Origin of the sequence: Nonlabens antarcticus, assembly GCF_015356755.1 — a bacterium.
In the GTDB taxonomy this organism is placed as follows: domain Bacteria; phylum Bacteroidota; class Bacteroidia; order Flavobacteriales; family Flavobacteriaceae; genus Nonlabens; species Nonlabens antarcticus.
Genome location: NZ_JADFCO010000064.1, coordinates 230,687 through 346,029 on the forward strand (window position 1 = coordinate 230,687; position 115,343 = coordinate 346,029).

Genomic DNA, 115,343 nt, shown 5'->3' on the forward strand with positions numbered 1-115,343 from the left:
TATGCTTTGATTACTGGTTCATAAATTTTGTGCCACTCATCAATATCGCGGTGGTAGGATTTTTGCTTTGCTCCTAATGTCAAAAGTCTTTTAGCTGCATTAGGTTTTTTAGGCTTGTGAGCTAAGGATTCTTGATATAACTCTCGATAATCTTTTAGTAACATTTTATTAGAACTTAATCGATTCTCATAATTTGAAACCTGATTTTTATGATCTACCACTTGATTATTAAAATTATTCGAGTCACTTAATAGGGAGTCCTTCTCGGCTTTGAGATCTTTTAAAGCCGCGGTTTGATAAAACAATTCAAAAACACTTTCTAATTCACGATTAAATAAATTATCAAACTTGCGTTGAAAAATATGAGCAGTAGGTATTGAAACTTCATTAATCGTTTTATTTATAAGTTGTAATCTAAATAGGTCTGCCTCAATACTTGAAGTATCATAATCCATCTTCTGTCTCATTAATGCTACACCTTGGTTCAATCTTGTAGCATGTTTTGTTGCTTTCAAATGGGATTTGAGAATTGCAACACCAGCAAGAGCCAGAGCAGCTTTTGCATCTTTACTTTTACCTATAAGTTTTGAGGATTGTGAAAGATCATTAATAATCGAATCATTAATTATTGCGACTACCTCTTCACATGACTTCATTATTGAATCAAATTCCAGATCTATATTTTCAAGCATCTTATCTGCTTGCAAATACTCTATAGTATCAAAATCAAAAATTACTGGCTCGACTGCCTTAATCGCAGGGCCAAAAATGTCTGTAAGTCTTGTAACATTTTCTCTATAACGATTAACAATCTCTGTTCTAATTATAGAGTAGTCTTCAATCAAATTTAAAACACTCTGTTTTGCATCAATATAACCATATACGATTTTAGAATAATTTTGATAAAGCGCTTCTGCTTTATTCTTCACATTCTCTACTTTATAGGTTCCTGTAACCTTTGCAACTAAGTTTTTATCTTTTACAAATGCTCCAGCATATTCAATGAGTGCACCCATTTCACCGGAGAATGTGGTGAGTAAATCCTTTACTTTCTGTTCTTGAGTTATAAATAGTTCGTGAGCCTTGTTCAATTCTCCAGATTTGATGAGCTGCTTTATAGCCGAATTATCGATTATCGATCTTGTAAAATTATTATTATAGAAAACTTGTTCAATAGCTTCTTGAATTTCAGGCTTTTTGGTTGAATTAAATAGTTCGTGAATAAGGTCGTCTATGAGTGAAGAGTCTCCATCAATTCCTGAACTTTTCAAGTCATATGCAATATCCGCTCTAGCGTATATTTTTTTTTCTTGAAATAATTGTAGAGCTAACTTCTCAATATGAGCTAGTATTTGAGTTTTTTGAATTGGATTTTGTTTCATGGAAAATAGTTTTGGTTAGTGATTGTTGAGGCCATAAAGTTATACCTGTTTCCCCAGATACTGCTAACAGCGATATTAGATAAATAGTTTGAAAAGAGCTTATTAAATAGAGTTTGAAAGTAAAAAAGTCAAACCGTCCTCAACAGCCTTTGCTACATGTTTCTTGGCAAGATCGTTAGCGTAATATGTTTTATAGGAAAGTATTAAATCAGGCAAGGTGATTTTTTTGCTATAAAGAATCTTTTTCAGAATAGAAATCTTCTCATCAATAGTGGTTTCTTTCCATTCGGCTGAATAAGGGTCAAATACAGTTCTCAAAGTTCTGTGTTTATAGTTTGAACCAAATAGGCTATCTATAAGAGACTGGTAGTCATTTTTCATAGAATTATTTTAAATTATATTCATCACAAGACTCTGTATTTTCATAAACCTCGGTTGTTTGGCCCTCGGCCCAGTATTCTTTTAATGTCTTAAAACAAACCAGATATAGGGCTTCAAACTTTGTCTACCCTTTATCCTGTACACTGTTTTGATCTTCAAATTCAAACCTTACATAATTATCGTGCGTTATTATATTTTGAACATCATAAACTCTTTCTATAATTATAACCAAAACCATAAGGTTATTCCAGGCCAAATCAAATTCAGCATAAACATCTTCTTGAATCTCTTTTATCGAAAATAGGGTCTATTCATCAAGGAACCCCACATCCTTATGACTGATAATAAATTCCCTGAAATATGTATTGATTACTTTTTTATTCATTTGAAGACCTTTTTAATGAGCTGTTTAAAAATAGGTGATTCCTTATTTGATTTTGTATTTGTTTATGCAGGATCAACAAAACTCCAGCTCACGTCTCCTAAGTCTATTTTGTTATGCATATCAAATTCCATCCACAATGCTCCTGGAAATGCGTCACTGACCGTAAAACTAAATCCGGTCATCACAGTTTCTTCCATGTTGATCTTAGAGCAACGTTCAATTTCGTTCTTGATAGTAGCGTATTGTTCATCAGATATTATTATTTCTATTTTCTTCATTGTTGGAATTTAGTTCTGCGGTTGAATTTTCTTTCAGCTTATTTCTCTCTGGGATACTTAAAATAACCGCTACACTTCCTCCTTCAGAACTCCCCCAAATCCTTCCAGGTTCCATGTAACGGATGTTTTAATTTCTAATACGTTACAAACCTAAATATCGACTTCGCCAGATCGAGACGGACTGATTTAAAAGTTAAGACAAATGGTTTTCGCTTTCACATATCGCCTGCCCGAAGTATAAACTCCTTTATGGCTTCGCTCCTTTATAGCAAAAACCCGCCAGAATTCCGCGTTCAGAAATCCCCCAATTTCCTTCTGCTTCCCTGCAACGGCTTATTCTAACATTCAAAACAAACTTAAAATCAATGCAAACATAAAAGCAGACCTCGCCAGAATAAGGCGGACAGCGAACTAGATATGAATAAAGACATTCAAAAGTTTGAATAGTACCACAATTTGAAGATGCATCTCCACATTTAAGTGTAGTAAGATGCACTTATTGGCTTATTTAAAGGGCTAATACTTTATATTTACATAAAAAGAGCCATGTAATGCACTATGAAGATCTAATAAATTCCGTTAAACAACGTAGAGATATGCTTAACGTTACTCAAGAAATGCTTGCAGATCTTTCTGGCGTGGGCTTGCGTACGCTCAAACAATTTGAAAGTGGCAAGGGAAACCCAACGGTGGAAACCTTACAAAAGCTGGGCGATGCGTTGGGATTGGAACTTAACTTTCGCGTTAAAAACTTGATTGCTGAATAATGAGAGACGCCAGGGTGTTTTATAAAAAGAAAGAAGCTGGACGGCTCACGCAGCTTGATGACGGTAGTTTTGTGTTCAGATATCTAGACCAGTGGTTCGATGAAAGCAGCAAGCCTGCCGTCAGTCTGACGCTGGCTAAAACACAACAAGAATACCGGTCTGATTTTCTATTCCCATGTTTCTATAATATGTTACCAGAAGGCTCCAACAAGCAAACGGTTTGTTTTGAAAACAGACTAGATCTGGAAGATCATTTTGGAATCCTTCTAACTACTGCCAGGCATGATACTATAGGTGCCATTCAAATCTTAAAAGTGGAGAGCAATGGATAGATTAGTTATAAACCATTGTCCGGGAACGCTCAAAGTGGGCCATAGCGATTACAGTGCAACAGCTTTAAAGCGCGTGTTTGACGGTAAGAAGGTAAGTGCTTTTTTGCCCTATGATGCTCCAGCGAGCAATGAACTAACGGACGAGCTGTTTACAGAAAATCGCAGCAGGATATCTATTTCTGGAGTTCAAGAAAAGTTTTCTATACTACTAGAAAAGAACAAATTGCGTTTGACTAAGCAAGGCGAGCAAGGTCAATACATTCTAAAACCTATACCTAATGTAGGTAAAAACGCCAGCCAGATGCCAGCAAATGAGCACTTGACCATGCAAATTGCTAGACAAGTGTTCCAAATAGAAACTGCAGAAAATGCGATAGTGTTTTTTAAAAATAACACACCAGCGTATCTCACAAAAAGATTTGATGTCTATGATCTAGACCAGAAATGGGCGCAAGAAGATTTTGCATCACTCGCTGGTAGAACACCGCAAACGCACGGCGAGAACTTTAAATACGTTGGTAATTACCTTGATATTTTTGAAGTATTAAGAAAATATACACCAGCCTATACGGTAGAGTCCGTAAAGCTTTTTAAACTCGTTTTGTTCAATTATCTATTTTCAAATGGCGATGCGCATTTTAAAAATTTCTCTTTGATAGAAACACCTTTGGGAGATTTCAGGTTATGCCCAGCTTATGACTTATTAAATAGTAGGTTACACATAGAGGATAAAGATTTTGCGCTGGAAGATGGTTTGTTACCGCAAGAATTGGCTAAAGGAAGAGTGAAAAATCATTTTTTAATACTGGGAGAGCAAGCAGGAATTCCGTTGAAACTTTTAGAGAAGGTTTTTACGGAGTTGACATCAAAACAAAACAAAGTAAAAACATTCATCGAGGCCTCATTCCTAGATGAGAAAACTAAACGGAATTACTATCAATGTTATCAAACACGATTGAATAAATTAGAACGTTTATGAGCTACGAGTATTCAGAAAATGGTTGAAGTCATGGAAAAGATCATTAAAATAATTCTTTCAATTTTACTATTACTCTGTCTCATTGACATGCCTTACAGCTATTATGAAGCCGTACGTTTTATAGCGATGGTAGCCTTTGGGTATCTCGCATACACCGAAAATGCAAAGGGTAATCAAGCATTAATGATAACCTATATTGTTCTGGCCTTGTTATTTCAGCCGTTTTTTAAATTAGCTCTAGGTAGAATGTTGTGGAATGTTGTTGATGTGATCGTGGCGGTTGGATTGGTGATAAGTATTTTTATAAAGCCACAAATCAAAGTAGATGACAACAAGCAAAATCGCTGATCGCAATATGCGATATTACTCTAATAACCAGTTTGAGCGAGAGTCGAGTATGAGCTTTGACTTTACCTTAGTTCCTTATGACTTTTAATTTTTTTTGTCATCTTTTCCAATTTTTGAACGAGACGCTCCAAGCTTTTTTCAACATCACGCATTTCAGCACCCAATTCAAATCGTTGCCGTTTCACAACATCTAATTTGATTTCGCTAACAAGATTCAGATTCTGAGACAGACCATCCACCAACACCTTTATCTTTTGATGAAGTTCGTCTTTTATACGGAGCGTTTTAGCCATTTAATTCATTTTTAATTTATCTAATCGATTGATTTAAAGTGTCCCGTTTATTCAACAAATTTCCAATTTACGTCACCTAAATCTATTTTCTTGTGCATCTCAAATTCCATCCACGAGAATCCTGCAAATGCATCTCTGACCGTAAAACTAGATCCTGTCATAACAGTTTCTTCCATATTTAATTTAGAACATCGTTCAATTTCGTTCTTGATAGTAGCGTATTGTTCATCAGTTAATGATATTTCTATTTTCTTCATTGTGGAATATTTTTATTTAGTTGATTTTTTCAGTTTTCTCTTTCTGAGATATAAATAACCGCTACACTTCCTCCTTCAGAATTCCCCCAAATCCTTGCAAGTTCCATGTAACGGATGTTTTAATTTCTAATACGTTACAAACCTAAAAGCTGACACCGACAGATTGCGACGGTGTAAAAATTTATTTGATGTGGTTTGGTTTCTTTTTGCTTTCGCGAAAGCGAAATGAAGATTAATTGTGATACCGACATGTTCTGGCTATGACACCCTTTATTCTTGTCAAAATTCAACAACCATGATCTTTTCAAAGAAGAAAAACCAAGCTGCCATTCCAGATCTTTCCGTGGTGGGCTCAGGAATACACGGCGAGTTCCTCAGCCATAAAAGGCTTTATGTTCAAATTACTGGACAGATACCCAATTCCATTGCAGAGTCAGAGATCGACGTAGAGCGATTTAAACTCTTGTTTCTAAAAACTTACCAGCAGCAGTGTTGGAATAGCTATTACAACAGGAGAGCTTTTGATAGTCATGAGATTTCAAAGTATGATGACGTTTATTACTTCTTATTAAAAGATGTATTGGTTTACTTAAATCATAGGAGCGAAGACGTCCACATCCTTTTCTCGCAGACGCAGTATAAATACGTCAGCAGGATCCATAAACTATTACTAACCTGCATGAAACCTAAGGAAATGGATAAGCCATTCATTAACATCATGAATACTGGTCGTAATGGGCTTGAACTTACCCGGCTAGAAATCAAGCGCACAGATCTTGAGATAGAAACACACTATAATGATGATTTCCTGCAGGCAGATCGCACCATCAAAAAACGATTAAACAAAGACATGGATAAGGGAATCATTCTCTTGCACGGCGAGCCTGGAACAGGGAAGACGACCTACATCAAGCACTTGATCGCGCAAGTGAACAAGGATGTGATCTTCATGCCGCCTAACATTGCAGCAGACCTTACCAGTCCAGCCTTGATGACACTATTGCTTGATAAGCCCAATAGCATTCTAGTCATAGAAGATGCAGAAAATATTGTCACCAGTCGAGACCATCAGGGTAATTCACCAGTGAGCGCGATCCTAAATCTGTCTGATGGGATCTTATCTGATTGCCTGAATATCCAGATCATCTGCTCCTTCAATACAGATTTAAAAAATGTGGACAAGGCATTATTACGCAGAGGCAGGTTAATTGCTAAATATGAATTTGGCAAGCTGGATGTAGAAAAGTCAAACTCGCTTTCGCGAAAGCTCGGATTCGACAGACTTTTTACAGAGCCACAAATTTTGACTGACATCTTCAATCAGGAAGAGCAGACCTTCCAAAAACTAGAACGCAGGGCGATAGGATTTTGAGGGGATGAAAAAGATTTTATAGGGCCGACATATTTTGGCGGAGTAAGCCTTTATATTTATCAAAAATTAGAACACATGGCAGGTTACAACCAACTGGAACGTTTAGAATTTATCATTTATTTACTTCAACAACACAACTTTATCACTAAACAAGGACTGATCGATAGGTTCAGGGAATCTAAGGATATGGAAGTTACAGAACGCACCTTAGAGCGCGATTTGAAGGCCTTAAAGGAAAACTACAGTCTTGATATTTCCTATAATCACCAGCACCGCGGCTATGAACTGGCAGACGATGAACAACTGCTTTCTAGATTCTTCAAGTTTGCAGAATTGAGTTCGCTAGCCAAAATCTATGAGGAAGGCCTCAAAAACTATAGTCACTTTGAAAAGTGGATAATTCCAGATGATAGTAGTGAGCTTAAGGGAGTACATCACATAAATACAATCGTAAAAGCAATGAATAACGGCTTTAAACTGAAATTCAAAAAAGAGAATTTTCATAGCGGCGAGGTCAAGGAATATACGGTAACGCCATTGCGCTTAAAGGAATACCTAAACCGCTGGTATCTGATTGCCATCAAGGATGGCGAGGATATTTTCAAAAATTATGGAATTGAGCGCATTTCAGATCTGGAAATAGTTCGTGAGCAGGGAATTGATACTAAGAAGTTTGAGAAGAAACTGAAGCGCTACAAGGATATCGTGGGCATCAACTACAGCGATGAATACTTTTCAAAGCCAGTAAAGGTGGTCTGTCACACGTACGATAATCAGCATAAGTATCTTGAAACCTTGCCATTGCATCATAGTCAGAAAGTGGTTCATTTACCAGACAAAGAAGAGGCTATGGTAACATTCTATTTACAGCCTAATTATGAATTCATTTCAGACCTGTTGAGGATGAATGATAATATCGTCGTCGAAGAACCAGAAGCACTACGGGATATTATGATTTGGAAACATGAAAATGCCTTGAGTTGTTATCGATGAATTAATAGATTTCACGAAGCCTATTACGACACCTAAATTATAAAACAAATATTATGAAATCACCATTTGAAATAAATGCTTTCACAGCTACTCTTGCTCATACTAAGAAAGATAATAATCTTCACATATTAAATAATGGATCTTGGCAGATTCCTATATATCAAAGGCCCTATTCTTGGGGTGAAAATGAAATAAGAAGATTTTTAAGAGATCTATTTGAGAATTTCAGAGACGAGGCAGGGGAGAGAAATCCTATGTTCATAGGTACTATGCAAATCAGTGAAATTAAGGAAGGCAAAAGAGATGTGATTGATGGTCAACAGCGCCTGACAACATTTCTGCTGATATTTCGTGCCTTGAATTTAAGAAACGAGAATCAAGAAGATCTAATTCCTACCTGTTGGCTTACCAGTAAGGTAAATAAAGGAGAAGCACAATCAGCCATGGAATTTGTGTTAAGTAAGGACATAGGAGAGCTTAACGCTGAATTACAGGTAAACAAGTATGCTGAAAACTTGAAACTTATCCATGATTTTTTTGAAGAGAACTTGTCTAAAGAAGATCTTGAAGAGTTTAAAAACTACATTTTGGAAAATGTTTATTTCGTTTGTATTGAGACAAAAGCTAATCTTTCAAAAACCCTTCAAATATTTGAGGCAATCAATGCTACTGGCATGGATCTCAATGCAGGGGACTTATTTAAGGTCAATTTTTATGAGTATTTGACAACTAAACACAATGCAGAAGAATCAATGTTTGAATCTATTTCAGAGCTCTATGCTAAAATAGATATTGCTAATAAAGAGAATGGAGAAGTCTTTACGAGCATAATGGATATTTTGGCTCTGTATAAAATGATTTTAATTTCTAAATATGATTTGCAAAATTCCTTATACTTCATGGGGACAGAAACTTTTTATGAGCAATTGTTTGATAAACTATTAAACAATGTTTCTAATGAAGGTTTTGGTCTAAAAGCGCATGATGTGATATTATCAATCACAGATATAGATCGACTTATAAACTTACGTGTTGATTGGCACTCCTCGCTAGGCGCAACATTGGAAGAAGATATGTCTTACTACTTTATAATCTGGTCTCGTTATAATCGCTATTGGAGAACTATTTTAACCTTTGAATATGTTTATGAGAGAGCAATCTCAAAGGAGCTTTTAGGTTCATATAAAATTCAGTTTGCAAAACTATTGCTTATCTATAGTGTGAAATTCGGTAAGGCCGTGAATGAGTGTCACAACTTTGTAAGAGCAATCTTAAAATCAATGTTTGTAGAATCTGATCCACAGAGGATAATTGACATGATCAATGTCGAAATTAACCGCCACAAATCCTCAGATTTTAAAATTGGCACGTTTGAACAAAACATTAACCAGCCCATAGCAGGGATTCCTAAAACAAAATACCTTTTGTGTAGATTAGGGGCAATGCTGCATGAAAATTATAAGACTGACCATGCTGATGAAATAACCGCCTTGCGCCAGATATTGGCTTTTGATGAAATTGATATTGAGCATATTCAATCATTCAATCATGAAGATCTGGCTATGAGACTGTCTTTATGGGACGATTGGAAGGATGAGATTCATTCGTTGGGCAACCTGGTTATATTAGAGAGGTCAGTCAATAGGCAGATCAGTAATTCAGTTTATGGTAAAAAGCAGGTAGCTTATGGTAAAAGTTGCTACACTGCAGTACGTGAAATAGGTGAGAATCACTTGACGTGGACGTTGCTGGATGCAGAAAATAGAAGAGAGGCCGAAACAAATTTAATCCTTGATTATATTTTCAACAATGCTTAAACCACGCTACCTCACAAAATCTAGATTCAAACTAGCCCTAAGTTGCCCAACCAAACTCTTCTACACTAGAAAAGATGCCTATGAGGATAGCAGCGAGACAGATAGCTTCCTAGAAGGCCTTGCGCAAGGTGGTTTTCAGGTAGAGGAACTTGCCAGGATGTACTTTCCAGAAGGTATTCCGATTCTGGGAGAAGATTGGAATTACGATAAACTCGCAGCACGAACTGAAGAATTACTGAAGCAGGAAAATGTCACTATTTTTGAGGCGGCCTTTCTTTATGATGGACTATTTATTAGGACTGATATTTTAGAAAAAAAAGGAAATAACATCAGGCTGATTGAAGTGAAGGCAAAGTCTATTGACAGCAGTACGCATGAATCTTTTATCAATAGTAAAGGTAATTTGGGATGGAGTGAATATTTGTACGACGTCGCTTTTCAGCACTATGTGATTCAAAAATGCCATCCAGAATGGAACATCAAACTCTTTCTCAATCTGGTAGATAAATCCAAACGAACTACCGTTGATGGATTGAATGCTCATTTCAGAATCGTTCCAAATTCAGAGCTACGAACTAGCGTTGAGGTAACGCCTAACCTTAAGAGAGAGGATTTGGGAGAATCAATTCTTACTTTGATAAATGTTGAGGAAGAAGTACAATTGATTTTTAATAGCAATCCGCGAGATCCAGATCGGTCCTTTATGGATACCGTCAATTATTACAGGGATCATTACCAGCAAGACATAAAGATAGAAACACCCATTGGCACGCATTGCTATGGGTGCGAGTTCAAACTAGATGTTCCACCAGCAGGTAAGTTGAGCGGTTTCCATGAATGTTGGATGACTCATTGCTCGGTACTTTAGTACCTGCTCCTTGTTTTCAATTTGATCACTTACCGCTAATCCTTTAATTAAAAAGCTCTTCCCTTTATCATGAAAACCAATAGTTCTGTATTGTGTAGATAGAAAACCATAAATTCTAGATTGAAAATTGTAATCTTTTTCTGCAACTGCAATATCTAAGGCATTTTGAGCATAGATTATAGCATCACCTAGCTTTTCTTGTTTTGCTAATATGTCAGCAATAAGCATAGTTACTTTTATTTTTTGCTTTCATTTTGAGCATTCACTAAAAGGGAATCAGCGAGATGCATTGCACGATTGGGGTTATTAGAGGAGATATTTACGGCAATATCATAAAAGACAGAGTCAAATCGTTTAGCTGCATCCTCGATTTGAGAAAAAGTCACTAACGGAGCTAAAAAAAATATTAAATAAAAAAACTTCATTAAAAAGGGATCAAATGATAGGTTTGTCCACAAAGTTAACAATTATTTACATTGATGGGATTTAAAATACTTCTTCAAAAAGTATAAAAAAAAGCATTAGACCTATATTGAGAAATATAGCACTAGTGATTTAAGAGAATAATTCTATGATTTTATGTTTGAATTTTCCAGAGAGTAATTGTGTTATTCTCAAGTAGTAAATGTTTGAGAATATAACATTCAATATTTTTTTCAAGAGATTCTTTTGCCTTATCGTGAGAATAATCATGATCTTAATCGCAACAGTTCCATAGCTTAAATTCATTAAAAGGTGTTTTAGGCTTGATTCTTTTTGAGATTAGTGCGTAAAAAATAATGCTGAGACAGGGGAATTAAGCATTCATTGAAATTCAATTATTGATTGAGTTTACTTATATAAAGTAAAAATTTTGAGCTAGCCCCCTAAAAAAGGAGCTTTCCATACTATAAACGTTCAAAACAGACAAACAATATGGTCTCTGAGCAATCCCGAGTACTATTGTGACTCCAACTCTGAGGTTTATCCAAATAAACAGCTACATAACTGGTGTTAAGTTACAAGAGATGTTTTTCAACGACTTACAGTTGTTTTGACGTGATTCGAATGTCTATAAATATTCAACAACTAGCGGTATACTGGTGTAGTCATTAATTTATGTAATTCTAAATTTTCTATGCTTCTATTTACCAAAAATCTCAAGATAATTATCGCGTTCTTTGCCCATTATAGCCTTGACATTATATTTAAGAGCTGATAAACGCATAATTTCATTCTCTTCCTTGATAAACTTTCTTTGGTACTCTATATAGGATTGTAATGGATAAAATTTATGGTTAGTAGCGAGGAGCTCCTTTTCTTTGTGAGGTACAAGCGATTGTGCTGACGGAAATTTAACAGATACAGCAGAAACCTTGTAGGCACCATCCTCACTAGAAGCCCCCAGAATAATCCCTGGAAGGCCCATAAGCTTCCAGGGCCCATAAGGTAGAGGAAGGTCGGTAGCATACCAACAAGTGTATTTTCTACCTCTAAAGATCGTGGTGGCTGCCTTACAGACATAACCAGCTATTTCCTTAGTATCGTTGCTCAGTTTCCAGTCGTGTATGGGTCTTTTTTCTTGAACGTAAACGAGTGGTGTATTGAGGGACAAAGCATGAGAAAAATAGATATATGGTTTTGATAAATCATTAAAGACTTGAAAACCGGCCTTTAATGTTTTTTTTACAGAATTATAATTTTCAGCCTCAACAACACTGTTATTATAAGTGTTTATTTTTTCACGCTCGCCCAGAGAGTCTTGGGCGGTTACATAATACGTTTTTCGTCCGTCTATAGCCAGCAGCGCATTATACTCTACCGAGAGAAGATTATCTTGGTGAACATATTTGATCAATCCAGTATTTTTTTTCTGTGCAGCTGCGCTACAGAGAACTATCAGAAAAATACCGATTAAAATTTTTGTCTTCATTATAAAAAATGTTTAGAATGTGTAGGTGTATTTGATGTAAGGAAGTCTAGTTTTTAAAGGTATACTTGTCGTACTAAAAAAAAATGTTTCCCGTTGCTGGGTTACAAACTGATCCTCGTTAAACAAATTAAAAACTCCCGCAGATAAAGAGTAGTTCTTTTTTTTAGGTACATATTTTGATTCTAAATTTAATACGTTGTATGTAGACGCATTAACTCTTGATGAATAGCTTGAAAGACCAAAATCGAGCGTTTCATTTAGTTCATAAGATAGGTCCAGTTCCAAAGAATAATTTTCAAATCTATTTTTGATGTTTTCAATTTCTTGAATGCTATTCATATATTCTACTTTCACTTCAAAATTAAAGCCAGAGTTATAGTAAGAATTTAATTTTAGATTATAAGAGCCTACGACAATTCTACTGGTTATATCATTTTCACTAGATATCGGTGTAGTAACTATACTATGGTTAGTAATTATATTTAGACCATATGAGCCAAACAGCCAGACGAGTTGCTCTTTTAAATTAAAAGTGTTTTGATCCAAGCGAACTAGGTCTAGATCAATAATATTGAAATTGCCCTGTAACTCTAGATTAGTTAAAAGAACTGATTCCGCCCTGCTCCATCCCAATGTTATTTCATTCTCTAACGAGCTGCTACGATTACGTATTTTATGTCGTAGACTAAACTGATCTTCTTTGATAGGCTCAAAAGGCACATTAGCCCCTATAATAGTATTTGTTCCTGATATAAATGTTCCTGAAACTAATTGATCGTTTAAAGGCAATTTGTTTTTACGAAAATAAGCTAGCGACCAGCTGCCTAAATAAATGGTTTCAAACTGTGCCGAATAATCATATAAACCAAACTCCTCCTTGTTTATAACACTATATCTAGGTTCAAAATTTACAATAAAAGAAGTAGATCTTTTTATCCGGTATATGTAAGTAATGGGTAGTTGTAAATCTAATCGATCAAAATCTTCGGCAAAATCAAAACCCACGCCTGTGGGAGAACTCTGATTTCTAAAACGATCATTTGAATATGTCCCGCTCACGCTCAGCTTGAGTACAGATTTATCATTCAACTGTACGCGGCTACTTGAACCAATATCCGCTAAAAAAATATTTCTCCTTATTTCCTGATTAATTCTATCGCCATCAAATTGGTTGGGAAACAATTGTTCACTGCTTTGAATCGATACTTTTTCACTACTATCGTTTAAACCTAAATTTAAATAGGAATCTATAATAAGATTGTTATTTAACAATGTGGTAAGCTCATTTAAGTTACTTACTTTGATACTTTGCTGTTGCAGATCATCATTTATAAACTGATTCTCTACCTGAAGGTTTGATAAACCATCACTTTTCGTAATATCATACAATAGGGTACTCTTAATAAAATTACGAGTTGCTTCTTTACTATTAATCGTGACGTCTCCTTGAAACTTGAGAATCTTATTGTTATTTACAAAGTTTTCATTCAATGTCTCCTGGCCCTGAAAAGGAAAAATTGTAGTTCGGTTATAAAATTGGTTCAAGTTATCTCTTGCTATATAGTTAGTGCTTCTGACACTGTATCCGCCAATATTTTTGTTCAATAAAATTGTGGTGCTATAGGCTTTATTGAAATTAATAACGGTTTCAGGCAATGGAACATTTATGTCTGTAGATCTATAAAATGGCTCACTATCCATCACTGATGGCCTATCACCTTGCTCACTAAACTGTTCTGTTATTGCCCTATCGCCTAGGGTAGAATAACGCACGGCGCCTAATAATTTTATTTTTGAGTTGAGAAGGCTGACCGTACTAGTAGCTTTATACTCCTGATCTTCTCCTAGATCATTTCCATATGTACCATCTATATTGCCAAACCAAATGTCTTTGTATGCATCCTTTAATCTTAAGTTAAGGGCAATCTTGTTACTGTTCTGCACATTTCTTAAAATCGTGTTTTCCTCATAGTTTTTGAGTACCTCAATTTCTTGGAGAACCTCGGCTCGCAAATTACGAGAGATAAAAGTATACTGCTTTCCTGCAAGATCATCCCCATCAATCAGTATTTTTTCTATTTCCTTGTTCAAATAAGAGATCCTGCCATGCTTATCAATATTGATACCTGGAATTTTTTTTAGAGCATCTTCAACCTTATCTGTTCGATCAATATTTCTTTTGGAAAGACCCAGAGCAACCGTATCTCTACATATTTTTTGTGCTTTTATCACAATTTCCTTTAGCTTTGCATTTGACTCGATCAAAGTGATTGGGAAAAACTTTTGGTCATTGTAAATTAAACGTTGTTTTTGATAGAAAAGACCCTGAATCAAAAGAAATTCAATCCTCGCATTTTCAATAGATGTGCTAAATTCAAACTTACCTTCCTCATCAGTGTAACTATACTGTAGTATATTTTGATCCTCATCCAGTAATTGAACCATAACTAAAGATATTGGATCATTGTTAGAGTCCGTAACCAAACCATTGATTTTTTGAGCATTAATTACAGAGCTAAATAATAATAGCATATAAATAAATCTAGACAATCGAATTTTATATATATATTTAGTTAAATATAACCAAAAAACCTTTTTATGAAAAACTTATTTTTTGCCGTCGTTTTCGGTTTAGCAGCATTTTCTGCTTCCGCAAACAATCATGAGATTAAAATAAATAATTTTGATAAGATGGATGACCCCATTGAAGTAAAAGCTCAGGTTGAAATTAACCTAACTTCAATAGAAAATGAAGAGCTGACAAAGGAATATACTGGAAGATGTCTAGATGGACATAGTTTTCCTGTTGAGGCTGAGAATCGTGAAGATGCGCAGGCCTATGTCAATGCATATTGCAGAGGTCGAAAAGAAGTAAAAACTACTATAGCCCCACCAAGTCGACCATGGAACATGTTGTAGGACATCCTGTCGTATGATCTAAATTTTTAGAGCCAGCCCTTCAATTATAAAACAAATAACCACGCTTTCTAGCATGGTTATTTTGTGGAGTCGGAGGGATTCGAACCCTCGTCCAAACGAGTGATTTCATCGCTTTCTACATGTTTAGTTTCCATTTAATTTCAGTCGTTACACCGGTTAGAAACTACCAAAGCAACGCTTGTCTTCAATTGAGTTTCTCCCCAACATCAAAGCCCTGATGAGGATAGGTCTATATTTACGAATTCTCTAAATCAAATGCCATAAACCAAGGCCTTTGAGAGAATTCCTGCTTGTCCCGCCTTGCGGGACCGAGGCATTATCCTACTGTAATTCGGATTATGCAGCTAGGGCGTAGTTGTTCTCGCCGTTTAAAAAAGTTGAATCATGATATTTAAGAGCTATGTTCCAGCGCTCTACATGCTTACAATCAACTCAGTCTCGCTGTCAAAACCAGTCGACCCCAATAGCGATTTCTCGCAAATCTCACTTTTTAAAAACCAACTATTCAAAACTTGAATAAGGATCCCTCAAAAATGGGATTGCAAATATAAGTATTCTCCTAGAGCTCTTACTTAAATATCATGCCAAAGGATATTATAAAATGTGATACTCTACGACTAGATTAATGATCAGTGAACCATCCATAAGCTCGTTATTTTATTTGGTTTATGAGAAATTCCCTATCTTTAGTTTGCTCAATATGATATCGCTCAAGAGTAAGAAAGATCTAAATTTTGAATAAAATAATAACAACTAAGATCCAAATTATCGATGAGAGAAATTGTATATAAAAACACGGACTTTGCAGAGTTCTTCCTCTTTGAACACTACGTTATTGCTCAGCTTAAAGAAGGAGCGCTTCTTGAACCGAAAAATAATAAACAAACAATCAAAATTGTAGAAGAGCATTATGCTAGCGAACCATTCGTTTACATAGCTAACAGGAATTTCGCCTATAATGTAAGTCCTATGACCTATCTGCAATCTTCTGAAATTGAAAATTTGATAGGAATCTGTATCGTTACCCAAACAGAAATAAGCCAGAATACCGCACACTTTGAAGGTAGGTTCTTTAAAAAAGAGTTTTTAGTAATAGGAACCATAGAAGAAGGAATCAACTGGGCAATGGATCTTGTATCAAGTTATAAAAATAAAAATGATTGACCTGGTGTCTTTAAATAGGTGTTACATGTTATTCTTTTATTAATTGAACAAAAACCCCAGCTCGCGCCAGGGTTTTTAAACTGGAAAGGACAAAGCCTAGCCAGCCGCGCTTATAGGGGAAGCACTTTATTTTACGATCAAAATATTGTCGGTCGCAGTGGGGTTCAATGGACAGAAATAGTAATATTCTCCGGCAGTCAGCTTAGTCGCTTTTGATTTTCCAGTTGTATTATTTGCCACTGGAGCGGTGACATAGGCCGTTTTAATATGGTTTTCCGCATTTGTAATATCCTGCCCTTTTTTAACGAGGACAAAACCTACATCATGACCTACATCCTTGTTATTAACGGCAAAAATATAAGTGCCAGCATCCACCGTTATCTCCTTTTTAGTAAACTCGCCAGGTGTTTGTTCAAGAGTGATTAAGGGTGTTTTTTTAGAGAATTTCTTCATTTTTTCTTGAGCTTGAGCGCTGAAAGCACCTACAAGAACTAGAGTGATAATTGCAATGAATTTTTTCATGAGTGTTTATTTTAATGATTATTGATGTGCAAAGATGCCGCTGTACATACCTTTTATATAAGTACTTTTTTCCCCAACACTTTCCGGTTTTTCCCGATTTTGATCTCTCACCGCAGCATCTCAATCCTTATCTTGCTAGTCTTTAAATGACCATTATGAAATTTGCCTTGATCCAGGAACGCAAGAATCCCCCTGACCGCCGTGTCGTTTTATCACCATTGCAGGCAGCTGGATTTGAGTCCGCTTTCGCGAAAGCGGAATTACTAGTAGAATCCTCACCTATAAGAATATTTGAAGACGCTTCTTATAGCAATGAAGGACTCACAGTAACAGCCGACGTTTCTCACGCTGATGTCATGATAGGCGTGAAGGAGGTTCCAGTCAATGCATTAATACCAGAAAAGAAATACTTTTTCTTCTCACACACCATTAAAAAACAACCCTACAACCGCGACCTACTGCGTGCTATTTTAGATCGGAAAATTGAACTCTACGATCATGAAACAATAGTGGATGAGAACAATAGCAGGCTTATAGGCTTTGGCCGTTATGCAGGTCTAGTAGGCGCATATAATGCATTCAGAGCATTGGGACTGCGAGATGAACTGTTTCAATTGCCTAAAGTAAACGATCTTGCCGACTTTGAATCAGTCAAAAAAGAGTTGCTAAAAATTAAGGCTGAGCTGCCACCCATTAACATAATTGCTACGGGAACTGGTAAGGTCGCAGGAGGAATCCGTGAGATACTTGAGGTTTTAGAAATACATGAACTGACACCTAAAGAATTTTTACAGTTAGCCCATTTCAAAAATGAACAGACGGTATTCACGCAATTAGATGTGGAAGATTATTACGTTAGAAAAGATGGCCTAAAACCCACAAAAACAGAATGCTATAATAATCCTGAACTGTTAGAATCTGACTTTAAAAAGTTTTCTGCGGTTGGAGATTTATTAATTACAGGTCATTTTTATGGTGATGGTGCACCTTACTTTTTTACAAAAGAAGATATTAAATCTGATCAATTCAATATTTCATTAGTAGCAGATGTTAGTTGTGACATTGATGGACCTATAGCTTGTACGATTAGATCTTCTACGATTGAAAACCCGCTGTATGGCTACGATCCAATGACCGAAAAGGAAGTTGCGTTTAAAACACCAAGGTCTATTACAGTCATGGCAGTGGACAACTTGCCTTGTGAATTGCCTAAGGATGCGAGCGAGGGATTTGGTGAGATGTTTCTAGAACACGTGTTCCCAGCTTTTTTCAACAATGATGCAGACGGTATTTTAGAAAGAGCAAGAATGACCACTCCAGAAGGAACACTTACACCACGATTTTCCTATTTAGAAGACTATGTAAACGAGGCGAAAACCAAGTTTTAAGAAGTGTTTTTTCAGTCCTAAACAAAAATCAAAACGAAAATCAAACTTCAAACTCCTCCAAAAAATTCATGTAGTTTTCTAAAATCTAAATCTGATTTGTTTCTCTTTTGAGAAAATGTCAAAAACAATTGGGAGTGCAAGAGTGAGCTAAATTAAAAGGGAAATCAAAATCAACTAGTTTCATCCGTTTTATGTGAGTTTATAAGGGCTTGTTTCTTTACTGGAGAAATGCCGAAGGCAATGTGGTCTTTACAAGAATGAATGTCCATAGTCAAAATCAAACTCAAACACAAAACCCATCATGAGAAGTTATCTGGTTTTCTGATATCTAAATCTTATTTGTTTCTCTTTTAGGGAAAATGTCAAAGAGAATAGGATTGTGTAAGAGTGAATTATTCTATCAATATTAATCTATAAATCACTATAAACCTTCAGCAGATTTAGTTTCTCCCCTAGAAAAATACAGAAGGCAATGAGGGCTTTATTTCCCTTCCAACTCATAAAATAATTAGTTGTCATTTTCATAGCCTGCAGCACGTTTCCATCTTACTGGAGCTTTAGGTTCAGGTTTCATTTTGAATTCTTGGGTTTTAAGTAATTCTAGCGCTTCTTGGACAGCTCGCTCTAATTGTGGATCTTGACCATTAATGGTCATACCTGGCGTTTGAATCACCTCGATATCTGGAGCGATTCCTTCTCCTTCCACAGCCCATTCTCCATTAAGGTCATAAAAACCACCACGTGGTGCAACCATACGCCCACCATCAATGAATGGAGGAGTATCCCATGTTCCAACAAGGCCACCCCAGGTTCTAGTTCCCACAAGCGGTCCTAATTTTTGTTGCTTGAACATATACGGCAGTAAATCACCGCCAGAACCGGCGCGCTCGTTAATGATCATCACTTTGGGACCATAAATCCCAGCCATAGGTGTCGTCCAGGGTCTATTATCGTTTGCCTTGCTGTTGAAATAACCAAAAGGTTCTCTCTTTAAAATATCAATGATATAATCTGCTGCGCTACCACCACCATTATTTCTCTCGTCTAGAATTACCCCTTTTTTATCCTGCTGACTAAACAGATATCTATTGAAAGAGGTAAAGCCGGGTTCGCTGGTATTTGGGATATAAACGTAAGCCAGTTTTCCGTCAGATAATTCATCCACTTTGCGGCGGTTTCCTTCAACCCAATCAATATATCGCAGACCACGCTCACTAGATACTGGCTTAACAAGTGCTTTTCTTGAATTGCTTCCATTTGGGGCGGCAGATACTTCTAGATAAATTTCTCTTCCAGCAGTCTGTTCCAGTAATTTATAAGGATTCATACTTCCATCTAGGGATTTACCATTGATCGCTATAATAAAGTCTCCCTCGTTCACATCAATTCCTGGCATTCCTAGCGGGCTGCTAGTATCTGGATTCCAACGCTCACCGTTATAAATTTTGGTTATCTGATAGCCGTTCTTCTCTTTCTTTAAATCTACACCCAGCAATCCTACAGGAATTCTTTTAGCATCTGGCAAATCGCCTCCAGATACATAAGAATGACCTATCGCAACTTCACCGCTCATAATGTCAACCACATAATTTAGGTCAGTTCTATGTCTTACATCTTGAATCCAGGGTGAATACCATTCGTATATTTTACCCCAAGGTGCTCCATGCACATTATCCACATAAAGGAAATCGCGCATGTATCGCCATCCTTCTTTGAAAATCTGTTCGTATTCCGCTCTAGGGTCTACATTCAGTTTTATCGCTATATCAAGCTTGCCATCACTCATTTTAACTGGTGTGGTAGTGGGGTTAATGGTGTAGCTGCTACCATAATTGATTAATGCAAACTTCCCATCATAGCTGGTTTCTAATCCTGTTATACCATCTGAAAATTCTTTTGCTTCTTGTTTCTTAGTATCATATAAATGCAACGTGAAACCTTCTTTGTTTTCTATGGATTCCATGACAAATACAAAACCCTCTGCAGCTTTAGCGAGTCCTGTGTAGTTCCTAGCAGGCAAGTCCATGGCAACAGTCCGGTCGTAAATCCCTACTTCGTCTATAGTTACCTTAATAGGTTTTTCTCCTTCCTTCTCCGCATCAAAGCCTTTATCTTCTCTCTCTTTTTGCTTTTCTTTTTTACCTTTTTTTATATCAGCAATGGTTTCTTCATCTGATTCTGGCAGGTTAGGAGCTTTTCCGTCTTTAGAAAGTACAATGGCGTATAAAGATCTCGTTGTAGATGGGTCAAACGAACTCATATCTAACCATCCAGATTTTAACCCATAATCAGTACTTGCGAGTGTGTAAAGATATTTTCCAGATTCATCCCATACTGGCGTAATGGCATCAGCCAGCGGATCCGTGAGTTGAATGCTCTTATTGGAATCTATGTTGTAAGCATAAATTGCTTTAAAATGACTTTTTTGCTGTTTTGCATAAGCGATCCATTTACTATCCGGCGACCATACCGGGTTCATAGATCGGTCAGGATGTGCATAGCTATCGGTATCTGCCATAATAGTTTTGCCGCTAGTAATGTTAGTTATCCAGATATTATAGTTTGTATCTGTGTACGCTAGGTTATTACCGTCTGGTGACCATTGAGGCCTGAAGTAAAAGGTGGGGTTTTCAATTTTTATGCTCCGCTGATTGTCTCCATACTGATCGGCGATAACCAATTCATACTCGCCGCTGGCGTCAGAAAACCAAGCTATTTTATCCCCTTTGGGAGACCACGCTGGAAAACGCTCTGCAGATCCACTAGAATTAGTCAAATTTCTCCAAGAGCCTTTTTCTTTAGGTACACTAAAAATTTCTCCGCGATGCTCAAATAAGGCCCGCATTCCATTGGGAGAAAGAGCGGAATTTGTAATGCTTCTTGCAGATACATCTTCCCAGCGCTCTCGGGAAGTGTTCAGGTCAGCATTTACGGTAATAGGAATAACCTGAGTTGTTCCAGTATTTGGATCAAGTAAGTTCAAATAACCGCCGTGTTCATAAACGATCTGGTTTTCGTCAGCATCCAGGCTTTTAACATCAAACTTTTTATGAAATGTGATTTGTTTTTCTTCTTTGGAAACTGGATTGTAAGACCATATATTGCTGGTGTAATCTCTCTCAGAAAGGAAATATAATTTACCATCATGCCACACAGGATCGAGGTGACGTTCCTTAGTAGGTTGAGTTGTGGTTTGAAGAGCGTTAGTTTTGAGATCTACAATCCAGATGGGCATTGCCTGGCCACCGCGGTAATTGCGCCATTCTGGATCCCAAGATGTGATAGGTGTATAAGCAACATATTTGCCATCTGGAGAAAGCTCTCCATAAGCAGCTCGCGTCAATTTCATAGCCTCTGGAAAAGAATCCTCTAATCCTATGGTGAAAAACCGAGTCGACTCTGTAGGTCGTCCTTCCCTATCTGAGCGGAACAATACTTTATTATCTGGAGTCCATCCGTTCACAAAATCGCCGGCAGGGTGATAAGTCAGCCGTTGTGGCGTTCCCCCTTGTGCGGGAATTACAAAAACATCTGTATTCCCATCATATTCACCTGTAAAAGCTATGTGTTTTCCATCCGGAGAAAAGTGCGGTACACTTTCATAACCTATATCACTGGTAAGTCGTTGCGCATCTCCACCGCTTATGGAAGATTTCCACAAGTCGTTTGCATAGACAAAAACGACTTGATCGCCATAAACGGTAGGCTGTCTAAGCAATCTCGTTCCTTGACCGAAGCTTAACGAGGTAAATAAAAGTACTAATATTACGATCAGAAATCTCATGAGGTTGATTTTTAGATACCTCTAAGATATTAAAAGCAGGTGGAATTAAAGTCCGCTTTCGCGAAAGCGGAATAGCATTAAATAATAAATACTAAAACAGACCTTTCGAAAATGATTCTTAGATCCAAATAGGACATTGCAACGAGCATTCCAACGTCAACTAAAGGCTGCGAATTTTTTGATAATAAAGCTGCGGTTAAAATGGAGTAGGTTAGCTAAAAGTAAGGATTCAGTTGAAATCAACAAATTTGAATCTAATTTGTATTGTCCTCGAAAGCATTAGGTTTGAAGCTTTAAAAATAACCGTTTAAGAAGATTTATTTTTTAATGATCTTCTTCAACAAACTCTTATTCGTTTGTACATCCATGATTTTCATCAAATACATACCTGAGCTAAAATTTGATAAATCAACACTGTTATTTTTAGTTTTAAGTAATGAACTTCCTAGTAGATCAAATACTTCAATTTGCAAGCTATTTTTATAATTGACTTCCACTAGAGAAGTAGTAGGATTGGGGAATACTTTAAGTGATAATTCATCAAAATCTGTACTGCTCAATGTTTGTTTCTCTACCGCTGTAACACCAAAAATACTTACCGGATTGTCAAATGTAAATTCAAATGATTTGATGTCAAGATCGATCGAACTCTCAAGGTTTATCCAATCAGAACCAGAGTCCATCACAACTAATTCTAGATCTGATTCTTTTAAATCATTCAACTCTGAATTCTGATAGTAAAATGTAATATTGCCTTGATAGTTTTCTAGAGGGTTAGATAGCTCAACCACATTACTAATGCTATGTGGACTCGATAATGGCGTGTTAATAACGGAAAAATTTGTAGGATTTGCAAGATTATAGTCAATGGATGGTCTTAATTCTATTCCATTTAAATAAAGCATTTTACCGCTGCTTATTGAAAGGGTACCACCTTCCATCACCGTGAAATCTTGAGCTGAAACAACACTGGCAAAAAGAACTATTAAAAATGTAATTTTATTCATGTTTCTAATTTAAGAGTGCGAACGACGAGCTCTGTATATTCCACGCAATAATAGATTTAATTGAGCTAAAAAACTAAAATAATCGTTGAATAGCGTGGTTCTAATTAATTATTATCTCAAATTATCCACTAACGGTTTATCTATATGAAATCATACGATTGTATAAAGCGATGAATCTATAAAACTGTAAGCATAAATCATCAACAAGCTGTTAACTCAGAAGTTAAGTGATTTTTAAAACACCTATGATGATAGACTTGGGAATAAGAGGTGAAGTTAAAATAATTGAAATTGATTTTTGTTTTACGCAAGGGAATTAGGTTTTAACTTTTTTCTGATACGATAAAACAAGATTATTATACGAATTATAATTTAGGAAAAACGTATTTTCATATTTCGCAGTAGCTCTAAAATCATCTAATTCTCGCTCTTCATTTTGAATTCTCTCCAATTCCACGCAAATAAATTCGGTATTACTGTTTTATTTTTAATGATGTTTTGTTCTGCATTTGGGCAAAAGAATACTAATTTCTATAATGCTGAGGAAAAAAAGTTGCAACAAGAACTAGTAAGTCTTTTAGATACAATAAGAGAAAAATATTACGGTCAAGATTTTGTATCTGCGATGGATCTGAGTCAAAAGGGCAGGGAGCTGAGCAATACCAAGAAATTCTACCATTACTACACATACATTTCAAGTAATTTGGGAAATGCATTGATCCAAATGGGAGATACATTGCAAGCGACCAAAATTTTTGAGGAGTCATTAGAGAAAGCAGAGATTTATCAAAAACTAGATGTTCTAGAAAAAGATAAACAAGAGGTTTTAACTACTTCTTATGTGGACATGGCTAATATTCTTGCTTTGACAGGAAATTATGAAGAAGCGATATTAAAGTACAAACAGGTATTGAAGATATCATCTGGCGCCGACTTACACACCCTTTTTGTAACTAATTACAATATAGCAGAATCGTATTTAGAATTAGGAATGCCAGATTTAGCCGAACCCTACGTTATGAAGTCGGAAAGGTTAGCTGAGAAGCTTAATTTTGATACCTACACTGCAAGTTCCCAATTACTATCTGGAAAATACTATCTGCTGATTAAAGATTATCAGGCTTCAACACCACGATTTGAAAAAGCCGTGAAATATGCAAAATCTGAAAATTATATTGAGGTGGTTATTGAGGGCTACTTGCATTGGTCAGAAGCCGAGGCTCAACTTGGAAACTATAAAAAAGCTTTAGAGCTTTCCAATAAATTAGACTCATTGAGAAAGGAAAAATTCAGCATCGATCGGGTTATTGCTATAGAAAATGCAAAAGCCGAATTTGAGGTGGCTGAAGCAAAACGAATTAGTGAGATAGTTAGGGAAAAAGCATTAAGAGAAAACACTCTTTTTTGGTCTGTAATTGCATTATCTATTTCTACAATCCTTATAATTCTTTTATTAATAGGTTTCTCACGAAGAAAAAAATTAAACAAAGATCTTGCAGAAAAGAACTTAGTTTATCTAGAGGAAAAACAAAAAAGTGATAGGTTATTAACAGCAAGAAATGCTTTGTTCTCGCGCATTAGTCACGAGCTTAGAACGCCTATGTATGGAATTGTAGGTATTTCTAATATCTTAATTGAAGATAAAGCCATTCGTGAGATACAAAAAGAGAATATAAGATCTTTAAAGTACAGCGCAGATTATTTGCTTTCATTAATTAATAACGTTTTGGAAATGAATAAACTTAATCGTTCTTCATATCTGTCCTTGACTCAAGAGGTATTTGACATAAGAGAATTATGTGATCATGCTGTGGAATCGGCTAAATATGTTTCTCTCGATCACAACAACGTATTTCACATTGAAATCGATAGAGATGTATCTAATAAGTATAGAGGGGATGCTGTGAAGCTTATGCAGGTATTAATAAATATACTGGGCAACTCTAATAAGTTTACTAAGGATGGTGAAATCGTCCTAAAAATCAATAAATTAAGATCCACTGGGCCTGTCGACCTTCTTGCATTTATGATGAGCGACACAGGTAAAGGTATCGCGTCGGGTAAATTAAATGACATTTTTGATGAAACAAAATTTATCAATCATAATGAAGAATTCGAAGGAACTGGTTTAGGCTTAGCCATCTCAAAAAAGATATTAGAACTACAGGATTCAAATCTTGTTATAAAAAGTGAACTGGGAAAAGGAACTACTGTAGAATTCAAACTTAAACTGGAATCAGTCAGGTTAGATTTGTCTGATATGAAGTTGATCGATGAAAATGTAATATCTAAAGACCTAACTGGTACATCCATACTGATTGTAGAGGATAATAAAATCAACCAATTAGTAACTAAAAAAATTATTGAAGGCTTTAATGGGAATTATGAAATAGCAGAATCTGGTTTAGAAGCTATTGAAATGACTCAGAAAAAAGAGTATGATCTTATCCTAATGGATATTAATATGCCACCGGGAATGGATGGGTTTGCAGCGGCACGAGAAATTAGAAAGTTCAATGTCGAGGTTCCAATAATTGCATTGACTGCAGTAGAGCAAATTGAAATCGAAAAGAGAATGAAAAACTCCTTGATAAATGACTATTTAATAAAACCTTTCAAGAGTGAAGAGTTTTTAGTGAAAATATCTAATTTCTTAAAGAGCCATGATACTGATCAATAGTCAGCTTTAATAGCATATGAATTATGTTTTATAGGAATTGAGCTTATTTATAGATCTAACAACTTTAGATCATAGATCAAAACACTATCTACATGCATGCCATCTGTAAAGCCTTTTTGCGCTATCACATCATCGCATGAGATCATTTGAGTTAAACATTTATTTCGCCAAAGCTTTATGATTGAAGTCTTATTTTGAAATAACAACAGTCGTGAAAAAACTTTTAAGATCTTAATCATGGTATAGTTACATTAATCCGTGTTCATTTTTGCGGACTGCTATGTGGTAGTGAGTAACAAAGTATTGAAAGGCTTTTCACATGGCTATTATCTTAGGATTTAATTTATATCAGGTTAAAGTGAGGGTGTCACGTTCTACCGAGGTATTAACGATCTGTCTTTAAGCTTAGATTATGCATGATTTTTCCGAAAGCCTATAACCCAAATCTTCGTTAGAGAACAGTACTATCGGAAAATTATTCAATGCTTGCGCATCACAATGTAAAGGTAATGAAGGTATTATCGATAGTGAATGTACTGATTATATGAACACTTATAAGGGGTTATAATAATAAGAACTACTCATATATCAATCTTCTTAGGAAGAGCCTTCTGCCTTTCGTCAGAGACCTTCTAGATGAGGATGATCATATCTAATCGGAAGATCCATAAAATCCTTCCTAGGTAATAGTGAATAAAAACTTTTACTACCGGGACAGTAAAAATTAAGACGGGTTGAATAAGAATCTAAGTATGTCTTAAAAAGAAAAAGATCTCAACGCAAACTATTAGTTTAAAAAATAATGTTGGACGTAGTCTTGATAGACTGATCTGCTCACAATTGCTAAACTAAAAATCCCGAAACAACTAAATGCTTCGGGATTTTGAATCAGTAAAAAGTTAATCTAATCATCCTCTTCTTTTGATTGTGATGGGGCTGACATTATCAACCATTTCTGCGCAGTACCATCATACATTAATTGTACCATTTCAAATGGTTTAACTGTGATGTCTTTATCAGTTAGAATTTGATTTGCTGCTATGGATTTGCTACTCTTCTTTTTGAGCTTAATGTTTCCTGATGTAGGATACAACCATGCTTGTGCCCCATCAAAGGATGCTTTAAAGCCTGTTATTTCCACTGATCTATTACTATCTCCATTACTTAACCTGATTACTGGACGACGTCCTCGTGGATCTCCCGGTAGAATAACGATACCTAAATCTAAATCATTAATTAATCCATCCTTTCCTCCTGAGTAGTTGTCACTTAAGTTACCTCCATTAGGCAATTCCGTTACTGCAGTTTCAACTTCTGGCAATTGAACCTTCAGTTTGTTACCTTCCAATACAATGTTTTCACTTATTTCAATAGGAATCACATTACCTTTTTCATCAACACCCATAATATATAAAACCGTTCCACTAGCTTGAAAGCCATCGACGGTTTTTTCTAAACTCCTAATGCGTAACGTTCCATTTACATCTAGGTTCGCAGTTGGTTTATTAGTGTTAACTCCAATTTGTGCGGTAGAAATTAATCCTACACATAGAATAAGGATTGAAGAAAGGGCTAAGGGGTATTTTTTTATCATAGTATCAAAAATAGCATAGTTCAGGATATAATTTTATTATGGAAGGCATTATCGATATACGACCGCTTAAGTTTACTTTTATCGATAAAATAGATCGCTCAGTGGCTTTCGTTTAGTAGAAAAGATGCCATGTAGTTTTAATATTGTATAAATAACCATATTTATAAATTAGAATTTAGTAGCTAAATTATCGCTAATGATTTAATAATAAGTAACTTATAAACAAGGAGTTTTTTAGCTTAAAGCTTAAACTGAGTCCTGATTAGACCAACTAAAAAATGATTGCAGTTATTTGTGAGTAAATTGACCTTAAGACCCAATATTAATACCAAGGAATCCATGAATTGAAATCATTTATCCAAATGCGGTGATAGTCTTGCGAATAGCAACCAGTCGCGTCATCAAACCTTCTAGATATTGAAGGTCCAGCATATTTGCACCATCACTTTTTGCATTCGCAGGATCAAAATGGGTTTCAATAAATAATCCATCAACGTGATTGACAATTCCTGCTCGAGCTATAGTTTCAATCATGTCTGGACGACCTCCAGTAACACCGCTGGATTGATTGGGCTGCTGTAAACTGTGGGTAACGTCAAGCACCGTAGGCGCATATTGACGCATGGTGGGAATACCTCTAAAGTCAACAATCATATCCTGATAACCGAACATGGTGCCGCGATCTGTAATCATCACTTGCTCATTTCCAGAGTCAGTAACTTTAAGGGCCGCATGCTTCATACTTTCCGGAGACATGAATTGGCCTTTTTTAAGGTTGACCACTTTGCCGGTTGCAGCTGCAGCAACTACAAGGTCGGTTTGACGCACTAAAAAAGCTGGGATTTGTAAAATATCTACATATTCCGCAGCCAAGGCCGCATCGCTCACCTCATGAATGTCTGTCACCGTAGGAATCTGAAAGGTCTCGCTCACCTTTCTCAAAATCTTCAAAGCCTTTTCATCTCCTATACCCGTAAAGCTATCAATGCGGCTGCGATTGGCTTTTTTAAAACTTCCTTTAAATACAAATGGAATTTTCAACTTATCTGTGATCTCAAGAATCCTTTCTGCTATTCTTAGCGCCATTTCTTCTCCCTCTATGGCGCATGGGCCAGATAGCAGAAAGAAATTATTAGCATCAATATGCTTGAGTTGTGGGATGTTTTTAAGTTGCATCAGGGAAAAGTTTGTGTATCGTTATGGAACTGAGTAACCGTTTAAATTTTATGAAAAATGGAACCATCCCATTTGCTAAATCCTTCGGTTAGGTTATGAGTGTGTTCAAAGCCCATTTGATTCATAATCTGACAGGCCTGCTGGCTGCGACTTCCAGAACGGCAATAGATGTAATATTTTTTAGACTTATCCATTTTTTCAAGAGCGGCCATGAATTCCTGCGGCTGGTGAATGTCGTGGTGAACGGCATTTTCAATCATTCCTTCCGCTACCTCGTCGTCTGTTCTTACATCTAGGATAACTGCATTAGGATCATTTTCAATTTCTTCTTTCCACTCAAAATTATTAAGATTTTTCATAACTCTTGTTTTTAATTATTTTGCATTAATGTATCTGGAGCAACCATTTTAATTGCACCATATCCACCCTCAATATTAACCATGTTTTTGATACCGTTAGCTTGTGCTATGCTTGAAAATATCACAGATCGATAACCACCGGCGCAATGAACGTGATAGGTGTTAGCAGCACTCAGGCTTTCCACATGCTCATGAACAGCATTTAGTGTTTTTAATGGAACATCTTGAAGGTGCGACTTTTCAAACTCTACAGGTTTTCTAACATCCAGCGGATTCTTAATCGATCCATCTTCAAGTCCTTTTACAAAATCTTCAGCATTCATATTCTCTATAGAGCTAATTTCAAAACCGGAATCTTTCCAAGATTCAAAACCACCTTTTAAATATCCATTGACGTTGTCATAACCCACTCTCGCTAGTCTAGTGACTGCTTCTTCCTCCCGATCCTCTGGAGTTACAAGGATTATTTTTTGATCTATATTAGTAATCAAAGCTCCTACCCATGGAGCAAATTGACCATCCAGACCAATGAACCATGACCCAGGAATGTGTCCAGCAGTAAATTCTTGTGGCGATCTTACATCTAGGACTAGATATTCAGAATCTTCTGCAAGAGTTTTGAAAGCATTAGCCTTGATACTTGTTAAACCGCGATGTAACACCTCATCAATACTGGAATTTACACCGCGATTCATCTGTACATTTTTCGGGAAATAGGCGGGCGGTGGTGCAATCCCAGTTGTAACCTCTTTAATAAATTCGTCTTTAGACAATTCAGGATTTAATGCGTAATTCGTTTTTTTCTGATTCCCCAAAGAATCACTAGTCTCGCTGCTCATGTTTTTTCCACACGCACTACCGGCGCCATGTGCTGGATAGACTTTAATATGATCGTCTAATGGCATAATCACATTGCGCAGGGAATCGTATAATAAACCAGCAAGATCTTGTGTGGACATATCACTTTTGGCTGCTAGATCTGGTCTTCCCACATCGCCTATAAATAAAGTGTCACCTGTAAAAAGCGCTTGTTCCTTTCCGTCACTATCCTTTAATAGATAACAGGAAGATTCTAGCGTGTGTCCAGGTGTGTGTAATAGGATAAGTGTAATGTCTCCTATTGAAAACTTTTCTAGATGTTCCGCTTTCGCGAAAGCGTAACTCGTTTGGGCATTAGGACCTATAACAATGGTAGCACCCGTTTTTTGAGCCAGATCAACGTGGCCTGAAACAAAATCTGCATGAAAATGAGTCAAAAATATATATTTAATGGTGACTCCGTCCTCATCTGCTCGATCAACGTATTGTTGAACTTCTCGCAAGGGGTCAATTACTACAGCCTCCTTTCTAGAAGAAATGTAGTAAGTTCCTTGTGCTAGACATTTAGTATAATATTGTTCTAAGACCATAGGACATTTTTATGCAAAAATACGATTTATCAATCTTACGACTGGTTTTGCCAGCTCGCTTTTCAAGTTCATTATCCAATTAAAACTAGCAGTTATAGGCATTTTAGTGTGGTTATTTTATAAGTACTGAGTATCATGAACATCACTTTCATTAATAGTTTTATGATCATCATGCTGATTCACTCCTGTTGATTCTAAAAGAATTAAGGGAGGTAATTTTTCAGAATGAGCAAGCTTTTCTTAAAGCGTTACAAAAACGATACTCACAGATTTGATCAAAGAAGAAGAGCATAAAAACGCTTTCGTTTCTGTTATAGAAACTTGTCCACCTCTTCTTCTAGTTCTCCTGCGGTAAATGCTTTATTATAAAATATTCTTTTGGTGCCTTTCTGGATTAAAGTAGCTGGAATGGTTCCATCCCAGTGCTGGTCAACCCTGGGAACCCATTCTGCCAAATAAGGATCGTCTAATAGTTTTACCTTAGATGTAATATTATATTTCTTCAAAAACGGATCTACTTGCGAGTCTATATATTGCGCATCATCAATAGACATAAGTATTACCTCTACATTATTGTTAGTGTCGATTTCTATAAAAACAGGAAGCTCATCGACACATGGAGCACACCAGGTTGCCCAAAAATTAATAACCTGTACTTTATCTGATGGAGGGTTTTCTATGAGATCTAATAAATATTCCCTATCGACAACTTCTGCTTTACTTACTTTTTTGTGACTGCATGAAATCAAGCAAGCGATGGAGAATAATAGAATGATTAGTTTCATAATAGAAATATACGGCAGCTTGCTTAGTTTCTATTAATGATTAACGAACCTTAGTAAAAAGATTAGCACTATTGCAAAATTTTGAAGCTTCAACGCCACTGTTTTACGCAAGTGTCTTAGTTACACGTTCCAGTATGCGGCACAGTTTGATGGATAAACCTTATTCCAGCCTTAGAAACTTATTTGTTTAAGTTTGGCACTCTCCATCGGATGAAAATTTTGTTAGGCTATAGCCTTACTCCATATAGATCGCAGGAATTGCAATTTCTTGGAACATGATAAAAAGTGACTTATTTCAAATATTTATTATTAATCGACGTACTAAAAGAATCATTAAAATTTTCCAGTGGCATTTTAAGGTGTTTTGCAATCCGCATGATGGGTATTTTCGTAGATGTAGTACCGATTAATTGATAGTACTATCTACAAACGCAGCAATTCTTTCCTGATCTAAGCGATGACTAAGTTGGTTTAGGTTCTCCTTTGCTTTTCTTTCAATTTTTTAAATAATGGAACGTTCTCTTTTGTGCGCTATCAGTTGAAAGTGGATAACTGGGTCAGCTGAATGATTGTTACACGATCAATAATGCGTGACAACCTTCCTTTTTTTTCTGGTAAGGAAACTGGTAAGGAAAGTTGACTAGAAAGATTTTAGGATTAATGATTATTAAATAAATACTATGAGAAAATATGGATTTTGGCTCGCAATCGCCTTTTTGATTGTAGGATGTGCCAGTGATGATTCTAACGATGTAGTGGACGGTCCTGGAAATAACGGTAATGCAAACCTGAGAAATACGGGTGACAGCGCAGAAGAACTCTTGCGCAGCGATAACTTTGATCAATTAGAAGTTGAATTGATTTATGTTAATGGTGCTCGTCCAGAAACTACTTCCATCAACAATTTAAAATCATTTCTGCAGGCACGACTCAATAAGCCTAATGGTATTAATATCGTGGAGCGCAATGTGACTAATGATGCCGGTGATGATTATTCCATTGAGGAAGTAAGTGATTTAGAAAATTCAAGCCGTACAAGTTTTTCAAGAGATCAAACCATAGCAGTAAGTGTGCTATTTGTGGATAAGCCTAACGATGGCGATGAAGGAAATTCTGTAGTTTTAGGAAGCGCTTATAGAAATACTTCCTTGGTAATTTATCAAAGTACCATAGAGAGATTTAGTCGATCTGTGAACCAGCCATCTCGAGTAGATCTGGAATCAACTGTTTATAATCATGAATTTGGACATTTATTAGGGTTGGTAAATCTGGGAACGCCTTTGCAAAGTCAACATGAGGATGCAGAAAACGACCGCCATTGCAATGTGGATGGCTGCTTGATGTTTTTCCAAATTAATGGAGGGAATATTCTGGACATGATGAACATGACTAGCATACCGCAACTCGATCCTCAATGCATTGCAGATTTGCAAGCGAATGGAGGTAAGTAGTGAATTAGATGTCGTTAGTAATCCTGCGTTGGTATATAATTGCTCCAGAACAGTCTTGATTTGGCTCACAGATTGGCGTCAAGATTAATTCACCTATCACGGTCAACTGGTATGTAAAACTAGGATTACCTGTGGCTACGTCTTGAAGTTCGGTTGCTGGTTTAAAAGATCCGTCACCTGAAGTTCTATAGCTTCTTATATTTAAATCCAATCTATCGTTGGCACTGGAATAATTTCCTGCTTCCTGATAAAGAAATCCTATTGATGAACCAGAGGTTGCATCAAATCCTTCACGACTGGAAAAATAGGAGCCATCACTTTTAAAAGATATTAGATCTAATTCAACAACATTATTGTCGGTCGATGATTTGACCCATTCTCCTTGAAGTTTTTGGTCTATTTGCAGATCATCATCACTGGAACAAGAAGTCGCTACAAATAATATGCAAGCGATAAGGTTCAGATATCTCATAAATTGGTTTATACAATAGATGCGCATTCCTGAAAAAGGTTGCGTGGAGAATCGGAATAATTTCAGGTTCAGACCTAAATGCCTGTGATTAAAAGATAGGTCCAGTTAATACCGTCTGCCATAGAAATGACAAGAAAGTTACGTGTGAGAATAAGTATTATGTAATATAAACTACAATTGAGTTCGCTTTCGCGAAAGCGAACTCATAAAGGTTTTAATTTTTATTAGATTCTCTGTGACGCTCCCTCGCGAGTAATGTGTTTTTCAATAACATCGCAATGGTCATAGGTCCGACGCCGCCGGGAACAGGCGTGATATAACTCGCTTTTTTAGATACATTTTCAAAATCAACATCACCGGTAATATAATAACCGCGCTCTTTAGAATCGTCGGGAACTCTAGTGATTCCCACGTCAATGATGACAACGTCATCCTTCACCATTTCGGCCTTTAGGAAACCGGGAACCCCCAATGCGGTAATAATAATATCAGCCTGGGAAGTGATCTGAGTGATGTTTTTAGTATGGCTGTGGGTTAAGGTAACCGTAGAATTTCCTGGAAAACCTCTCCTTCCCATTAAAATGCTCATGGGACGACCAACGATATGAGAACGACCGATAACTACGGTGTGTTTTCCTTGCGTATCCACACCATAACGATCCAGTAATTCCAAAATTCCAAACGGTGTGGCAGGAATAAATGTGCTCATATCCAGCGCCATCCGGCCAAAGTTAGTCGGGTGAAAACCATCCACATCTTTGTCTGGATCTACTGCCATTAATACTTTTTGGGTGTCAATTTGTTTAGGCAACGGCAGTTGGACAATAAAACCATCAATTTTAGGATCCTCGTTTAATTTCTTGATTTCACGCAGTAATTCTGTTTCGCTGGTCGTATTAGGCAAACGTACCATCGTACTTTCAAAACCTACCCGCTCACAAGCGCGAACCTTAGAACCTACGTAAGTCAAACTAGCACCATCATTGCCAACGATTACTGCTGCTAGATGAGGAACTTTCTCACCATTTGCCTTCATCTCATCAACAATGGATGTGATCTCGTTTTTGATGTCGTTACTGGTCTTTTTTCCGTCTAAGATGATCATTGTTGCTAAATTTAATTGCCAATTTATGAATTGCTGACGCAATTCGTGATTACTAATTCTTAATTACTTACGCCTTGTTAATCATATTTAAGTCCTTTGCGATCACTGTTCTTGAGGTATTTCATGAACCCTGATATCTGCGCTTTACATTCATCCATTTTCTTAGCAACATTTTCAAATTTGTCCTGCTCCATATATTTCCTGTCTAAACATCGATAAAGCTGGGATTTTGATTCTCCACAACTCGCTTTTGAAATACTTAAAAATTGGATAAATTCTTTATTTCCATCGCGATCAAAACCCTCTGCGATATTATCCATTATAGAGCCTGTTGAACGGTTTATCTGATTCCAAAGCCCGTAATCTTTCTGTAAGTCACTCAATAAATAAAGATCATACACATCATTACAAATTACCCTCGCACGTTGCCAAATTTCCAGATCTTCAAAAGATTTATAATGAGCCATAATTAGAGGTTACGTAATTAAAATCTGTAATCATTAAAAACAAATTTCGAAGCGATTAGCAATCAAGAATGGCAATTTTATTGAATAATCAATAATTGCGTCAGCAATTCAACAATCGGGAATTGAGCAAATGCGCTAAAAGCATTTGCTTTTAGCGCATTTTGCTCATCGCTTGCATCATGGCTTTTCCTTTTCCGCCTTGCATCATCTTCATCATTTTGCTCATCTGGTCAAATTGCTTGAGCAGTTGATTCACTTCAGTAACTGTTGTACCACTACCGCCTGCGATACGTTTCTTGCGGGAACCGTTAATCACTTGAGGTTGTGTGCGCTCTTGAATGGTCATCGAGTGAATAATGGCTTCAATACCTTTAAAGGCATCGTCGTCAATATCTACATCTTTCAACATTTTACCGGCACCAGGAATCATTCCCATCAGGTCTTTCATGTTCCCCATTTTCTTGATCTGCTGGATCTGGGATAGAAAGTCATCAAAACCGAATTGGTTTTTAGCAATCTTCTTGCTTAATTTCCTTGCTTCTTCCTCGTCAAACTGTTCCTGGGCGCGTTCCACAAGAGATACCACATCACCCATTCCCAGAATACGATCTGCCATACGTTCTGGGTAGAAGATGTCAATCGCTTCCATTTTCTCACCAGTTCCTATAAATTTTATAGGCTTATTCACCACAGACTTGATCGATAGCGCGGCACCACCACGAGTATCACCATCTAGTTTAGTAAGAACAACACCATCAAAATTAAGGCGCTCATTAAAAGCCTTAGCAGTATTCACGGCATCCTGACCCGTCATGGAATCCACGACAAATAAGGTTTCGTGCGGTTCAACTGCTGCGTGAACATCTGCAATTTCTTTCATCATCTGCTCATCAATCGCTAGACGACCGGCAGTATCTATAATTACGGCATTAAAACCGTTCTGTTTTGCATAAGCAATCGCAGCTTCAGAAATCTTTACAGGATCCTTTTCATCACGATTAGAAAATACTTCAACGCCTATTTGTTCTCCTACAACGTGCAGCTGGTCAATTGCAGCTGGACGATAAATATCACAAGCAACTAGAAGAGGCTTTTTATTCTTCTTGGTTTTGAGAAAATTAGCGAGCTTTCCAGAGAAGGTTGTCTTACCAGAACCTTGTAAACCAGACATAAGAATGATCGTGGGGTTTCCAGAAAGGTTAATACCTTCCACAGATCCTCCCATCAATTCTGTCAATTCATCCTTGACAATTTTAGTTAAGAGCTGTCCTGGTTTAAGCGTTGTAAGAACGCCTTGACCTATTGCTTTTTCTTTTGCTATGGCTGTAAATTCCTTAGCAATCTTATAATTTACATCAGCATCCACGAGGGCGCGACGTATTTCTTTTAGGGTGTCTGCAACGTTGACCTCAGTAATACTACCGTGACCTTTAAGGACGTGCATCGCCTTGTCCAGCTTATCTGTTAAATTATCAAACATATTCTATAGGCATTTTTGAAGATTGCAAAGATAGAATTTCGCCGCGTGGTCTTCAAGGTTTTATATTGTGAATTGATGCTCTATATTTGAATGAGTTCGCTTTCGCGAAAGCGGAATAGTCAGAAATTATCCTGCACATGATGAGGTTCATGAAATAGGATACCTACTCGCAGGAGGATGAAATTAATTATGCAAAAGAAACCGGCTAACATTGAATAGGCTAGGAGTTGACCGTTTGCTGCAAGCAGAATCTCTAGTTTAAAGTTATTCTATCTTTTTACCATCACAGTCAATCATCCAGCGATCGATGCCTTTAAAAACTTCTGCTTTACCTTCAAAAAATGGCATTGCTGCACTGTATTCGAACGGGACAATAATGTTATTCTCCTTATCAATGTAGCCCCATTTATCATTTTTTCTAACGCCTGCAAGACCACACTCACTAAAATGTGTTCCTTGACCGTACATGAACGGTATCACTAAAATACCTTTTGCATTAATGTATCCGTAGGTGTAAGAACCTCCCTCACGCACTCGAGCCATGCCGTTAAGGAAAGGGTAGGCCAGCGAGTATTGTAAGGGAATAACTACAGTTCCAGCCTTATTAATAAAGCCGTGTTTTCCCTGATATGAGACGCTGGCTAGACCGCTGTGCTTTTCCCAGTTGTGATCTTTATCTACATTTCCCAACAGCAATTCTCTGGATTGCGCATAAGAACTCAATGAAATAAACATTAAAAGAAGTGGCAATAGAGCGGCTTTGGTTTTCATAATTGCAGAATTGAATTATAAAAATACATTTTTTATTGCAGTTTTAAATTTTAGATGAGAACTAAAGGTCTGTACTATAGATAAATAATAGAGGTGTATGTAAGTTCGCTTACATAATTGGCGTTTTTTTTAGCAACCGCGATTTAGAGACAATATGCTAAGGATCTTTGCTACAACCTTCTGTTTTTTTATAATATTGATTCAAAGTTCGCAATCAATTCTATTCTCAGACAGTGGGATGAATAATTTACTCGATATTTTTACTCAAAAACAGCGTGGGTTTTTCGAGCACGACTATCTTAACTTTAGTGTAGCAATAAGAAAACTATGGTCGATGGGAACATGAACAAATCTTGAAAGGCACTACATAAACTAATAAATAACTTAAAAGAATGGGATTACTAGATAAATTAATGGGCAATGCCGGCGAGGTTGCTGCGGAAGAGTTAAAAAAGAATTACGGTCATTTATTAATTGACTCAGAAGAGATTGAGATGGGCTTTGTACTCTTCCGCGATGTGTTCATATTTACTACTCGCAGATTAATCCTGATCGACAAGCAAGGTTTTACAGGTAAAAAAATCGAAATCAAATCCATGCCCTATAAAAGCATTTCTAGATTTTCCCTAGAAACTGCTGGAACCTTCGATCTAGATGCAGAATTAAAGATTTGGATCTCTAGCGAAAACCTCCCCAGCGTCAGTAAGAAATTCTCTAAGGCCGTTGATATATACAAAGTGCAGAGATTGTTAGCTTCCAAAACCTGCTAATAATTTAGCGATCAACGCTTCAGGTCAAAGAAATGGGATCAATGTTAGCCAATTTTTGACCATGGGCGACCTCTGTTATCTACGGGAACACTCGTGATCTAATAAAAGCGATCTTGTTATGTGGAATTTAACGTAAAGCTGGATGCTATTTGAAATCGGAATTTGAGCAAAAGGTAACCATCGTAAAGAAAAAAGTCATTTGCCCTACGTCAGCAGGTTGAAAGCGCAGCTATCAACAAGCTGGTCATTTGTCAACTTTGAGCACAAAAAAAATGCCTTTTTGAACTCAATCAAAAAGGCATTTCTTAATTACTATTTACTTTATATTAGTTGATTCCAACTACTTCTAGTTCAAAAACTAGATCTTGTCCGGCAAGTGGGTGGTTTGCATCAACGATGATAAAGTCATCCTTAACATCTGCAACACGCAACTGACGCTCTGTCCCGTCAGGGTTTTGTGCCATTAGTCCCATTCCTACTTCTGGCTTAATTTCGGCTGGAAGTTGGTTTCTTTCTACTTTCTGAAACAATTCTTTTTGAACATCACCATAAGCTTCAGCCATTGGGATTTCCACAGTTTTCTTTTCATTAATCTTCATGTCGATCAATCCATTTTCAAAACCTGGGATCAATTGACCTTCTCCTAGCTTAGCCTCTAAAGGCTCTCTGTCTTCTGAAGTATCAAAAACACGACCGTCTTCCTTCAATTTTCCAGTGTAATGAACTTTTACTGTATCGTTTGCTTGTACTTGACTCATAATATTATGATTTTATATCAGTTGCAAAGGTAAAAACTTAAGATCCGTAGCAAAGTTTGAGCTGTGCTAATCTGTACAATTAAGAGAAACTTAACGAGTTAGGAGATTTGTAATAGGTATTGCGTTAGATAATTTTCAGAGAAGGAATTATGAGTACCGCTTTCAAGTTTTATATCGTCCAAAATGCAATAAAGGCGACAGGTAAATCCATTGAAATTCTCCTAAAATAATTTCAATAATAGTTAAAACGTACCGCGAGACTCTTCTTTGCACAAGACTATGAATTAGCAATACTTAAATAAATCAGAGTTGTGTGTAGTGGGATGTTTCAATCTATTTATAAAGACTATCGTGTAACATTTCAATCAGCAACTTTGAATCGAGGATTCAATATTAAATAGAGTTAGAATACAATCATTTCAGCGCTTCCATGCTGTCCTGTTTCACGGCAATCATCCCACGTCTAGGACGGTCGAGATCGATGATGACAAATATCATGAGAGAGATTAAGAAGCCCATGATAATAGCGGGAACCCTAGGGTTGCGTTTGCCCAGACCACTAACATATCCTGTGAGGACGCTGGCAAAAATAAATATTACAAACATCAGGTAATAAATAGTTGCAGGCACAGATCGTTGCAAGATATCGTTACGCTTTCCCTGAGCATCGATCATGTCATTTACAGAGGTTACAAAATATCCCGTCGTTACAGGATTTGGAGCTTTTTCCGCAGCTCTTATTCCCACGCGCCATATCTGGCTTTGGAGGTCGCTAGTTCGATCCAGTTGCTGCTTTCTTATTTTCTCGTCGGTAACATCCGTTTTTACACTTTCAACTCTATGATCTATATAAAGGGACATCAAGGAATCAGCGGCGCGATCGTCTGGACCAGGTAATAACTCCGTTCGCAACATGGTAGTCCCTATGGCATTAGCCTCAGCTACTTCAGCCGCTGCCCGGTTATCGTATCTAGCTACAGACATACTAAAGGTAAAACCTATTATTAAGGCCAGCATACCGATGATCCCACCTTGAATGGAAGACGATTGGGATTTTGCGTCCTCGTCAGTTTTTCGTTCAAATTTTTCACCAAAATAAATTCCTATTTCGTTGGCAAGAATGATGGCAATAAATAAACCGATGGCAATGACGGCGCTGTTGATGTCGTACATGTGAATGTTTTTGGAAGGCAATTTAGAATTGGCTCTCTTTCTTTTCTATGAACAAAATGTTAATTGGTAGTAGATAGGTATAAGTCATCCCGCCGCAGGGCGGGATCGGCTTTAAGATGTCAGTACTATCAAAGAACTCTATATCTTAGATAGTTGGTGAATGGAGAGGTTTCCGCTTTCGCGAAAGCGAACTCAAAATCAGTCCTATAAACAATCGGGCATAATTAGAGTTTAATCGAAATACCCACTATCATTCAATCTGATTATCAAATAAATACATTAAACTTCGTTTTAACGCTTCAAAGGATTATAAATAAATAAATAAAACTACTTTTGCAGCCGCTAAGAAGCGCTATTTATATGAAAGATATTAGAAACATTGCGATTATTGCTCACGTTGACCACGGGAAAACGACACTGGTAGACAAGATTTTACACCACTGTGAGACGTTCCGAGAGAACGAATCAACCGGAGATTTAATTCTTGACAATAACGACATTGAACGCGAACGCGGGATTACAATCCTTGCTAAAAACGTTTCAGTGATGTACAAGGGAACTAAAATTAACATTATCGATACACCTGGTCACGCCGATTTTGGTGGGGAAGTAGAACGTGTATTGAACATGGCTGACGGTGTTCTGTTGCTAGTGGATGCTTTTGAAGGTCCTATGCCACAGACGCGTTTTGTATTGCAGAAAGCGATCGATCTAGGTTTAAAACCTTGTATAGTTATAAATAAAGTTGATAAGGATAATTGTACTCCTGATGAAGTGCATGAGTCGGTTTTTGACTTGATGTTTGAATTAGGTGCGGAAGAATGGCAACTTGATTTCCCTACCGTTTATGGTAGTGCAAAAAATAACTGGATGTCTGACGACTGGAAAGTTATTACTGAAAACATTGAGCCATTACTAGATATGGTTATCGAGCATGTTCCTGCTCCTAAAGTAGAACAAGGAACGACTCAAATGTTGATTACTTCTCTAGATTTCTCTAACTATACGGGTCGTATCGCGATAGGTCGTGTAAAGAGAGGTTCTATTAAAGAAGGACAGAATGTGACCTTATGTAAACGTGATGGTTCACAAACTAAAACTAAAGTCAAAGAGGTTTATGTCTTTGACGGAATGGGGAAAGCCAAAACAGATGAGGTGATGGCTGGAGATATTTGTGCGATTGTAGGATTAGAAGGTTTTGAAATAGGCGATTCTGTTGCTGATATCGAGAATCCAGAAGCTATGGAAACGATTGCTATCGATGAGCCTACAATGAGTATGTTGTTCACGATCAACGATTCACCTTTCTTTGGTAAGGATGGTAAATTTGTGACTTCACGTCACATTAAGGATCGTTTACATAAGGAATTAGAAAAGAACCTGGCGCTACAAGTTCACGAGACTGGAAGTGCTGAGAAGTTCATGGTTTATGGACGTGGGGTATTGCACCTTTCTGTATTAATTGAAACGATGCGTCGTGAAGGTTATGAATTGCAAATAGGACAACCGCAGGTAATTATCAAAGAAATTGATGGTGTGAAATGCGAGCCTATTGAAGAGCTTAGCATCGACTTGCCAGAAAACGTCAGCGGAAAGGCGGTTGAAATGGTTTCCTTGAGAAAGGGCGAAATGACAAGTATGGCACCTAAAGGTGAGCGTATGTTGATCCAATTCAGAATGCCATCTCGTGGAATTATAGGATTGAGAAATCAATTGATAACGGCTACTGCTGGTGAGGCGATTATGAATCACCGTTTTGTAGGATTTGAACCTTATAAAGGTGAGATTCAAGGACGTATCAACGGTTCTATGATTTCAATGGAGAAAGGAACAGCGATTCCTTATTCTATGGATAAACTTCAGGATCGTGGTAAATTCTTTATTCACCCAGGTGAGGAGATTTATGGCGGACAAGTGGTAGGTGAAAACTCAAGACCAGATGATCTTGCGATTAACCTGACTAAAACTAAAAAGCTTTCTAACGTTCGTAGTTCAGGAACTGATGATAAAGTTAAGATTGCACCACCGGTGAAATTCACCCTTGAAGAAGCTCTAGAATACATCCAGAAAGATGAATATGTAGAGGTAACTCCGCATTTCTTGAGATTGCGTAAAGTATTTCTTGATGAAAACGAACGCAAACGTAGAGGTAAAGAACTAGGATAGATACTAGAAGGTGATTATACATAATCATTCAACTAGAATTATTATAACAAAGCAGATTCGAAAGAATCTGCTTTTTTTGTTTTAGAGACTGGATGTGATTGTTAAACCTAAGAATAAAGTGGTCATGCTGAATTCATCAAGTGCTGAATTCATTTCAGTACAGCATCTCCTGGAACAGGCTAGAATTTTTAGTTTACCATCAATTAATGGATTCTAAGTAGCAATTTCTCATTTAAAAATAGCGTCGGACACCATCAGGTTTACCTAAAATTAACAACCTAGCGGAATGTAACGTTTTCCCTCTCATTGAAGAGAAGATATAGATGTTCTGGAATCTAGAACTTGAATCTGAACCTGAACTTAAACCTGGATCTAAAACCTCTAATGAAAACAAATCAACCTTTATTATATTCTCAAGTACTCTAGAGTTGGCACAACTTTGAACTCAACGACTTAAAATCTCGACCGCTCACAACCCAAAGACTCATAAAACCACAAACTCACAACACAGTCCTATCTTTGCAATTCAAACCACGAGATTGAAAATCGTCAAATACACTTCAGATTATAAGAAACAATGGAATAGTTTCATAAGGGAATCTAGTAACGGTTTTTTTCTGCATGATCGGGATTTTATGGAGTACCATTCTGATAGATTTGAAGACCATAGCTTGATGATATTTGATGATGAAAAATTGGTGGGTTGTTTTCCCGCGCATCAAACTGGAACTGCTTTACACAGTCATTTAGGACTGACTTATGGAGCGTTTTTAATTAAAGCACCACAGCGGATAAGCTCTGGTGAAACTCGGCTACTTTCTGAAAAACAAGAATCTTTCTATACGCACCTTGTTAGAGAAGTTATCAATTATGCAAAGGGAAAAAGTTTCCAGAAAGTGGAACTTAAATTGCCTCCTCCGTTTTTTGATCCGGAATTTGACGCACATTACCAATGTTTGATGGAAATGGGTTTTGAAATTTATGAAGAATCTCTGGATCTCGTGGTAGACCTGCATAAGGAATGGAAGCCCAGTCCCAAAAAAACTGCTGGATATCGCAATGGGAAATTCAATCAGCTGCGGTTGATAGTTTGTGATGACTTACAAGAGTTTTGGAATAAATTACTGATACCACAATTGCAAGAAAGACACAATGCAAAACCAACGCATACACTGGAAGAGATTCAGCTATTGAAAAGCAGGTTTCCAACAAAAATCCTACAATACTATGCAGAGTTTGATGGAAAGAAGGTCGCTGGACTAACCCTATTTGATTTTGATAATATTCTTAAAGTCCAGTATGCAGCTGCGAGTCAAGAAGGTTTTGAGAAAAACGCTATGGATTTTTTATATCTAGAAATCATTCAGGAGGCGAGAGGTTCTGGAAAACAGTTTGTGGATCTGGGAACGGTTAATAATGCAGACGGTACCATAAATGAAGGATTACTAAGATTCAAAAAACAATTAGGTGCAACAGCGATTCCGGTATTTGAGATAGCCTTAGATTTGCGCCCATGAATTTTTCTAAACGCAGCTATCACTTTGCTATCATTTCCATTGTTTTGTTGGTCATATTTTTAGCACTGTCCATCATTAATAGAAATGGAAGTACCAGTTTTGATGACATAGTAGGTTATCTGATTACTCTATTTTTTGTAACTGTAATCATAGGTTTTGTATGTGCGATGCTTAGTTTGCGAGAGGCTTCTTCTACTCAAAAGTACATAGGACTTATTATAAATGTGGTCCTCGCAATATTACTGACGGTCAACACGCTACAAAATCTATCCACGATTGCGGGAGCGTTTTCTTAAATACTTAGTTACATTTACGATACTTAGAACCGGCACGCTATCAATATCAATATTCCATATCTCGATCTCCCTGCACTGCAATTGCGTTTTGCCCAGCGCGACCGTGAAGTTCTGCAGGAAATTCAGCATACCGGCCAGTTTATAGCTGGTGAACCAGTGCGATTTTTTGAGGCAGATTTTGCCGGCTATTGCGGCACGCAATACTGCGTGAGTTGTGGGAATGGACTGGATGCTTTAACCATCATTTTGCGTGCTGATAAAGTCTTAGGGAATTTGCCTGAAAACGCACGGATTCTAGTCCCTGCTCATACTTATATCGCCACTTTTTTGAGTATTGTGGAAGCTGGAATGCAGCCAGTTCCGGTGGATGTGAATGAACTATTATTGACTTCAGATGTGATTGAATCCCAGCTTGCAAACATTGATGCGATCGTTGCGGTGGACCTCTATGGAAAGCTGGTGGATGATGACGTTTACGCTTTCGCGAAAGCGAACAATCTCCCCATCTACACAGACACGGCACAGTCGCACGGCGCGGTCACAGCAATGGGACAAAAATCTGGCAGTCGCGGTAGGGCAAGCGCTTTCTCGTTTTACCCCACTAAAAACCTAGGTGCCATGGGCGATGCGGGAGCCATAACCTGCAATGATCCAGAGCTGGCAAATATGGCAAGGAAAATTGCCAGTTATGGCCGCAGCTCCAGACAAGTCAACGATGTCAAGGGAATGAACAGTCGCATGGACACCTTGCAAGCAGCATTCCTCAATAACCGGTTGCCATTTCTAGACAATGACAATAAAAAACGGTTCAAAATTGCTGAAACCTACATCGCGCAAATTGACAATGAACTCGTAAAATTACCATCAGATAGCTTTATTAGGCATAATGCGATACATGTATTTCCCGTTTTTGTGGAAGACCGCAATGGCTTTGTGAAATTTTTGGAAAACCACGGTATTCAAACCAATTGTCATTACGAAATCCCACCGCACAAGCAAGCTTCCTTTGCAGAGTTCAATCATCTAAACTTTCCACAAACGGAGGATTTGCATCGAACGGAAGTCAGTTTGCCTTGTCATCCTTTGTTGGAAGATCACGACGTTCAAGAAATCATCAATGCGATAAACGCTTATTCATGAGGAATTTGATGCGGCTCTTCAACCGCAATCTATTGCTCAAGGTTGCTGGATATAATTCCATTCATATTATGTTGCGCATCGGGATAGGTGCTGTGATGTCCTGGGTTTTGGCACGATTGATAGGTCCCAGTGGTATGGCGGTAATGGGGAACCTGCGCAATTTCATTCAGGGAATTCAGAGTTTCAGCGTCCTTGGATTAGAAAATGGACTGGTAAGTTATGCGACACAGTATAAAAATGATCGCCAGAAGTTGGTTGAAGTTTATGGTACAGCCTGGATCGTTAGTATTGTCATTACTACGATTTTAAGCATCTCGATCTTCCTGCTGGCGCCCACGCTTGATCGCTGGTTGATCGGTCTTGATTTTAGTTATGCTTTTGTATTCCAGTATATGGCCGCTGCAATGCCGTTTTACGTGATTTTCATCCTGATAAGCTCGCTGCTACAAGGTTTTGAATGGTACAAGAAATTTGTCATGATTAATATTATCATCAACATTCTTGTATTTGTAGCGAGTCTATTCCTGATTTATGGTTTTGGGCTTTCAGGAGCATTAGTGGCCGTCGTTATTACCCCCATTATTCAATGTTTGGTAGGTTTTGGGATGTGGAAAAGCAACATCAACAATGGAGCACTTACTAAGATTTTATGGAGCAAGTTTGAAATTGCACGCTTAAAACCATTATTGAGCTACAGCGCGATGGCTTTAATAAGCGCCGTGTTGATTCCCGTGACCTACATTGCGATCCGACAGGATGTTCGGGCTGTGCTGGGAGATGTGGTGGCGGGTGACTGGGAAATGTTGCAACGACTTTCCGGTTACTACATGTTATTTGTCACGACCTTAATCAGCCTTTATGTGTTGCCACAATTAAGCAAGGATTTTTCACATCAAGTGTACCGGAAAACGATCATACATTTTTATAAAACAATTCTTCCTCCAGTTGCTTTAGGGCTGATGACCATTTATATGTGTCGAGAATTACTGGTGGATGCATTATTTACTGAGGAATTCAATGGCATGCTGCCTATGTTTAAATGGCAACTCGCGGGAGATTTTATCAAGATAATCACAACGGTAATGGCGTTTCGTTTTATTGCTATTAATGATTTGAAGCGGTATTTTATTGCAGAAACCGTGAGTCTGGGAACTTTTTACATCGCCAATGTTTTTATGATCAGACACTATGGAACTAGTGGCGTGGTCATGGCATATCTCACAAGTTATTTGTTTTATGCTGCGGCATTAACAATTTTACTACGGAAAGAATTGTGGTCTAAAAATTAGCGTTTTCCTATGCTGTCTGGATCAACCCTGCGTATTTCACGAACTAAGGTATCGGTTTTTCTAATCTCTATATTGTTTTTCTCCTTCGTTACAATCGCAATGTACGTATGAGTCGTATCGGCATCTTTTAGAGGTATTAGGGTAACTAAATTACGTTTTGATCTTGCGGGAATCTTTATAATAACCGGTCGATCTGCTCTGCGTCGGAAACCCTTGCTATCAACCTTAAAGAAAAGATCTAGTGGCTTATCGGTTATATTTTCCGCAACGTAGGTTATTTTTTTGTGACCTTGTTTGACGCTTATATTTATACCTTCAGGTTCTTGCGTCGTTCCAGCCGTAATCAGGAATCCTACAAAGAAAAAGTACTTCAACATAATTAGGAGTGTTTTTCAAATTCAGCTTTTAATTCTATCTGCTTATTATAAATAAAATCTTCACCAAACCTAGCTTTCCATTTGCTGTTCATTGCTTTCATATAACAAACTTCAGCTCCCATAGGAATGCAAGTCGACAAAACTTCTGTTTTTATAGCATGCTTTTCCCAAAGATATTTTTCTATTAAGAGCTCAGTTTCCGTTCTTGAGTTATCTAAATTTCCTGCAGTTACATATACATACTGACCACTGGCAGCAAGTTTTGAAGCTTCAATTTTACTTTGATTGCAGTCTAGTGACTTTAAAGGTCTAGGTAGCTCTGAAGTAGCGGTTCCATCTCTACTTATTTTGATGGTGGTTCCGTTTTGCGCAAAGCTCAATGCAGTGCAAAGCAGACAAAGTATAGTTAGATATTTCATATAGAAATTATTATCAATTTATGTACCAGAGCGATGCGACCTAGTATCTTTGTAAATATAAGACAACTACAAATTGTAAGTTTTCCGCTTTCGCGAAAGCGAAATAACGACCAACTTTACTGCAGCACAATATACTCTTACAACCATGAAACTTAATTTACACCGCCCCATTTGCTTTTTTGACCTCGAGACAACTGGAACAAACATTTCTAAAGATCGTATTGTTGAGATCTCTATTCACAAGGTTTTTCCTGATGGGAATGAGAAAACATATACCTATCGGATAAATCCTACGGTTCCTATTCCTGCGGAAACTACTGCGATTCATGGTGTGACAGACGATATGGTGAAAGATGAACCTACGTTTGCAGACATGGCAAGGAAAATTCACGATTTGATCAAGGATTCTGATCTTGCGGGATTCAACTCAAACCGTTTTGACATTCCATTGCTTGCGGAAGAGATGCTGCGAGCCGGTGTTGATTTTGATATGGGCAATAGAAATGCCATTGACATTCAGAACATCTTTCATAAAATGGAGCAACGCACGCTTGTGGCGGCATACAAATTCTATTGCGATAAAGACCTGACGGACGCGCACAGTGCAGAGGCTGATACGATGGCAACTTACGAGGTTTTGAAAGGACAGCTCGAGCGTTATCCTGACCTAGAAAACGACATGAAATCCCTCGCTGATTTTTCCACGCGTCGCAAACCGGTTGATTTTGCTGGAATGCTGGCGTATAATGAAAAAGGGGAGGAGTGCTTTAATTTCGGCAAGCATAAAGGCAAGCGCATTGTCGATGTACTAGAAAGTGAGCCGGGCTATTACAGCTGGATTCAAAACGCCGACTTCCCACTTTATACAAAAAAGGTGTTGACTGCCATTAAATTGCGTGGATTTAATCAGTAGGGATTAGAAGCTCAGTCTGGGAAGATAGCGTTTGGTCCACATCAAAATCACTTATTAAATTGATAAAGAGATACTATTTCATAATGGAATCATAAATTAGGTTTGTAACGCAAACTATATTACTTTCACAAAGTAGTTTAATCTAATATTATCAATTATGGAACATGCTGAACAACTTGACCCGAATGAGAGCTTGAACATTATTGCGAAGGCAATTAACCAAACTAGAAACAATATAAAAGACCAAAGTTTCTATTACATTTTGTGGGGTTGGCTTATTTCCATCGCTTCTTTGGCAAATTTTATACTGATTTCCTTTACCGAATTCCAGTATGCATATTTGCCTTGGTTGGTATTAGTTCCTATCGGTTGGGTGGGTAGTATTTGGTATTCTGTTAAGGCGGAGAAGTCTAAAAATTATGAAACCTATTTTGAGGTATTTCTCAAATACCTCTGGATCGTGCTGGGTATATCATTTATTGTAGCTGTTTTCATATCTATATCACTTCAAATAAATCCTACAACTTTTGTTTTATTGCTAGCGGGTATTGGTACGCTGGTATCTGGCCTGACCATGAAGTTCAAGCCACTTTCTATAGGAGGAATCTCCCTAGTGTTTTTTGCAGTCGCCACGTTATTTGTGGATAGTTCCTATATGCTGCTTATAAATAGTATCGCAGTGGTAACAGGATATTTGATACCTGCCTATTTGCTCAAAAATGCTAACTAATCATGTATGAAAATTTAGATTCCGTATTGAACCAGCAGGTGAGGCTGGCCGTTGTTTCCATATTGATCAAGGTTAAAAAAGCCGACTTTAATTATTTAAAGGAGCAAACCCAAACAACTCAGGGAAACTTGAGCCACCAATTAAAGAAACTTAAAGAATCTGAATATATTTTAGTAGAAAAAACATTTGAAAACAATTATCCCAAAACCTTCTGCAGCCTCACTGAAATAGGAAGAAAAGCATTTGAAGAATATGTGGAACAAATGAAAAAGTACTTGAATCTTAATGAAAAAGAGTGATTTTGATTTTGTTCCGCTTTCGCAAAAGCGGAACTCTTTTAAACGTCGAAAATTCTACCAGGATTCAAAATCCCATTAGGATCCATGGCGGTCTTCAATGTCTTCATTAATTGGATTTCTTCTGGCGTGCGACTTATGTTTAAATAGGCTTTTTTATGCAGTCCTATGCCGTGCTCAGCACTTACAGATCCACCTATTGCTTTCAATCCAGAATAGATAATATCATTGATTTCCAATCTTAGTGAATCACCGGTGTTTTCTTTCCCTATGATAAAGTGAATATTCCCGTCTGCGACATGACCGAAGGCATAAATTTGTTCTACTCCCTTTATGAGTTTTAATTTTTTATAAGCGTCTTTTATGTAACCTCCAATCAACGCCACCGGCAAACTGATGTCAAAATGCTGGTCGTGCTTCATGTGATCTGTCAAGTTATTGACATCTTCCCTTATGCGGAAAAACCATTCTACATCACTGGGAGAATGGGCCATCACGGCATCCAGAATCATTTCTTTTTCAACGGTAGTTTCTAATAAACTCTGGAACTCGGCTTGATCTTGTTCGGATTGACTTCCTAGGGCTTCTATCAGGATATAATATTCATAATCGTAGGGCAACGGTGGTCTTACCGCATCGCTTGTACTGGTCATTTGCTCATAGCTATTGCGCCAGATCAATTCAAAACCACTCAGTTTTCCTGCAAGTCCCTGATCAAAGAATTTCAATAGTTTTACGACACTTTTATAATCGTTCACCGCTAGGTAAGCAACATTCCTACTGCTAGGTGCTTCCTCTAATTTCAAAACGGCTCTGGTAACAATTCCTAAAGTCCCCTCTGAGCCTATAAAAAGCTGCTTCAAATCATAACCGGAATTATCCTTGATGATTTTCTTCATGGAATTGATAATTGCTCCATCTGCCATGACAGCTTCCAGACCCAAAACTAACTTACGGGTCATGCCATATTTTAGCACCCGCAGACCGCCCGCATTGGAAGAAATTATACCACCTATCTGCGCCGATCCTCGTGCGCCAAAATTCAATGGAAACAACAAACCCAGGTCTGCAACGGCTTCATGAATAGTTTCTAATATCACACCAGACTGCACTGTAATAGATCGACTGTCAGAATCAATTTCCTCTATTTGATTCATTCGTTCTAACGATATTACAACCTCGTCTGCATTAGTTTCTGTTCCTCCCACAAGGTTTGTTAACCCTCCATGCACCACAACTTTCGCGTTATTTTTATGACAAATCTTTAGAATGGAGCTTACTTGCTCTGTAGATTCTGGTAACGTAACACATAAAGCATTTAAAGAATCTTCCATATACCAGATATGGGAATAGCGATCTTTTAATTGATCACCGGTTAGTATTCTTGATTCTGGTAAAACGAGTTGTAGTTGGTTTATTAAATCGGCATTCATTAATTAAATATTTTCCGCAGTAATCCCATAATCCCTTCTTCCATTGCAGTAGTCTCATCATTAAATTCAAACATTTTTTTGACTTCAACTAGTATGAGGTCCTTATCCAGCAGGGAAAAATTATGTTCTTTTCCATAAGAATCAATCTTTTCCAAAGCTTCTACATCGCTGTCTTTTTTAATCTCGTTCTGGATATGAACATAATCAGTTAGAGCCACGTGGTTTCTAATGAACGTTCTTTCGTCACTGCTGTGATCTATGTCAAGACGAGCCGCATAACTCATGACATAAGCCATAAACTCTTCTCTTGTCCAGTCTAAATAGTCAACATTATTTTTCATAATTATTAATTTTTATTTTCCCAAAGTTGGCCACGGTGAGGTTTAAGATCATCTCTTACCGCAGGCATATCGGCTTCGTTCAAAGCTAAGTAGCATATGTGATGAGTATCTGTGATGCTTTGGACACCACTTGAGATGAAACTAACCTTATGCAATTGAGTATATTCTCCCAGATGTATCAAATGGTGTTCTGCAGTCAATTTTGCATCTGGTCCTTTAAAATCCCAAATCAGCTTAAGTTTTCTCATATCCTAAAAGTACGGTAGTGAGATCGATGCGATGGTGATTTTAGGTAATAAACTGTTGTTAAACAACATATCCTTCACACTAAAACATGAGTTTCTCTGTAAATTAGAATTATGGAAAAAGTATTAGTTGTAGGTGCTACAGGCACCACTGGAAAAATAATAGTGGAACTTTTAAATGAGTCCCAGTATTTTGAGCCTATAGCGATGGTTCGTAAAGAGGATCAGAAAGCACAATTTGAAAATCAAAAGATTAAAACTGTTATGGCCGATTTAGAAGGAGATGTTGCTCAGGCTTTTCAGGATGTTGATAAAGTTGTATTTGCTGCAGGATCTGGTGGAAAGAAAGTAGTGGAGATCGATCAAGATGGTGCTAAAAAGATGATTGATGCTGCAGAAAAAAATAACGTAGTAAAATTTGTAATGCTCAGTTCACGTGGTGCAGATGCACCAGATAAAGCTGAGGATCTCAAAGATTACTTATGGGCAAAGCATAATGCCGATGAGCATTTGAAAAAAAGTAAACTTAATTACACGATTGTACGTCCAGGAGCATTGAATAATGAAAAAGGTACAGACCACATTATTGTAACTAAAAAGCTAGATCAAAAAGGTGAAATATCGAGAGCAGATGTTGCTCAAGTGTTGACTAGAGTATTGCATGACGATACTGCTAACAAAGTAACTTTTGAAATGCTACAAGGAGATACAATGATAGCTAAAGCATTAGAAACGGTAGATAATTTATAAGTATCTATTAACATAAACCAGTAATAAAGGAGCCGCTGTTGCGGTTCCTTTTTTTATAGCGTTGTGGCAGATATTCCTTCCTCTGCAAAGCGTTTAAAGTCCTGCATAAATAGATACGTTTGTTTTTCAAAAAGATCCGGTTTCGCTTTTGCTACCAGTCGCATCATACCCGTAAACTTAAATTCAGAGGTAGATTCCCAGGTAGTTTGTTTAATTGTAGTAGAAGCTGTAGTTATCTCGCTTTCGCGAAAGCGGTTTTCTTGAAAGTTTACTACACCACTAGTACGATAGGTAGCAGACCAGTGGTTAGGTAAATCTCGCGCCGTGATTTCCTCTGTCATGGAAATAGTTCCTACAAGAGTCTTTATTTTAAGTTTACGTCTGCTTCCTGGAAATCCTATTTCTTTAGTGAGGTTTTCAAAGCTGATAAGACCGCGTTGCCAGTGCTTAAAATTATCCTGATTAAGAAAAAGTGTCATCAATTCTTCAATGGGTCGGTCGATAGTAATCTGATACTTGTTTCTCATTGTCTTAAGTACGCAAAAATCGCATAAACTTAACAGCGAGTGTATAATATCTAGGGATCATCAACGTTTTGATCGCCTAAGGGTTTTAGCTATTTTTGCCCTCGATTCTAGAAATCTATATATGATAAGAGTTTCATACCTCATTTTTTTAGTAACCCTTTGTTTCTCAAATTTTTGTAAAGCCCAACAGCTAGAGGACAAAACGTTGTTGACCGTTGATGGTATCGAGTTTGATGCCGGTACTTTTATGAGAGTTTATCTTAAAAATCTAGACATTGTACAAGATGATTCCCAGAAGGACATGGATAATTATCTAGAACTATATGTCGATTACCGTTTGAAATTACTGCAAGCTTATGAACTGGGATTGCAAAATGGTGACGCTTATCAGAAAGAATTATTATCCTACCGCAACAGTCTAGCAGAGTCCTATTTGACAGATAATGAGGTTACAGATGCATTAGTGAAACAAGCATATAACCGCATGATGGAAGAAGTAAATGCCAGTCATATTATCGTGAACGTACTGAGAACTGCAACTCCAGCAGATTCTTTAAAAGCTTATAAAAAAATAGCAGCAATTAAAAAACAGGTGGAAAATGGAGCAGATTTTGCAACAGTGGCACGAGAAGAAAGTGAAGGGCCTAGTGCAGCTTCTGGTGGCGAGTTAGGATGGTTCGGTGTTTTTACTATGGTAGATGAATTTGAAAATGCTGCCTATGGAAGCGAAGTCGGTCAAATCTCTGGAATTTTCAGAACCGATTTTGGTTATCATATTCTAAAAGTAAATAGTAAAAGACAAACTCCGGATGAGGTTACCGTAGCTCATATTATGACTTATGATCAACGTGTCGATACTACCAACACGGCGCAGCAACGCATTAATTTAATTTATGGTCAATTAGAAGCTGGAAAGGAATTTAGTGCAATGGCAAGAGAGTTCTCTGAGGATATTAATAGCTCTAGGAATGATGGTAAGCTCTCCAGATTTGGAACAGGTGACCTCAATACGCCAGAATTTGAACAAGCTGCATTTGAATTAACAGAAATCAATAGTTATACAAAACCGGTACAATCAAAATTTGGCTGGCACATTATTCAATTATTGGAAAAGCATCCTACGCCTTCTTTTGAAGATTCTGAACCAGGGTTGCGGGAACAAATAAAGAACTCTCCCAGATCTAGAAAAATAACTGATGCTTTTACAAATAAACTAATTGCAAAATATGGAGTCCAACTTCCAGAAATTGATTCCTACACAAAGAAGTTCCCGCAAGTTACGGACTCCTTGATGACGGGAACGTGGACAAACAACGTGCGCATAAAATCAATGCAACCTTTGTTTGCTATTAAGGATCAATCGTACGTGACTAATCAGTTTTATGATTTCATCTCTCAAAAACAGTTGAAGGATTATGGGAAGTATGGTGACCTTGAAGAGAAGCTAGCTGTTTATTTTAAAGACTATATAAATGCTTCTCTAATCAACTATTATGATGAGAATTTAGAGCGAGACAATGAAGATTTCGCTTTTATTTATAAAGAATACAAGGAAGGATTGTTGCTTTTTGATTTGATGGAGAAGAAGGTATGGGAAGAGGCAAAGATAGACAGCACGGGTCAACAAGATTATTACAACAGTCATAAGGACAATTACAGGTGGAAAAGAAGGCTTGACATCGTTCTTACTCAAAATACGACAAGTGCCATTGCAGAGAAAGTTAGAGACTTGTTACAAGAAGGAAAAACGGTAGACCAGATAAAAGAACAATTAAATGACAAGGGAAGAACCCAGGTAATGGTATCTAAAGGTGTCGTGGAAGAATCGTTTCCCAGGTTGCCTGAAAACTTTGAAGTCAAAAAAGGGGTTTCTAGGGTGTATGAAAAGGAAAATAACGGCTTTTATAAGGTTGTTCTAGTGAACGATATTCTTGAGCCATCCTTCAAAAATTTTGAGGAAGCTCGAGGAAACGTGATTAATGATTACCAGCAAGAACTAGAAAAAAAATGGTTGGACAGTCTAAGGATTGATAGAAATATTAATGTAGATGAAAATGTATTCACACAAGTAAAAGAAGAGATTGAAAATAAACGTTCGTAAATACTGTTTGTACCTAATTCCTTTACTGGTTTTAACTTCTTGCTCTTATTTTGAGAAGGAGGAAAACACAGATGCCATAGCACGTATAGGCGAGGCGTTTTTAACCAGGACAGAAGCTCAATCTGCATTGCCAGAGGAATATACACCGGCGGACTCTGCACTTATAGTTCAGAAATTCATTGATGAATGGGCCACTGACCAAATGTTGATGAAAAATGCCCGACAGAATATTTCTGAGGAAAAGCAACGCAGTCTAAACTTGTTAATCGATCGCTACAAAACGGAGTTATACTCTCAAGCCTATCTACAAGAATTGATCAAACATAATCTAGACACGATTGTTTCTAAAGACGCGATAATTGAATACTTCCAGGTACGTAAGGAAGAGTTCGTTTTGAATGAAGACCTAGTTAAATTCCGTTATTTATTTCTTGATAAGAACTATGCACAACTAGATGAGATAAAATCAATGTTTGAAGATGGCGGTACAAAAAATCTGAAAATTCTGGACAGCCTTTCCTTGGGATTTCGCAGTTTCTCATTAGATGATACTATTTGGGTAAAGAAAAGCATTCTTTTGGATCGGATTTTGCCCATTACCCCAGCAAATGAAGATCAGTATATAATACCCGGAAAGTCGTGGGAGCTAGAAGATAGTCTTGGCGTATATTTGGTGCGCTTTAAGGACGTACTGCGTCGCGGCGAGCAGGCGCCACTTTCCTACGTCAATCCCACGATCAAACAGATTTTGCGCAACCAACGGAAGTTGGCATACATTAAAAAAATTGAAAAAGACCTATTAAATGATGCGATTGAAAGCAATAGACTTAAGATTAATCCGTAGTTGGACCAGTATTTTGATGGTTTTCGCTTTCGCGAAAGCGATGACAGCTCAAACCACACCACAACCTACATCTGCAACACAAGACGAGGCCATAAAGCAAGAAGTACTTGCCGCCTTAAATGACACAATTGAGCCTACTAAAGTACGGTTCAAAATCGACGGAGTTTCAGGAGTGATCGGTGAATTTGTAGTGCTGGATTCAGACATTGAAAAGCAGATCATGTCCTACAAACGTGCAGGAAGATCTGATGAAATCACAAAGTGTGAGATGATGCAGTCCATGCTGGGCGAAAAACTATATGCGCACCACGCAATTCAAGATAGTATCACCGTTTCTGATGCAGAAATATCAGGAATGACAGACCAGCGCATTGAGTATTTCAGATCTCAATTAAATGGTGGTAGCGATCAAGACATCGCTGATATTTATCGCATGGAAAATATCCAGCAGGTACGCGACGAATTAAATATTATAAACAGAGAGGAATTATTGTCTGATCGCATGCAAAGACGATTGACAGAGGATGTGCAAATTACGCCTGAAGAAGTGCGACAGTTCTTCTATGATATTCCAGAGGACGAACGACCTCTTTTCAATACAGAGGTGGAAATTGCCCGTATTGTAGTAAAAGCAAAACCCAGTGAGCGATCTATAAAGGAGACGATTGAAAAGCTTAATGAGTATAGGGATGACGTACTAAATAACGATGCCAATTTTGCGGCTAAAGCAACCCTGTTTTCAGAAGATTCAGGAACAGAACGCCAGGGAGGTTTAATATCCATGAAAAGAGGGGATCCTTATGCAAAGCAGTTTAAGGAAGCTGCTTTTTCTCTTGAAGAAGGTCAGATAAGCGAGCCTTTTGAAACCGCGTTTGGATGGCATATTGTTTATCTTGAAAAGGTTCGTGGATCTGTAAGAGACGTTCGTCATATTTTATTATATCCTTACATAAGTCGTTCCCAGGAGGAAAAAGCAAAAACGATGCTGGATGAAATGCGGGATAGAATCGTGCAAGGCGATACGACGTTTGCAGACGCTGCTAGAGCTATTAGTGATGAAGAACAAACAGCAAAAAGTGGAGGTCTTTTTGTTAACCCTACTACGGGTGAAAATTTATTAGATTTAACTAAAGCTGCTCCCTCTCTAGTTTCAACTGTGCAGTTTATGGAAGAAGGTGACGTGAGTGGTATTATCGAGGAAAAAGATGAGCGCAATATAGGTGTGATGACTTACACCATTGTAAACCTTATCAGAAAGGTAGAAGATCACGAGGCTGACTATACCTTAGATTATTTAAAAATCAAGGACCTCGCTTTACGCGATAAGCAAGTGCGCAAGATTAAAAAATGGAGAGATGATAAGATCAAGGATACCTATATTAAAATAGGAGATGATTTTGATGATTGTGATCTACTTCAAGAATGGAATAAAATATAACCGTACGAGCTTATGTCAGATGTAGCAGCAATTGACAACCTTGTATTGAGACACAAGGAACTCAAAAAAGAAATTTCTAAAGTAATAATAGGACAAGATCATGTGATTGATCAAATCCTAATCAGCATTTTTTCTGGAGGTCATGCATTGCTCATAGGTGTTCCCGGACTCGCCAAAACATTGATGGTAAATACTATCGCTCAGGCTTTAGGATTGCAGTTCAAGCGCATTCAATTTACACCAGACTTGATGCCTTCTGATATTCTAGGCAGTGAGATCCTAGATGAAACCAGACAGTTTAAATTTATTAAAGGTCCTGTTTTCTCTAACATAGTGCTGGCAGATGAGATCAACCGTACGCCTCCTAAAACCCAGGCAGCTTTATTAGAAGCTATGCAAGAACGCTCTGTGACCGTTGCAGGTCATCGATATGATTTAGAAAATCCTTATTTTGTTCTGGCTACTCAAAACCCTATCGAGCAAGAAGGAACCTATCCCTTGCCAGAAGCGCAACTAGACCGCTTCATGTTTGCCATTAATCTGGAGTATCCATCATACCAAGAAGAGGTGGACGTAGTAAAAGCTACGACTTCAGACCGCAAACCAAAGGTGAACCCTTTATTTACGGCACAGGAAATTGTTGATTTGCAACAACTCGTGCGACGCATTCCAGTTGCAGATAACGTTGTAGAATATGCGGTTAAATTAGTGGGTAAAACCCGACCTAAGTCTGCAGAAGCTCCTGAAATTATCAAGCAATACCTAGATTGGGGTGCTGGTCCACGAGCTTCTCAGAATCTAATTCTTGCTGCAAAAACTCACGCAGCTACTCGTGGTAAATACAGTCCAGACATTGAGGATGTAAAAGCAGTAGCGACTGGTATCTTGAGACACAGAATAATTAAGAATTATAAAGCAGAGGCTGAAGGTTTTACAGAAGATAGCCTCATAGCAAAAATCTTATAATGTCTCAGAAATACGGCTTACCATTATTATTTCTTTTTGCAGGTGGCCTTTTGATCGCTATTAGTGCTCCCTTGCGGGATTCACGCCCTATATTATCCACAATATTATTTTACTTGGGTTACTTCATCGATGCAGCCGCTATATTTCTATTCTTTAAAATCAGATTTCAAAAGAACTGATTGTGATTATGCTCAGAGTATTTCCGCTTTCGCGAAAGTGAGATTCTATTTATATTCTACATGCAGTGTGAATGACTTATATTATTAAGAACGAAACTAAATAAAGCTTAAACATACCGTTGTAATTTTAGCAGAATGTTAAGAATCTGTTAGAGGTCTTCAATGGTCTGCTGTTATTTTCAAAACGCGTTGGGATTTTGTAAATTTGCTTTGAACAGATACTAAAAAACAATTTATATGGCCTTTGATATTGACATGATCAAAAAAGTGTATGAGACCTTGCCAGCGCGCGTGGACAAAGCACGTAAGCTCGTAGGGAAACCTTTGACGCTTTCAGAAAAAATACTTTATGCTCACTTATGGGATGGCAAGGCAACAGAGCCTTTCACTAGAGGTAAGGATTATGTTGATTTTGCCCCAGACCGCATTGCGTGTCAGGATGCGACCGCACAAATGGCTCTTTTGCAATTTATGCAAGCCGGTAAAGATCAAGTGGCAGTTCCAACGACAGTTCACTGCGATCACTTGATACAGGCAAAACAAGGAGCAGCTATCGATCTTGCTCGTGCAAACGATGTAAGTAACGAGGTTTTTGAGTTCTTAGGTTCTGTATCTAATAAATACGGAATTGGTTTTTGGAAACCAGGTGCAGGTATTATACACCAGGTTGTACTTGAAAATTATGCGTTCCCAGGTGGAATGATGATAGGTACTGATTCTCACACAGTGAATGCTGGTGGATTAGGAATGGTAGCGATAGGAGTAGGTGGAGCTGATGCTGTTGATGTAATGGCAGGTATGGCTTGGGAATTGAAATTTCCTAAGCTGATAGGTGTAAAACTTACAGGAAATATCAACGGATGGACTAGTGCTAAGGACGTGATCCTTAAAGTTGCTGGAATTCTTACCGTTAAAGGTGGAACAGGTGCAATTGTTGAGTACTTTGGAGAAGGTGCTAAAAACCTTTCCTGTACAGGTAAAGGAACCATCTGTAATATGGGAGCTGAGATTGGAGCGACGACTTCAACATTTGGTTATGATGAATCTATGTCTCGATATTTGAGAGCAACAGATCGAGCAGATATTGCTGACGAGGCAGATAAAATAGCAGAATATCTTACTGCTGATGATGAGGTTTATGCAAATCCAGAAGAATATTTTGACCAAGTAATTGAAATTAATCTTGATGAACTCGTCCCACATCTAAATGGACCGTTTACTCCAGATCTTGCGACGCCTGTAGGAGAATTAGGACCTAAGGCTAAAGAAAATGGATGGCCATTAAAAGTGGATTGGGGACTTATAGGTTCTTGTACGAATTCTTCTTATGAAGATTTAACCAGAGCGGCCTCCATTGCAGAACAAGCCGTGAAAAAGAATATTAAACCTAAATCTGACTTTGGAATTAATCCGGGATCAGAAACGATACGTTTTACAGCCGAGCGCGATGGTATTTTAAAAATATTTGAAGATCTAGACGCTACAATTTTCACAAACGCTTGTGGACCATGTATAGGTCAATGGGATCGTAGTGATATGAAAGGTGATGAGAAAAACACGATAGTACACTCATTCAACCGTAACTTCTCAAAACGTGCCGATGGTAATCCTAATACGCACGCATTTGTAGGTTCGCCAGAAATGGTTGCTGCGATTGCGATTTCAGGAAGACTTGATTTCAATCCTATGACAGACTTCTTGATCACTGAAGATGGTGAAGAAGTAATGCTGGATGAACCATCTGGTATTGAATTGCCTCCTAAAGGCTTTGAGGTGGAAGACGCAGGATATGAGGCTCCAGTTGAAGATGGAAGCAAAATAGATGTGAAAGTTGCAGAGGATAGTGAAAGATTGCAATTGCTGACACCTTTTGAACCTTGGGATGGAGAAAACCTAATGAATGCAAAATTACTTATTAAAGCATTCGGGAAGTGTACCACAGATCATATTTCTATGGCTGGTCCATGGTTAAAATACCGCGGTCACTTAGATAATATTTCTAATAATTGTTTAATAGGTGCCGTTAATGCTTACACCAAACAAACTAACCTGGTGAAGAGTCAAATAAACGGTGAATATGATGCAGTGCCTAAAACGGCTAGAGCCTATAAAAAAGCTGGTATTCCAACTGTAGTCGTGGGAGATCATAATTATGGTGAAGGTTCAAGTAGAGAACACGCTGCCATGGAGCCTAGACACCTAGGAGTTTATGTAGTTCTTGTAAAATCATTTGCAAGAATACATGAGACTAACCTTAAGAAACAGGGAATGTTAGGAGTAACATTTGAAAATGAATCTGATTATGACTTGATTCAAGAAGATGACACCTTCAACTTCATTGACCTGAAAGACTTTGCTCCAGATCAACCATTGACGGTAGAAGTGGTTCATGCAGATGGTTCTAAGGATACTTTTAAAGTGAATCATACTTATAATGATGCACAGATTAAATGGTACCGTAAGGGTAGTGCACTTAATTTGATTAAGGAAGAAAACGCAGCTTAATTAACAGTAATTGAGTAAGAGCTTAGAGAAAGAGCGTTGCAATTTTGCAACGCTCTTTTTTGCTTTTAAAATTGAATTACTAGTTTAATTTAAGTGTTATTTAATTGTGATTTTCAGGCATTAGTTGTTTGGTTTTTAAATCAATTACTAGCTTTAGGCAAATAAAATTTAGCCATAAGTTGAAGTGCAAATAAGGTTTTGGCTCTTATTTTTTGAAGAAAGGCGTATTTCGGGATATAAATACGACTTTGTCATTTTGTGGATAACACACCATAAATTAAGGGGTTTTGAACCCATTCTGTGAAACTACTTCTTTTACTTATTGACTATCTAATGGAGTTTTTAAATCATGTAGACCTCTAGTTTGTCCATTTTATAATTGAAGACAGAAGCGCTTCTGACAAGTCAATGATTTTCTCTACGTACTAGAATATTATTCACCGCGATTATTTATGAGTTGCTTTTTTTGAGATGAAGTAATATAATAATACTAAAGATGCTAAATCTAGGACAACCCACCAATAATGCAGAAAACCTTAAATTTCGATCACATAGTATTCTCAATGTAGATTTAATCAGAACGCAATAATGGAATTAGAACTTTTCACTTCATCCTTTATCGTTATACAGTGATGTAGCTCATTACAATTTAAATCTTAGGAATCATATTATGCAAAGAATTATGCAAAGATTAGCTCTGCATGATTTTGGGTATAAAAATTTAAGTAAAGTAAAAATGAGCCTTACACTGAAACAGGTATAATCAGCAGCAAACCGGTTCTAAACTGAATTCTATCCTTAGAAAATGGTTTGTCATTGCAGCAATATTTTAGCAACTTAATACCCTACAGCGGCGCCGTCCGGACTAGAGCTATCTGACGCACCAGAATAGATATTATTTTTTGCATCATATTGAATGCCCATTAAACGACCTAATTGATTGGAAGCTTTCATATTGTGACCCATAGCTTCAAGTTGTTCTACTGTATCTGGAGATAATTTATCCATTTCATAGTACGTAACATCTGGCAACCACTGATGATGAATTTTCATCGCTTCAATGCCTTGACCTACGGGCATATCATAAAGTATAGCATTAAGAACTGTTTGAAAAACGGTATTTATAATTGTACGCCCACCAGGACTTCCCACAATGAGAAATGGTTTGCCATCTTTTGCAACTATGGTAGGGTTCATGGAAGAAAGCATTCGTTTTTCTGGAGCAATAAGATTAGGATCAGTTCCTATCTGACCGTTTGAGGTTGTTTCACCCGGGACCGGATTGAAATCGCCCATCTCATTATTGAATATAAAACCCAATGTTGAATCACCTAATCCTGATCCATAAGATTGTTCTAAAGTATAAGTCACACTAACGGCATTTCCAGCGTTGTCGACTACTGAAAAGTGGGTCGTATCATCTCCATCATAGGGATGGCTAAATTTTTCTGGATTGCTTACAGATGCATTGTTCTTATCAATATTGTTAAAGAGCTTTTTAGCATATTCCTTAGAAGTCAATCGGTCAAGAGGCATATTGAGGTTAAAATCGGGATCACCTAGGTATTCCGCTCGATTTGCAAAACCACGACGCATGGCTTCTATGACCAAATGCACATAAGCTGTGGAATTAAACGGAATCGTCTCTAGATCTGCTTGCTCAATAATGTTAAGCATCGCTGTCATGGTAACACCACCAGAACTGGGTGGCGGCATGCTGTAAATATCATAACCATTAAATGTTCCTTTGATGGGTTCACGTTCTACCGCTTGGTATTTGGCAAGATCTTCTATACTAATTATCCCACCGTTTGTTTTCATAAAAGCTGCAATTTGCTGAGCTACCTTTCCTTTGTAAAAACCATCTTGGCCATTGGCAGCTATTAGTTCTAACGTTTTAGCCAGTTCTGGTTGTTTCCAGCTTTCTTTAAAGTCAACTGGAGAACCATCAGGTTTCAGAAAATAGTTTTTGAGAAAAGCTGTTGAGCTTTCTGAATCGCGGATTACTTTTGATTCATTATACAAAGCCCAGGTTAACGGGAAGCCGTCAATCGCTAATTTTATGGCTGGTTCTACTAAAGTTTTCCAGGGGAGTTTACCATATTTTTTATGCGCTAGATAAAGACCGGCTACCGTGCCAGGAACGCCTATTGCCAGCGCGGAATCATGGTTTATACGATCTGGGACCACACCATTTTCATTTAGAAACATAGTGGGACTTGCTGCTAGCGGTGCTTTCTCTCTAAAGTCTATAGTGGTTGCATTTCCATCAGTAGGTAAATACACCATAAAGCCACCACCACCTATATTCCCGGCAGCTGGATGTGTGACGGCTAGCGCAAAAGCTGTTGCAACGCTCGCATCGATGGCATTTCCCCCTTGTTTTAAAATTGCTACTCCGGCTTCACTGGCGAGGCGGTTATCAGATACCACCATGCCATTGCGGGCGTATGTTTGAGCTTGAATAGTAATACTCGTGAATAATATAAAAACTAAAAGAAAGTAGTGTATAAGTCTGGAAAACATAAAATGAAAATTATAGCAAAAAGATACGACCTATTATACACAGAACAAGGTTCAAGGTTAGTTCTGCATTTGATCAATACGTACCTTTGAAATTAACTATGTCAGAACAGATAACCACGCTTACCTTTTATAAATACCCAACTTTCAAAGATAAGTTGTGGGCGTTTTTTATGATGCAATTGGCCCATGCTCCATTGAAAAAAGTGACCGGTTTACAGTTTTACAAATTGTTGGGTAGTGGGCAAAAGCATTTTAATCCACGACCTGATTTTTCTGTTTATGGACTGTTACAGGTTTGGGAAAATGAGAAGGCTTCTGATGCTTATTTTGATTCACATTCCTTGAACAAAAGATATCTAAAGCACAGTTCTCATAAGCTCACTTTTTTCATGAACAATATCAAAGCACATGGATTGTGGTCTGGAAAAAACCCTTTTGAATCTAGCCATCATTTAAGCGATACAAATCCGTATATCGCCGTAATAACGCGTGCAACGATCAAGCTATCTATGTTGAAGAAATTCTGGGATTACGTTCCTAAATCCCAAAAGGATTTAATTGACAATCCTAACCTATTGTTTACCGCAGGTGTAGGAGAACGACCAGTAACTCAAATGGCAACTTTTAGCCTTTGGGATGATGAAAAGGCATTGAAAAAATTTGCTTATCGTGGGCAAAATCACAAACATGCTGTTCAACAGACCCAGGCTTTGCAATGGTATAAGGAAGAATTATTCACCAGATTCCAACCTTTCAAAATTTCAGGAAACTGGCCGGATTTTGAAATTCCGCAATCCTTAAAATAGTTTTTTAAAGAAACCTTTTATAAAGGGCATGGAAGTTAGAGGGATCATGATTTTAATCTCTTCCCATAGCGTGGTTTCCTCATCCAGAAAAGCAAAAATTCGCGTTATCGGATTGTTGGAATATAAATTCTGAAACAATAAATGACCTCTTCCATTATGCTCGTTGAGTACTTCTAGCATGATATCATCGTAAAACTGGAATCGGCTATTTTGCATACCAGTATCAAGAGGTTTTTCTTCTAAATAGTTATTTACGAGGACTTTAGCTCTTTTTTCACTTAATTTAAAGCTATAGCCGGTACTAGACTTAACCCAGCCTCCTGCCGTTCCTATTTTATGAACCAGTCTAGAATGATGCTGCTCAAATCTATAGGTAGTCATTGGAATAATTCCTTGTTCTTTTGCTGTGATTTCAAATTCGTTAGTTTTCAGACATTCGTTTATAAATCGTTTCAAATATTTTTCATAAACGATATCTTCCACAAGATCAGGGGAGAAATAAGTGAATTCTACAAGAGCCTCAGTTTTAGAATAGGGAAGGATGTAAATAAAACTAGTAGTTCCTGGATCCCGCAATCGATAGTCCATCATTACAAATCGGTCGGGATCAAAGGTGTCTTTTTCTACTTTGATTTGCCATCCTAAAAAATGCTGTTTTAAGGTAATTGCCTTGGTATCTTTATAGAATGCTTTATCAATTCTACTATCTAAAACTAACTTTGCCTCAAAACTTTCTGACTCCGTTTTTATAGTAGCAAACTCATTTTCCAGAATGTTCTCTACTCTTGCAGATATGAAGGTGAAGTTGGGATGTTGCTGTAATTTTGCTTTCGCGAAAGCAATAAAATCTTTACTTTCTAACTTTTTATAGACATAAGGTGCCAGAGGAAAATCAAGGTCCACCTTGTTAGTTTTGAAGTTTCCCAAAGCCCATTTAGCCGATAAAAGCGAGTCCCAATTACCGACTCCTTTTTCCCAAAAACTCCAGGTTTTATCTAGACTTTCTCCTTGAAAATCGTCCAGAATAAGAATCTTTTTATTCTTCATCCCGGGATGATCGAGCATTTGTAACAGAATATGACTGCCCGCGCAGCCCATTCCTACTATCGCTATGTCGTACTGATGATGATCCATAGTGTGGCGGCGAATATAAGTTGAACGATATAGATGTGAATGGAAATTTTAAAATCTCCAGTTAGTTTTGCGCGTCGCGCTATAATATGTAAAATAAAAGCGAGGACAAACCAGCACACATAATTGAGCCAGTCCGCCACACCACCTTCAAAACTCCAGTAGCCTGCATAAGCACAAACTTGTTCTAGGAAAAAATCGAGAAGCACCATCAGGCTAGCACCTAGAGCGGCAATAGCCCAAATATTTTTAAAAAACCTTGTCACAATCTGATGAGTTACAAAGGTCAAGATTCCCCAATTAGTGCCTATTAAATATGGAATCCCGTCTAATTTAGGTCCAAAATTGATCCCGTATGCATAATCTCCAAACAGTATTCCCGTGTGAACTCCTATCCATTCAGCACCCATTCCTGCGGCCATAAATAATAAGAATAATAGTATATTCTTGGTTCTCAAAACCGGAAAATAAGCTACAAGTAAACCCAATAAAAGCAACATGGTAAAGGGTGACTTGGGAAGGAAGAAGTCATCATAACCTAATGCAAGTCCTATAATGGCACTTACGTGGACAATCCATAAAAAGACAATTAGCACATTTTTCATGGTGCTGGTTTTATAAGGTCAGTGGCAATTTTTGCACTTAATAAACACAATGGTATACCGCCACCTGGATGTACGGATCCTCCTACATGGTATAAATTCTTGAGTTTATTATTGAAGTTAGGATGTCTTAAAAAAGCTGCAAACTGGTTATTGCTAGCTGCTCCATAAAGTGCACCACGGTATGAACTTGTATTGCTCTCAATCCCTTGGGGAGATAAAATATACTCCGTTTTAATCAGGGATTCTAGATTGATTTTAAGTATTCTGTTTATTTTAGAGATGATGTTTTTCTTTGCGGTTGCAATTAAGGCATCCCAATCCTGACCATAATCACCGGGAGCATTGATCATCACAAACCAATTCTCACAGCCCTTTGGGGCATCCGTTTTAGTTTTTTTACTGCTGATATTAATGTAAACCGTAGGATCATCAAATAGAGTTTTCTTCTCAAAAATATGTTCGAATTCCGCTGGGTAATTTTCGCTGAAAAGAATATTATGCAGATCTAGTTCAGGGAATTCTCGAGAAATTCCCCAATAAAATATGAGCGCGCTACTGGAACGCTCTTGGTTTAAAGTTTTTTCCGGTTTCACAAGATCTGGAATCAGTTTGTGGTAAGTAGGATGGATGTCCATATTTGAAATCACTACATCATGCTCATAAGTTCCTTTTTCCGTAGTAACACCAGTCGCTCTCTTGTTATTCTGATTGATGGAAATTACGCTTTCGCGAAAGCGGAAGTCCACTCCAACCCCTTCTGCGAGTTCAAATAACGATTGCGAAATCCTATGCATTCCACCCTCGGGATAATAAGTTCCCAAACCAATTTCCAAATGCGGGATCATGCTCATTATACCTGGTGTCTGGTATGGCGATGAACCGTTGTAAGTGGCATATCTATTGAAAAGCTGGGTAAGTTTTTCGTTCTTAAATATTTTGTTCGTCTGATTTAGCGTTCCAGTAATTCCTAAAAAAGGCATCTGAATAAATGCTTTTATAGTTTCAGCACTTAGATAGGTATCTACTTTATGCAACGATTTTTCTAAGAAAACTGACTTGGTTAAACCGTATTTTGATTTGCTTTTTTTCAGATAGCCGCTGATGCGCTTTTCAGGCTCTTCAAAAGTGTGTGCAGCTTGTTGCGCAAATAATTCTGGTGTTGCTGGAGCCTTAAAGACAGTTCCATCTTCCCAAAAGTAATGACAGGCAGTTCTTTGTGCCTCGTATCTGAAGCTTGCTTTTTTGTAATCAGGAAAAAGTTCGTGAAGTTCATCCACAAGATGTGGAAGTGTAAATAGAGAAGGCCCTAGATCAAATCGATAGCCATCCTGATCGATAGCGTGTAATTTGCCGCCAGCATAATCGTTTTTTTCGTAAATCGTGACATCATAGCCTTTTTTACGCAAACGCAGCGCCGCAGCAAGCCCGCCGATTCCAGCGCCTATAACTGCAGCCGTTGCCATAATTTATTTGAAATACTTAAAGGGAACGATCAACATTCCAAAATTTTCACCATCTGCTTTACCTATATGCTTGTGATGCATTTTATGTGCACGACGCACACCTTTGGCATATGTATTACTTGCTTTACGCAACCATTTGAAGCGCTGATGAATGAAAATATCGTGAACAACAAAATAGGCAACTCCATAGGCGAAAATTCCTGCACTTATAGGTAATGCCCACCACAGGTCTAGAAAACTATGAAGTAATTTGAAGGTAATACTGACACTCGCGAAAAAAACAAAAAACCAATCGTTTTTCTCAAACCAACTGTCATGGGTTTTGTGGTGATGATCTTCGTGAAGATTCCACAAAAAACCATGCATGATATATTTATGAATAAACCATGCATTAAACTCCATTATGAAGAAAGTCACTATGAAAATTAGTGACCAGTACAAAACTTCCATATCTAGATTAAATTGAGTCTATAACTTACATAACCTTTAGCTAGTAAGCCTATTTTTTCATAATTAGGAACGCGTATTCTCGTATTCCTAATTTCTGCAGATGGTGTGCGTTCTAATCGTGTCAACAATCTGCGATAATACACATATGCTGTATAAACTCCTAATTTTGCTTCCACTGGTAAGCGTTGGATTCCCTTGAGGCCAGCATCAAAATCAGCTTTAATTTCTTCAATTAAACGAGCTTTATCATGTTCTTTTAGGTCTTGAAGATCCGTATTTGGAAAATAACTACGCTCTAAAACATCAAGGTCAGCTTTCAGATCTCTGAGAAAATTTACTTTTTGAAAAGCACTTCCTAGTCGCATAGCGTCTGCTTTTAGATCTTCATATTTTTGATGATCTCCTTTTACAAAAACCTTTAGAGACATAAGTCCTACTACGTCAGCACTACCATAAATATAATTCTTGTATTCCTCGTCTGTGAGGTAAATGCTTTTGTCCAGATCTAATCTCATGCTGTGGATAAATGCTCCGTACATGTCTGGGGTGATGTTATATTTATTTACGGTTTCCTGAAAAGAATTCAGGATAGGATTGAGGCTTATTTTATCCTGAATGGCATAAGCAAGATCCTGCTCAAATCTATCAAGTAAAGTGCGCTTATCGTAATCATGAAACGTATCTACAATTTCATCTGCAAATCTGACAAATCCATAAATATTATGAATGTCCTGTCTTATGGATGGTCCCAACATTTTACTGGCAAGCGAGAAAGAAGTACTGTAATTATTAGTTACAGCCTTGCTACATTGCCTAGAAACCTCGTCAAAGATACTTTTCATGTACTCAAGTGTTTATTTATCAATTGTGCTGCTAACTTTCCAGATATTAATGATGGTGGCACGCCTGGACCTGGCACAGTTAATTGACCGGTAAAGTAAAGACTTTTTACGGTTCTACTTCTTAAATTAGGTCTAAGAAATGCCGTCTGTAATAACGTGTTTGCCATTCCATAGGCGTTTCCCTTATAACTGTTGTAAGCCTCCTTAAAATCATTTACACAGAAGGATTCCTTAAACAAGATATTATCCATAATCTTTTGGTCGGTTAATTTTTGAAACCTATCCATGATTTTTTGGAAATATTCCTCCCTCAACTCAGGTGTATCCTCCAGTCCAGGAGCGAGTGGTATCAAGAAAAAACCATTCTCACACCCTTCTGGCGCAGTGTTATCTGTTATGGAAGTGAAGTTAGCATAAAAAAGTGGGTCTTCTGGCCATTTGGGATTTTCGTAGATTTCATTAGCATGTTTGGTAAAGTCAGTATCAAAAAATAAATTATGATGATCAACATTCTTCAATTTACAATCAAACCCCACATAAAAAATTAAGGAGCTGGGCGCAAATGTTTTTTTACTCCAGTATTTCTCGGAATATTGTCTGTATTTAGGTTGTAAAAGAGTTTCAGAGTGATGGTAATCTGCACCAGAGAGAACCGTGTCGAATAAGTGAACTTCACCATCTAATGAAATACCGTTAGCATGTCCATCATCAGAAACAAGAATTTCTGTCACCGGAGCATTCGTTCTTATAACAACACCCAGGTCCTCTGCTAATTTTTTCATTCCTAAAATCACTTCATACATTCCGCCTTTAGGGTGCCATGTTCCCAGACCAAAATCTGCGTAATTCATGAAATTGTAAAAACTGGGCGTGTTTCCAGGAGTTGCTCCTAAAAATAAAACCGGAAACTCGAGGATAGAAACTAACTTAGGATCTTTGAATTTTTTGCGAACGTCTTTTGAAACGTTTCCTATAAAAGCTCCTAACTTTTTTACAGTTTTTGGCGTTACTAGTTCTATTATAGATTCACCAGGACGATACACTAGATCTCTAATGGCAATATCATAGTTCTCACTAGATTTGTCTATAAACGCTTGTAGTTTTTCACCGCTACCAGGTTCAATTTCTTCAAAGGTTTTTTTAATGGCGTCCAGATTGTCGCCTATCTGAATTCGATCATCCTTAAAATAAACGGAATACGCCGGATTCAACTTATCTAAGTGGTAATAATCAGAAGGTTTTTTACCAAAATCTGCGAAAAAGCGCTCAAAAATATCTGGCATCCAGTACCATGACGGACCTATATCAAATGTAAATCCATCTTTTTCTAAACGTCGCGCCCTACCGCCCACGGTATCATTTTTCTCAAAAACAGTCACTTGGTGGCCAGATTGTGCTAGGTACGCTGCTGCTGAAAGCGACGAAAAACCAGAGCCGATTACGGCAATTTTAGTACTCATAATTATGGAAGGTTCTTAAAATTCCTCTATCAACTAGTCAATAGGGCGGAAAATTTTATGGTTCTATCTTAGTTCGAAGTTCTGCATTTTATTTACAATATGTTCTAAAATCTAGATCTGGTTTTTATTTTGGGTAAAATCTAGCTTTCAAAGCACCTTTAGAATTAAGTCATTGTAATATGTCACGTTTCGCAACGATGAAGGGCATACTGTTAGATTGAACTCCAAAATTTTGGAAGATGTTTGAAGTCCTTAGCTTGATGCTATTCATAGCTTAGGGACATGTTTTTTCTTTTCCTAGAGGACAATTTGAAATTCATATAAAGCAAACTAAAAGCATGTATTTAGTTATAGGATAATAATAGAATGGAGAGATTTTCCAGACTTTCATCTTGTTAAAATGATAGATTTTATAAATGATACTTGACAGTTCGCTTTTTCAAGTGATTGATAAAGTATTCAAGGACGACATCCAACGTAAATTTTACGACCTTGTTTCAAACAATAGACTCCTTGTATTATTGATCCTAAATCCTGACTTAAAACACCAATTTGCACATCAAACTAACAAGTGTTAGTTTAGTAGTCCTAAAACGACTTAAAAAGAGTGAATAAATTCTACGAAATACGCCTTTCTGAGGTTTACAAAGAAACTGATGACACGACCGTGCTAGCATTTGATGTGCCTGAAGAACTGCGGGAAGAATTTAAGTATCGCCAGGGTCAGTTCTTGACGTTGAGAGCTACTGTAGATGGGGAAGACCTGAGACGTAGTTATTCGTTGTGCAGCAGTCCGCTGAACAAAGAATGGAAAGTTGCGGTCAAAGAAATTTTTGAAGGTAAGTTTTCCACCTACGTGAATAGAGAATTGAAGGTAGGTGACACCTTACAAGTTGCCGCTCCCAGTGGTGATTTTGGAATTGAGTGCACTGATGGAAGTGAAGGCAAGAGATACATTGCTTTTGCTGCTGGTAGCGGTATCACACCCATGCTTAGCATCATTAAAACGCACCTTCAAAGCGAGCCAAATGCTAAATTTCAGTTATTCTATCTGAACCGTACCGCAAAATCTATTATCTTCAAAGAGGAGATTGAAGCACTGAAAAACAACTACTTAACTAGGTTTGAGGTCTTTTATTTTTTGAGTCGGGAACAACGTGATATTCCGCTGTTTAATGGTCGATTTGATCAGGAGAAACTACAGCAGTTGACACAGACTTTGATCAACGCGCCACATACCGACCACGCGTTTATTTGCGGTCCAGAAGAAATGATCTTCATGATCAGGGATGAGTTGGTTGCCGCAGGAATGAAAAAGGAAAATGTTCACTTTGAATTGTTTGTTAGCGGTTTGAGTGATGCAGACAAAGCCAGAGCAGCAGCGGCATTAGAAAAGAAAGTCGATGGAGTTGATGTGACGATACTGGATGGAGGTAAAGAGTTCCATTTTGTATTAGACAAAAATTTTGACAACGTGCTAGATGCGGCAATCGCTGCTGGTGCAGACTTGCCATTTGCTTGTAAAGGAGGCGTTTGCAGCACTTGTAAATGCCAGCTTAAGGAAGGTAGTGTGGAGATGAAGGTCAATTATGCCTTGTCAGATGAAGAGGTTGAAAAAGGCTTTATTTTAAGCTGCGTGAGCGTTCCTACGAGTAAGAAATTAGTAGTGGATTATGATGTGTAAGCATACATTATGTGCAGATAGAAATCTTTTAAATTGAAGCACGATAATAAATGTTATCTCGCTTTCGCGAAAGCGGAACAATTTATGAGCATATAAACAAATAAGGAAGGATAGCCGTCCATAAATAGGATGATGAAGTAAGTTTGAATTTGACCCGACGCATACGATGCGTCCAAAACAACCGACGCATGCGATGCGTCCAAAACAACCGACGCATGCGATGCGTCCAAAACAACCGACGCATGCGATGCGTCCAAAACAACCGACGCATGCGATGCGTTAATAACTATAGAAACCATGAGCGAAGCAGAAATCAAGAATTTAGAAGATCAATTTGATGCCAAAATTGCGCGCGATGAGAAAATCGAGCCGAAAGACTGGATGCCAGAAAAATATCGCAAGACGCACATTCGCCAGATGTCACAGCATGCGCATTCTGAAATTGTCGGGATGTTGCCTGAAGGGAATTGGATCACACGTGCTCCATCCTTGCGTCGTAAAGTCGCATTGCTGGCTAAAGTTCAGGATGAAGCTGGACACGGGTTGTACTTATATAGTGCTTGTGAAACTTTAGGAATCACTCGCGAGCAGATGTATGAAGACCTGCATTCTGGTAAGGCAAAATATTCTTCCATTTTTAATTATCCGACCGTCACATGGGCAGACATGGGAGCAATTGGCTGGTTAGTTGATGGTGCTGCGATTATCAATCAGGTGCCACTTTGTAATACATCGTTCGGACCTTATGCGCGTGCGATGGTGCGTGTTTGTAAGGAAGAAAGTTTTCACCAGCGTCAGGGTTATGAGATTATGTTGTCCTTATGTAATGGAAGTGCGGAGCAAAAAAATATGGCGCAAGACGCCTTGAATCGCTGGTGGTGGCCATCATTAATGATGTTAGGTCCTACAGATGCAGAAAGTACGCACACGGATCAATCCATGAAATGGAAGTTGAAACGTAAAACAAACGATGAATTGCGTCAGCAGTTTATTGATCAAACCGTACCACAAGCAGATATTTTAGGCCTTACCATCCCAGATGCCGACTTGAAATGGAATGAGGAAACGGGACATTACGATTTTGGCGAGATCAATTGGGATGAGTTTTGGCAAGTTGTAAAAGGTCACGGCCCGATGAATAAATCCAGAATTGATGCCAGAAGAAACGCCTGGGAAGGTGGCGCATGGGTAAGAGAAGCAGCAACGGCTTATGCAGATAAGCAACGAGCTCGAAAAGAAGAAACTGCTCAGGCATCGTAAGTGCAGATCGCATCCGCCCACGACATGCTAGGACGCAAGCGATGCACCTCCGAACCGGCGCATGAGATGCGCCGACAACAGTAAGGGCGGATCGCATCCGCCCACGATATGCTAGGACGCATGCGATGCGCCGACAACGTAAGGGCGGATCGCATCAGCCCAGCATATGGTAAGACGCATGCGATGCGTCTCGAAACTACAAACTACTGAAACCAATGAAAAAAGAAACACCACTTTGGGAAGTATTCATCCGCTCTAAAAACGGTCTGGAACATCGCCATTGCGGCAGCCTTCATGCGGAAGATGCAGAAATGGCAATGAATAACGCTCGTGACGTTTATACCCGTCGCAATGAAGGCGTCAGCATTTGGGTTGTAGAATCTACCAATATCACCGCCAGCAGCCCAGAGTCCAGCGGCGAACTTTTTGAACCCGCAAATGATAAGGTTTATCGTCATCCTACTTTTTATGAGTTGCCTGATGAGTTGAAACATATGTAGGTTTAAAAATAAAATTAAAAGGAAAAATAAAAGCAATCTGTAATGAGCGATAAACCTTATGATGTCGAAGAAAGGCTTATAGAATTTGCTGCACAAGTTACAATTGAGTTTAATTTCCCCTTAAAGAATTATGCTTCAAAATATTATGCTGAACAACTTATAAGATCCTCGGGAAGTGCTGCTCTCAATTATGGCGAGTTTGCTGGAGCTTCTTCTGCTAAAGACAGAGCGAATAAATTGAGAATTGCTTTCAAAGAAATGAAGGAATGTCATAACAATATTCGCATTCAGCATCGAGCTAACTTATTAAAGGAAAAGCAAGCGGATTTGATTGATGAATCATTACAACTTTGTAAAATCCTTTCCACAATAATTAAAAACTTAAAATAATATTGAAATCTAACTAAGCTTATTTTTCATTTTATTTTTCATTTTATTTTTAATATGAAACAAATAAACAATCCAACTTCAACTTCAATTTCAGGTTCGACTTCTTCACCGATCCGTGAATTGAATCCGCAATTTTTGGAATCAAAGGAAAACAAACAACACCTAATCGACTACCTATTAGGCGTAGCAGACAATTATCTTATTCTAGGACAACGTTTGGGAGAACTCTGCGGTCACGGTCCTAATTTGGAGCCAGATATTGCGATTACTAACATATCACTGGATTTGCTGGGTCAAGTACGCAGTTATTATCAATATATTGCTCAGATCAAAGGCGATAAAACAACAGAGGATGATATTGCATTCTTGCGAACAGAACGGGAGTATAAAAACGTGTTGCTGGTAGAGCAACCCAATACCGATTTTGCCTATATCATTGTGCGTCAGTACTTCTTTGATGTTTATAATCGGTTATTTTTAAATGCGTTGCAGCAGAGTGGTGATGAAACCTTGCGAGCACTGGCATTTAAAGGAATCAAGGAAGCCAGTTACCACGAGCGATTTTCGGGCGACTGGTTAAAACGATTGGGCGATGGAACGGAAGAAAGCAAAGTTAAAACTCAAGAAGCCGTCAACAACCTATGGATCTTCACGGAAGAATTATTTCATAAAACAGAGGCCGACCAGTCTATGATTGAAGTGGGAGTCGCTATTGACATGACGCAGTTTAAAGAACTCTATTACGAGAAGATAAAAGAACAATTAACCATTGCAGCTATAGAAATCCCGGAAGTTGAATACTTCCAAAAAGGAGGCAAACAAGGAATTCACAGCGAGCATATGGGCTTTTTGCTGTCAGAAATGCAATATATGCAGCGCACTTATCCGGACTCACGGTGGTAGTAAAAAATGTTCAATAACAATTTGTCAATGAACAATGAACAATGAAAGTTTAATTTTGATAATGTAACTTGAACAGTCAAATAAATGTTCAACTAACAATTTGTCAATTTTCAATTGTCAGCGACTAAAATTCTATTATGGTTAGGAAATTTGATTTAGAAGAAAGGCTGATTGACTTTGGAGTTCAATGCATAAAACTCTTTGTTAAAATAGAAAAATCTTATGCCTTAGATCATTTGAGTAAACAGCTCATAAGATCATCGACTGGAGCTGCATTAAATTATGGAGAGGTTCAAGGTGCCGAATCGAATCGCGATTTTATCCATAAGATGGGTATTGTTTTAAAGGAATTGAAAGAGTCGAGGGTTAATTTCAAGATTCAAATAAGAGCAGAACTACTTAAAGAAATTGCCTTAGCTGAATCATCTCTGAAAGAATGCGAAGAGCTTGTCGCTATTTTCGCAAAAAGTATAAAAACTGCAAAATCCAAATAATTGAAAATTGAGCATTGATAATTCTAAATTGAGAATTTTCTAGTTCGGTATTCGTTAATCGATATTCAATATTCCACATGATTCAAAACTTCAACATATCAAGTAAACTTAAAGAAATTCTAGAATCCGTAATGGATCCTGAGATTCCTGTACTTAACGTTGTGGATCTGGGTGTAATCCGCAATGTTCAGGTCAATGGGAAAGAAATCACCATTAAACTAACTCCTACCTACAGCGGTTGTCCAGCGATGGACGTGATAGGCGACGATCTGGAACGGGCTTTTGAAAAGGAAGGGTATTCTGCACATATTCAATTGATTATGAGTCCGCCATGGACTACTGACTGGATTACGGATCGTGGTCGCAAGGCGCTGGAAGATTACGGTATCGCCGCACCACTCGATGAAACAGCCGATAAAGACGTGCTGCTCAACGAGAAGAAATTAGTCAAGTGTACGAATTGTGGCTCGACGAATACGAAACTCGTGAGCCAGTTCGGTTCCACGGCATGTAAGGCGATGTTTCAATGTGAGGATTGTCACGAGCCGTTTGACTATTTTAAGTGTTTGAAATAGAAATAATTTTCCGCTTTCGCGAAAGCGAACTATCTTTCATTATCGAGTAAATTATCAAGTGGAGCCGTCCTGCAAGGGCTTAACAAATTAAACTGAAACCGTTTTGAAACCGCTTGACTAAAAAGAACCAAAGCCATTTTCAAATGTCTTTCCAACTAGAAAAATATTTATGTCAGAATCCATACAACTAGAAATCAATAACGGCATTGCCGAAATAACTTTTAACAGACCACAAGTCTTCAACTCCTTTAATAAAGAAATGGCTTTTGCGATGCAGGATGCGCTAGATCGATGTGTACAAGACGATGTTCGAGCAGTATTGATCACGGGAAACGGGAAGGCATTTTGTGCCGGTCAAGATATTCAAGAGATCACCAATCCAGATTTGAATCCCGGATTTAAGGCGATTCTGGATGATCATTATAATCCGATCGTTTTAAAAATAAGGAATCTTGGAAAACCAGTCGTTGCCGCAGTGAATGGTGTTGCTGCTGGTGCTGGAGCAAATCTCGCGTTATGTTGCGATATTGTGATTGCTACTGAAAGCGCCACCTTTATTCAAGCTTTTTCTAAAATCGGCTTGATTCCGGATAGTGCTGGGACTTTCTTTTTGCCGCGATTGATCGGTTTTGGGAAGGCGAGTGCCACTATGATGCTAGCCGACAAGATTACCGCTATAGAAGCTGACCAATTGGGAATGATCTATAAAGTTGTAAAGGATGATGAGTTTCTAGCTTTCGCGAAAGCGACCACAAAAAAACTAGCAGAATTACCAACAATCGCTCTAGCAAACACCAAAAAAGCGCTCAACGAATCCATGACAAATACTATGGAACAACAGCTTGCACTGGAATCTAAATTACAAATCGCAAGCGCCAGCACCGATGACTATCAGGAAGGTGTAGCCGCATTTGTGGAGAAAAGAAAGCCGGAGTTTAAAGGGAAATAGAACACCGATTTGAGATTAACGATCAAGAATTTTTAATTTATGGGCGCAGTAGATTGTTGTAGCTTTAGAAAAAAGACATCACGAATCCGAGCTATTGATATTAGATTGGAGATTCTTGATATCTGATTTTTGATTTAAAAAAACAATATGAAAGCTCAAGAATTAGAAGATCGATTGATAGGTTTTGCAGTTTCAGTTATTAGGACCTGTAAATTTCTTGATCAAAGCTTTGCTTCACAGCATTTGTCAAAGCAGTTAATTAGATCAACAACTTCAGTTGCGTTAAATTACGGAGAAGCTAAAGGAGGCGAATCCACCAAGGATTATCTGCACAAAATGAATATCTGCTTAAAGGAATTAAGAGAAAGTTATATAAATCTCAAGATTCAAAAAGGTGCCGAACTCATTACAAATATCCAAGTGCTAGATAATCTCATTGATGAAAATAATCAACTGATTTCCATTTTTGTAGTCAGTATAAAAAACACGAAAACGAAGTGATAGAACAAAATCAAAAATCAAAAATCAAAAATCAAGATTCTCATATCCGTAAGGTTGGAATAATAGGAGCAGGAACAATGGGCAGCGGTATTGCTCAAGTGGCAGCCACAGCAGATTGCATCGTCAAGTTGTTTGACCTGAAGACTGATCAGCTGGAGAATTCGAAAATAGCATTAGAAAAAGTCTTGAGCAGATTGATCGAGAAAAAGAGAATCGACGAATCTGATAAAAACCGCATTCAAGGAAATATTCACTACGTCAATACGCTGGAAGATCTAGCCGATAGTGATCTGACGATTGAGGCAATCGTAGAAAACCTAGAAGTTAAAAAGAAGGTTTTTACTCAATTGGAAAAGTTGGTTTCTGACAATTGCATTATTGCATCTAATACTTCTAGTCTAAGTATTACAAGTATTGCGGCGTCACTAGAGAATCCAGAACGATGCATTGGGATTCATTTTTTCAATCCTGCACCGTTGATGAAATTAGTAGAAATTATTCCAGCGGTTCAAACTTCAGAAGAAATTACAGCAACTTGTGTCGCCACGATAAGAAGTTGGGGCAAAACTACCGCAGTTGCTAAGGATACACCTGGTTTCATTGTCAATCGTGTTGCACGACCATTTTACAGTGAAGCATTGAGAATGTATGAAGAAGGAATGGCAGACATTCCTATGCTAGACAAAGTCGTCCGACAGATGGGTTTCAAAATGGGGCCGTTTGAACTAATGGATTTTATAGGAAACGATGTGAATTATGTTGTAACCGAATCGGTTTTTGCAGCCTTTTATTTTGACCCGCGATACAAGCCGTCGTTGACCCAAAAACGATTGGTAGAAGCTGGTTGGTTAGGCAAAAAATCTGGTCGCGGATTTTATAAGTTTGAAGATGGCAAAAAAATAGAACCAGATCACGACCCAGAAATGCTGACTGGCGCAGATATTCAGGCCATCCAAGATCGTTTGCTCGTTATGCTCATCAATGAAGCTGCAGATGCTTTGTACTTAAAGATTGCAACTGCAGAAGATCTGGATAACGCCATGACTAAAGGCGTGAATTACCCGAAAGGACTGCTCGCCTGGGCAGACGAGAAAGGAATAGCCTGGTGTGTGGAGCAACTGGATGCGTTGTATGCGTTTTATAGAGAAGATCGTTATCGATGCTCGCCTCTATTGCGCAGTAAGGCCACAGCCAAAGAAACCTTCTTTTCATTATGATAAGATTTGTAGGTCTTTTGCGTGGTGTCAATGTGGGCGGTCATAACAAACTTCCCATGGCAAGCTTGCGCGACGCGTTGGATAAAACATCTTTTCAAAGCATCACTACCTACATACAAACTGGGAATATCGTTTTCAGCAGCAAGCTGGAAGAAGCTGAATGTGAACAAATCATTTCTGAAGTTCTCAAGTCAGACTTTGACCTTGAAGCTCCAGTTATTGTGCGGGAGCAATCTTATTTTGAAACGGTTCTAAAAGCAAATCCGTTCAAAACAAGAACGATCGATAATTCTAAATCCATGAGTTTTGGTTTTTTGAGTGAAATTCCTGCTCAAGATAAAATAACGGTCGTAGAACAAATGTCTTCTGATTTAGAAACCTTTAAAATCGTAGATGACGTTCTCTATTTCTACTGTGGAATCAGTCTTGCCGATACTAAATTCACAAACACATGGTTTGAAAAGAAACTCGGCGTGATTTCAACGATGCGCAATTACAATACAACACTTAAACTGACACAGCTCTAAATATGATGGAAGGGAAAAATATTCCAACAAAAATGCTTTCACTAGATCCGTTCTCGACCTGGTTGGGAATTGAGATTATTAGTGCGGAAATAGGCTGTGTGAAATTAGGAATGACGATACGACCAGAGATGTTGAACAGTATGGGAAAAGCTCATGGTGGAATTACTTATTCGCTTGCCGATACGGCTTTTGGATTCACTTCAAATACGCACGGCAAAATGGCGGTTTCTATTGACACCAGCATCAACCATATAGAATCACTAGAAGCTGGTGATTACATCACAGCAGAATGCACGCTGGATAAGACAAAGACAAAAGTGGGTTTCAATATCGTTGAGGTTAAGAAAGGTGATGAATTGGTGGCTTTGTTTAAGGGTGTTGTCTATCGAACAAATAAGGATTGGGAATGATTTCGCTTTCGCGAAAGCGAGCTAGGCATTAGGCAATAGGGATGAGGTATTAGTATATTTGAAATATGCGGAGTTTATATCATTTCAAGTTTGAAAATTTGTTGGTCTATCAAAAAGCGATGGATTTTGCTGAGCTTGTTGATGAAATCACTAAATCCTTTCTACAACGAGAGTTATATGCCATAAGCTCTCAATATAGAAGAGCACCAGACTCAATAGGGCTGAATATAGCCGAAGGATATCCTGGAAGTGACGCTCAGTTTTGTAAGCATATAAACATTGCTATTTATTCAGCAAATGAATGTGTTTCTGCATCTACCAAAGCCTTTCGCAGAGAATACATAAGTTTTAATCAAAATGAAGAAACTAGAAGGCTATTGGTTGAAATCACTAAAATGCTATCTAGTCTAAGAAATAAAATATTGGAGCGCAGGAAAAAGTAAATCTAATTCCTCATCCCTAATACCTAATCCCTAAAGGAATGAAAAATACCTACATCATCGACGGCATACGAACTCCCGTTGGAAACTACAAAGGAACATTAAGCGCTGTACGACCTGACGATCTTGCGGCACACGTTATTAAAACAATCGTTGAAAAACATCCTGAAATCCCACAAGAAGACTATGCAGATGTGATCATGGGCTGTGCAAATCAGGCCGGAGAAGACAATCGCAATGTCGCGCGCATGGCTGGATTGCTGGCTGGATTGCCACCCACGGTTCCAGGAGAAACGGTGAATCGGCTTTGTAGCTCTGGCCTGAGTTCTATAGTTCACGCGCATCGTGCGATACAAACAGGCGATGGCGATGTTTTTATCTCTGGAGGCTTGGAAAATATGACTCGTGGGCCGCTGGTTATTGCAAAACCTAGCAGTGCTTTCGGGAACGATTCCAAGATGTATGATTCTAGTTTTGGCTGGAGATTTGTCAACCAGAAAATGGCCGACTTATACGGTGTCGACGGAATGGGAACCACGGCGGAAAATCTGGTTTCTAAATATGATATTTCTCGCGAGGATCAGGACGCCTTTGCAGCATGGTCACAACAAAAAGCAGCAGCAGCTCAAAAATCAGGAAGACTGTCTCAAGAAATTGTGCCGGTTGAGATTCCGCAGCGCAAGAAAGATCCGATCATTTTTAAGGATGACGAATTCATCCGAGCAGGAACCACAGAAGAAATTTTAGCAAAACTACGTCCAGCCTTCAAAAAAGAAGGTGGTTCAGTTACCGCTGGAAACTCCAGTGGTCTTAATGATGGGGCAGCTGCAACCATTATTGCCAGCGAGGATGCCGTAAAAAAATACGGACTGAAGCCTATGGCTAGAATACTGAGTAGTGCGGTGGTAGGCGTAGAACCGAGAATCATGGGAATTGGACCCGTTGAAGCGAGCAATCGAGCCCTCAAAAAAGCAGGGTTAACAATTGCAGATATGGACGTGATAGAACTCAATGAGGCGTTTGCATCACAGGCACTGGCATGTATGAGGGAATGGGGACTTAAAGATAACGACCCGCGAGTGAACCCTAACGGCGGTTCTATTGCCATAGGCCATCCACTAGGAATGACGGGAACCAGACTCGCTTATACGGCGGCTCTGGAGTTGTCGCTTTCGCGAAAGCGATATGCCTTAATTACTATGTGTGTAGGGGTAGGTCAAGGTTACGCCATGGTGATTGAAAATGCGCAATTATAAAAATTAAATATATTCATGAAGTACGCTTACAAATCGATCAAGGGTTGCCTTGTTATTTTAATGGTCTTTGGAGCGCTCCAATTTACGCAAGCTCAAAATGGCAAAAAGGAGATCGCTGACTCTTTCCAGGAGTTTAAAAGCGTACCTAAATCCAACATTTATCTACATGTCAACAAGTCGATTCTAGTCCAAGGAGAGGATTTGGGTTTTAGTGCATACGTGTTTGATCATGTGAATCAAATTCCATCAGCTGATGTGACTAATCTGTATTGTCAATTTTTAGATTCTACCAGTATAGTGATAAAAGAGAAGTTATTAAAGGTCGAGAATGGTACTGCACACAATGTGTTTGCCATTGATTCTTTACTGGCGCCTGGCAACTATAGAATTCGCGCGTTTACTAACTGGATGAAGAATTTTGAAAATCCGCAATTTTTTGAGACTTCTATTAAAGTACTATCTGCTACCCAAAAGCAAAATAGATCTAGCGCAAAGATTACTTCACTTGATGTCCAAATCATGCCTGAAGGCGGTCATCTTGTGGCAGGTATTTTGACGAATGTAGGTGTTTCTATAAAAGATGAATATGGCCGCAGTGTTGATGGTCTTGAAATAACTGTTTTATCAAACGGCTCGCCCATAATGGGTGTAAAGCTAGATGGGAACGGCCATGGCAGATTTTCAATTAAACCTTTAAATGAAAACATTTATACCTTATCAGTAAGAAATAAGGAAGTCGTGACGGTGTATTCTTTTCCAAAAATTGATGAAACAGGAGTTGGCTTATCAGTAAATGAGATTAATAATAAATTGTTTGTCGAATTAAAATCAAATGAGAAGACTCTTGCCAACTTAAGTAATCCAGCTTTTATTCTGGCTATTACAAATAATAATACGGTGCAATTGTATGATGCACTTTTAGATCAAACTAAACTAACACTGTCCTTTAATACTTCAGATTTAAATGCAGGAGTCAATCAAATTACGTTGCTGACTGCAGATAAAAAAATAATAGCAGAAAGACTCTTTTTTAATTATGATGGTTTTGAGTTAATGAAATCTGCCCAATTAATTATGAAAAGGGAACTGGATTCTGTTGAAACAAAAATTAATTTTTCAAAACTCAAAGATGCACAGATCAGCATATCGGTGTTACCCGTTGAAACTATAGCGATAGATAAAACTCTAAGTATCGTTTCAAAATTTAAGCTGGAACCTTACATCAAGGGTTTTATTCAGAATCCCCTGGAATATTTTGAATTTGTTGATAGACGCACTAAATACCAAATGGATAATCTCATGTTGTGTCAGGGATGGAACATGTACGATTGGGATGAAATATTTAATGTGCCTAAAGATTACGTCTATAACTTTGAGCAGGGACTCATAGTAAAGGCCTTTCGGAACGGTTCTAAGGAGAATGAATTTATGATACTTCCTGCCAGAAATACAAAGACAGCATTAATATCTATTGAAGAGGGAAAGGATTTTATTTTCGGACCATACTTTCCTTCTGAAGGAGAAAAACTAAAGATAAGTGCACTTGACAAAAAGGGGAATGCATCAAAAACCAAAGTCTATCCCCAATTCACACCCAGCATAATTCCACAATTTAATTTTAAAAAGACCTTATTCCCTCTACAGATAGGTGATAAACTTGATGGGGTTCAGTTTAAACCGTTTAAGGATGATGTGGAAGAATTAGACCAGATTGTAATAGAAGTTAAAAAGGAACAGGATCGAGTAGATCGTATTAAAAATACCGCAAGAGGACAGGTGGAAGTTTTTACAGATGCGGATAGAAGACGCTATTTTAACATTGATTCCTATTTGACCCGGTTGGGCTTCACGGTGACTAATGTTAATGGAGTTTACCGTGTACGTAGTAGAAGAGCTATTGATAGAGGTGTCGACCCGCTCGTGGTGATTAATGGCGCCACTTATTTCGAACCGTCAATTCTATTTAATTTTCAAATGTTTGATGTTGATTATATAGAAATAGATTTTAGCGGTTTCAGCGAGTATGGTTCATCTAGGGGTGGCTTAATCAATATCAGGACTGATCCTAAATTAAACCCATACAATAGCAGATCCCAGACGTTTAGCAGTTATGATACTCCCTTATCTTTCTCTTTACCTTCAAAATTTTATAAGCCAGGTTATTATTTCTATAACGACAATTTTTTTAATAAACTGGGAGTAGTGGATTGGCAAGGTGCGCTTAAGGTTGAAAATGGAACTACATCGTTTAAAATGCCTTATTATCTTAAGAATAAGCTCCTATTCCGCATTCAGGGAATGACATCAGATGGTACGTTAATCGATGAATACAAGATAGGAGAAATGGCCAACTAATAGCCTAGAAACTGACTCTTAAACATCTGATAAACGTGTTTTAGCAAAACTTTTCAATTAGTAATATTCTGATATATAATGAGTTCGCTCTGCACAATACAGATAGAGTTTTTCCGAATTATCTCAAAACACTCACTGCTATTCCATGCTGAAAGGGAATTGATAAATGTTTTTGATTCTGAAAAGTGGGCTACGGTTTTTTGAAAACTCTTGATTGCGAAATTTAGAAGAGTTCCTAGGCGGACAAGATAATTTCAAATGTTAAAAGCCCACTTTAGTAATTAAAGTGGGCTTTTTAGAATGTATTTATAAGGTTAATTCACCTCAATAAAAAGGCCGCTATCGGTCTTTTTAACGGTAGCTACCTTTTTACCCGTCAATCCCTTGACAGCTTTATCCCATTTCTTATTGGATAAACCACACTCTTCCTTCAGGACGTTAAGGTCCGCTTTTTCGTGTTTCTTTAAATGCTCAAAGACGATTTTTTCATCCTCGTTCAATTCCACTCCGGCCTTTTTCTCTGGGCGCATTTGAGGGAAGAATAATACTTCTTGAATGGATGGGTTGTTCGTCAAAAACATGATCAATCGGTCCATTCCTATTCCCAATCCCGACGTGGGCGGCATTCCGTATTCCAGTGCTCGCAAGAAGTCCTGATCGATGAACATTGCCTCGTCGTCACCGCGGTCTGCGAGAGCTGCTTGTGTTTCAAATCGCTCGCGCTGGTCGATCGGGTCGTTCAACTCGCTATAGGCATTTGCGATTTCCTTCCCGCATACCATCAGCTCAAATCGCTCTGTTAACTCTGGATTGTCGCGGTGCGTTTTACACAACGGGCTCATTTCTTTCGGGTAGTCCGTGATGAACGTGGGCTGGATGAATTTTCCTTCACATTTCTCTCCAAATATCTCGTCGATCAGTTTCCCTTTTCCCATGGATTTATCGACGTCGATGTTTTCCGCCTTCGCGAAAGCGAACAATTCTTCCTCACTCTTGCCCGTAATGTCAAATCCTGTAAATTGAATGATCGCATCTGTCATTGTCACACGCGGGTAAGGTGCTTTCCATTCAATCTGGTGCTCTCCGAAGGTGCTGGAAGTTTTGCCATTCACCTGAACGGCACAGTATTCCAACAGGTTCTCTGTGAAATCCATCATCCAATTGTAATCCTTGTAGGATACATAAATTTCCATCGCAGTGAACTCTGGATTGTGCGTGCGATCCATCCCCTCATTACGGAAATTCTTGCTGAATTCGTACACGCCATCAAAACCACCCACGATTAATCTCTTCAAATACAGTTCATTAGCAATCCGCATATATAATGGGATGTCGAGTGAGTTGTGATGTGTCATAAAAGGTTTTGCAGCTGCTCCACCAGGAATGGGTTGCAGAATGGGCGTTTCTACCTCAAAATATTCCCGATCATTAAAGAAGAAACGCATCGCGTTGAAAAGTTTGGTGCGTTTTACAAAAACCTCCTTAACCTTAGGATTGACCACAAGATCTGCATACCGCTGGCGGTAACGCATTTCTGGATCGTTGAACTCGTCATAAGTATTGCCATCGGCATCAGTTTTAGGTAATGGCAATGGTTTTAAAGCTTTGCTCAACAGCACAAAATTCTTAACCATCACAGTCTGTTCCCCCACTTGGGTCATGAACAACTCACCTTCGATTCCTATAAAGTCACCTATATCCAGTAATTTCTTGTACAAGTCGTTATATAATGACTTGTCCTCGCCCGGACAAATTTCATCGCGATTGAAATAGACTTGGATTTTCCCTTTTCCGTCCTGAATCTCGGCAAACGAGGCTTTGCCTTGTATTCTTCTGGACATCAAACGTCCCGCAATAACTACCTTTTTACCTTCTTTAAAGTCGGCTTTTATGGATGATGTCGTTGCGTCTAGATGATATTGAGCCGCAGGATAGGGATCAATTCCCATATCGCGGATTTTATCCAGTTTTTCACGGCGTATGATTTCTTGTTCAGAAAGTGGCATTTGGTATTTTATTTAAGGTTGCAAAGATAACTTGATGAAATTGAACTTGAAACTGAATAGGAAAAGATGACGATTGAGGGATTGTCGACCGACGATTGACAAAAGACAACTCGTGTTCCCTTAGAGAACTCTTGTGACTTAGGACATAAGACTTTCTTTCTGGTAGAATTTGAACTTGCAGAGTTGCTGAGGTTAGTAGGATTGAAGTCTTAAGTAGTACTTCAGCAAGGTTGAAGCTGGTCATAGAGCGCAGTCGAAATGCAGCTAAAACCGAGCTCATCGTTTGTCATTCGTGATTCAATCTTTGCTATCTTTCAAGCTCAAATTCAAGTCTATTATTTGCCTATGTCTATTTGGAGAGTACTTCTTGCGATCATCATGCCGCCACTAGCGGTCTTAGATAAAGGTTGTGGGTCAATTGTAATTGTATTTATTCTGACACTTTTAGGCTGGATACCTGGGGTTATTGCGGCTTTGGTTATTTTGAATAATCCTAACAGATAATTTCTTTCAGAAATCCTTAGATTAGTAACTTAATTCTAAGATATGAATCAATTCATAGTGTTTTTTGCGCTCATAATCTCCTTGAGCTCATGTAAGAATGAAACCGTTGAATCCACTGAAGCAAATGAAAACAGTGAAAAACCGATCGCGTCAAATTCAGATTGGGGAATTATTAATGATTCTGGTGATGCTGTAATTGATGATTTTAATTCTTGGTGGAGTTACCAAAGCTACCAAATTGATCTCTTCGGAAACTTTAATCCTCTGAGTGCTGATTCCACACGAGTCAGATATCCAGATTTCCTTAAAGCAATAATAAATGATGGACTCATACCAATTAAAGTTGAACCGATTAATGATTTTACAACCTATCGCCTCTATCCAGTCGAAGGCGCCGCGAGTGAAGATGTAATGACGACTATAAAGAATCAGGCGAAAACTGCGCTCCAATTTTATGATATGGAAGATACTAAGTTTCCTGAGGTGGATTTCACTACTTTAAGTGGGGAGCAATGGAATGATGAAAGCTTAAAAGGCAAGTTTGTAGTTTATAAAACTTGGTTTATAAACTGCGCGCCTTGCATTAAGGAGTTTCCTGAAAGCAATGAATTTGTTGAGAAGTACAAGGGTGAGAATGTGGTTTTCATAAGCCTGGCCCTCGATGACGAAAAAAGCCTTAAAGAGTTTTTGAAAACTAAAGAACTTAAATACCAAACGGTAGCTGACCAGGAAGATTTAATTGTAAATAAATTAAAGCTCAATTCCTTTCCTACCCATATTTTGGTAAAACCAGATGGAGATATCTACAGAGTTTTTCCTGATATAAAGAAACTAACTAATTTTATTAAAAATAAAGGGGGCTTTAAATTACCCCCACCACCTCCAGCACCGCCCTCGGTTCCAGAACCAGAGTCCCCAGTTGTAGGTTAATATTACGGGACGCTTAAATTCTTGGGTTGTAACTATGATTAATTATGTTCAGCTGTTTTAACCTATTTCCTACCTTTACCCAATGAACAAAACCGTCATTTTCCAAGACCTAGGACGTAGGGATTACAAAGAGATTTGGGAGTATCAGGATGAGATATTCAAAGGGATTCTGGAAACTAAAATCAAGAACAGGAGACAGAACGCCGGTCTGGAAACCGAGAATCATTTACTTTTTGTAGAACACGATCATGTTTACACATTGGGAAAAAGTGGCGATGAGGAAAACTTGCTGGCCAATAAAGAATTACTTCAAAAAATAGGAGCAACCTATTATAAGATCAATCGCGGTGGCGACATTACCTACCACGGCCCGGGACAGATCACTGGATATCCCATTCTTGATCTGGAAAATTTCTTTACAGACATTCATAAATACTTGAGATTCCTAGAAGAAGTATTCATCAACATCCTAGCCGATTATAACCTTAAAGGCGAGCGCAGTCCTGGAGAAACTGGGGTTTGGCTGGATGTAGGAACTCCTTTTGCACGAAAGATTTGTGCGTTGGGTGTGCGTGCGAGTCGCTGGGTGACCATGCACGGTTTTGCATTTAATGTCAATACAGATCTTGGGTACTTTGACCATATTATTCCATGCGGTATTCAGGATAAGGCAGTTACTTCCCTGCAAGCGGAACTAAAACGGGAGGTGGACCTGGAAGAGGTCAAGCAAAAAATAAGAACCTATTTTGCCGAATTGTTTGAGGCAGAAATAGTCGGTTAAATTTATTGTTTAGATTTTGTACGAATTGGCGTTTTCTTAAGTGTCCTATTTTTCCTACTGATTATTTTTAGGACATGACATTGACACCCGACCAAATTAAAGAAGCCCTATCTGAACCAGAACTGGCCGCTCACCTCGCAGACCTCGTTTACATTCACGATGAGTTGCTCACGATCCACAGAAAGAAACACGGTCGCGGTTTTACCTATCTGATTAATAACAAGGAAACCCTCAAGGATAAAGAGGAGCTCAAGCGCATTAAGGCGCTCGTTATACCGCCGGGCTGGCAAAATGTGCGTATTTCTTCGCTCGCAAATGGCCATTTACAATCTGTCGGGCGTGACGATAAGGGCCGCAAGGTGTACCGGTATCATGACTTATGGAACATTCTGAGGAATCAAACTAAGTTTTTTAAAATGTCCGCTTTCGCGAAAGCGTTACCTAAGATAAGAAAACAACTGGCCACAGATCTACAGTTGCCAGGAATGCCGCTCAACAAATGTCTGGCGATCGTATTGTCCGTCATGGACGTCACGCATGTACGCGTAGGCAATGAATATTATGCTAAAAAGAACAAAACCTACGGACTTTCCACTTTGCGAACCAAGCATTTAAAAGAATCTAATAATGGAATTTCGTTCAAGTTTAAAGGAAAAAAAGGGGTCGAGCAAAATACAGCAATCGATGATCCAGAACTGATCGCGTTGATCCATGAATGTGAAGACATTCCAGGCTGGGAATTATTCCAGTATTATGATGAAGACGGCGATCATCACGGGATTGATAGCAGCATGATCAATAATTACATCCACGAGATAGGTGGAGAAATATTCACTGCCAAAGACTTCAGGACCTGGGGAGCAAGCACCGTATTTTTTGAAAAAATGATCGAGCTACCTAAGGCAACTACTAAAAAAGAGATCGACAAAACGATGCTGGAAGGTTATGACGCCGCTGCAGAAGAGCTGGGGAACACCAGAGCGGTTTGCCGTCAATATTACGTGCATCCAGAAATTCCGAATGTGTACAAAGAAGATGATTTTGACCGGTATCGTAAAAAGGTGAAATCCTATAGTGAGAAAAACTTAATGTCTCCTGCAGAACGCTGCGTCACTGAAATCATCAAGAATTTTGAGATTGAGTTTAAGTTGGAAGTTTAATTTAATTACAGGATGAAATTATTACGGGATTAATTTATCTAAACTTATAAATTATCAATACTGTCTTTCTTTTCCATCAACGTTTGTTGCACCCTATATTTTTTGGTTTGTGTCCAATAGATGAAAAATGCACCCATATTTATGGTCGTCATTAAACTGATATAAATTGATGAATCAAGTTGCAATAATTTAATAAAAATTAAAATTTCGAGCATTAATAGCACGATAAACAGAGCTAAAAAATTCAGTATTATTTTTAATCCTTTATTTTTCACTTTTGACATTCTTTTTTATTTGCAATTTAGTACTTCACTTTAAGTATTACCACTTATAAATAATAACGTCATTGCCATCCCGGGTAGTCAAATAACGGTCCTTACTACCTGAAATATCTGCCCTGCCATTCCCGTAAACTGGTAAAAACGGAATTGTTTTACCTTGATTGTCGAGTATGTACACCTTGTTTTCTCCGTCGTCAACGATGGTAGCAAAATCTTTATTTCCTACTTTGGTAATGGTTGCTGGAAGATAGGAGCCGTATGGCAAGCTTATTTTGTTTCCGTTAAACTGGATCACATTTTTATTTTGAATCAGCTGGCTGCGATCGGTCATGTAGATATGGCTATCTGCATTGAGCGAAGTTTTTGTAGTAACGACTTTGCCCGTCGTGGGATTGATGTGCAGCAATTTATTATCGCTGGTCACCAGTTGGACTAAATTATTATTAAAATATAGCGGACTTCTAGCGTCGATATTTTCATTGATGTTTGTGCGTACCTCGCCGGTTCTACTCAAGAGTTTGAGTTGGTTTTTACTTGTTGTAAAGGCAATGTAATCTTTGGTTCCTTTTCTAAAATGTTGTGGACTGCTGGTAATGGCACCACTTTTTTTATAGTTGAAGCCACTTACTTTTTCCCCTCTTGCATCCAGCATTTGTAAATCATCGCCAGTAGTTACTACAATTCTATAGTTGAGGTCATTCGTGTAATCAAAAACACTCAAAGCTTGCGTTATGGGACTACTGGATTTATAGGGAAAGGCATCCACGTCATTGCCATCTCGATCGAGTAAATACACATTTTTCGAAGTGGAGAATAGCAACTGCTTGCGACCATTTTTGTAGGCGTCCACGGCATTTACTTGACCTTGAATTTTAGAATCCAGCTCCTTGCTCCAGTAGGGTGTTCCGTTTTCTGAAATCAAGGTGAGTTTTAAGTCATCCGTTTGAAAAGCGACATCTTGAGTATCGTTCAGGTGGTTTGGAAATAAAAACGGACCAGCAATAATGTTTTTTTCAGGCTTGTAAGTTCCTACTTGAGCAACGAGCGGTTGTTCCGCCTCTCCTGCCGTGAACGGAATTTCCATTCTATAAAATGCATATTTATCTTCGTGAACATATTGGCTTATAATAGCTTTAGTTGCAGTTCCATCCAGTTGATCCAGTACCTTTTGATCTTCCTTGCTTAAAGAAACTAAGGGTGATTTTAGGGCTTGCAAGCTCGTGACAATAAGTAAAGTACTGCTGTTGCTCATGTTTTTTCTGGCTTCTTTCCACCAGAATTGCGCAGAAAGTGTAGTTCCATTTTCATAGTTGGATATGATCTCTTCCACAATACCGGGTTCTGCCGCGAGAACCAGAAAATTATCTAATATCGCAAGCTGTTTAAAACTTCCATCAAGAATTAATGGCTTTAAAGAAGCCGTCAGGATAGGATCTGTGAGACTGTAGATTAAATGATCACGATACGTAGTTTTTGCACTGCTCAAACTATCAAGGTCTATAAAAAGCGTTTCATAGGATTGTAATGTAAATGCCAGCGCAGCACCACTTTCTAATTGTATTTCAGAAATCTCCTGAGAGTTAGCTAACAACTCCTTAATGTTTTTAGGAATAGCAGGTTTACGGTTGTAAAAAGTATTGAGGTTAGCTATCAAGTCATCAGCATCTGTATAGGTGACGGAAGATAGAGAACGACTGTTTGCAGGAGCAATTTTATCTATTTGGTTTTCTCGAGCGTCCAGGTTGTTATATAGCGCGTGTTTTTGCTTGATACTGTCCTTATATATAAGCAGACCTTCCATGTGCAAAGACTTGGCATCTGCCTTCATTTCCAGCTGGTACCACTGTGCATAATTACCTTGATCTGATTTGTTTTTACCTAACAGAAATTGATATAACCACTGATCATCTGTGGCCTTTACATAAAAGTTGAGGTCGTTGTGGGTCCGATCAAATAGCTTTTCAAAACTGGAATCAAATACATAGCCCTCAATATCGCGTCGTATCAAACTTTCCAGGACTAAAAGCGAGGAACTTGCCATGTGGACACCATTCTTATCAGCCGTAAAATAGCTACCGTTAGGAACAGAGCGTTCGATAATATCAACTTCATTATAGCTTATGGTTTTCTTTACAGATATACTGTCTGCGGTACTTTTAAAATCATCTGTTACTAAAGTGATGGCTACTTGATTCTTTCCTTCAATACTTAATGCAATAAAGGAATCATCTTTCAGATCATAATTTTCGAGAAATGTGCTAGCTTTTTTCAGCTCTTGAACTCTAGAAAGGGATTGTAGTTGGTTAAAAACCGGGTTATTTTGGATCAGATCATCCACATCTTGCAGATCAGAAAGTGCGATAATGATTTTAGAATCGGTTGGGATGCTGTGCACTAAAGCATTCTCTATGTAGACATCATCGCTGCAACTCGCAAAGAATAAAACTAAAACCAATAATCCTATAACTCTGCTCATGGGTGACAATTTGAACAAAAATAATATTTACGCGAGAACAGACGCGGGTTTTGTGAAACTTATATGGGCGATTTCTATTGCTTGGGCAACAATCTAAAGGTTTTACGATGATGATCAGTCGCGCCATATTCTCGTATTGCAGCACGGTGTTCCTTTGTGGGATAACCTTGGTTTTTTAACCATTTGTACTGTGGGTAGTCTGTATCGAGCAACTCCATATATTCATCCCTATACGTTTTTGCAAGAATGGATGCCGCCGCAATATGCAGGTATTTTCCATCGCCTTTGATGATGGTAGTCGCGGGAATATCTGGATAGTCGTGAAACCTATTTCCATCGACCGCAATATGCTCTGGGCGTATGGAAAGCCCATCAATAGCTTTGTGCATGGCAAGAATACTGGCATTTAAGATATTGATTTCATCAATTTTTTCTTGATAAACATGCGCTACATGATAGCTCAAAGCTGCGTCTTCAATGACTTCCCTCAGATGATTTCTTCGCTTTCGCGAAAGCGTTTTACTATCGGTCAGTCCTGCATAATTAAAACCTGGTGGTAGAATGACGGCTGCTGCAGTTACCGGCCCGGCGAGACACCCGCGACCAGCCTCGTCGGTACCGCACTCAATGAGATCAAAATTAATTTTTTCCAAAAGATCTTGCTGTGCCATAGCCTCCAGTTCTTACCCAAAAATAATGCTTTCAGACTGTAGTAATGCTGGTGAAACGCATGTGTTTGTCGCGTCGGTTATTAATAAGTTTGCACTAACAACTGTTAGTCTTCCCGTGCCTATTTTGTATTTTAGCAGAGAAGATGGTTAGTAGTTCATTTTGGCGAAAGCCAACTCACAAACAGCCTTCAAAACAACTTTAAAACTATGATCTTAAAAAGCTACATCAACGGGCAATGGCAGGCAGGACAACTCGATGGAAACGAGCGTTTCATGTGGGACGCCATTACCGGCGAGCAGATAGGAGCGACCTCTACCGCAAATCTTGATATCGCTGCGACCTTGCAATACGGTCGTGATCACGGTAAGGTTTTGCGAGAAATGACCTTCCAGCAACGCGGTAATATGATCAAAAAACTCGCGCTGTATCTGGAGAAACGCAAGGCAAAATTTTACGAAATTAGTTACAGAACCGGCGCTACTCGCGCTGACTCTTGGGTAGATATAGAAGGCGGTTTTGGAAATCTATTTGCAAATGCTAGCCTTAGAAAACTTTTTCCAGATCAATCTTATGCAGTGGAAGGCGATCCCATTGACCTTTCAAAAGGAGGCCGTTTTATGGCGCATCACATTCTCGTGCCACGGCGTGGTGTTGCGGTTCATATCAATGCTTTTAACTTTCCCGTCTGGGGAATGCTGGAGAAATGTGCGGTCAACTGGATGGCGGGAATGGCAGCTGTCGTTTTACCAGCACCACAAACGGCATTTTTGACAGAAGCCGTTGTACGCGAGATCATAGCCAGCGGTATTTTGCCGGAAGGTGCATTGCAATTATTGAGTGGACTGACCACAAACATATTAGATACCGTAAACTCCCAGGACGTAGTAACCTTCACCGGAAGCGCCGCCACTGGCAGAAAATTAAAATCCCACCCACGTTTATTGGAAGAATCGATACCATTTACAATGGAAGCGGATTCACTAAATTCTTCGGTATTGGGACCTGATGCGGTTCCAGGAACGGCAGAATTTGACATATTTATTAAGGAAGTCCGCAAGGAAATGACTTCTAAATCTGGTCAAAAATGTACTGCGATTCGTAGGGTTATTGTTCCAGAAAACCTGATGGAAGATGTTCAGATAGCCTTAGGCAAACAACTTTCCCAAACGGTAATCGGTGATCCCTTGTTGCGAGAAACTAGAATGGGTGCCATGATTAACGAAGATCAAAAAGCAGCGGTGAAAGAACAAATTAAGAAGATTTCCCAAACGGCAGATATCGTTTATGGCGATCTTAACGAGGTAGAAATACATGGTGATCGCGCTCAAAAAGGCGCTTTTATGTCGCCTATTTTGATGCGTGAAAACGAGCCGTTTAAAAATACCCAAGTTCACGAGGTGGAATGCTTCGGCCCGGTCAGTACCTTGATGCCGTATAAAAATCTGGACGAGGCGATCGAGCTGGCTCACATGGGTAAGGGTTCTCTGGTGAGCAGTGTGGTTACTGGCGATGACGCTTTCGCTAAAGCGTACACCATCAACGCCGCATCATCACATGGGAGAATTCTAACTTTGAACCGAGAATCTGCACCACAATCCACGGGTCACGGTGCGCCATTGCCATTGCTGGTTCATGGTGGCCCAGGACGTGCCGGAGGCGGAGAAGAAATGGGCGGATTGCGCGGTATCAAACACTATTTACAGCGTTGTGCGGTGCAGGGAAGCCCAACATCATTGACAGAAATCACGGGAATTTATCAACCCAATGGCGCCTACAAAAACGCCGAAAAGCATCCGTTTGCCTATCATTATGAGGATATCAAGCCTGGAATGAGCCTAGAAACGCACAAAAGAACCCTAACCGATTCTGACATCCAGAATTTTGCAAACCTGACTTGGGATCACTTTTATGCGCATACGGATATTACCAGCTTGGAAGGAAGCATTTTCAAAAAGCGTACTGTTCACGGTTATTTTATCATCAGTGCGGCGGCTGGATTATTCGTGTACCCTAATAAAGGACCAGTTTCGGCCAACTATGGATTAGAGGATATCAGATTCTTGCGACCGCTGTACCATAACGACACTATTTACGTGCGATTAACCTGTAAAGAAAAACGCGAACGTGACGTAAACGGTCGTGAGCACCCATCAGGAATTGTAAAATGGTACGTAGAAGTTTTTGATGCAGAACCCGTCGATTATGAAAATGGTAAAACAGATGAAGAAGCAGAATCGCTGGTAGCCATTGCTACGATTTTAACGATGGTCGAGAAAAAGCAAAACGTTTTCCCAGAAATCACGGAAAAATATATCAAAAAAGCACTATCAAAACTGGAAAAGGACTCAAAACCACAATGGGGAACGATGACACCACAACACATGGTCGAGCATTTAGAAATGAGTTACAGAATTGCCAGCGGCGAGATTCAAGATTTTGAAGTCGCTACACCAGAAGAGCATTTGGAAAAAGTAGCAACTACACTTTGGGATTATGATAAAATGCCACAGAATCACAAGATGCCATTGATGAAAAAAGACGGCACCCTGGAAGATTTAAAACATGAAGATCTAGAAACAGCAAAAGCTAGGATGCTGGAAGCACGAGAAGAATATCTAGATTACTTCAAACGCAATCCGAAGTTGACGACTAAAAACGCTGTTTTTGGGGAGTTGAGTAAGTACGAGTGGAGCTTGCTAGAGCGGAAACATTTGAGTCATCATCTTGAACAGTTTAGCCTAAAAGACTAAACTGTTCAAGCATCCGCGCAGGCGGATGTCTCTAACTCCAAACAAACCAACAAAACCTATGCAAAACAACCTCAAATAAAATGCCTCACTACGTATACATCCTAACCAATAAAAGGAATGGAACGTTATACATAGGAGAAACAGGAAACATAAAATCTAGGATCAGTCAACATAAAAGGAAAGTACATCCAGGAACTTTTTCTGTACGATACAATCTAGATAAATTAGTATATTTTGAAATCTTGAACTCTAGAGATGTTGGATTGAAAAGAGAAAGACAATTGAAAAAGTGGAATCGAGATTGGAAAATCAGAATAATTGAAGAAAAGAATCCAGAATGGATAGACTTAAGCACCAACTGGGATTTAGGGTTTGAAATGATGGATGTTAACATATAATACTAACAACGGCAATTAATGGTTTGCGAATTCCATCAACCTAAGTTGCTTTAAAAAGAGACATCCGCCTTCGCGGATGCGGCTAAAGCCATGACAAAACCATACGTAAAAACAACAACAGAAAATCAAATACAAACCATAGAATTTTTCCACCCAGCGCACAACTCGCTGCCGGGAGATATTCTTGCGCAACTGGCAAAAGCAATAATAGATGCTGGAACTGACGAAGCTACAAAAGTCATCATTCTAAAATCTGGAGGCGAACGCACATTCTGTGCGGGCGCAAGTTTTAAGGAGCTGATTGCCATTGATGATGAGAAAACTGGTGAAAAATTCTTTATGGGATTTGCAAATGTGATAAATGCCATGCGCAAGTGTCCTAAATTCATAATCGGTCGCGTGCAAGGAAAAACCGTGGGCGGCGGAGTAGGAGTGGCGAGTGCCACCGATTATTGTTTTGCTACAAAATTTGCCAGCATCAAATTGAGCGAACTCAATATAGGAATCGGGCCATTTGTAGTTGGGCCAGCAGTGGAACGCAAATTGGGCGTCAGTGGTATGAGTCAGATTGCTATCAATGCCAATGAGTTTTACACTCCAGAATGGGCAATGAAAAAAGGGCTGTTTGCCGAGGTTTATGAATCCACGGAAGAAATGGACACCGCAATACAATCCTTTGCTGAAAACCTATGCAACTATAATCCAGAAGCGATGAAACACATGAAAGAAATGATTTGGTCGAGTTGCGAGAATTGGGATGAGCTATTAGCAGAACGCGCTAAGATTTCAGGAAAGTTAGTGTTGAGTGAGTTTACTAAGGAGACGCTGAAGCGCTTTCGCTAGATAGTAGTTCGTAGAGGTTAGAGGTTAGAAAGTAGAATATGCAAATAATCAAAGAAGATACTTTAAACGCCAATTACTTATATAATTAATATGTCAAAGGTTCATTTCCGTTTCGAAGATCTTCATGTTTATAATAAATCAATTCAATACGGAGAACTTGTCCCTCAACCATTGATCAATTTCCTCAAAAAGAAATTTATAGGCTCACATCACAATTTGCAAGAGCTGCAGACAGCATCGCTCTAAATATTGCTGAAGGCTCTTCAAGTACGGACAAGAACTTTACACGCTACTTAGGAATGTCTAGAGATAGTGCGCATGAGTGCGTAGCAATTTTAACAAAAGCAAGACTTAGAGAATATGTTGATCTAGAATTAGTTGAAAAATATAGAGAATATCTAGAAGAGCTTTGCAAAATGATAACATCATTAATACGTCATTTGAATCAAAAAAATAATTTCCACTAACCACTAACCACTAACCACTAACATATATGGTTTACAGTTTCAAATCCCACATCCCAGTCATTCACGAGAGCAGTTTTATTCATCCGCTAGCTTCCGTTATTGGTAATGTGATTATCGGTAAAAATTGTTATGTCGGTTCTAGTGCCGCGATACGCGGTGATTGGGGTGAGATCATTTTGGAAGATGGCGTGAATGTGCAGGAGAATTGCACGGTGCATATGTTCCCGGGAAAAAGTATCCGCTTTCGCGAAAGCGCACACATTGGGCATGGTGCTGTGATTCATGGTGCGAACTTAGGTCGGAATTGCTTGATAGGAATGAACAGCGTGATTATGGACGATGCGGTGATAGGCGATGAATGTATTGTAGGTGCCATGTCCTTTGTAAAAGCGGAAACCATTTTTGAGCCACGCAGTCTGATAGTAGGAAACCCAGCCAAAAAAATTAAAGACGTCAGTGATGAGATGATCGCTTGGAAAACGGCGGGCACAAAGTTATATCAGCAGCTTCCCGCAGATTGCTACGAGACTATGAAAGAAGTCGAACCGTTAAGAGAAATTCCAGCTAACCGACCTGTGCAGGAAGATTTTTATAAGACGTTGCAGGAGATGAAAGGCTTTGACAAAAGATAACTCGTGTTTCCTTCGGAAACACTCGTGACATAAGACGTAAGACTAGTTTTGGGCAAAACCTCTAGATTGTTTTCTAATAATAAAATTATTTTTCTATAGCCTTATTTTCCTAAGGGCAGACTTCAGTCTGCTCGTTGAAAAAATAAAAGTCTCAAGGAAACGTTGTTTGAGCATAGCGATAAAGTAATCTGTTTTTTAATCTTACGTCCTACGTCAGCAAGGTTTGAGCGGAGCTCAATACAAGCTAGTCTTAGGTCGATTTATTAACAAGATCTGGTTACGAAGAACATGTAGTCATCCGTAGTTCGTAAAAAAGTTCAGAACGTAGCGATAGACGAGCCAGTCGTTTGTCAATACCAAAATTCCAACATAATCTTCACGACTAACAAGCGTTAGTTTCCGTAAATTTGAGATATGGCGAACAAGACAGATTTTATACTCCCAAAAATGGGAGAATCTATAACAGAAGGAACTATTTTGAATTGGCTCATACAAGAAGGAGAGACATTTTCGGAAGGTGATATACTAGTTGAAGTAGGAACTGATAAGGTGGATAATGAGGTGCCCGCACCATTTGACGGAATGATGGTAAAACACCTTGCCAGCGATGGAGATGTGGTGGAAATAGGAAAACCAGTGGCTCAATTAGAAGCCTCAAATGGCAAACCTGAATCTGAGGTAACAGCTACCGATGACCATCAAGAAATTAAAAAACCCGCGGGACTTGAGGACTTAGAAAAGGAAAAGAATGTAAGTTCGAACACAGTCGAGCACATTTCGATGAAGAAAGGGGCTGAATCAAATAAACAAAACGGTTCGAGCGGTAGTCAAGAACGAGTCGGCACGGGAAATTCAAAATCTGTCTCTAGTTCCTACGTAAATCAAGATTTGTTTGTAAGTCCGCTGGTGGATAAAATTGCTCGAGAAAATCATATTTCATACGAAGAACTCGCCCGCATCCCAGCAACGGGAAACGAAGGCCGATTGCGCAAAAGCGATGTGATTCAATATTTGAATGATGGTAGACCTAACCAGTTTGCTCAATCAGTTTCAAATGAACCTGATCCAACGGCATATCGCATTCCGCAATTGAAATTTGATAAGGGAACAGGTAAGATCATCAAGATGGATCGCATGCGTTCCATGATCGCAGATCACATGGTTTATTCTGTGCATACGAGTCCGCATGTGACGGCTTATGTAGAAGCAGATGTTACAGATCTTGTGAACTGGCGTAATAAGAATAAAGGACCATTTCAAGAAAAACACGGAGAGCGCTTGACGTTTACACCGCTTTTTGTGGACGCGGTCGCTAGAGCCATTAAAGAATTTCCCAACATCAACGCTAGCGTTGACGGTAAGAACATCATTGTCAAAGAAAATATCAATGTAGGAATGGCAACCGCCTTACCATCAGGAAACCTAATCGTTCCCGTAGTAAAAAATGCAGATCAGAAATCATTACCAGAAATTGCAGCAGACGTCAACCGCATGGCAAATCTGGCGAGAGAAAATAAATTAGGCGGCGATGATATTAAGGGTGGAACATTCACCATTTCTAACGTAGGTACTTTTGGCTCCTTAATGGGAACACCCATTATCAATCAGCCAGAAGCGGCAATTCTTGCAACCGGTATTATTAAGAAACGTGCTGAGGTGATGACAAAAGATGGAGTGGATAGTATCGAAATACGAAGTATGATGATGTTATCACTATCATTTGATCACAGGATTGTAGATGGGTTTTTGGGAGGTAGTTTTTTGAGGAAAGTGGCTGATTATTTGGAACAAGCGAGAGGTTAAAAGGCTTTTGGACACATATTTTAAATTATCTATTTCTATGCAATTTCAAAATAAACACTATGTAATTTCAAAATAAACACTATGTAATCTCAAAATAAATTTAATAAAACTATAAAAATTAAAACTATCTTTGAGCTGTTATGCAGGTAATTAGAAGGAAATTAGAGGCGAAGATAAAAGAAGGGCTAGCACAATATCCCATACTTGCAATTACGGGACCGCGACAGTCTGGTAAGACAACTTTATTAAGGGAATGTTTTAAACGGTTTGCCTACGTTTCTTTAGAAAATCCAGATATCAGAAAATTTGCAAAAAGCGATCCCAACAAATTCCTTCAGCATTATCCCGCACCCGTAATTTTAGATGAGGTGCAACAAGTGCCAGAGCTTTTTTCATACTTGCAAACAAAAGTTGATGACGATAAATTGATGGGACAATACATTTTGTCGGGTTCACATAATTTTCAATTAATGGAAAGTATTACACAAAGTTTAGCTGGTCGGGTGGCTTTGTTCACATTACTGCCTTTTGATGCGCAGGAATTAAAGCACGAAGGTTTGTTGCTGAAGAATTGGAAGGAAATGGCGATTAAAGGTTTTTATCCTGCTATTTATGACAGGAATTTAAATCCCTCTATTTTTTATAAAAATTACATCAAGACTTATGTAGAACGAGATGTTGCTATGATTACAAACGTTCAGGACAAACGTCGGTTTACAAATTTCTTAAGCCTATGCGCCGCACGTCACGGACAGTTACTCAACCTAAATAATCTGGCAAATGAATGCGGGATCTCACAGCCTACGGCAAAATCATGGTTATCCATATTAGAAAGTAGTTATTTGATTTTTCAGTTGTCGCCCTATTTTAAAAATTATAGTAAGCGCGTGGTAAAAACACCCAAAATTTATTTCTACGATACGGGATTGGTTTGCTACCTTTTAGGTATAAGAACTATAGAGGACATTGATGAAAATTTGAAGGGAAGTTTATTTGAAAACTTGGTAATGGCAGAAATAATCAAGCAAAATGAGCATCAGCAATTATTGCTGGATTTTTGGTTTTGGCGCGATTCAAATGAAAAAGAAGTTGATGTCTTGACCCAGCATGGAACGTCTTATAAAGTCTATGAGATCAAGAGTACCACCACAATAACTGATAAACTGTTTAAGAACATGGATTATTTTGACAATCTTACTCAAAATAAGGTGAGGCAAAAAACTCTTGTTTATGCCGGAGGTCAAGATCAAGACAGGACTAGTTATCAGGTGCGGCAATGGGATACGGTTTTGTAATCCATTGTCCAGTAATTTTAATAATGGCGTCTAGAAATTAGACCACGGCAACACAGCCACATATCTTTGTGAACATGAATAAGAACATCTTAGAAAAAGCATATAAAACACTAACCACCGCTAAGGCGATGACAGAACTCTACGAGGAAAACTTCAAAAAGGTTTCTAAGTATGTTCACGCTACCAGTCGCGGTCATGAGGTCATCCAGACGGCCGTTGGAATGCAATTGCTGCCACAGGATTTCATGTTTCCCTATTATCGGGATGATGCAATGTTACTCTCGATAGGAATGAAGCCTTATGATCTGATGTTGCAGTTGCTCGCCAAAAAAGCAGATCCGTTTTCTGGTGGCCGTACTTATTATTCGCATCCATCCCTCAACGATATTGATAAGCCGAAAATACCACACCAATCGAGTGCTACTGGTATGCAGGCGATTCCCGCGACGGGAGCGGCGATGGCAATGTATCTGCGTGAAAGCGGAGACCTCTTGACGGGAATAACTGATGTGACTGCGGAGCAACAGAAGGAATTCGGCGCTGTATCTGCGGAAAATCCACGTAAAGCGCTGAAAAACAGTTCTGATTCTGGTTCCAATTCAGATTCAAGTTCTTCCAACTCTGAACTTCCTATTGTAGTTTGTTCTTTAGGCGATGCATCTGTTACTGAAGGTGAAATTGCGGAGGCGTTCCAGATGGCGGCTCTCAAGCAACTCCCTATTTTATATTTAGTTCAGGATAACGGCTGGGATATTAGTGCGAGTGCAGATGAGACTAGAGCGCAGAATGCGTATGAATATGCCGCGGGATTCCACGGTATTGAGCGCATTACGATTGATGGGACTGACTTTGAAGAGAGTTATAAAACCATAAATACAGTGGTTGAAACCATGAGGAAAGAGCGGCGTCCATTCCTCGTTCACGCGACAGTGCCTTTGTTGAATCACCACACCAGTGGGGTTCGCATGGAATTTTACCGCGACGATTTGGAAGAGGCGAGAAGCCGTGATCCATACCCGCGATTTAGGGATTTGATGCTTGCAAATGATTTTACGGTGCAGGATATTGATGGGTATGACGCTTTCGCGAAAGCGGAAACCAAAGAAGCCCTAGAACGCGCCATGGAAATGCCCGATCCAGAACCGGCCGACTTATTCACACACGACTTTGCACCCACACCGATCACCGAGGAAAAAGGCGAACGATCGCCAGCAGGTGCAGAGAAAGTCGTGATGGTAGATTGCGCGTTGTTTGCCATTGAAGAATTGATGCGCAAGCACCCAGAATGCTTGTTGTACGGACAGGATGTGGGGCATCGATTGGGCGGAGTATTCAGAGAAGCAGCAACGCTGGCACAGAAATTCGGTAATAACCGAGTGTTCAATACACCCATCCAGGAGGCATTTATTGTAGGAAGTACCGTGGGAATGAGCGCTGCGGGATTAAAGCCTATCGTAGAAGTACAATTTGCCGACTACATCTGGCCTGGATTGAACCAATTATTTACGGAAGTTTCCAGATCCTGTTATTTGAGTGAAGGAAAATGGCCGGTTTCCATGGTATTGCGCGTTCCCATAGGTGCTTATGGTTCTGGTGGGCCATATCATTCCAGCTCTATGGAAAGTGTGGTGTCAAACATTAGAGGATTGAAAATTGCGTACCCATCAAACGGTGCCGATTTGAAAGGCTTGATGAAAGCTGCCTATTATGACCCGAATCCAGTGGTTATTTTTGAGCACAAAGGATTGTACTGGTCAAAAGTAAAAGGCACCAAAGGCGCTACCAGCATTGAGCCCAGTGCCGATTATGTACTACCGTTTGGTAAAGCAAATGTGTTGCAAGAAATCTGGAAAAAGGAAGAAGAAGAAACCTTGAGCATCATCACATATGGAATGGGTGTCCATTGGGCTATGAATGCGACAAAAGAACTCGGTTTACAAGACCGAGTAGAAATTGTAGACCTAAGAACATTACACCCGCTGGATTATGAGACGGTTTTTGCAAGTGTGAAGAAGTGTGGTAAATGTCTGGTGGTGACGGAAGAACCAAGTGATAACAGTTTCTCAAGAGCCTTGCAAGGTCGCATTCAGGAAGAATGTTTTAAATATATCGATGCACCAGTTATGATCATAGGTTCTGAGAATATGCCGGCGATACCATTGAATTCGGTTTTAGAGGAAACGATGATACCCAGTACGGAGAAGGTTAAGGTGAAGATTGAGGAGATTTTGAAGTATTAACACTTCATTGACTTTTTAACTCTTTCTTTCTTTCTTTAGGCAACCAAAAAACAAAATTATGAATCTTATTTATTCGAGTGTTGCCATTTTATTAGTTTGGTTTTCTCCAAGCGTTGTTGATCCCGATTGTCCTGAAGGTGCTGACCAAGTTATTTATACATGTGGTGGAAGTAGTTGTGTTAATTTTCCTGATAATTGGAATGATGATAGAAAACTTGATTGGGCGGAACACGCAAATGATATAAGATGTTCTGGACCACAGGAGGTGCTAATAGCGGAACCTTTAAATTAATATTAATAAAAAATTATTCAAATGAAAATATTATTTACAACGATCACAACAAGTCTTTTATTATTCACTCTATCCATTTCTTCTATGGACAATAAAATGGCTATTGTTGAAACTGATCCTGGAGGTGTTTTGGGGCCTTGTCCAGATGGAACAGAATTAGTAGAATACAGTTGTGGCGGAGACTCTTGCGTTGGTTTTCCTAGAAATTGGGGTGAAGGACAGAAAGAAGTATGGTCTATAATCGCTGATGAGATTAGATGTAATCCTCAAGATGAGGTAATTGAAGTTGGTCCAAGATAAATAAAATGAAATTTGCTTTTTCAGTATTATCATTATTTTTTTCTTTTCTCTTATTTGGACAAAATTATCCTGATTATAAGGTCACCTATAAGTTAAATTACAAGTTGAATGTAGACTTAGATGCCTATAATGTTGAATATTTTGATTTGATAACTAAATCCACTGGAAGCGTATTTTTAAGTCAATCAAAGTTTTATCACGATTCCATCAATAACAGTTCACTATCTAAATCGCAAAAAACACTACAACATAAAAAAGTTCCTAGAGGAAATTTTCAAAGTATTGTTGGCGTATCATCCAAAGGTGTGACCACTAAAGATATTGTTGGTTTAACTAACTATGTCATTTATGAAGATGAATTTCCTTCATATCAATTTACTAACGAAGAAAAACTAATAAATGGCTTTAATTGCAAATTAGTTAAAGCCAATTATTCAGGTAGAACTTGGAATTTATGGTATACCGAAGAAATACCACTCACAGCTGGGCCTTACAAATTTCATGGCTTACCTGGACTGGTCATTTACGCAGCAGATAATGAGGAGCATTATATTTATTCATTATACAAATATAAGCCAATTGAAAAGACACCTTCTATTGTAAGTGATTTTTACCTAATTGGCTCAGATTTTGAGGAGATTTCTCTTACTGAATACATTGAGATAAGATTGAAAGCTATGTCCAGTTGGTCTGGTTTTTTGAGTGCAACTGGAGTTGAAATAGCTAATGACGATCCTCAAGAAATAAGAAATATTAGTTCAAAAATGAGAAAAAAGACTAACTTTATTGAGTTATAAATAATACATTATGTATTATTTATTAATAGTGAATTTTAAAAATGAACTACGATTTATAGTTTAAAGTTTATTCTCTTTTTTTTCGTTATTTCAACCACGAGCTATACGGTTTATGGTCAAAAACCCATAAAAGGTATTATCGTAGATTCATCGGGAGTAGCCCAGTCTGGAGCTACTGTTTTGCTATATAAAATTCCTGACTCAACTAAATTCGTTAATTATAAAATTTCCAACTCCAAAGGTTATTTCGAATTTTTGAAAAACTTTGAAGATTCTAGTTCAAATTTTTATCTTTTGGTCAAGCATATAAACTTTGACGACAGGTATTTTGAACCTTCTTTTACAACCACTAATACAATCGTTCTCAACTTCAGAGAAAATGCTTTAAAGGAAGTAATAGTTACAGCGGAAAAGCCTTTAAAAGTAAAAGGAGACACACTAAGCTATTCTGTGAGTCAATGGCAAAATAATAAGGACAGTTCCATTGAAGATGTATTAAAACGAATTCCTGGTGTTGAGGTTAATGATGAAGGTTACATTTCTCACAACGGTAAATTCATCAATCATCTATATATCAATGGTGTTGATTTATTAGAAAACAGATATACTATTGCTACCAAAGGACTGCCAGCTGGTGTAATTGACGATATTGAGGTTTTGCAAAACCATTCCCATAAAAAAGTCAACAAGGGAACTACAAAAGCTAAAGGCGTTTCCATCAACCTTTCCACTAAAAATGCCAATATCTTTACTGGAATAACAGATCTAGCGGTAGCCAATCCATTTCTTAGTGGTTCCATCAGCACTACACCTATTTTTATCAATCCTGAATATCAGGTTGTGGGAAGCCTCAAGGCTACAGACTTAGGAGATGATCTTGTTTTTAAAGATCGCAGTATTTCTATTTTCAAATTGAATACGCCACAACCAGAACTCGATTATATTGATTTGATTAATGAGAACCGCAATCAACAGACAAACCTTGATCGTAAATACTGGCGAGACACACATACGGGAAATACAACCATAGACTTCATTACTGTAGACGAAAATAAACGCAATTATAAAATAGGATACTCTACAGATTATGATGAGGTATTCCTTGGGAACTCCTTTAGGGAGACTATCCAATTGAACGATCGACTCATAGAAAATATAGAATCAAACAATTATTTTAATATCTCTCGAAATCATTACTTGAAAGGTTATTATGAAGATAACAAGGATAACAATTATTTAAAAGTTGATCTCTATGCAAAAAGCTCCCATGATAACCAATCGTCGCGCACCTTATTGAATACGAATCGTTTTGATTCTGAAATGGTGAAAGATGGACAGACGATTTTTGCTTCATTCCAGAATAATATTAAAACAAAATCAAATCTTTGGAGTCTTGACGGTCTTGTACAATATACCAACACCAATGATGAGTTTGGAATTGTTCCAGAAGTTTTTGATGTTCTAAATAGCACATCAGATGAGTATAGTTATCAAACTATAGCTACAGAACAATTGCTTCTAAATTTTAATGCAGGTTATTTCAAGCAATTAAAAAAAGGTCATATCGATGTTGTTGCTGGATGGGATTATCGCAAGCAGATGCTGGAATCAGGATTAGATCAAAGTAATTCTACAGATTATCAAATCGTGCCTTTTCAAAATTCACAAGATTATAATTTCAACAATTTTTCAGTCAAATCGATCCTACAGCAGGAATACGGCAGTACAAGATTAACTGTAACTGGCAAACTGAGCTACAACAATGTGAATAGTACCGATAGTCAAGATACCAATGACCAAATCAATAAAGTTTTTTTTGAACCTAATCTTAACATTAACCAACGCTTCAATTCAAAATGGTCTACCTACGGTAGTGCATCCATCTCTAATAGCATTGCAGATTTGAATAGGTTCCAGACCAGTTTTTTGATAACAGACTACAATAGGAATTCAAGATTTGAGAATAACATCCAGCGCAGTAGGAATTATAATTTTGGCTCTGGATGGAACTACAAAAATATTCTAAAGGGTTTCTTTTTCAATGGCAGTGCCACTTATGGCATCACGGAAAATACTCAGACTCTAGCATTAGATTTCGACGATAATGGATTTAGGATTTTAAACTTCATAGATCAACCTACGCAGAATACATTCTTTAACTTGAGATCAGATATTTCACAAACGGTTGGACAAAAAATCAATCTTAAACTCTCGGGAAGTTACAATTCGCAGAGATTGGAAACTTTTTTCAACAACGATTTTACTAACTTAAGAATCGATAACTATCAAGTTAATCTGAAAGGAAACTACGATCCTATCAGCTGGTATTATGTCAACACAGATTTTGGATTTTTCAATAACAAATCATTCAACGATGGTTCTGCTTTAAATTCTTACAGCTACAGCGCACAGGTAATTTTTGGTCAAGAGGTGTTTGAGAATCATTATACAGAATTCACATGGAATGGGCAGCGTAATATTTTTGGCGCTAATGACAATAGCAATAACTTGTTTGATTTCAGGTATATTTTTAAATCAGAGAAGAATTATGAGTTGAATTTCAAAGCGATAAACCTCTTGAATCAAAAGAATTATACCGTAGTTTCCAACGACTCCAATATCACTTCTGTAAGTTCATTTCCTTTAATAGGACGGCAATTCATTGTCAGTTATCAATTTTACTTTTAACTCTTGAGATTCACTTAAAAATAAATATTTTTCCGTTTTCGCGAAAGCGAACTCATCCCATCCCAAATAAAAGTGGAACATTATAAAAATCAATAGAAGGAAGGTCGGCAAGTCGTTATGATTACCGACCTTTCTTGCTTTAACAAGATGCAATGAAAGTTACCCTAGAAAGAATAAGCACGGAATATTTATTAGAAGCTAAAGGAGCCTCAGGAATTCCCGTAATGATTGATAACAAAGGAAGCGAAGTCGTTCAAGGTTCTAGCCCCATGGAGTTGATCCTGATGGGAGTTGGGGGTTGCAGTGCGATCGATATTATCGCTATTCTCAAGAAACAGAAACAGGAAATCACATCCTATAAAGTAGAGGTTACCGGTGATCGAGTAGAGCTGGACGGCTCAAAACCATTCAAAAGTATGAATTGTCACGTCATGTTAGAAGGTAATATGGACCCTGTAAAAGTACAACGCGCTGCAGATCTGAGTTTTCAAAAGTACTGTTCCGTATCTAAGACGTTTGATAGTGTGGTGGGTATTACTTATACAGTTACTCTAAATGGGAATTCTCTTTCCCCAGAATCTTAGGAATAATATATTTTCGAAATAAACTTTAGAGGCAGCCTACCTATTTTTGATTACTTAATTATAACTCATGAAATTTCCCTCAGGTAGTTTTATTGTTAGTTCGTTAGCATTGATATTTTTATTGGTGGCTTGTAATAAACAAGAATATAATGAAAACCCTTATTCCTTCTACCATTGGAAAACTAACCTAAGTGATTCCCAGCAATTGAATGATCTTATTGTTGCTGGTGGAACTGATAAATTATACGTTAGAATGTTTGATCTGGAAGTAGATGATACCAACCAGATTTTTCCAATTGCCACCATTCAGGTTCCAGCAAATGAGAATCTAACAGTTAAGGAAATTGTTCCAGTGATCTATATTAAGAACGAAGTTTTTACAAACGACGAATCGGCGCCTGAGGAGATGGACGAGCTTGTTTCAAATATTGCCAGCAAGCTCAAGCGGTTGATTACTGCTAATTTTAGCGAGAAGCTAATTAAAGAAGTTCAAGTTGATTGTGATTGGAGTGATAGCACAAGAGAACGCTATTTTCTGTTTTTGGAAACGATTAAAAAGAATAATGAATGGAACTCGATCTCTGATAAAAAACTACAATTGAGTTGTACCATACGCTGGCATCAGGTAAAATATAGGGAACGAACTGGCGTGCCACCAGTGGATCGCGGTCTGATTATGGCCTACAATGTGGGTGATTTGAGCGACCAGAATGAAAATAATTCAATTATTAATAATGAGACTACTCGCAACTATGTGAGCAGGCTCAAGGATTATCCGTTGCAGTATGATGTGGCATTGCCATTGTTTGAGTGGTATGTACAATATCGGGATGGAAAGCTGGTAGGTTTGCATAGCAATATGGAAACAGGTTTATTGGAGACCCGTTCTCAGGCTATTAAAAATAGCTTAAACCTGCAGGTGACCAGCGATTACATGGATGGAGATTCCTATTTTTATACGGGAGACATTTTGAGAAAGGAAACCGTTACACCAGACGACCTGGAAGAACTTGCTTCCTTGATTAAGGAAAATTCCACTCAGGATTACGCCACGATTTACTATCATATTAACACGGCTCTTGCCAAAACTTTCACCCATGATCAGCTTTCAAAAACTGCTAAATAAGATTCTTTTATTTCTTTTGCCAGTTATGGCGATTGCGTCACCGCCCCTGGAATATTGTGGTGGGGGCGACTGGAATTATGAAGAAACTTACTATGCCATAATTGATCAGCGCATGCTGGTGGATCACCGCTATGATGTCTATCTCAACTGTCCCGATAGTGCCCTGTGTTCAGAAAATACGGGAACCGAAACGGAGAATATCGCCGCATGGAAAAATTATCTGGGAACAAATTTCTCCAATGAGGATGTAAAAAAATACATTTATGATGCCGATCTGGACTTCTATAAAAATTTGAAGCAGGGTGTTGAGGCGAGCCCGCTTTCGCGAAAGCTGACTCGCGACAAATACAGTTACTTCATAGATTATATGCTACTGGCTAAACGTGCAGAAAGCTCCAGGTCTGATCAGTCCAACGGAAATGGATGGTATCAGGGTGAGAATGCACCTACCGTGGATAATGCAGCAGTGCTTGCGACTGCCATGGGTTTGTTTAAAACCGCACCAGATATTTTTATGAAGCATCGTGTAGGTTTTCAAGCAGTGCGGGCGGCGCACTATTTACAGAAAAATGAACAGTCTGTACAGCTTTTTCGGGAACTATTTAGAAAGGCAGATGCAGATTACATGTATTATAGAGCCATGGAACAAGCGGCGGGAGCAGCCTACAATTTAAAATTGACTGAAGCGGCCATCGCAGGATTTATAACGGCATTTGAGCAAATACCCGAACGTCGTTATGTGAATGGGCTTAATTTGAAACTTGCTTATGACCAATTGAAAAATCTAGGAGTGGATCTGGGCGATACCAAATATGCAGAGTCATTTTATTTTTATAGTTCTTACTTTAATGATTTAAGCGACGTTGCAGCAATGAGGAAACTGGCCGCTATTGATGTGAATTCGCGGTTTTTAGGAGTTCTTCTGGCGCGAAAAATTGATCAGATGCAAGCCCAATTATTTATGGATGGTGATTATGGGTATTATTATAAAGAATCTTCACCAGAGGAGCACGCTACATTAAGCATTCTCATAAAGCAGCAGTTACAGCAACCCCAACTTAAAAATAAAGAAATTTATTACCTGTTGCAATCCCTAATTGGAATCACCAAGAATAATCTACAGGGAGCCCGGCAGCAGCTGGCTGCCATTCCATCAAACAGCGGTTACTATGTGGACGCACAGCGTATGGATTTTATTGTGCGTACCAGAATGATTGATGCCGTGGAACCCGGAAAAATCAACGAAGTTTTTAAAGAGCTGGAAAAACTCAGAATATTGAATTCAAATCCTGCTGTCGCAGCGGCATTCTTCAATCAGATTGCCAGCATTTACAAAAAATCTGGCGATGCCATAGGCGGTGCGCTGGTGGCCGTGAATTATGGGTATTACTCTGACGAGGTTCCATATTCCTATGCTAAAATGAAGTCAGAACGCCGCTATAATTACTCCTTTGATGATACCTATCCCTTACTGGAAGAAGGTATCATCAAAAACTTCCAAAGTAATTTCCTGGGATCTGGAAAATTAACATTTTTTGAGACTGTGATTCTAGACCGACTCAAAGTCTCTCCAGCAGACTTTTCTCACGATCTAATGGGGAACTATTATATGACAATGGGGAGACTGGATGCTGCTTTGAAGGAATACAAGCAGGTTAAAAACACAAGCGATTTCTGGGAGGATAAAGTGCGACCAGAGATTGTTTCTTCCAGTATAAAAGAGTGGATGGATGTTGATTTTGGAAGTATATCAGATGAAAAACATTTAGAATATCCTGATTTAGTGGGTCAGCCATTTAAAGCTGATTATTTAGAGAATTATAGAGACGATAAAATAAAGCTAGTCCAGTTGATGAAAAATTTGGAAAAAAGGAGATCTCAAAATTCAAAGAATGCTGCCGATTATAATTATATGTTGGGTAATATATGGTACAACATCAGTGCAGAAGGTTGGTTTGTGAATGATCTTTACTATGTAGGGAACGATCAACGCAATCCTTTGAAAGGCTATAATTGGGATGACAAGCCCATGGATGCAACATACCAGCAAGTCATTGATCGCGCTGGCGATTATTTTGAAAAGGCAGTTTTATCCAACGGTAGTCAAGAAACAAAAGCCAAAGCAACCTTTGCACTTGCCAAAGTCAATAGGTGTTTTAATCAAGAATACGACCGCAATACAGGAAACAGTAATCTAGAACTGTGTGACGATCATGTCAAATACTTTGACCAGTTATCTGCTAATTATTCTGAGACTCAATATTATCAAGAAGTATTGCGGGAATGTAGCTGGTTTGTGGCGCGGTAAGCGGTTCAAAATTGTATGGATCTGTAAATAGTACTAATTTTTCGCCAAGGTAAACTCAGCCTTTTAAATGAAAGGTAAATCGTAACGCATGAGTAAAAAGGCTTTTATATATTTTTTCAATTTTTCGTTATTTCTATTGCTTGCGTTTGCTGGTAGCGCACAGCCACCGCAGGAAAAAGGAAGATTTCGAGATTCTGATTTGGTTGAGCTGATAAAGTTGGATACTACCATCCATTTAGACATACGATATGCAACGGAAAACAATTTTGTAGGACAACCTGTTTATAAAGAAGCAAGGGCTTTCCTGCAAAGACCAGCGGCAGATGCCTTAGTAAAAATCAATGCTCAATTGAAGCCCCTAGGTTACGGTATACTTGTTTTTGATGGCTACCGCCCATGGAGTGTGACCAAATTATTTTGGAACATTACACCCGCAAAGTATAAAAAATACGTAGCCAAACCATCAGTGGGTTCTAGACACAATCGTGGTTGTGCCGTGGATCTTACTTTATATGATTTGATTACCGGGAAAGAAGTCGAGATGACGGGAGGCTATGATGAAATGACGGTCCGTTCTCATAAAAACTATTCTGGGGGAACGAACGAGCAACGTAGATTGAGAGATTTACTTATCTCCACTATGGAACAAAACGGTTTTAAAGTATTTTACAATGAATGGTGGCATTTTGATTATAAAGGATGGAGAAATTATGCCTTACAAGACATTCCGTTTTCAGAGATAGATGAAGCGGATTAAAGAGTTTTAATTTCATGATTAACTTATATCCGTTTCACATGGGTTCAGAAGGAAATTCAACTATTCTCATTTGGAATTCTGGTGCTTTTTTAGTTTAAGGTATTCAATACTGTTATAAAAAAAATCCTTCCAGGCGAAGCCTGAAAGGATTTTTAAAAACATATTTTCAGAACTAATTAGCTGTTTTTGCGCTGATAAGTACATTGTTATTAGCATCCATAAGATTCAATGTTCCATCCGTTTTTTGATAGGAAGTCACTTTTCCTAATGCAGCAACAAACTCGCTTTCCATTTTCATTTCAGGACAAGCTTTTCTGGTTAAGGCTATATCGCCTATATCCAACTTAAAATTTTCAATAGTAAATGAAGAGTTGTAATTGTTACAACCCGCATTTCCACTTAAGGTTTTACCTAAGCCATTAAAAACAATCGTTTGGTTACTGCTTACAGATTTGCCATTTAGCATATCTACATTATAAGTACCGTTGAGCTCTACGCGGCTTCCCGTGTCAAGAACTTTTCTGGTTTCATCACAACTGGTGATGGAAATAATTAAACAAGCCAGTAAGCCAACTGATAGAATCGATTTCATAGTTTTCTTTTTAGAATTGTGGCTAAAGTATCAACAATAGTGCGCTCCTTATCTCAATTAATTGATAAAAAAAAGCCTTAGCAATAAATTATCGCTAAGGCTTTTCATATTTGTAGAGTAGTCTATTTTTTTTGCTTCGGAGGAAACTGAGCAAGGATTTCTCTTACCATTTCCTGCGTGCGTTCTACTTTTTCCTCTGGAGTAGATTTTAAGGCTGCTTCTCCCACACCTTGCCAGATCAACTCTTTTTTAGTCGCATCTAATAAATCAATGTAAAGAACTCCTTCTGTAGTGCGATTAATGCTATTGCGATTGCCGAAAGGACCTCCAAAACCAAAACCTCCCCAGCCGTAACCATAACCTATATTCCAACCTATATTGTTGTAAACATCTACACGCTCCTTTGAATCTGTAAATATGCTTACCAACATATCTGGCGTTTCAGATTTGGTAAAACCCTTAACATTCATTTCATCATCGATGGCTCTTATAATTCGCTTTTTATCTAATTCAGAAATTTTTGCCTCGTCAATTCCCTTTTTCAAATAAGCGTAGGTTTTATATTGGTTAAAATCAGTGCCTAGCGCATAATCTTGTGAAACGCGTACCGACTTACAGCCTACCATTGCTGCTACAACGAGTAAAAGTATAATGGTCTTTTTCATATTTTGAAGTGTTAAGGTTCCCGCTTTCGCGAAAGCAGAATTAATGATGCTTTATAAAGATCAAATTTAATGCCGCAAATCATAAATAATTACTAAGATAACTAATTCTTAGTTTTATCGTAGCCATAAGGACAGTGACGGCAACCACTTTCACAGCAATACCCTCGCTTCAAATGATATTGTTCTGTAAAACATCGATAACCATCTGGCGTGAGGTAGTAATCGCCATCTTCCACTGGGATGATTTTTTTCATGGGGTGAAATTAAGGGTTATATCTCTGTTCATAAAATCGCTTTCTGTTTTTTGCTGAAAAGTGGCAAGTTAACTGGTCCATGTACACGTTATCATATAGTACGTTAGGGTATACTAACCATTTTTAATTGTTAAAAATGTAGCTTTGTAACATGTTTAAAAAAAATGGGATTCATGCCAGCTTTTATCAATTTCCCATTTATTTCAAAGTTACAGATTGTCGGTATTTCATTATTTCCATTTATTATTATTTGCAAACCGGAACTTAAGAATCACAAAACATTCATCAATCACGAGAGCATTCACTTACGTCAGCAATTAGAATTGCTAATACTTCCTTTTTACATTTGGTATATCCTAGAATATTTGATCTTACGATTGAAATACAATCATAAGACGGCTTATCTGAATATTGTATTTGAAAAGGAAGCGTATCAAAAAGAAAAAGATTTGGACTATTTGAAGAAGCGCAAATTTTGGAACTTTACCAACTTCTATGGAAAGTGAATCCACCCTTTTATTTCATCCTACTATCGCAATCAATCAGCGATTTAAAAGCTTTGCAGATTCTGGAATCATCATCGACATAAAACGGGAAGATTTATTGCATCCACAGATGTCTGGAAATAAGCTGCGCAAGCTCAAATACAACCTTAAAGAGGCGCAGGATCATGGAACTAAAACAATCCTTACCTATGGCGGAGCATTTTCCAATCATATTGCCGCAACCGCCGCAGCTTGTAATATTCTCGGATTAAAAAGTATAGGGGTCATCCGTGGGGAAGAGTTGGGAGTCGACTTGGAAAAAACCTTGAACCAAAACAAAACCTTGCGAACTGCTCATAATTATGGGATGAAACTCGTTTTTGTCACCCGGGAAAAATACAAACTGAAAGACACTGCGGCATCATTGCGGGAATATCATAGACAGTTTGGTAAATTTTACAACATTCCTGAAGGAGGAACAAACGAACTTGCTATAAAAGGAACACAAGAAATTTTAACCGATTTCGATCTTGAAAATTATGATGTAATCTGTGTAGCTGCGGGAACTGGAGGAACAGCGGCAGGGATCATTAATAGTGCTGGACTTGATCAGAAAATAATTGTCTTTTCCGCTTTAAAAGGAGATTTTCTGAAAGATGAAATTCAAAAATACACGACTCGCACAGATTTTACGTTAGTTAGTGAAGACTACTTTGGTGGGTACGCAAGATCTTCAAACGAGCTGATTAATTACATGAATAATAGCTTTCGCGAAAGCGGGATTCCGCTAGAACCTATTTATACAGGGAAAATGATGTATGGATTAGAACAAATGGTTGAAGTAGGGGCTTTTAACAGCAAAACTCGTATTTTAGCAGTCCATACGGGCGGTCTCCAGGGTATTGCTGGATACAATAAACGACTCATTAAAAAAGGGCTTCCATATTTACAGTATGAAGATGACATTTAGAACTTTATTGATCCTTATTCTTACCGCAACCTTGCTAGCATCTTGCGGTTCCAAAAAAAAGGTTTCCACGCGGAAAAAAAGTAAAACTACCAAGATAGCAAAGCCATCCCGTAATAATCAGGACCCTATTGCAACGGTTGAAACGCCTGAGAAAGAGACGCAAACCATCATTCCCACCTATACGGATAACGTGGTTTCTTATGTTGATGCTTATGCGGCAGACGCTATGAAGGAAATGAAACTCTATAAGATTCCAGCGAGTATTACTCTAGCGCAAGGGATCTTAGAAAGTGGATCTGGAAAGGGAAGACTCGCGATGGAAGCAAATAACCATTTTGGTGTGAAATGCCACAAGGGCTGGAATGGCGGTAAAATTTATCATGATGACGACGCCTCACAAGAATGTTTTAGGAAATATAAGGATGCATCATATTCTTATAGAGATCATTCGCTTTTTTTGACGGAACGTTCTAGATATAGCAATCTTTTCAAGTTAGATGAGGATGATTATGAAGGCTGGGCAAAAGGACTGCGCGCTGCTGGTTATGCGACAGATAGAAGGTATCCAGAAAAACTAATCAGCCTGATTGAACGCTACGATCTTCATAAATATGACGAACAAGTGTTGGGAAGACCTTCCTCTCGATCTCGCAATCGTATCGTAAAAAGTAATGCCAGCCAGTTAGAATATAGGGTCGTTAAAGGTGACACGTTGTATAACATTGCTCAAAAACACAATACCACTGTCGATCATATCAAACGACTTAATAGTTTATCTGGAAACACCATTAGCATAGGAAATATGCTTGTGATTGAACCAGATTCAAAATAAAATTTCATGTCTTTTACTTATAAGAGAAGTAGTGCTTTATTTAATGAAGCGCAACAATATATTCCTGGCGGTGTCAACTCACCAGTTCGTGCTTTTAATGCGGTAGGAGGTGATCCTGTTTTTGTTAAAAGTGCCCAAGGTGCTTATTTACATACAGAAGATGGCAATCAATTGATAGATTATATTGCCTCATGGGGACCTATGATTCTGGGCCACGCCTTTGAGCCTGTCGTTGATGCTGTTATCGAAGCAACCAGAAAAGGTACTTCATATGGAATGCCGACAGAACTGGAAACGATTATTGCTAAAAAAGTAGTTTCCATGGCGCCCAATATCGATCAAGTACGAATGGTCAATAGTGGTACTGAAGCATGTATGAGCGCTGTACGACTAGCGCGTGGCTTCACGGGACGGGATAAAATTATCAAATTTGCAGGTTGTTATCACGGTCATAGTGATTCGTTTTTGATTCAAGCCGGTAGTGGTGCTGTAACTTTCGGCAGTCCTAATAGTCCGGGAGTAACCGCTGGAACCGCTAAGGATACATTGCTAGCAGCCTATAACAACCTCTCACAAGTCGCTGAAATCTTTGAACAAAACAAGGATCAAATTGCCTGTGT

General features: G+C 38.3%; 111 protein-coding genes and 1 other RNA gene (2 of these 112 running past the window's edge). 68 read left to right on the top strand and 44 right to left on the bottom strand.

Going from position 1 to position 115,343, the window contains the following annotated elements; all coding sequences use genetic code 11:
- The 3 genes from IQ282_RS07120 to IQ282_RS07130 form a co-directional block, all read right to left on the bottom strand.
- On the bottom strand, positions 1 to 1,382 hold the 5' portion of the coding sequence (locus IQ282_RS07120) for a hypothetical protein (RefSeq protein ID WP_194851159.1). Its footprint begins 856 nt before the window's first position; the window shows 1,382 of its 2,238 coding nt (coding positions 1–1,382); the start codon lies at positions 1,380 to 1,382; the stop codon falls past the left edge of the window.
- Positions 1,383 to 1,484: 102 nt separating this feature from the next.
- Positions 1,485 to 1,763: a hypothetical protein gene (locus IQ282_RS07125; RefSeq protein WP_194851160.1), complete on the bottom strand. Its 279-nt coding sequence runs from the start codon at positions 1,761 to 1,763 to the stop codon at positions 1,485 to 1,487.
- 447 nt (positions 1,764 to 2,210) lie between these two features.
- Complete coding sequence (locus IQ282_RS07130; protein ID WP_194851161.1) at positions 2,211 to 2,426, bottom strand: hypothetical protein; 216 nt, start codon at positions 2,424 to 2,426, stop codon at positions 2,211 to 2,213.
- Positions 2,427 to 2,977: 551 nt separating this feature from the next.
- On the opposite strand from IQ282_RS07130, the gene IQ282_RS07135 reads away from it, so the two are divergent.
- The 4 genes from IQ282_RS07135 to IQ282_RS07150 are packed head-to-tail and all read left to right on the top strand — an operon-like array spanning position 2,978 to position 4,852.
- Positions 2,978 to 3,193: a helix-turn-helix domain-containing protein gene (locus tag IQ282_RS07135; protein WP_194851162.1), complete on the top strand. Its 216-nt coding sequence runs from the start codon at positions 2,978 to 2,980 to the stop codon at positions 3,191 to 3,193.
- Positions 3,193 to 3,525, top strand: coding sequence for a HipA N-terminal domain-containing protein (locus IQ282_RS07140; protein ID WP_194851163.1), 333 nt, complete (start codon positions 3,193 to 3,195; stop codon positions 3,523 to 3,525). Before IQ282_RS07135 ends, IQ282_RS07140 begins: the two co-directional genes overlap by 1 nt.
- Complete coding sequence (locus IQ282_RS07145; protein WP_194851164.1) at positions 3,518 to 4,504, top strand: type II toxin-antitoxin system HipA family toxin; 987 nt, start codon at positions 3,518 to 3,520, stop codon at positions 4,502 to 4,504. The genes IQ282_RS07140 and IQ282_RS07145 overlap by 8 nt, the downstream gene beginning before the upstream one ends.
- A gap of 30 nt (positions 4,505 to 4,534) precedes the next feature.
- A complete protein-coding gene (locus IQ282_RS07150) occupies positions 4,535 to 4,852 on the top strand; it encodes a DUF6804 family protein (protein WP_194851165.1) in 318 nt (105 codons plus the stop codon).
- Positions 4,853 to 4,914: 62 nt separating this feature from the next.
- Here the strand turns inward: IQ282_RS07150 and IQ282_RS07155 are convergent, their stop codons facing one another.
- Positions 4,915 to 5,145, bottom strand: a complete 231-nt coding sequence (locus tag IQ282_RS07155) for a hypothetical protein (RefSeq protein WP_194851166.1) — start codon at positions 5,143 to 5,145, stop codon at positions 4,915 to 4,917.
- A 47-nt stretch (positions 5,146 to 5,192) separates the two neighbouring features.
- Positions 5,193 to 5,402: a hypothetical protein gene (locus tag IQ282_RS07160; RefSeq protein WP_194851167.1), complete on the bottom strand. Its 210-nt coding sequence runs from the start codon at positions 5,400 to 5,402 to the stop codon at positions 5,193 to 5,195.
- 295 nt (positions 5,403 to 5,697) lie between these two features.
- On the opposite strand from IQ282_RS07160, the gene IQ282_RS07165 reads away from it, so the two are divergent.
- The 4 genes from IQ282_RS07165 to IQ282_RS07180 all read left to right on the top strand — a co-directional run bounded on the left by IQ282_RS07165 (position 5,698) and on the right by IQ282_RS07180 (position 10,452).
- Positions 5,698 to 6,774: an AAA family ATPase gene (locus tag IQ282_RS07165; protein WP_194851168.1), complete on the top strand. Its 1,077-nt coding sequence runs from the start codon at positions 5,698 to 5,700 to the stop codon at positions 6,772 to 6,774.
- A gap of 75 nt (positions 6,775 to 6,849) precedes the next feature.
- Positions 6,850 to 7,767, top strand: a complete 918-nt coding sequence (locus IQ282_RS07170) for a helix-turn-helix transcriptional regulator (protein ID WP_194851169.1) — start codon at positions 6,850 to 6,852, stop codon at positions 7,765 to 7,767.
- A 53-nt stretch (positions 7,768 to 7,820) separates the two neighbouring features.
- On the top strand, positions 7,821 to 9,584 hold the full coding sequence (locus IQ282_RS07175) for a DUF262 domain-containing protein (protein WP_194851170.1): 1,764 nt from the start codon (positions 7,821 to 7,823) through the stop codon (positions 9,582 to 9,584).
- The gene (locus tag IQ282_RS07180) at positions 9,577 to 10,452 is read left to right on the top strand and encodes a hypothetical protein (RefSeq protein WP_194851171.1); all 876 of its coding nucleotides are present in this window, start codon (positions 9,577 to 9,579) and stop codon (positions 10,450 to 10,452) included. The genes IQ282_RS07175 and IQ282_RS07180 overlap by 8 nt, the downstream gene beginning before the upstream one ends.
- Here IQ282_RS07180 and IQ282_RS07185 read toward each other — a convergent pair.
- The 3 genes from IQ282_RS07185 to IQ282_RS07195 form a co-directional block, all read right to left on the bottom strand.
- Complete coding sequence (locus IQ282_RS07185; protein WP_194851172.1) at positions 10,381 to 10,680, bottom strand: hypothetical protein; 300 nt, start codon at positions 10,678 to 10,680, stop codon at positions 10,381 to 10,383. The genes IQ282_RS07180 and IQ282_RS07185 overlap by 72 nt on opposite strands.
- An 895-nt stretch (positions 10,681 to 11,575) precedes the next feature.
- Positions 11,576 to 12,364, bottom strand: a complete 789-nt coding sequence (locus IQ282_RS07190) for a GLPGLI family protein (RefSeq protein ID WP_194851173.1) — start codon at positions 12,362 to 12,364, stop codon at positions 11,576 to 11,578.
- A 12-nt stretch (positions 12,365 to 12,376) separates the two neighbouring features.
- A complete protein-coding gene (locus IQ282_RS07195) occupies positions 12,377 to 14,896 on the bottom strand; it encodes a carboxypeptidase-like regulatory domain-containing protein (protein ID WP_194851174.1) in 2,520 nt (839 codons plus the stop codon).
- Between the two features lie 66 nt (positions 14,897 to 14,962).
- Here IQ282_RS07195 and IQ282_RS07200 point away from each other — a divergent pair, with 66 nt between their 5' ends.
- Positions 14,963 to 15,283, top strand: coding sequence for a hypothetical protein (locus tag IQ282_RS07200; protein ID WP_194851175.1), 321 nt, complete (start codon positions 14,963 to 14,965; stop codon positions 15,281 to 15,283).
- Positions 15,284 to 15,365: 82 nt separating this feature from the next.
- On the opposite strand, the gene ssrA is transcribed toward IQ282_RS07200, so the two are convergent.
- Positions 15,366 to 15,766, bottom strand: a transfer-messenger RNA (tmRNA) gene (gene ssrA / locus IQ282_RS07205).
- A gap of 309 nt (positions 15,767 to 16,075) precedes the next feature.
- Between ssrA and IQ282_RS07210 the strand changes: the two genes are divergently transcribed.
- On the top strand, positions 16,076 to 16,468 hold the full coding sequence (locus IQ282_RS07210) for a hypothetical protein (protein ID WP_194851176.1): 393 nt from the start codon (positions 16,076 to 16,078) through the stop codon (positions 16,466 to 16,468).
- A gap of 126 nt (positions 16,469 to 16,594) precedes the next feature.
- On the opposite strand, the gene IQ282_RS07215 is transcribed toward IQ282_RS07210, so the two are convergent.
- Complete coding sequence (locus IQ282_RS07215; protein WP_194851177.1) at positions 16,595 to 16,990, bottom strand: plastocyanin/azurin family copper-binding protein; 396 nt, start codon at positions 16,988 to 16,990, stop codon at positions 16,595 to 16,597.
- A gap of 155 nt (positions 16,991 to 17,145) precedes the next feature.
- Here IQ282_RS07215 and IQ282_RS07220 point away from each other — a divergent pair, with 155 nt between their 5' ends.
- Positions 17,146 to 18,378 (top strand): NAD(P)-dependent oxidoreductase, encoded by a 1,233-nt coding sequence (locus IQ282_RS07220; RefSeq protein ID WP_194851178.1) that lies wholly within the window; start codon positions 17,146 to 17,148, stop codon positions 18,376 to 18,378.
- 508 nt (positions 18,379 to 18,886) lie between these two features.
- On the opposite strand, the gene IQ282_RS07225 is transcribed toward IQ282_RS07220, so the two are convergent.
- Positions 18,887 to 22,162: a S41 family peptidase gene (locus IQ282_RS07225; protein ID WP_194851179.1), complete on the bottom strand. Its 3,276-nt coding sequence runs from the start codon at positions 22,160 to 22,162 to the stop codon at positions 18,887 to 18,889.
- A gap of 317 nt (positions 22,163 to 22,479) precedes the next feature.
- Positions 22,480 to 23,169, bottom strand: coding sequence for a T9SS type A sorting domain-containing protein (locus IQ282_RS07230; protein ID WP_194851180.1), 690 nt, complete (start codon positions 23,167 to 23,169; stop codon positions 22,480 to 22,482).
- Between the two features lie 436 nt (positions 23,170 to 23,605).
- Between IQ282_RS07230 and IQ282_RS07235 the strand changes: the two genes are divergently transcribed.
- Positions 23,606 to 25,849, top strand: coding sequence for a tetratricopeptide repeat-containing hybrid sensor histidine kinase/response regulator (locus tag IQ282_RS07235; RefSeq protein WP_194851181.1), 2,244 nt, complete (start codon positions 23,606 to 23,608; stop codon positions 25,847 to 25,849).
- Positions 25,850 to 26,753: 904 nt separating this feature from the next.
- Here the strand turns inward: IQ282_RS07235 and IQ282_RS07240 are convergent.
- The 5 genes from IQ282_RS07240 to IQ282_RS07260 all read right to left on the bottom strand — a co-directional run bounded on the left by IQ282_RS07240 (position 26,754) and on the right by IQ282_RS07260 (position 31,172).
- The gene (locus IQ282_RS07240) at positions 26,754 to 27,443 is read right to left on the bottom strand and encodes a hypothetical protein (protein ID WP_194851182.1); all 690 of its coding nucleotides are present in this window, start codon (positions 27,441 to 27,443) and stop codon (positions 26,754 to 26,756) included.
- A gap of 354 nt (positions 27,444 to 27,797) precedes the next feature.
- A complete protein-coding gene (kdsA, locus tag IQ282_RS07245; RefSeq protein WP_194851183.1) occupies positions 27,798 to 28,619 on the bottom strand; it encodes a 3-deoxy-8-phosphooctulonate synthase in 822 nt (273 codons plus the stop codon).
- A 41-nt stretch (positions 28,620 to 28,660) separates the two neighbouring features.
- Positions 28,661 to 28,978, bottom strand: coding sequence for a rhodanese-like domain-containing protein (locus IQ282_RS07250; protein WP_194851184.1), 318 nt, complete (start codon positions 28,976 to 28,978; stop codon positions 28,661 to 28,663).
- Between the two features lie 11 nt (positions 28,979 to 28,989).
- On the bottom strand, positions 28,990 to 30,387 hold the full coding sequence (locus IQ282_RS07255) for an MBL fold metallo-hydrolase (RefSeq protein ID WP_194851185.1): 1,398 nt from the start codon (positions 30,385 to 30,387) through the stop codon (positions 28,990 to 28,992).
- A 311-nt stretch (positions 30,388 to 30,698) separates the two neighbouring features.
- Entirely contained in the window at positions 30,699 to 31,172 is a 474-nt protein-coding gene (locus IQ282_RS07260) for a TlpA family protein disulfide reductase (RefSeq protein ID WP_194851186.1), read from the bottom strand.
- Positions 31,173 to 31,852: 680 nt separating this feature from the next.
- Between IQ282_RS07260 and IQ282_RS07265 the strand changes: the two genes are divergently transcribed.
- Complete coding sequence (locus IQ282_RS07265) at positions 31,853 to 32,623, top strand: membrane metalloprotease (protein ID WP_194851187.1); 771 nt, start codon at positions 31,853 to 31,855, stop codon at positions 32,621 to 32,623.
- Between the two features lie 4 nt (positions 32,624 to 32,627).
- Here IQ282_RS07265 and IQ282_RS07270 read toward each other — a convergent pair whose 3' ends face one another.
- The 5 genes from IQ282_RS07270 to IQ282_RS07290 form a co-directional block, all read right to left on the bottom strand.
- Complete coding sequence (locus tag IQ282_RS07270; protein WP_194851188.1) at positions 32,628 to 33,095, bottom strand: hypothetical protein; 468 nt, start codon at positions 33,093 to 33,095, stop codon at positions 32,628 to 32,630.
- 214 nt (positions 33,096 to 33,309) lie between these two features.
- The gene (locus tag IQ282_RS07275) at positions 33,310 to 34,200 is read right to left on the bottom strand and encodes a bifunctional 5,10-methylenetetrahydrofolate dehydrogenase/5,10-methenyltetrahydrofolate cyclohydrolase (RefSeq protein ID WP_194851189.1); all 891 of its coding nucleotides are present in this window, start codon (positions 34,198 to 34,200) and stop codon (positions 33,310 to 33,312) included.
- A gap of 77 nt (positions 34,201 to 34,277) precedes the next feature.
- Entirely contained in the window at positions 34,278 to 34,667 is a 390-nt protein-coding gene (locus IQ282_RS07280) for a four helix bundle protein (protein WP_194851190.1), read from the bottom strand.
- 151 nt (positions 34,668 to 34,818) lie between these two features.
- Positions 34,819 to 36,147: a signal recognition particle protein gene (ffh, locus tag IQ282_RS07285; RefSeq protein WP_194851191.1), complete on the bottom strand. Its 1,329-nt coding sequence runs from the start codon at positions 36,145 to 36,147 to the stop codon at positions 34,819 to 34,821.
- Positions 36,148 to 36,411: 264 nt separating this feature from the next.
- Positions 36,412 to 36,918, bottom strand: a complete 507-nt coding sequence (locus IQ282_RS07290; protein ID WP_194851192.1) for a WG repeat-containing protein — start codon at positions 36,916 to 36,918, stop codon at positions 36,412 to 36,414.
- 392 nt (positions 36,919 to 37,310) lie between these two features.
- On the opposite strand from IQ282_RS07290, the gene IQ282_RS07295 reads away from it, so the two are divergent.
- Entirely contained in the window at positions 37,311 to 37,688 is a 378-nt protein-coding gene (locus IQ282_RS07295) for a PH domain-containing protein (protein ID WP_194851193.1), read from the top strand.
- 326 nt (positions 37,689 to 38,014) lie between these two features.
- Here the strand turns inward: IQ282_RS07295 and IQ282_RS07300 are convergent, their stop codons facing one another.
- Complete coding sequence (locus IQ282_RS07300; protein WP_194851194.1) at positions 38,015 to 38,446, bottom strand: FKBP-type peptidyl-prolyl cis-trans isomerase; 432 nt, start codon at positions 38,444 to 38,446, stop codon at positions 38,015 to 38,017.
- A 414-nt stretch (positions 38,447 to 38,860) separates the two neighbouring features.
- Positions 38,861 to 39,619: a bestrophin-like domain gene (locus tag IQ282_RS07305; RefSeq protein WP_194851195.1), complete on the bottom strand. Its 759-nt coding sequence runs from the start codon at positions 39,617 to 39,619 to the stop codon at positions 38,861 to 38,863.
- Positions 39,620 to 39,979: 360 nt separating this feature from the next.
- Here IQ282_RS07305 and typA point away from each other — a divergent pair, with 360 nt between their 5' ends.
- The 5 genes from typA (at position 39,980) to IQ282_RS07330 (ending at position 46,027) form a co-directional block, all read left to right on the top strand.
- Positions 39,980 to 41,785, top strand: coding sequence for a translational GTPase TypA (gene typA, locus IQ282_RS07310; protein ID WP_194851196.1), 1,806 nt, complete (start codon positions 39,980 to 39,982; stop codon positions 41,783 to 41,785).
- 539 nt (positions 41,786 to 42,324) lie between these two features.
- On the top strand, positions 42,325 to 43,302 hold the full coding sequence (locus IQ282_RS07315) for a hypothetical protein (protein WP_194851197.1): 978 nt from the start codon (positions 42,325 to 42,327) through the stop codon (positions 43,300 to 43,302).
- Positions 43,299 to 43,598, top strand: coding sequence for a hypothetical protein (locus tag IQ282_RS07320; RefSeq protein ID WP_194851198.1), 300 nt, complete (start codon positions 43,299 to 43,301; stop codon positions 43,596 to 43,598). The genes IQ282_RS07315 and IQ282_RS07320 overlap by 4 nt, the downstream gene beginning before the upstream one ends.
- Before the next feature lie 81 nt (positions 43,599 to 43,679).
- Positions 43,680 to 44,738 carry a DegT/DnrJ/EryC1/StrS family aminotransferase gene (locus IQ282_RS07325; protein WP_228547261.1) on the top strand — a complete coding sequence of 353 codons (1,059 nt, stop codon included), beginning with the start codon at positions 43,680 to 43,682 and terminating at the stop codon, positions 44,736 to 44,738.
- A complete protein-coding gene (locus tag IQ282_RS07330) occupies positions 44,735 to 46,027 on the top strand; it encodes an O-antigen translocase (protein ID WP_194851199.1) in 1,293 nt (430 codons plus the stop codon). The genes IQ282_RS07325 and IQ282_RS07330 overlap by 4 nt, the downstream gene beginning before the upstream one ends.
- Here the strand turns inward: IQ282_RS07330 and IQ282_RS07335 are convergent.
- The gene (locus tag IQ282_RS07335) at positions 46,024 to 46,404 is read right to left on the bottom strand and encodes a hypothetical protein (RefSeq protein ID WP_194851200.1); all 381 of its coding nucleotides are present in this window, start codon (positions 46,402 to 46,404) and stop codon (positions 46,024 to 46,026) included. The two genes, IQ282_RS07330 and IQ282_RS07335, sit on opposite strands and share 4 nt — an antisense overlap.
- Positions 46,405 to 46,406: 2 nt before the next feature.
- Complete coding sequence (locus IQ282_RS07340; protein ID WP_194851201.1) at positions 46,407 to 46,823, bottom strand: hypothetical protein; 417 nt, start codon at positions 46,821 to 46,823, stop codon at positions 46,407 to 46,409.
- A gap of 145 nt (positions 46,824 to 46,968) precedes the next feature.
- On the opposite strand from IQ282_RS07340, the gene IQ282_RS07345 reads away from it, so the two are divergent.
- The 3 genes from IQ282_RS07345 (at position 46,969) to IQ282_RS07355 (ending at position 48,765) form a co-directional block, all read left to right on the top strand.
- Positions 46,969 to 47,736: a 3'-5' exonuclease gene (locus tag IQ282_RS07345; RefSeq protein WP_194851202.1), complete on the top strand. Its 768-nt coding sequence runs from the start codon at positions 46,969 to 46,971 to the stop codon at positions 47,734 to 47,736.
- A 157-nt stretch (positions 47,737 to 47,893) separates the two neighbouring features.
- Positions 47,894 to 48,466 carry a hypothetical protein gene (locus IQ282_RS07350; protein ID WP_194851203.1) on the top strand — a complete coding sequence of 191 codons (573 nt, stop codon included), beginning with the start codon at positions 47,894 to 47,896 and terminating at the stop codon, positions 48,464 to 48,466.
- A gap of 2 nt (positions 48,467 to 48,468) precedes the next feature.
- The gene (locus IQ282_RS07355) at positions 48,469 to 48,765 is read left to right on the top strand and encodes a winged helix-turn-helix domain-containing protein (RefSeq protein WP_194851204.1); all 297 of its coding nucleotides are present in this window, start codon (positions 48,469 to 48,471) and stop codon (positions 48,763 to 48,765) included.
- A 38-nt stretch (positions 48,766 to 48,803) separates the two neighbouring features.
- Here the strand turns inward: IQ282_RS07355 and IQ282_RS07360 are convergent, their stop codons facing one another.
- Genes IQ282_RS07360 through IQ282_RS07370 form a run of 3 tightly spaced genes read right to left on the bottom strand, consistent with a single transcriptional unit; the run spans position 48,804 to position 50,784 of the window.
- Positions 48,804 to 50,195 carry an FAD-binding oxidoreductase gene (locus IQ282_RS07360; protein WP_194851205.1) on the bottom strand — a complete coding sequence of 464 codons (1,392 nt, stop codon included), beginning with the start codon at positions 50,193 to 50,195 and terminating at the stop codon, positions 48,804 to 48,806.
- Positions 50,195 to 50,536 carry a hypothetical protein gene (locus IQ282_RS07365; RefSeq protein WP_194851206.1) on the bottom strand — a complete coding sequence of 114 codons (342 nt, stop codon included), beginning with the start codon at positions 50,534 to 50,536 and terminating at the stop codon, positions 50,195 to 50,197. Before IQ282_RS07365 ends, IQ282_RS07360 begins: the two co-directional genes overlap by 1 nt.
- 5 nt (positions 50,537 to 50,541) lie before the next feature.
- Positions 50,542 to 50,784: a hypothetical protein gene (locus IQ282_RS07370; RefSeq protein WP_194851207.1), complete on the bottom strand. Its 243-nt coding sequence runs from the start codon at positions 50,782 to 50,784 to the stop codon at positions 50,542 to 50,544.
- A gap of 111 nt (positions 50,785 to 50,895) precedes the next feature.
- On the opposite strand from IQ282_RS07370, the gene IQ282_RS07375 reads away from it, so the two are divergent.
- Positions 50,896 to 51,531, top strand: coding sequence for an SDR family oxidoreductase (locus IQ282_RS07375; RefSeq protein WP_194851208.1), 636 nt, complete (start codon positions 50,896 to 50,898; stop codon positions 51,529 to 51,531).
- Between the two features lie 53 nt (positions 51,532 to 51,584).
- Here the strand turns inward: IQ282_RS07375 and IQ282_RS07380 are convergent, their stop codons facing one another.
- The gene (locus IQ282_RS07380; RefSeq protein ID WP_228547262.1) at positions 51,585 to 52,058 is read right to left on the bottom strand and encodes an SRPBCC family protein; all 474 of its coding nucleotides are present in this window, start codon (positions 52,056 to 52,058) and stop codon (positions 51,585 to 51,587) included.
- Positions 52,059 to 52,179: 121 nt separating this feature from the next.
- On the opposite strand from IQ282_RS07380, the gene IQ282_RS07385 reads away from it, so the two are divergent.
- The 5 genes from IQ282_RS07385 (at position 52,180) to IQ282_RS07405 (ending at position 60,091) form a co-directional block, all read left to right on the top strand.
- Complete coding sequence (locus IQ282_RS07385) at positions 52,180 to 54,159, top strand: peptidylprolyl isomerase (protein WP_194851209.1); 1,980 nt, start codon at positions 52,180 to 52,182, stop codon at positions 54,157 to 54,159.
- Positions 54,140 to 55,003, top strand: a complete 864-nt coding sequence (locus tag IQ282_RS07390) for a hypothetical protein (RefSeq protein ID WP_228547263.1) — start codon at positions 54,140 to 54,142, stop codon at positions 55,001 to 55,003. Before IQ282_RS07385 ends, IQ282_RS07390 begins: the two co-directional genes overlap by 20 nt.
- Positions 54,966 to 56,441, top strand: a complete 1,476-nt coding sequence (locus IQ282_RS07395; RefSeq protein WP_228547272.1) for a peptidylprolyl isomerase — start codon at positions 54,966 to 54,968, stop codon at positions 56,439 to 56,441. Before IQ282_RS07390 ends, IQ282_RS07395 begins: the two co-directional genes overlap by 38 nt.
- Before the next feature lie 12 nt (positions 56,442 to 56,453).
- On the top strand, positions 56,454 to 57,407 hold the full coding sequence (locus tag IQ282_RS07400; RefSeq protein ID WP_194851211.1) for an AAA family ATPase: 954 nt from the start codon (positions 56,454 to 56,456) through the stop codon (positions 57,405 to 57,407).
- Between the two features lie 416 nt (positions 57,408 to 57,823).
- A complete protein-coding gene (locus IQ282_RS07405) occupies positions 57,824 to 60,091 on the top strand; it encodes an aconitate hydratase (protein ID WP_194851212.1) in 2,268 nt (755 codons plus the stop codon).
- An 837-nt stretch (positions 60,092 to 60,928) separates the two neighbouring features.
- On the opposite strand, the gene ggt is transcribed toward IQ282_RS07405, so the two are convergent.
- Positions 60,929 to 62,617: a gamma-glutamyltransferase gene (gene ggt, locus IQ282_RS07410; protein ID WP_194851213.1), complete on the bottom strand. Its 1,689-nt coding sequence runs from the start codon at positions 62,615 to 62,617 to the stop codon at positions 60,929 to 60,931.
- Between the two features lie 98 nt (positions 62,618 to 62,715).
- Between ggt and IQ282_RS07415 the strand changes: the two genes are divergently transcribed.
- Positions 62,716 to 63,423: a DUF3291 domain-containing protein gene (locus IQ282_RS07415; protein ID WP_194851214.1), complete on the top strand. Its 708-nt coding sequence runs from the start codon at positions 62,716 to 62,718 to the stop codon at positions 63,421 to 63,423.
- On the opposite strand, the gene IQ282_RS07420 is transcribed toward IQ282_RS07415, so the two are convergent.
- Genes IQ282_RS07420 through IQ282_RS07445 form a run of 6 tightly spaced genes read right to left on the bottom strand, consistent with a single transcriptional unit; the run spans position 63,415 to position 69,374 of the window.
- Entirely contained in the window at positions 63,415 to 64,557 is a 1,143-nt protein-coding gene (locus IQ282_RS07420) for a lycopene cyclase family protein (protein WP_194851215.1), read from the bottom strand. The two genes, IQ282_RS07415 and IQ282_RS07420, sit on opposite strands and share 9 nt — an antisense overlap.
- Positions 64,533 to 65,159, bottom strand: coding sequence for a carotenoid biosynthesis protein (locus IQ282_RS07425; RefSeq protein WP_194851216.1), 627 nt, complete (start codon positions 65,157 to 65,159; stop codon positions 64,533 to 64,535). The genes IQ282_RS07420 and IQ282_RS07425 overlap by 25 nt, the downstream gene beginning before the upstream one ends.
- Positions 65,156 to 66,622, bottom strand: a complete 1,467-nt coding sequence (gene crtD, locus IQ282_RS07430; RefSeq protein WP_194851217.1) for a 1-hydroxycarotenoid 3,4-desaturase CrtD — start codon at positions 66,620 to 66,622, stop codon at positions 65,156 to 65,158. Before crtD ends, IQ282_RS07425 begins: the two co-directional genes overlap by 4 nt.
- 3 nt (positions 66,623 to 66,625) lie before the next feature.
- The gene (locus IQ282_RS07435) at positions 66,626 to 67,072 is read right to left on the bottom strand and encodes a sterol desaturase family protein (protein WP_194851218.1); all 447 of its coding nucleotides are present in this window, start codon (positions 67,070 to 67,072) and stop codon (positions 66,626 to 66,628) included.
- Between the two features lie 2 nt (positions 67,073 to 67,074).
- On the bottom strand, positions 67,075 to 67,914 hold the full coding sequence (locus IQ282_RS07440; protein ID WP_194851219.1) for a phytoene/squalene synthase family protein: 840 nt from the start codon (positions 67,912 to 67,914) through the stop codon (positions 67,075 to 67,077).
- Entirely contained in the window at positions 67,911 to 69,374 is a 1,464-nt protein-coding gene (locus tag IQ282_RS07445) for a phytoene desaturase family protein (protein WP_194851220.1), read from the bottom strand. The genes IQ282_RS07440 and IQ282_RS07445 overlap by 4 nt, the downstream gene beginning before the upstream one ends.
- Before the next feature lie 607 nt (positions 69,375 to 69,981).
- On the opposite strand from IQ282_RS07445, the gene paaE reads away from it, so the two are divergent.
- The 15 genes from paaE to IQ282_RS07520 all read left to right on the top strand — a co-directional run bounded on the left by paaE (position 69,982) and on the right by IQ282_RS07520 (position 82,835).
- Positions 69,982 to 71,058: a 1,2-phenylacetyl-CoA epoxidase subunit PaaE gene (gene paaE, locus IQ282_RS07450; protein WP_194851221.1), complete on the top strand. Its 1,077-nt coding sequence runs from the start codon at positions 69,982 to 69,984 to the stop codon at positions 71,056 to 71,058.
- A gap of 297 nt (positions 71,059 to 71,355) precedes the next feature.
- Positions 71,356 to 72,318, top strand: a complete 963-nt coding sequence (gene paaA, locus IQ282_RS07455) for a 1,2-phenylacetyl-CoA epoxidase subunit PaaA (RefSeq protein ID WP_194851222.1) — start codon at positions 71,356 to 71,358, stop codon at positions 72,316 to 72,318.
- Positions 72,319 to 72,533: 215 nt separating this feature from the next.
- A complete protein-coding gene (gene paaB / locus IQ282_RS07460; protein ID WP_194851223.1) occupies positions 72,534 to 72,818 on the top strand; it encodes a 1,2-phenylacetyl-CoA epoxidase subunit PaaB in 285 nt (94 codons plus the stop codon).
- A gap of 42 nt (positions 72,819 to 72,860) precedes the next feature.
- Positions 72,861 to 73,208 carry a four helix bundle protein gene (locus tag IQ282_RS07465; RefSeq protein ID WP_194851224.1) on the top strand — a complete coding sequence of 116 codons (348 nt, stop codon included), beginning with the start codon at positions 72,861 to 72,863 and terminating at the stop codon, positions 73,206 to 73,208.
- 54 nt (positions 73,209 to 73,262) lie between these two features.
- Positions 73,263 to 74,111: a 1,2-phenylacetyl-CoA epoxidase subunit PaaC gene (gene paaC, locus IQ282_RS07470; protein ID WP_194851225.1), complete on the top strand. Its 849-nt coding sequence runs from the start codon at positions 73,263 to 73,265 to the stop codon at positions 74,109 to 74,111.
- Between the two features lie 137 nt (positions 74,112 to 74,248).
- Entirely contained in the window at positions 74,249 to 74,605 is a 357-nt protein-coding gene (locus IQ282_RS07475; RefSeq protein ID WP_228547264.1) for a four helix bundle protein, read from the top strand.
- A 77-nt stretch (positions 74,606 to 74,682) separates the two neighbouring features.
- Positions 74,683 to 75,180 (top strand): 1,2-phenylacetyl-CoA epoxidase subunit PaaD, encoded by a 498-nt coding sequence (gene paaD, locus IQ282_RS07480; protein WP_194851226.1) that lies wholly within the window; start codon positions 74,683 to 74,685, stop codon positions 75,178 to 75,180.
- Between the two features lie 169 nt (positions 75,181 to 75,349).
- On the top strand, positions 75,350 to 76,129 hold the full coding sequence (locus IQ282_RS07485) for an enoyl-CoA hydratase-related protein (protein WP_194851227.1): 780 nt from the start codon (positions 75,350 to 75,352) through the stop codon (positions 76,127 to 76,129).
- Positions 76,130 to 76,276: 147 nt separating this feature from the next.
- Positions 76,277 to 76,630, top strand: a complete 354-nt coding sequence (locus IQ282_RS07490) for a four helix bundle protein (protein ID WP_194851228.1) — start codon at positions 76,277 to 76,279, stop codon at positions 76,628 to 76,630.
- 77 nt (positions 76,631 to 76,707) lie between these two features.
- Positions 76,708 to 77,847 (top strand): 3-hydroxyacyl-CoA dehydrogenase NAD-binding domain-containing protein, encoded by a 1,140-nt coding sequence (locus IQ282_RS07495; RefSeq protein ID WP_228547273.1) that lies wholly within the window; start codon positions 76,708 to 76,710, stop codon positions 77,845 to 77,847.
- Positions 77,844 to 78,374, top strand: a complete 531-nt coding sequence (locus IQ282_RS07500) for a DUF1697 domain-containing protein (RefSeq protein ID WP_194851229.1) — start codon at positions 77,844 to 77,846, stop codon at positions 78,372 to 78,374. Before IQ282_RS07495 ends, IQ282_RS07500 begins: the two co-directional genes overlap by 4 nt.
- Positions 78,375 to 78,379: 5 nt before the next feature.
- Positions 78,380 to 78,784, top strand: coding sequence for a PaaI family thioesterase (locus tag IQ282_RS07505; protein WP_194851340.1), 405 nt, complete (start codon positions 78,380 to 78,382; stop codon positions 78,782 to 78,784).
- 65 nt (positions 78,785 to 78,849) lie between these two features.
- Positions 78,850 to 79,227: a four helix bundle protein gene (locus IQ282_RS07510; RefSeq protein WP_194851230.1), complete on the top strand. Its 378-nt coding sequence runs from the start codon at positions 78,850 to 78,852 to the stop codon at positions 79,225 to 79,227.
- A 38-nt stretch (positions 79,228 to 79,265) separates the two neighbouring features.
- A complete protein-coding gene (locus tag IQ282_RS07515; protein WP_194851231.1) occupies positions 79,266 to 80,480 on the top strand; it encodes an acetyl-CoA C-acyltransferase in 1,215 nt (404 codons plus the stop codon).
- A 15-nt stretch (positions 80,481 to 80,495) separates the two neighbouring features.
- Positions 80,496 to 82,835 (top strand): TonB-dependent receptor, encoded by a 2,340-nt coding sequence (locus IQ282_RS07520; RefSeq protein ID WP_194851232.1) that lies wholly within the window; start codon positions 80,496 to 80,498, stop codon positions 82,833 to 82,835.
- Between the two features lie 314 nt (positions 82,836 to 83,149).
- Here IQ282_RS07520 and lysS read toward each other — a convergent pair whose 3' ends face one another.
- Positions 83,150 to 84,841 (bottom strand): lysine--tRNA ligase, encoded by a 1,692-nt coding sequence (gene lysS / locus IQ282_RS07525; protein WP_194851233.1) that lies wholly within the window; start codon positions 84,839 to 84,841, stop codon positions 83,150 to 83,152.
- A gap of 345 nt (positions 84,842 to 85,186) precedes the next feature.
- Here lysS and IQ282_RS07530 point away from each other — a divergent pair, with 345 nt between their 5' ends.
- The 4 genes from IQ282_RS07530 to IQ282_RS07545 all read left to right on the top strand — a co-directional run bounded on the left by IQ282_RS07530 (position 85,187) and on the right by IQ282_RS07545 (position 88,216).
- The gene (locus tag IQ282_RS07530; protein ID WP_194851234.1) at positions 85,187 to 85,345 is read left to right on the top strand and encodes a YqaE/Pmp3 family membrane protein; all 159 of its coding nucleotides are present in this window, start codon (positions 85,187 to 85,189) and stop codon (positions 85,343 to 85,345) included.
- Positions 85,346 to 85,387: 42 nt separating this feature from the next.
- Positions 85,388 to 86,275 carry a TlpA family protein disulfide reductase gene (locus IQ282_RS07535; protein ID WP_194851235.1) on the top strand — a complete coding sequence of 296 codons (888 nt, stop codon included), beginning with the start codon at positions 85,388 to 85,390 and terminating at the stop codon, positions 86,273 to 86,275.
- A gap of 82 nt (positions 86,276 to 86,357) precedes the next feature.
- Complete coding sequence (gene lipB / locus IQ282_RS07540) at positions 86,358 to 87,056, top strand: lipoyl(octanoyl) transferase LipB (RefSeq protein WP_194851236.1); 699 nt, start codon at positions 86,358 to 86,360, stop codon at positions 87,054 to 87,056.
- A gap of 74 nt (positions 87,057 to 87,130) precedes the next feature.
- Positions 87,131 to 88,216: a DNA topoisomerase IB gene (locus IQ282_RS07545; protein ID WP_194851237.1), complete on the top strand. Its 1,086-nt coding sequence runs from the start codon at positions 87,131 to 87,133 to the stop codon at positions 88,214 to 88,216.
- 44 nt (positions 88,217 to 88,260) lie between these two features.
- Here the strand turns inward: IQ282_RS07545 and IQ282_RS07550 are convergent, their stop codons facing one another.
- From IQ282_RS07550 to IQ282_RS07560, 3 genes are all read right to left on the bottom strand, one after another.
- A complete protein-coding gene (locus IQ282_RS07550; RefSeq protein WP_194851238.1) occupies positions 88,261 to 88,500 on the bottom strand; it encodes a hypothetical protein in 240 nt (79 codons plus the stop codon).
- Positions 88,501 to 88,537: 37 nt separating this feature from the next.
- Positions 88,538 to 90,973, bottom strand: a complete 2,436-nt coding sequence (locus IQ282_RS07555) for a hypothetical protein (RefSeq protein ID WP_194851239.1) — start codon at positions 90,971 to 90,973, stop codon at positions 88,538 to 88,540.
- A gap of 74 nt (positions 90,974 to 91,047) precedes the next feature.
- A complete protein-coding gene (locus IQ282_RS07560; protein WP_194851240.1) occupies positions 91,048 to 91,644 on the bottom strand; it encodes a ribonuclease HII in 597 nt (198 codons plus the stop codon).
- A gap of 207 nt (positions 91,645 to 91,851) precedes the next feature.
- Between IQ282_RS07560 and paaZ the strand changes: the two genes are divergently transcribed.
- From paaZ to IQ282_RS07640, 16 genes are all read left to right on the top strand, one after another.
- Positions 91,852 to 94,395, top strand: coding sequence for a phenylacetic acid degradation bifunctional protein PaaZ (gene paaZ / locus IQ282_RS07565; RefSeq protein ID WP_194851241.1), 2,544 nt, complete (start codon positions 91,852 to 91,854; stop codon positions 94,393 to 94,395).
- A gap of 80 nt (positions 94,396 to 94,475) precedes the next feature.
- Entirely contained in the window at positions 94,476 to 94,793 is a 318-nt protein-coding gene (locus tag IQ282_RS07570) for a GIY-YIG nuclease family protein (protein WP_194851242.1), read from the top strand.
- Between the two features lie 90 nt (positions 94,794 to 94,883).
- On the top strand, positions 94,884 to 95,636 hold the full coding sequence (locus IQ282_RS07575; RefSeq protein ID WP_194851243.1) for an enoyl-CoA hydratase/isomerase family protein: 753 nt from the start codon (positions 94,884 to 94,886) through the stop codon (positions 95,634 to 95,636).
- A gap of 194 nt (positions 95,637 to 95,830) precedes the next feature.
- Positions 95,831 to 96,103 (top strand): four helix bundle protein, encoded by a 273-nt coding sequence (locus IQ282_RS07580; RefSeq protein ID WP_317174194.1) that lies wholly within the window; start codon positions 95,831 to 95,833, stop codon positions 96,101 to 96,103.
- A 26-nt stretch (positions 96,104 to 96,129) separates the two neighbouring features.
- A complete protein-coding gene (locus IQ282_RS07585; RefSeq protein ID WP_194851244.1) occupies positions 96,130 to 96,735 on the top strand; it encodes an acyltransferase in 606 nt (201 codons plus the stop codon).
- Positions 96,736 to 97,149: 414 nt separating this feature from the next.
- Positions 97,150 to 98,538: a dihydrolipoamide acetyltransferase family protein gene (locus IQ282_RS07590; RefSeq protein WP_194851245.1), complete on the top strand. Its 1,389-nt coding sequence runs from the start codon at positions 97,150 to 97,152 to the stop codon at positions 98,536 to 98,538.
- Between the two features lie 140 nt (positions 98,539 to 98,678).
- Entirely contained in the window at positions 98,679 to 99,833 is a 1,155-nt protein-coding gene (locus IQ282_RS07595) for an ATP-binding protein (RefSeq protein WP_194851246.1), read from the top strand.
- Between the two features lie 74 nt (positions 99,834 to 99,907).
- A complete protein-coding gene (locus IQ282_RS07600) occupies positions 99,908 to 102,073 on the top strand; it encodes an alpha-ketoacid dehydrogenase subunit alpha/beta (RefSeq protein ID WP_194851247.1) in 2,166 nt (721 codons plus the stop codon).
- 58 nt (positions 102,074 to 102,131) lie between these two features.
- The gene (locus tag IQ282_RS07605; RefSeq protein WP_194851248.1) at positions 102,132 to 102,365 is read left to right on the top strand and encodes a hypothetical protein; all 234 of its coding nucleotides are present in this window, start codon (positions 102,132 to 102,134) and stop codon (positions 102,363 to 102,365) included.
- A 21-nt stretch (positions 102,366 to 102,386) separates the two neighbouring features.
- Positions 102,387 to 102,665 carry a hypothetical protein gene (locus tag IQ282_RS07610; protein ID WP_194851249.1) on the top strand — a complete coding sequence of 93 codons (279 nt, stop codon included), beginning with the start codon at positions 102,387 to 102,389 and terminating at the stop codon, positions 102,663 to 102,665.
- A gap of 5 nt (positions 102,666 to 102,670) precedes the next feature.
- Positions 102,671 to 103,462 carry a GLPGLI family protein gene (locus IQ282_RS07615; RefSeq protein ID WP_194851250.1) on the top strand — a complete coding sequence of 264 codons (792 nt, stop codon included), beginning with the start codon at positions 102,671 to 102,673 and terminating at the stop codon, positions 103,460 to 103,462.
- A 294-nt stretch (positions 103,463 to 103,756) separates the two neighbouring features.
- Positions 103,757 to 106,150 carry a TonB-dependent receptor gene (locus IQ282_RS07620; RefSeq protein WP_194851251.1) on the top strand — a complete coding sequence of 798 codons (2,394 nt, stop codon included), beginning with the start codon at positions 103,757 to 103,759 and terminating at the stop codon, positions 106,148 to 106,150.
- Between the two features lie 152 nt (positions 106,151 to 106,302).
- Complete coding sequence (locus tag IQ282_RS07625; protein WP_194851252.1) at positions 106,303 to 106,734, top strand: OsmC family protein; 432 nt, start codon at positions 106,303 to 106,305, stop codon at positions 106,732 to 106,734.
- A 67-nt stretch (positions 106,735 to 106,801) separates the two neighbouring features.
- The gene (locus tag IQ282_RS07630; RefSeq protein ID WP_194851253.1) at positions 106,802 to 107,860 is read left to right on the top strand and encodes a hypothetical protein; all 1,059 of its coding nucleotides are present in this window, start codon (positions 106,802 to 106,804) and stop codon (positions 107,858 to 107,860) included.
- Positions 107,832 to 110,168, top strand: a complete 2,337-nt coding sequence (locus IQ282_RS07635; RefSeq protein ID WP_194851254.1) for a hypothetical protein — start codon at positions 107,832 to 107,834, stop codon at positions 110,166 to 110,168. The genes IQ282_RS07630 and IQ282_RS07635 overlap by 29 nt, the downstream gene beginning before the upstream one ends.
- A gap of 88 nt (positions 110,169 to 110,256) precedes the next feature.
- Positions 110,257 to 110,925 (top strand): M15 family metallopeptidase, encoded by a 669-nt coding sequence (locus IQ282_RS07640; RefSeq protein WP_194851255.1) that lies wholly within the window; start codon positions 110,257 to 110,259, stop codon positions 110,923 to 110,925.
- A gap of 172 nt (positions 110,926 to 111,097) precedes the next feature.
- On the opposite strand, the gene IQ282_RS07645 is transcribed toward IQ282_RS07640, so the two are convergent.
- From IQ282_RS07645 to IQ282_RS07655, 3 genes are all read right to left on the bottom strand, one after another.
- The gene (locus tag IQ282_RS07645) at positions 111,098 to 111,517 is read right to left on the bottom strand and encodes an META domain-containing protein (RefSeq protein ID WP_194851256.1); all 420 of its coding nucleotides are present in this window, start codon (positions 111,515 to 111,517) and stop codon (positions 111,098 to 111,100) included.
- Positions 111,518 to 111,639: 122 nt separating this feature from the next.
- Positions 111,640 to 112,182 carry a DUF4136 domain-containing protein gene (locus IQ282_RS07650; protein WP_194851257.1) on the bottom strand — a complete coding sequence of 181 codons (543 nt, stop codon included), beginning with the start codon at positions 112,180 to 112,182 and terminating at the stop codon, positions 111,640 to 111,642.
- Positions 112,183 to 112,283: 101 nt separating this feature from the next.
- On the bottom strand, positions 112,284 to 112,436 hold the full coding sequence (locus IQ282_RS07655) for a DUF5522 domain-containing protein (RefSeq protein WP_194851258.1): 153 nt from the start codon (positions 112,434 to 112,436) through the stop codon (positions 112,284 to 112,286).
- Between the two features lie 173 nt (positions 112,437 to 112,609).
- On the opposite strand from IQ282_RS07655, the gene IQ282_RS07660 reads away from it, so the two are divergent.
- The 4 genes in view from IQ282_RS07660 to hemL are tightly spaced (at most 6 nt apart) and all read left to right on the top strand, a layout consistent with a single transcriptional unit that may run on beyond the window.
- Positions 112,610 to 112,942 (top strand): hypothetical protein, encoded by a 333-nt coding sequence (locus tag IQ282_RS07660; RefSeq protein WP_194851259.1) that lies wholly within the window; start codon positions 112,610 to 112,612, stop codon positions 112,940 to 112,942.
- Positions 112,932 to 113,891: a 1-aminocyclopropane-1-carboxylate deaminase/D-cysteine desulfhydrase gene (locus IQ282_RS07665; RefSeq protein ID WP_194851260.1), complete on the top strand. Its 960-nt coding sequence runs from the start codon at positions 112,932 to 112,934 to the stop codon at positions 113,889 to 113,891. Before IQ282_RS07660 ends, IQ282_RS07665 begins: the two co-directional genes overlap by 11 nt.
- Positions 113,881 to 114,723 (top strand): glucosaminidase domain-containing protein, encoded by an 843-nt coding sequence (locus IQ282_RS07670; protein WP_194851341.1) that lies wholly within the window; start codon positions 113,881 to 113,883, stop codon positions 114,721 to 114,723. Before IQ282_RS07665 ends, IQ282_RS07670 begins: the two co-directional genes overlap by 11 nt.
- 6 nt (positions 114,724 to 114,729) lie before the next feature.
- On the top strand, positions 114,730 to 115,343 hold the 5' end (the start) of the coding sequence (gene hemL, locus IQ282_RS07675; protein ID WP_194851261.1) for a glutamate-1-semialdehyde 2,1-aminomutase. 679 nt of this gene lie beyond the right edge of the window; 614 of the gene's 1,293 nt are visible here — the first part of the coding sequence; the start codon lies at positions 114,730 to 114,732; the stop codon falls past the right edge of the window.

What these genes read in the sequence shown, in the direction of transcription:
- IQ282_RS07125 (WP_194851160.1), bottom strand. Translation starts at nt 1,763, where the DNA reads ATGAAAAATGACTACCAGTCTCTTATAGATAGCCTATTTGGTTCAAAC.
- IQ282_RS07130 (WP_194851161.1), bottom strand. Translation starts at nt 2,426, where the DNA reads ATGAAGAAAATAGAAATAATAATATCTGATGAACAATACGCTACTATC.
- IQ282_RS07135 (WP_194851162.1), top strand. Translation starts at nt 2,978, where the DNA reads ATGCACTATGAAGATCTAATAAATTCCGTTAAACAACGTAGAGATATG.
- IQ282_RS07140 (WP_194851163.1), top strand. Translation starts at nt 3,193, where the DNA reads ATGAGAGACGCCAGGGTGTTTTATAAAAAGAAAGAAGCTGGACGGCTC.
- IQ282_RS07145 (WP_194851164.1), top strand. Translation starts at nt 3,518, where the DNA reads ATGGATAGATTAGTTATAAACCATTGTCCGGGAACGCTCAAAGTGGGC.
- IQ282_RS07150 (WP_194851165.1), top strand. Translation starts at nt 4,535, where the DNA reads ATGGAAAAGATCATTAAAATAATTCTTTCAATTTTACTATTACTCTGT.
- IQ282_RS07155 (WP_194851166.1), bottom strand. Translation starts at nt 5,145, where the DNA reads ATGGCTAAAACGCTCCGTATAAAAGACGAACTTCATCAAAAGATAAAG.
- IQ282_RS07160 (WP_194851167.1), bottom strand. Translation starts at nt 5,402, where the DNA reads ATGAAGAAAATAGAAATATCATTAACTGATGAACAATACGCTACTATC.
- IQ282_RS07165 (WP_194851168.1), top strand. Translation starts at nt 5,698, where the DNA reads ATGATCTTTTCAAAGAAGAAAAACCAAGCTGCCATTCCAGATCTTTCC.
- IQ282_RS07170 (WP_194851169.1), top strand. Translation starts at nt 6,850, where the DNA reads ATGGCAGGTTACAACCAACTGGAACGTTTAGAATTTATCATTTATTTA.
- IQ282_RS07175 (WP_194851170.1), top strand. Translation starts at nt 7,821, where the DNA reads ATGAAATCACCATTTGAAATAAATGCTTTCACAGCTACTCTTGCTCAT.
- IQ282_RS07180 (WP_194851171.1), top strand. Translation starts at nt 9,577, where the DNA reads ATGCTTAAACCACGCTACCTCACAAAATCTAGATTCAAACTAGCCCTA.
- IQ282_RS07185 (WP_194851172.1), bottom strand. Translation starts at nt 10,680, where the DNA reads ATGCTTATTGCTGACATATTAGCAAAACAAGAAAAGCTAGGTGATGCT.
- IQ282_RS07190 (WP_194851173.1), bottom strand. Translation starts at nt 12,364, where the DNA reads ATGAAGACAAAAATTTTAATCGGTATTTTTCTGATAGTTCTCTGTAGC.
- IQ282_RS07195 (WP_194851174.1), bottom strand. Translation starts at nt 14,896, where the DNA reads ATGCTATTATTATTTAGCTCTGTAATTAATGCTCAAAAAATCAATGGT.
- IQ282_RS07200 (WP_194851175.1), top strand. Translation starts at nt 14,963, where the DNA reads ATGAAAAACTTATTTTTTGCCGTCGTTTTCGGTTTAGCAGCATTTTCT.
- IQ282_RS07210 (WP_194851176.1), top strand. Translation starts at nt 16,076, where the DNA reads ATGAGAGAAATTGTATATAAAAACACGGACTTTGCAGAGTTCTTCCTC.
- IQ282_RS07215 (WP_194851177.1), bottom strand. Translation starts at nt 16,990, where the DNA reads ATGAAAAAATTCATTGCAATTATCACTCTAGTTCTTGTAGGTGCTTTC.
- IQ282_RS07220 (WP_194851178.1), top strand. Translation starts at nt 17,146, where the DNA reads ATGAAATTTGCCTTGATCCAGGAACGCAAGAATCCCCCTGACCGCCGT.
- IQ282_RS07225 (WP_194851179.1), bottom strand. Translation starts at nt 22,162, where the DNA reads ATGAGATTTCTGATCGTAATATTAGTACTTTTATTTACCTCGTTAAGC.
- IQ282_RS07230 (WP_194851180.1), bottom strand. Translation starts at nt 23,169, where the DNA reads ATGAATAAAATTACATTTTTAATAGTTCTTTTTGCCAGTGTTGTTTCA.
- IQ282_RS07240 (WP_194851182.1), bottom strand. Translation starts at nt 27,443, where the DNA reads ATGATAAAAAAATACCCCTTAGCCCTTTCTTCAATCCTTATTCTATGT.
- kdsA (WP_194851183.1), bottom strand. Translation starts at nt 28,619, where the DNA reads ATGCAACTTAAAAACATCCCACAACTCAAGCATATTGATGCTAATAAT.
- IQ282_RS07250 (WP_194851184.1), bottom strand. Translation starts at nt 28,978, where the DNA reads ATGAAAAATCTTAATAATTTTGAGTGGAAAGAAGAAATTGAAAATGAT.
- IQ282_RS07255 (WP_194851185.1), bottom strand. Translation starts at nt 30,387, where the DNA reads ATGGTCTTAGAACAATATTATACTAAATGTCTAGCACAAGGAACTTAC.
- IQ282_RS07260 (WP_194851186.1), bottom strand. Translation starts at nt 31,172, where the DNA reads ATGAAACTAATCATTCTATTATTCTCCATCGCTTGCTTGATTTCATGC.
- IQ282_RS07265 (WP_194851187.1), top strand. Translation starts at nt 31,853, where the DNA reads ATGAGAAAATATGGATTTTGGCTCGCAATCGCCTTTTTGATTGTAGGA.
- IQ282_RS07270 (WP_194851188.1), bottom strand. Translation starts at nt 33,095, where the DNA reads ATGAGATATCTGAACCTTATCGCTTGCATATTATTTGTAGCGACTTCT.
- IQ282_RS07275 (WP_194851189.1), bottom strand. Translation starts at nt 34,200, where the DNA reads ATGATCATCTTAGACGGAAAAAAGACCAGTAACGACATCAAAAACGAG.
- IQ282_RS07280 (WP_194851190.1), bottom strand. Translation starts at nt 34,667, where the DNA reads ATGGCTCATTATAAATCTTTTGAAGATCTGGAAATTTGGCAACGTGCG.
- ffh (WP_194851191.1), bottom strand. Translation starts at nt 36,147, where the DNA reads ATGTTTGATAATTTAACAGATAAGCTGGACAAGGCGATGCACGTCCTT.
- IQ282_RS07290 (WP_194851192.1), bottom strand. Translation starts at nt 36,918, where the DNA reads ATGAAAACCAAAGCCGCTCTATTGCCACTTCTTTTAATGTTTATTTCA.
- IQ282_RS07295 (WP_194851193.1), top strand. Translation starts at nt 37,311, where the DNA reads ATGGGATTACTAGATAAATTAATGGGCAATGCCGGCGAGGTTGCTGCG.
- IQ282_RS07300 (WP_194851194.1), bottom strand. Translation starts at nt 38,446, where the DNA reads ATGAGTCAAGTACAAGCAAACGATACAGTAAAAGTTCATTACACTGGA.
- IQ282_RS07305 (WP_194851195.1), bottom strand. Translation starts at nt 39,619, where the DNA reads ATGTACGACATCAACAGCGCCGTCATTGCCATCGGTTTATTTATTGCC.
- typA (WP_194851196.1), top strand. Translation starts at nt 39,980, where the DNA reads ATGAAAGATATTAGAAACATTGCGATTATTGCTCACGTTGACCACGGG.
- IQ282_RS07320 (WP_194851198.1), top strand. Translation starts at nt 43,299, where the DNA reads ATGAATTTTTCTAAACGCAGCTATCACTTTGCTATCATTTCCATTGTT.
- IQ282_RS07330 (WP_194851199.1), top strand. Translation starts at nt 44,735, where the DNA reads ATGAGGAATTTGATGCGGCTCTTCAACCGCAATCTATTGCTCAAGGTT.
- IQ282_RS07335 (WP_194851200.1), bottom strand. Translation starts at nt 46,404, where the DNA reads ATGTTGAAGTACTTTTTCTTTGTAGGATTCCTGATTACGGCTGGAACG.
- IQ282_RS07340 (WP_194851201.1), bottom strand. Translation starts at nt 46,823, where the DNA reads ATGAAATATCTAACTATACTTTGTCTGCTTTGCACTGCATTGAGCTTT.
- IQ282_RS07345 (WP_194851202.1), top strand. Translation starts at nt 46,969, where the DNA reads ATGAAACTTAATTTACACCGCCCCATTTGCTTTTTTGACCTCGAGACA.
- IQ282_RS07350 (WP_194851203.1), top strand. Translation starts at nt 47,894, where the DNA reads ATGGAACATGCTGAACAACTTGACCCGAATGAGAGCTTGAACATTATT.
- IQ282_RS07355 (WP_194851204.1), top strand. Translation starts at nt 48,469, where the DNA reads ATGTATGAAAATTTAGATTCCGTATTGAACCAGCAGGTGAGGCTGGCC.
- IQ282_RS07360 (WP_194851205.1), bottom strand. Translation starts at nt 50,195, where the DNA reads ATGAATGCCGATTTAATAAACCAACTACAACTCGTTTTACCAGAATCA.
- IQ282_RS07365 (WP_194851206.1), bottom strand. Translation starts at nt 50,536, where the DNA reads ATGAAAAATAATGTTGACTATTTAGACTGGACAAGAGAAGAGTTTATG.
- IQ282_RS07370 (WP_194851207.1), bottom strand. Translation starts at nt 50,784, where the DNA reads ATGAGAAAACTTAAGCTGATTTGGGATTTTAAAGGACCAGATGCAAAA.
- IQ282_RS07375 (WP_194851208.1), top strand. Translation starts at nt 50,896, where the DNA reads ATGGAAAAAGTATTAGTTGTAGGTGCTACAGGCACCACTGGAAAAATA.
- IQ282_RS07380 (WP_228547262.1), bottom strand. Translation starts at nt 52,058, where the DNA reads ATGAGAAACAAGTATCAGATTACTATCGACCGACCCATTGAAGAATTG.
- IQ282_RS07385 (WP_194851209.1), top strand. Translation starts at nt 52,180, where the DNA reads ATGATAAGAGTTTCATACCTCATTTTTTTAGTAACCCTTTGTTTCTCA.
- IQ282_RS07395 (WP_228547272.1), top strand. Translation starts at nt 54,966, where the DNA reads ATGCGATTGAAAGCAATAGACTTAAGATTAATCCGTAGTTGGACCAGT.
- IQ282_RS07400 (WP_194851211.1), top strand. Translation starts at nt 56,454, where the DNA reads ATGTCAGATGTAGCAGCAATTGACAACCTTGTATTGAGACACAAGGAA.
- IQ282_RS07405 (WP_194851212.1), top strand. Translation starts at nt 57,824, where the DNA reads ATGGCCTTTGATATTGACATGATCAAAAAAGTGTATGAGACCTTGCCA.
- ggt (WP_194851213.1), bottom strand. Translation starts at nt 62,617, where the DNA reads ATGTTTTCCAGACTTATACACTACTTTCTTTTAGTTTTTATATTATTC.
- IQ282_RS07415 (WP_194851214.1), top strand. Translation starts at nt 62,716, where the DNA reads ATGTCAGAACAGATAACCACGCTTACCTTTTATAAATACCCAACTTTC.
- IQ282_RS07420 (WP_194851215.1), bottom strand. Translation starts at nt 64,557, where the DNA reads ATGGATCATCATCAGTACGACATAGCGATAGTAGGAATGGGCTGCGCG.
- IQ282_RS07425 (WP_194851216.1), bottom strand. Translation starts at nt 65,159, where the DNA reads ATGAAAAATGTGCTAATTGTCTTTTTATGGATTGTCCACGTAAGTGCC.
- crtD (WP_194851217.1), bottom strand. Translation starts at nt 66,622, where the DNA reads ATGGCAACGGCTGCAGTTATAGGCGCTGGAATCGGCGGGCTTGCTGCG.
- IQ282_RS07435 (WP_194851218.1), bottom strand. Translation starts at nt 67,072, where the DNA reads ATGGAAGTTTTGTACTGGTCACTAATTTTCATAGTGACTTTCTTCATA.
- IQ282_RS07440 (WP_194851219.1), bottom strand. Translation starts at nt 67,914, where the DNA reads ATGAAAAGTATCTTTGACGAGGTTTCTAGGCAATGTAGCAAGGCTGTA.
- IQ282_RS07445 (WP_194851220.1), bottom strand. Translation starts at nt 69,374, where the DNA reads ATGAGTACTAAAATTGCCGTAATCGGCTCTGGTTTTTCGTCGCTTTCA.
- paaA (WP_194851222.1), top strand. Translation starts at nt 71,356, where the DNA reads ATGAGCGAAGCAGAAATCAAGAATTTAGAAGATCAATTTGATGCCAAA.
- paaB (WP_194851223.1), top strand. Translation starts at nt 72,534, where the DNA reads ATGAAAAAAGAAACACCACTTTGGGAAGTATTCATCCGCTCTAAAAAC.
- IQ282_RS07465 (WP_194851224.1), top strand. Translation starts at nt 72,861, where the DNA reads ATGAGCGATAAACCTTATGATGTCGAAGAAAGGCTTATAGAATTTGCT.
- paaC (WP_194851225.1), top strand. Translation starts at nt 73,263, where the DNA reads ATGAAACAAATAAACAATCCAACTTCAACTTCAATTTCAGGTTCGACT.
- IQ282_RS07475 (WP_228547264.1), top strand. Translation starts at nt 74,249, where the DNA reads ATGGTTAGGAAATTTGATTTAGAAGAAAGGCTGATTGACTTTGGAGTT.
- paaD (WP_194851226.1), top strand. Translation starts at nt 74,683, where the DNA reads ATGATTCAAAACTTCAACATATCAAGTAAACTTAAAGAAATTCTAGAA.
- IQ282_RS07485 (WP_194851227.1), top strand. Translation starts at nt 75,350, where the DNA reads ATGTCAGAATCCATACAACTAGAAATCAATAACGGCATTGCCGAAATA.
- IQ282_RS07490 (WP_194851228.1), top strand. Translation starts at nt 76,277, where the DNA reads ATGAAAGCTCAAGAATTAGAAGATCGATTGATAGGTTTTGCAGTTTCA.
- IQ282_RS07495 (WP_228547273.1), top strand. Translation starts at nt 76,708, where the DNA reads ATGGGCAGCGGTATTGCTCAAGTGGCAGCCACAGCAGATTGCATCGTC.
- IQ282_RS07500 (WP_194851229.1), top strand. Translation starts at nt 77,844, where the DNA reads ATGATAAGATTTGTAGGTCTTTTGCGTGGTGTCAATGTGGGCGGTCAT.
- IQ282_RS07505 (WP_194851340.1), top strand. Translation starts at nt 78,380, where the DNA reads ATGGAAGGGAAAAATATTCCAACAAAAATGCTTTCACTAGATCCGTTC.
- IQ282_RS07510 (WP_194851230.1), top strand. Translation starts at nt 78,850, where the DNA reads ATGCGGAGTTTATATCATTTCAAGTTTGAAAATTTGTTGGTCTATCAA.
- IQ282_RS07515 (WP_194851231.1), top strand. Translation starts at nt 79,266, where the DNA reads ATGAAAAATACCTACATCATCGACGGCATACGAACTCCCGTTGGAAAC.
- IQ282_RS07520 (WP_194851232.1), top strand. Translation starts at nt 80,496, where the DNA reads ATGAAGTACGCTTACAAATCGATCAAGGGTTGCCTTGTTATTTTAATG.
- lysS (WP_194851233.1), bottom strand. Translation starts at nt 84,841, where the DNA reads ATGCCACTTTCTGAACAAGAAATCATACGCCGTGAAAAACTGGATAAA.
- IQ282_RS07530 (WP_194851234.1), top strand. Translation starts at nt 85,187, where the DNA reads ATGTCTATTTGGAGAGTACTTCTTGCGATCATCATGCCGCCACTAGCG.
- IQ282_RS07535 (WP_194851235.1), top strand. Translation starts at nt 85,388, where the DNA reads ATGAATCAATTCATAGTGTTTTTTGCGCTCATAATCTCCTTGAGCTCA.
- lipB (WP_194851236.1), top strand. Translation starts at nt 86,358, where the DNA reads ATGAACAAAACCGTCATTTTCCAAGACCTAGGACGTAGGGATTACAAA.
- IQ282_RS07545 (WP_194851237.1), top strand. Translation starts at nt 87,131, where the DNA reads ATGACATTGACACCCGACCAAATTAAAGAAGCCCTATCTGAACCAGAA.
- IQ282_RS07550 (WP_194851238.1), bottom strand. Translation starts at nt 88,500, where the DNA reads ATGTCAAAAGTGAAAAATAAAGGATTAAAAATAATACTGAATTTTTTA.
- IQ282_RS07555 (WP_194851239.1), bottom strand. Translation starts at nt 90,973, where the DNA reads ATGAGCAGAGTTATAGGATTATTGGTTTTAGTTTTATTCTTTGCGAGT.
- IQ282_RS07560 (WP_194851240.1), bottom strand. Translation starts at nt 91,644, where the DNA reads ATGGCACAGCAAGATCTTTTGGAAAAAATTAATTTTGATCTCATTGAG.
- paaZ (WP_194851241.1), top strand. Translation starts at nt 91,852, where the DNA reads ATGATCTTAAAAAGCTACATCAACGGGCAATGGCAGGCAGGACAACTC.
- IQ282_RS07570 (WP_194851242.1), top strand. Translation starts at nt 94,476, where the DNA reads ATGCCTCACTACGTATACATCCTAACCAATAAAAGGAATGGAACGTTA.
- IQ282_RS07575 (WP_194851243.1), top strand. Translation starts at nt 94,884, where the DNA reads ATGACAAAACCATACGTAAAAACAACAACAGAAAATCAAATACAAACC.
- IQ282_RS07585 (WP_194851244.1), top strand. Translation starts at nt 96,130, where the DNA reads ATGGTTTACAGTTTCAAATCCCACATCCCAGTCATTCACGAGAGCAGT.
- IQ282_RS07590 (WP_194851245.1), top strand. Translation starts at nt 97,150, where the DNA reads ATGGCGAACAAGACAGATTTTATACTCCCAAAAATGGGAGAATCTATA.
- IQ282_RS07595 (WP_194851246.1), top strand. Translation starts at nt 98,679, where the DNA reads ATGCAGGTAATTAGAAGGAAATTAGAGGCGAAGATAAAAGAAGGGCTA.
- IQ282_RS07600 (WP_194851247.1), top strand. Translation starts at nt 99,908, where the DNA reads ATGAATAAGAACATCTTAGAAAAAGCATATAAAACACTAACCACCGCT.
- IQ282_RS07605 (WP_194851248.1), top strand. Translation starts at nt 102,132, where the DNA reads ATGAATCTTATTTATTCGAGTGTTGCCATTTTATTAGTTTGGTTTTCT.
- IQ282_RS07610 (WP_194851249.1), top strand. Translation starts at nt 102,387, where the DNA reads ATGAAAATATTATTTACAACGATCACAACAAGTCTTTTATTATTCACT.
- IQ282_RS07615 (WP_194851250.1), top strand. Translation starts at nt 102,671, where the DNA reads ATGAAATTTGCTTTTTCAGTATTATCATTATTTTTTTCTTTTCTCTTA.
- IQ282_RS07625 (WP_194851252.1), top strand. Translation starts at nt 106,303, where the DNA reads ATGAAAGTTACCCTAGAAAGAATAAGCACGGAATATTTATTAGAAGCT.
- IQ282_RS07630 (WP_194851253.1), top strand. Translation starts at nt 106,802, where the DNA reads ATGAAATTTCCCTCAGGTAGTTTTATTGTTAGTTCGTTAGCATTGATA.
- IQ282_RS07635 (WP_194851254.1), top strand. Translation starts at nt 107,832, where the DNA reads ATGATCAGCTTTCAAAAACTGCTAAATAAGATTCTTTTATTTCTTTTG.
- IQ282_RS07640 (WP_194851255.1), top strand. Translation starts at nt 110,257, where the DNA reads ATGAGTAAAAAGGCTTTTATATATTTTTTCAATTTTTCGTTATTTCTA.
- IQ282_RS07645 (WP_194851256.1), bottom strand. Translation starts at nt 111,517, where the DNA reads ATGAAATCGATTCTATCAGTTGGCTTACTGGCTTGTTTAATTATTTCC.
- IQ282_RS07650 (WP_194851257.1), bottom strand. Translation starts at nt 112,182, where the DNA reads ATGAAAAAGACCATTATACTTTTACTCGTTGTAGCAGCAATGGTAGGC.
- IQ282_RS07655 (WP_194851258.1), bottom strand. Translation starts at nt 112,436, where the DNA reads ATGAAAAAAATCATCCCAGTGGAAGATGGCGATTACTACCTCACGCCA.
- IQ282_RS07660 (WP_194851259.1), top strand. Translation starts at nt 112,610, where the DNA reads ATGCCAGCTTTTATCAATTTCCCATTTATTTCAAAGTTACAGATTGTC.
- IQ282_RS07665 (WP_194851260.1), top strand. Translation starts at nt 112,932, where the DNA reads ATGGAAAGTGAATCCACCCTTTTATTTCATCCTACTATCGCAATCAAT.
- IQ282_RS07670 (WP_194851341.1), top strand. Translation starts at nt 113,881, where the DNA reads ATGACATTTAGAACTTTATTGATCCTTATTCTTACCGCAACCTTGCTA.